Annotated in this window: 69 protein-coding genes and 2 pseudogenes; 41 read left to right on the top strand and 30 right to left on the bottom strand. The window is 60.5% G+C overall.

Translation table 11 applies throughout. From position 1 onward, the window contains the following. The first annotated feature begins 166 nt into the window (after positions 1 to 166). The 3 genes from ASG79_RS22595 to ASG79_RS23940 all read left to right on the top strand — a co-directional run bounded on the left by ASG79_RS22595 (position 167) and on the right by ASG79_RS23940 (position 2,494). Positions 167 to 595 carry a hypothetical protein gene (locus tag ASG79_RS22595; protein WP_056394398.1) on the top strand — a complete coding sequence of 143 codons (429 nt, stop codon included), beginning with the start codon at positions 167 to 169 and terminating at the stop codon, positions 593 to 595. Positions 596 to 1,167: 572 nt separating this feature from the next. Beyond that, positions 1,168 to 2,151 (top strand): DUF4192 family protein, encoded by a 984-nt coding sequence (locus ASG79_RS22590; protein ID WP_056394394.1) that lies wholly within the window; start codon positions 1,168 to 1,170, stop codon positions 2,149 to 2,151. A 193-nt stretch (positions 2,152 to 2,344) separates the two neighbouring features. Next, positions 2,345 to 2,494 carry a hypothetical protein gene (locus tag ASG79_RS23940; protein ID WP_200953226.1) on the top strand — a complete coding sequence of 50 codons (150 nt, stop codon included), beginning with the start codon at positions 2,345 to 2,347 and terminating at the stop codon, positions 2,492 to 2,494. 90 nt (positions 2,495 to 2,584) lie between these two features. Here ASG79_RS23940 and ASG79_RS22585 read toward each other — a convergent pair whose 3' ends face one another. Beyond that, positions 2,585 to 2,797 (bottom strand): hypothetical protein, encoded by a 213-nt coding sequence (locus ASG79_RS22585; RefSeq protein ID WP_056394393.1) that lies wholly within the window; start codon positions 2,795 to 2,797, stop codon positions 2,585 to 2,587. A gap of 509 nt (positions 2,798 to 3,306) precedes the next feature. Between ASG79_RS22585 and dprA the strand changes: the two genes are divergently transcribed. The 3 genes and pseudogenes from dprA (at position 3,307) to ASG79_RS22570 (ending at position 6,543) form a co-directional block, all read left to right on the top strand. Beyond that, positions 3,307 to 4,230 (top strand): DNA-processing protein DprA, encoded by a 924-nt coding sequence (dprA, locus tag ASG79_RS22580; RefSeq protein WP_056394392.1) that lies wholly within the window; start codon positions 3,307 to 3,309, stop codon positions 4,228 to 4,230. A gap of 60 nt (positions 4,231 to 4,290) precedes the next feature. Further along, a complete protein-coding gene (locus ASG79_RS22575; RefSeq protein WP_056394391.1) occupies positions 4,291 to 4,602 on the top strand; it encodes a hypothetical protein in 312 nt (103 codons plus the stop codon). Positions 4,603 to 5,192: 590 nt separating this feature from the next. Further along, positions 5,193 to 6,543, top strand: a pseudogene (locus tag ASG79_RS22570) (ParB/RepB/Spo0J family partition protein). Between the two features lie 698 nt (positions 6,544 to 7,241). Here ASG79_RS22570 and ASG79_RS22565 read toward each other — a convergent pair. Then, complete coding sequence (locus ASG79_RS22565) at positions 7,242 to 7,550, bottom strand: hypothetical protein (RefSeq protein WP_056394390.1); 309 nt, start codon at positions 7,548 to 7,550, stop codon at positions 7,242 to 7,244. Positions 7,551 to 7,798: 248 nt separating this feature from the next. Between ASG79_RS22565 and mobC the strand changes: the two genes are divergently transcribed. The 7 genes from mobC to ASG79_RS23675 all read left to right on the top strand — a co-directional run bounded on the left by mobC (position 7,799) and on the right by ASG79_RS23675 (position 13,626). Further along, positions 7,799 to 8,194: a plasmid mobilization relaxosome protein MobC gene (gene mobC, locus ASG79_RS22560; protein ID WP_056394388.1), complete on the top strand. Its 396-nt coding sequence runs from the start codon at positions 7,799 to 7,801 to the stop codon at positions 8,192 to 8,194. Positions 8,195 to 8,201: 7 nt separating this feature from the next. Continuing rightward, a complete protein-coding gene (locus ASG79_RS22555; protein WP_056394385.1) occupies positions 8,202 to 9,806 on the top strand; it encodes a relaxase/mobilization nuclease domain-containing protein in 1,605 nt (534 codons plus the stop codon). Between the two features lie 9 nt (positions 9,807 to 9,815). After that, positions 9,816 to 10,574: a hypothetical protein gene (locus ASG79_RS22550; RefSeq protein WP_082581907.1), complete on the top strand. Its 759-nt coding sequence runs from the start codon at positions 9,816 to 9,818 to the stop codon at positions 10,572 to 10,574. A gap of 223 nt (positions 10,575 to 10,797) precedes the next feature. Further along, the gene (locus ASG79_RS22545) at positions 10,798 to 11,352 is read left to right on the top strand and encodes a hypothetical protein (RefSeq protein WP_012311544.1); all 555 of its coding nucleotides are present in this window, start codon (positions 10,798 to 10,800) and stop codon (positions 11,350 to 11,352) included. Further along, the gene (locus tag ASG79_RS23680) at positions 11,349 to 11,951 is read left to right on the top strand and encodes a hypothetical protein (protein WP_012311543.1); all 603 of its coding nucleotides are present in this window, start codon (positions 11,349 to 11,351) and stop codon (positions 11,949 to 11,951) included. The genes ASG79_RS22545 and ASG79_RS23680 overlap by 4 nt, the downstream gene beginning before the upstream one ends. Continuing rightward, positions 11,951 to 12,397: a hypothetical protein gene (locus tag ASG79_RS22535; RefSeq protein WP_012311542.1), complete on the top strand. Its 447-nt coding sequence runs from the start codon at positions 11,951 to 11,953 to the stop codon at positions 12,395 to 12,397. The genes ASG79_RS23680 and ASG79_RS22535 overlap by 1 nt, the downstream gene beginning before the upstream one ends. Continuing rightward, a complete protein-coding gene (locus ASG79_RS23675) occupies positions 12,397 to 13,626 on the top strand; it encodes a hypothetical protein (RefSeq protein WP_012311541.1) in 1,230 nt (409 codons plus the stop codon). The genes ASG79_RS22535 and ASG79_RS23675 overlap by 1 nt, the downstream gene beginning before the upstream one ends. Before the next feature lie 193 nt (positions 13,627 to 13,819). On the opposite strand, the gene ASG79_RS22525 is transcribed toward ASG79_RS23675, so the two are convergent. The 4 genes from ASG79_RS22525 to ASG79_RS22510 form a co-directional block, all read right to left on the bottom strand. Continuing rightward, the gene (locus tag ASG79_RS22525) at positions 13,820 to 14,014 is read right to left on the bottom strand and encodes a hypothetical protein (protein WP_056394373.1); all 195 of its coding nucleotides are present in this window, start codon (positions 14,012 to 14,014) and stop codon (positions 13,820 to 13,822) included. After that, positions 14,011 to 14,820: a hypothetical protein gene (locus ASG79_RS22520; RefSeq protein ID WP_056394369.1), complete on the bottom strand. Its 810-nt coding sequence runs from the start codon at positions 14,818 to 14,820 to the stop codon at positions 14,011 to 14,013. Before ASG79_RS22520 ends, ASG79_RS22525 begins: the two co-directional genes overlap by 4 nt. Then, positions 14,817 to 15,197 carry a hypothetical protein gene (locus tag ASG79_RS22515; protein WP_012311538.1) on the bottom strand — a complete coding sequence of 127 codons (381 nt, stop codon included), beginning with the start codon at positions 15,195 to 15,197 and terminating at the stop codon, positions 14,817 to 14,819. The genes ASG79_RS22520 and ASG79_RS22515 overlap by 4 nt, the downstream gene beginning before the upstream one ends. Before the next feature lie 426 nt (positions 15,198 to 15,623). Then, entirely contained in the window at positions 15,624 to 16,643 is a 1,020-nt protein-coding gene (locus tag ASG79_RS22510) for a LacI family DNA-binding transcriptional regulator (RefSeq protein ID WP_056394368.1), read from the bottom strand. A gap of 328 nt (positions 16,644 to 16,971) precedes the next feature. On the opposite strand from ASG79_RS22510, the gene ASG79_RS22505 reads away from it, so the two are divergent. The 9 genes from ASG79_RS22505 (at position 16,972) to ASG79_RS23670 (ending at position 25,244) form a co-directional block, all read left to right on the top strand. Next, complete coding sequence (locus ASG79_RS22505; RefSeq protein WP_056394367.1) at positions 16,972 to 17,940, top strand: alpha/beta hydrolase; 969 nt, start codon at positions 16,972 to 16,974, stop codon at positions 17,938 to 17,940. A 140-nt stretch (positions 17,941 to 18,080) separates the two neighbouring features. Next, positions 18,081 to 19,058 (top strand): alpha/beta hydrolase, encoded by a 978-nt coding sequence (locus ASG79_RS22500; protein ID WP_056394363.1) that lies wholly within the window; start codon positions 18,081 to 18,083, stop codon positions 19,056 to 19,058. 14 nt (positions 19,059 to 19,072) lie between these two features. Next, positions 19,073 to 20,071: an alpha/beta fold hydrolase gene (locus ASG79_RS22495; protein WP_056394356.1), complete on the top strand. Its 999-nt coding sequence runs from the start codon at positions 19,073 to 19,075 to the stop codon at positions 20,069 to 20,071. A gap of 2 nt (positions 20,072 to 20,073) precedes the next feature. Beyond that, on the top strand, positions 20,074 to 21,045 hold the full coding sequence (locus ASG79_RS22490) for a sugar ABC transporter substrate-binding protein (protein WP_056394352.1): 972 nt from the start codon (positions 20,074 to 20,076) through the stop codon (positions 21,043 to 21,045). After that, a complete protein-coding gene (locus ASG79_RS22485) occupies positions 21,042 to 21,803 on the top strand; it encodes an ATP-binding cassette domain-containing protein (protein ID WP_056394349.1) in 762 nt (253 codons plus the stop codon). Before ASG79_RS22490 ends, ASG79_RS22485 begins: the two co-directional genes overlap by 4 nt. Then, positions 21,800 to 22,804: an ABC transporter permease gene (locus tag ASG79_RS22480; RefSeq protein ID WP_056394345.1), complete on the top strand. Its 1,005-nt coding sequence runs from the start codon at positions 21,800 to 21,802 to the stop codon at positions 22,802 to 22,804. Before ASG79_RS22485 ends, ASG79_RS22480 begins: the two co-directional genes overlap by 4 nt. A 233-nt stretch (positions 22,805 to 23,037) precedes the next feature. After that, positions 23,038 to 23,247, top strand: coding sequence for a hypothetical protein (locus ASG79_RS22475; protein WP_056394342.1), 210 nt, complete (start codon positions 23,038 to 23,040; stop codon positions 23,245 to 23,247). 253 nt (positions 23,248 to 23,500) lie between these two features. Further along, complete coding sequence (locus tag ASG79_RS22470; protein ID WP_056394339.1) at positions 23,501 to 24,727, top strand: alpha/beta hydrolase; 1,227 nt, start codon at positions 23,501 to 23,503, stop codon at positions 24,725 to 24,727. Between the two features lie 223 nt (positions 24,728 to 24,950). Continuing rightward, positions 24,951 to 25,244, top strand: coding sequence for a hypothetical protein (locus tag ASG79_RS23670; protein ID WP_056394336.1), 294 nt, complete (start codon positions 24,951 to 24,953; stop codon positions 25,242 to 25,244). A 126-nt stretch (positions 25,245 to 25,370) separates the two neighbouring features. Here ASG79_RS23670 and ASG79_RS24340 read toward each other — a convergent pair whose 3' ends face one another. The 3 genes from ASG79_RS24340 to ASG79_RS22450 all read right to left on the bottom strand — a co-directional run bounded on the left by ASG79_RS24340 (position 25,371) and on the right by ASG79_RS22450 (position 27,154). After that, positions 25,371 to 25,499 carry a hypothetical protein gene (locus ASG79_RS24340; protein ID WP_268760865.1) on the bottom strand — a complete coding sequence of 43 codons (129 nt, stop codon included), beginning with the start codon at positions 25,497 to 25,499 and terminating at the stop codon, positions 25,371 to 25,373. A gap of 630 nt (positions 25,500 to 26,129) precedes the next feature. Continuing rightward, positions 26,130 to 26,348, bottom strand: coding sequence for a helix-turn-helix transcriptional regulator (locus ASG79_RS23320; RefSeq protein WP_307090547.1), 219 nt, complete (start codon positions 26,346 to 26,348; stop codon positions 26,130 to 26,132). Positions 26,349 to 26,512: 164 nt separating this feature from the next. Next, positions 26,513 to 27,154, bottom strand: coding sequence for a plasmid pRiA4b ORF-3 family protein (locus tag ASG79_RS22450; protein ID WP_235509916.1), 642 nt, complete (start codon positions 27,152 to 27,154; stop codon positions 26,513 to 26,515). Between the two features lie 470 nt (positions 27,155 to 27,624). Between ASG79_RS22450 and ASG79_RS22445 the strand changes: the two genes are divergently transcribed. The 3 genes from ASG79_RS22445 to ASG79_RS22435 all read left to right on the top strand — a co-directional run bounded on the left by ASG79_RS22445 (position 27,625) and on the right by ASG79_RS22435 (position 33,468). Beyond that, a complete protein-coding gene (locus ASG79_RS22445; protein ID WP_082581905.1) occupies positions 27,625 to 29,151 on the top strand; it encodes a glycoside hydrolase family 43 protein in 1,527 nt (508 codons plus the stop codon). 322 nt (positions 29,152 to 29,473) lie between these two features. Continuing rightward, positions 29,474 to 30,814, top strand: coding sequence for an MFS transporter (locus ASG79_RS22440; protein WP_056394325.1), 1,341 nt, complete (start codon positions 29,474 to 29,476; stop codon positions 30,812 to 30,814). A 119-nt stretch (positions 30,815 to 30,933) separates the two neighbouring features. Then, entirely contained in the window at positions 30,934 to 33,468 is a 2,535-nt protein-coding gene (locus ASG79_RS22435) for a glycoside hydrolase family 78 protein (RefSeq protein WP_082581904.1), read from the top strand. Positions 33,469 to 34,376: 908 nt separating this feature from the next. Here the strand turns inward: ASG79_RS22435 and ASG79_RS22430 are convergent. From ASG79_RS22430 to ASG79_RS22410, 5 genes are all read right to left on the bottom strand, one after another. Continuing rightward, positions 34,377 to 34,655, bottom strand: coding sequence for a hypothetical protein (locus ASG79_RS22430; protein ID WP_156400271.1), 279 nt, complete (start codon positions 34,653 to 34,655; stop codon positions 34,377 to 34,379). Continuing rightward, positions 34,652 to 35,485 (bottom strand): SDR family NAD(P)-dependent oxidoreductase, encoded by an 834-nt coding sequence (locus ASG79_RS22425; RefSeq protein ID WP_235509915.1) that lies wholly within the window; start codon positions 35,483 to 35,485, stop codon positions 34,652 to 34,654. The genes ASG79_RS22430 and ASG79_RS22425 overlap by 4 nt, the downstream gene beginning before the upstream one ends. A 148-nt stretch (positions 35,486 to 35,633) precedes the next feature. After that, the gene (locus ASG79_RS22420; protein ID WP_235509914.1) at positions 35,634 to 37,256 is read right to left on the bottom strand and encodes a DUF5597 domain-containing protein; all 1,623 of its coding nucleotides are present in this window, start codon (positions 37,254 to 37,256) and stop codon (positions 35,634 to 35,636) included. Positions 37,257 to 37,410: 154 nt separating this feature from the next. Beyond that, positions 37,411 to 39,672, bottom strand: a complete 2,262-nt coding sequence (locus ASG79_RS22415; RefSeq protein ID WP_235509913.1) for a glycoside hydrolase family 3 C-terminal domain-containing protein — start codon at positions 39,670 to 39,672, stop codon at positions 37,411 to 37,413. 31 nt (positions 39,673 to 39,703) lie between these two features. Then, positions 39,704 to 42,064, bottom strand: coding sequence for a glycoside hydrolase family 2 TIM barrel-domain containing protein (locus tag ASG79_RS22410; RefSeq protein ID WP_235509912.1), 2,361 nt, complete (start codon positions 42,062 to 42,064; stop codon positions 39,704 to 39,706). A gap of 494 nt (positions 42,065 to 42,558) precedes the next feature. Here ASG79_RS22410 and ASG79_RS22405 point away from each other — a divergent pair, with 494 nt between their 5' ends. Both ASG79_RS22405 and ASG79_RS22400 read left to right on the top strand, forming a co-directional pair. Further along, positions 42,559 to 43,734 carry a glycoside hydrolase family 1 protein gene (locus tag ASG79_RS22405; RefSeq protein WP_056394314.1) on the top strand — a complete coding sequence of 392 codons (1,176 nt, stop codon included), beginning with the start codon at positions 42,559 to 42,561 and terminating at the stop codon, positions 43,732 to 43,734. A 44-nt stretch (positions 43,735 to 43,778) separates the two neighbouring features. Next, entirely contained in the window at positions 43,779 to 46,418 is a 2,640-nt protein-coding gene (locus ASG79_RS22400) for a glycoside hydrolase family 3 N-terminal domain-containing protein (RefSeq protein ID WP_056394311.1), read from the top strand. A 115-nt stretch (positions 46,419 to 46,533) separates the two neighbouring features. On the opposite strand, the gene ASG79_RS22395 is transcribed toward ASG79_RS22400, so the two are convergent. The 4 genes from ASG79_RS22395 to ASG79_RS22380 all read right to left on the bottom strand — a co-directional run bounded on the left by ASG79_RS22395 (position 46,534) and on the right by ASG79_RS22380 (position 51,666). Beyond that, positions 46,534 to 47,202: a response regulator gene (locus ASG79_RS22395; protein WP_056394308.1), complete on the bottom strand. Its 669-nt coding sequence runs from the start codon at positions 47,200 to 47,202 to the stop codon at positions 46,534 to 46,536. Next, on the bottom strand, positions 47,199 to 48,332 hold the full coding sequence (locus ASG79_RS22390) for a sensor histidine kinase (RefSeq protein ID WP_162256848.1): 1,134 nt from the start codon (positions 48,330 to 48,332) through the stop codon (positions 47,199 to 47,201). The genes ASG79_RS22395 and ASG79_RS22390 overlap by 4 nt, the downstream gene beginning before the upstream one ends. 1 nt (position 48,333) lies before the next feature. Beyond that, positions 48,334 to 50,574 carry an MMPL family transporter gene (locus ASG79_RS22385; RefSeq protein WP_082581902.1) on the bottom strand — a complete coding sequence of 747 codons (2,241 nt, stop codon included), beginning with the start codon at positions 50,572 to 50,574 and terminating at the stop codon, positions 48,334 to 48,336. Between the two features lie 129 nt (positions 50,575 to 50,703). Next, positions 50,704 to 51,666, bottom strand: a complete 963-nt coding sequence (locus ASG79_RS22380; protein ID WP_162256847.1) for a LacI family DNA-binding transcriptional regulator — start codon at positions 51,664 to 51,666, stop codon at positions 50,704 to 50,706. 768 nt (positions 51,667 to 52,434) lie between these two features. Between ASG79_RS22380 and ASG79_RS22370 the strand changes: the two genes are divergently transcribed. From ASG79_RS22370 to ASG79_RS22360, 3 genes are read left to right on the top strand one after another with little or no spacing between them, the layout of a single operon-like run. Beyond that, positions 52,435 to 53,712 carry a cytochrome P450 gene (locus ASG79_RS22370; RefSeq protein WP_235509911.1) on the top strand — a complete coding sequence of 426 codons (1,278 nt, stop codon included), beginning with the start codon at positions 52,435 to 52,437 and terminating at the stop codon, positions 53,710 to 53,712. Further along, a complete protein-coding gene (locus tag ASG79_RS22365; RefSeq protein ID WP_056394294.1) occupies positions 53,709 to 53,906 on the top strand; it encodes a ferredoxin in 198 nt (65 codons plus the stop codon). The genes ASG79_RS22370 and ASG79_RS22365 overlap by 4 nt, the downstream gene beginning before the upstream one ends. After that, a complete protein-coding gene (locus ASG79_RS22360; RefSeq protein WP_082581900.1) occupies positions 53,903 to 55,129 on the top strand; it encodes an NAD(P)/FAD-dependent oxidoreductase in 1,227 nt (408 codons plus the stop codon). Before ASG79_RS22365 ends, ASG79_RS22360 begins: the two co-directional genes overlap by 4 nt. A gap of 148 nt (positions 55,130 to 55,277) precedes the next feature. On the opposite strand, the gene ASG79_RS22355 is transcribed toward ASG79_RS22360, so the two are convergent. From ASG79_RS22355 to ASG79_RS22320, 8 genes are all read right to left on the bottom strand, one after another. After that, positions 55,278 to 56,273 carry a sugar phosphate isomerase/epimerase family protein gene (locus tag ASG79_RS22355; protein ID WP_056394291.1) on the bottom strand — a complete coding sequence of 332 codons (996 nt, stop codon included), beginning with the start codon at positions 56,271 to 56,273 and terminating at the stop codon, positions 55,278 to 55,280. Positions 56,274 to 56,275: 2 nt separating this feature from the next. Next, a complete protein-coding gene (locus ASG79_RS22350; RefSeq protein ID WP_082581899.1) occupies positions 56,276 to 57,466 on the bottom strand; it encodes a Gfo/Idh/MocA family protein in 1,191 nt (396 codons plus the stop codon). Positions 57,467 to 57,497: 31 nt separating this feature from the next. Beyond that, complete coding sequence (locus tag ASG79_RS22345; protein WP_056394288.1) at positions 57,498 to 58,619, bottom strand: Gfo/Idh/MocA family protein; 1,122 nt, start codon at positions 58,617 to 58,619, stop codon at positions 57,498 to 57,500. Next, a complete protein-coding gene (locus ASG79_RS22340) occupies positions 58,616 to 59,368 on the bottom strand; it encodes a sugar phosphate isomerase/epimerase family protein (protein WP_056394285.1) in 753 nt (250 codons plus the stop codon). The genes ASG79_RS22345 and ASG79_RS22340 overlap by 4 nt, the downstream gene beginning before the upstream one ends. Before the next feature lie 132 nt (positions 59,369 to 59,500). Continuing rightward, entirely contained in the window at positions 59,501 to 61,861 is a 2,361-nt protein-coding gene (locus ASG79_RS22335) for a glycoside hydrolase family 3 N-terminal domain-containing protein (protein WP_235509910.1), read from the bottom strand. A gap of 244 nt (positions 61,862 to 62,105) precedes the next feature. Then, complete coding sequence (locus ASG79_RS22330; RefSeq protein ID WP_082581898.1) at positions 62,106 to 63,020, bottom strand: carbohydrate ABC transporter permease; 915 nt, start codon at positions 63,018 to 63,020, stop codon at positions 62,106 to 62,108. Further along, positions 63,017 to 64,093 (bottom strand): carbohydrate ABC transporter permease, encoded by a 1,077-nt coding sequence (locus tag ASG79_RS22325; RefSeq protein WP_200953225.1) that lies wholly within the window; start codon positions 64,091 to 64,093, stop codon positions 63,017 to 63,019. The genes ASG79_RS22330 and ASG79_RS22325 overlap by 4 nt, the downstream gene beginning before the upstream one ends. Positions 64,094 to 64,156: 63 nt before the next feature. After that, positions 64,157 to 65,284 (bottom strand): ABC transporter substrate-binding protein, encoded by a 1,128-nt coding sequence (locus ASG79_RS22320; RefSeq protein ID WP_235509909.1) that lies wholly within the window; start codon positions 65,282 to 65,284, stop codon positions 64,157 to 64,159. A gap of 396 nt (positions 65,285 to 65,680) precedes the next feature. Here ASG79_RS22320 and ASG79_RS22315 point away from each other — a divergent pair, with 396 nt between their 5' ends. Then, positions 65,681 to 66,325, top strand: a complete 645-nt coding sequence (locus ASG79_RS22315; protein ID WP_082581897.1) for a TetR/AcrR family transcriptional regulator — start codon at positions 65,681 to 65,683, stop codon at positions 66,323 to 66,325. A 211-nt stretch (positions 66,326 to 66,536) separates the two neighbouring features. Continuing rightward, a pseudogene (locus tag ASG79_RS24270) lies at positions 66,537 to 66,783 on the top strand (helix-turn-helix domain-containing protein); the annotation flags it as partial. Here the strand turns inward: ASG79_RS24270 and ASG79_RS22310 are convergent. After that, positions 66,776 to 67,531, bottom strand: coding sequence for an IclR family transcriptional regulator (locus ASG79_RS22310; protein WP_056394279.1), 756 nt, complete (start codon positions 67,529 to 67,531; stop codon positions 66,776 to 66,778). The pseudogene ASG79_RS24270 and the gene ASG79_RS22310 overlap by 8 nt on opposite strands. Before the next feature lie 138 nt (positions 67,532 to 67,669). Next, positions 67,670 to 68,227, bottom strand: a complete 558-nt coding sequence (locus ASG79_RS22305; protein ID WP_056394576.1) for a gamma carbonic anhydrase family protein — start codon at positions 68,225 to 68,227, stop codon at positions 67,670 to 67,672. Positions 68,228 to 69,115: 888 nt separating this feature from the next. On the opposite strand from ASG79_RS22305, the gene ASG79_RS22300 reads away from it, so the two are divergent. The 6 genes from ASG79_RS22300 to ASG79_RS24530 all read left to right on the top strand — a co-directional run bounded on the left by ASG79_RS22300 (position 69,116) and on the right by ASG79_RS24530 (position 76,400). Further along, the gene (locus ASG79_RS22300; protein ID WP_235509923.1) at positions 69,116 to 70,453 is read left to right on the top strand and encodes an FAD-binding oxidoreductase; all 1,338 of its coding nucleotides are present in this window, start codon (positions 69,116 to 69,118) and stop codon (positions 70,451 to 70,453) included. Further along, the gene (locus ASG79_RS22295) at positions 70,450 to 72,654 is read left to right on the top strand and encodes a malate synthase G (protein ID WP_235509908.1); all 2,205 of its coding nucleotides are present in this window, start codon (positions 70,450 to 70,452) and stop codon (positions 72,652 to 72,654) included. The genes ASG79_RS22300 and ASG79_RS22295 overlap by 4 nt, the downstream gene beginning before the upstream one ends. A 15-nt stretch (positions 72,655 to 72,669) precedes the next feature. Further along, complete coding sequence (locus tag ASG79_RS22290) at positions 72,670 to 73,095, top strand: GlcG/HbpS family heme-binding protein (RefSeq protein WP_056394276.1); 426 nt, start codon at positions 72,670 to 72,672, stop codon at positions 73,093 to 73,095. A gap of 587 nt (positions 73,096 to 73,682) precedes the next feature. Continuing rightward, positions 73,683 to 74,108 (top strand): aspartate 1-decarboxylase, encoded by a 426-nt coding sequence (gene panD / locus ASG79_RS22285; protein ID WP_200953224.1) that lies wholly within the window; start codon positions 73,683 to 73,685, stop codon positions 74,106 to 74,108. Between the two features lie 146 nt (positions 74,109 to 74,254). Then, positions 74,255 to 76,210: an MFS transporter gene (locus ASG79_RS22280; RefSeq protein ID WP_056394271.1), complete on the top strand. Its 1,956-nt coding sequence runs from the start codon at positions 74,255 to 74,257 to the stop codon at positions 76,208 to 76,210. Next, positions 76,161 to 76,400 (top strand): TetR family transcriptional regulator, encoded by a 240-nt coding sequence (locus ASG79_RS24530; RefSeq protein ID WP_162256846.1) that lies wholly within the window; start codon positions 76,161 to 76,163, stop codon positions 76,398 to 76,400. The genes ASG79_RS22280 and ASG79_RS24530 overlap by 50 nt, the downstream gene beginning before the upstream one ends. Positions 76,401 to 77,324: 924 nt before the next feature. Here the strand turns inward: ASG79_RS24530 and ASG79_RS22275 are convergent. Beyond that, positions 77,325 to 78,311, bottom strand: a complete 987-nt coding sequence (locus tag ASG79_RS22275) for an alpha-ketoacid dehydrogenase subunit beta (protein ID WP_056394269.1) — start codon at positions 78,309 to 78,311, stop codon at positions 77,325 to 77,327. Beyond that, positions 78,308 to 79,390: a thiamine pyrophosphate-dependent dehydrogenase E1 component subunit alpha gene (locus ASG79_RS22270; protein WP_056394266.1), complete on the bottom strand. Its 1,083-nt coding sequence runs from the start codon at positions 79,388 to 79,390 to the stop codon at positions 78,308 to 78,310. Before ASG79_RS22270 ends, ASG79_RS22275 begins: the two co-directional genes overlap by 4 nt. A 1,982-nt stretch (positions 79,391 to 81,372) precedes the next feature. Between ASG79_RS22270 and ASG79_RS22265 the strand changes: the two genes are divergently transcribed. The 3 genes from ASG79_RS22265 (at position 81,373) to ASG79_RS22255 (ending at position 85,190) form a co-directional block, all read left to right on the top strand. Further along, positions 81,373 to 82,563 (top strand): CaiB/BaiF CoA transferase family protein, encoded by a 1,191-nt coding sequence (locus tag ASG79_RS22265; RefSeq protein ID WP_056394263.1) that lies wholly within the window; start codon positions 81,373 to 81,375, stop codon positions 82,561 to 82,563. Between the two features lie 48 nt (positions 82,564 to 82,611). Further along, a complete protein-coding gene (locus ASG79_RS22260; protein WP_056394258.1) occupies positions 82,612 to 83,379 on the top strand; it encodes an enoyl-CoA hydratase/isomerase family protein in 768 nt (255 codons plus the stop codon). Positions 83,380 to 83,762: 383 nt separating this feature from the next. Then, on the top strand, positions 83,763 to 85,190 hold the full coding sequence (locus ASG79_RS22255) for an MFS transporter (protein WP_156400268.1): 1,428 nt from the start codon (positions 83,763 to 83,765) through the stop codon (positions 85,188 to 85,190). Positions 85,191 to 85,283: the final 93 nt, after the last annotated feature.

Raw genomic sequence — 85,283 nt, 5'->3', positions numbered from 1 at the left:
TCCTGCGGGAATTTCCCACACCTTGCCCAAGGGTAGACAGGCTTCCGTCGGCCGCCGAGCAAGCAAGCTTGCCAGCAACCAAAAAACAACGGGGGGAGAAGGGGAGCTGGCCGGTCACCTAAGCCGCCCCACCCACCCCACTTCTCGGACAAGAAGGAACACCACCATGACCGCAATCACCACCACGACCGTGACCACCGCCGACACCGGAGAGACCATCGACGGCGTGACCGTCCTCGGGGATTACCACATGAACGATGGCTACGACTGGATGGAACTCATCGGCGAACACGGCTGGGCCGTGATTCCCAGCTGGGGGAGCGACGGCTGGGACCTGGGCCAATGGCCCTACGTCATGGTCGCCGGGATCCGCACCGCCGATGCCATCGGCAACCTGTTCGGCATTGCCACGTATTGCGAGGGCGACGTGACCTGCACGTATTTCCGGACCAAATCCAGGTTCTGGGATGCGATCAGCGAACAGGCGTTCTTCCACTGGAAGAACGAACAGGCCCAAGGCCCCGCGGACCTGCCCGAAGCCGCCGCCGAACTGCCCAGCCGGTACCGCATACCGTACGCCGTCCCCGCCGCCTGACAGCCGGAACCCTTGCCGGGCGGGGAAACCCGTCCGGCAAGCGGTCCTGTTTTCTCCGCGACCCGCGATGAACTAGCCCCGGCCCGGGTATGCACTACTCAAATACTCAAATGAGTAAGTGAGTATCTTTTTGAGGATTGCGTGCCTGACGTGCGCGGGCGGTCCGCCGCCGGTGGCCGGCCCGGGTGGGTGGTTACCGGCGGCGGACCGCCGTTCCCGCCCTAGGATCCGGGCAGGTCACCTGGTGCCGGCGGCAAGACCTGGGTGGGGCCGGCCCTTGTGCGGGATTCGGGGCGAGGGGAAGGGCATGCTCGCAGGGCTCGCCCTGGTTTCCGCTGCGCTGCAACCAGTTGATGGGCGTCCGCTGGCGCGGCCGGCTGTTGGGCGCTGCCGGTCCGTCGCAGAGCCTGCGGGAATTTCCCACACCTTGCCCAAGGGTAGACAGGCTTCCGTCGGCCGCCGAGCAAGCAAGCTTGCCAGCAACCAAAAAACAACGGGGGGAGACGGGGAGCTGGACGGTCACCACGAGCCGCCCCACCCACCCCACTTCTCGGACAAGAAGGAACACCACCATGACTGAAAAACTCACCATCACCGGTTCCGCTGACCTGATCGCCACGATCCCGCACCTGCTGGGCAACCGGCCGAAGGAATCCTTTGTGGTGCTTACCGCGCGCGGGAACACCCTGGGCGCAACGTTGCGGATGGACGCCCCGGCCGAGTCCGCGCCGCTGGACTACGCGCAGATGATGACCACCTACGCCGCAAATGATGAGAAGGCCACGGGCAGCTTCGTCATCGTCTACACTGACGAAACCGGCGGAGACGGCCAGTTCCCCTACGCGGAGCACATCGAGGCGCTGAGCATCGAGTTGTCCATGGCGCGGATGCCCGTGCGTCAGGTCCTGCTGGTTACCAGCGCCTACTGGGGAATCTACGGCACCGCCGAGAAGAACCCGCTGGACGCTATCAAGGACAGCCAGGCCAACGCGACGTTGACCTACTTCGGTTCAGCTACGGACATCGATGTGTACAACCCGGCGTTGCTGGGCAGGTGGGCGCCTCCGGTGGAAGCGCCGGAGGGAACCGATGAGGACCTCGAAATGGCCTGCGGGACGTGGGAGGCTGTCCTGGACACAGATGGAGTGCCCGACACCGAGGCCGCCCGCGCACTGGCGGCAGCATTCCAGCACCGGCACCTCCGTGACTATCTGTTCCGGGACACCATCACCACCCACAACGGCAGCTTCGGAGACGTGCTGACCGGCAAATTCACCGGGCGCCCCGACTGGGCACGCGTTGACCGCGCCGAGGCTATCGCCTTCGAGCTGATGAAAGTGGTCCCGGCAGGACAGCGGGCACCCATGCTGACCCTGATGGGCTGGCTGCAATGGCTCAAAGGCCACGGAAGCCAGGCCGACCGCTACCTGAAACTCGCAGCTGAGGACGTATCCGATTTCCGCCTTGCGGTGCTGCTGCGGGAACTGATCAACCGCGGCCACGTTGCGGACGTCGCCCGGAACGAAAACATGTCCTACAACCGCCGCCTGATCTAAGAACCAGCAGAGGCCGGGACGGATCACCCTCGAGGTATCCGGCCCGGCCTTTTTCGGTGGCGGGGCGGCCTCCCCCGCATTCGCTCCTCCGGCCGCCGATCACGCTGACGCGGGCGGAGCGTCGCCCTCAGTAAACACGCAGGATCCCGGGCTACAGTGGGCACAAGCCATTACAACGGGAGGGCGCTCAACTGTGGGAACCGAATACATCCTGACTGAGGACGACCAGCCGGCCGCTGACGCCAGCCTGGCCGAAGACATCATCGAGCTGCAGCTGCTCACCGCCGGCGACAAGACCGGGCCCGTCGACGTTGGCCACGCCCAGGAACACCACAACTTCTAGCACCCAGGCAGCAAGGACGCTGCCCCACAAGGTTTCCTTTGTCCGAGGAAAACAGCGAAAGGCCGGCACTTCAGATGTGGCGGCCTTTCGTCATGTCCGCTCGTTTTCAGATCTCCATCGCCACAACATCACGGCCGCCACACTGTTGAGGAACGCGATGAAAACATCGCCCGAAGCAGGCCGGCCAATGGCCAGGTCCACGGCTACCAGCACCAGCGATCCGACGGCGGCAACGGAGAACACCACAGCCAGGATCAACAGCACCCCGTGAGGGCGGCCAGGACGCGGCGCCGGATCAATCATGCCCCCACCCTATACAGGGGCAGGGAGGCATAAGCGAGAGATCGGTGGCTGGCACGTCTCCGTAGTCACACGTTGAACCACCGGCTGAGGTGATGCATGCTCGCAGGGCTCGCCCTGGTTTCCGCTGCGCTGCAACCAGTTGATGGGCGTCCGCTGCGCGGCCGGCTGTTGGGCGCTGCCGGTCCGTCGCAGAGCTCCTGCCCGTCATCACCTGTTGGTTTACAAGCGTTTTCTGGTTGCTGTCCGATGGATTTTAGGCGTCCGCTCCAGCCTGTCTAGCCCCTCCTTCGTCGGGGCCTGCGGTGCAGGATATTCCCTTCGGCGCTCCTGCGTCGCTGATTTCCTTAGGGAATTTCCCGCCCCTTGCCCAAGGGGTAGACAGGCTTCCGTCGGCCGCCGAGCAAGCAAGCTTGCCAGCAACCAAAAAACAACGGGGGGAGACGGGGAGCTGGCCGGTCACCTAAGCCGCCCCACCCACCCCACTTCTCGGACAAGAAGGAACAACAACCATGAATGATGAAAACCGCATCGCACGCGCCGCGCTGACCCGGATGTTCGCACCGACTGACCCTGTAGCCCGCGCGCTTGTCGCCTGCCATGGCGCACACGCCGCCTACCGGATGGCCCTTGGAGCACGCCCGGTGTTCCCATTCTGGGACGTTACGGCCGAGGAGCTGGCCGAAGGCCTGAGTCGCTGGGCGCCGCATCCCCGCGAGCACGACACTCACGCGGCGGAGGCTGATCTGGCCGCCATCGAACGGCTGGGCGGCGGTTTCCTGGTCCCCGGGGATGAGCACTGGCCGACAGGTCTGGACGACCTTCCCGATGCCCCGTGGGGTCTCTGGTACCGGGGCGACATCGGAAACGGGATCCCCGCCCCGTCCCAGTGCGCGGCGCTGACAGGTTCACGAGACAGCACCAGCTACGGCGCGGCCGTCACCGGAGACATCGCCTACGGGCTGGCCCAGCGCGGCATCTGCGTCATCTCAGGCCTCGCCTACGGCATCGACGCCCACGCCCACCGCGCAGCGCTGGCCGGGGCCCAGGGCAACGGACCGGCCACCATCGCGGCGCTGGCCGGAGGACTTGACCGGGACTACCCGTCCGGAAACGCGGACCTCGCGGCCGCTATCCGCGCCAACGGCCTGACGCTCTCGGAGCTGCCCCCAGGAACCGCACCCACAAGGGCCAGATTCGTGCAGAGAAATCGCATCATTGCAGCTCTCGCCGGAGTGACTTGTGTTGTGGAAGCCCGGTGGCGCTCCGGTGCGCTGAACACGGCCCACCATGCCGAGACCATCGCCCGGCACGTCGCGGCAGTGCCCGGCAGCGTCCACAGCGCCAATTCCGCAGGATGCCACCGGCTCCTGAAAGAAGGGACGGCGGCACTGGTCAGTGACGCCGAGGAAGTGGCCGCGCTGCTCGCCAGCTAAACCCCACGGTGGCCGGGACCCGGTCCCGGCCACCCCAAGCTTTGAAGAGGAGACAGGACCATGACGAACTTTTGGGACGCTGACGGCGATTTCGATTACGAGGCCCACTACGAGGCAGGCCAACGCGAGAAAGCCGCCGCCACGGCCGACAGGATCGGATACCCCGGACTGATCGACGCCATCCACTACTTCGGCCTGCAGGGCAGCACGGAATCGACGTTCACGCCCGAACTGCTCGCATCACTGGATACATGGTGGCTTCGGGTCGAAGAGATCGAATCCGCTCCGGACACCCAGGATGTCAAGGAGCTGCAGCGGCACGCAGAAGCCACCGAGCGCGCCATCCGGGCAATCATCGACACTCCCGCATAGGACCGGGGGGACGCTCGCCCTGTGTGGGGCGGGCGGTCCGCCGCTGGTGGCCGGCCCGGGTGGGTGGTTGCCGGCGGCGGACCGCCGTTCCCGCAGGGACGCGCGCAGATCACCCGGGCTTGGCGGCAAGCCCTGGGGGAGCGGGGGCCCGGGCGGGATCCGGGGCGAGGGGAAGGGCATGCTCGCAGGGCTCGCCCTGGTTTCCGCTGCGCTCCAACCAGTTGATGGGCGTCCGCTGGCGCGGCCGGCTGTTGGGCGCTGCCGGTCCGTCGCAGAGCTCCTGCCCGTCATCACCTTTTTTACAAGCGTTTTCTGGTTGCTGTCCTGCGGATTCTAGGCGTCCGCTCCAGCCTGTCTAGCCCCTCCTTCGTCGGGGCCTGCGGGGCAGGAATTTCCCTGCGGCGCTCCTGCGTCGCTGATTTCCTTAGGGAATTTCCAGCCCCTTGCCCACGGGTAGACAGGCTTCCGTCGGCTGCCGAGCAAGCAAGCTTGCCAGCAACCAAAAAACAACGGGGGGAGAAGGGGAACTGGCCGGTCACCACGAGCCGCCCCAACCCACCCCCACTTCTCGGACAAGAAGGAACACCACCATGAACGCAACACCCACGCTTGAAATGCTCGACCCGGCAACCCTGACCGTGGACATCAACGTCCGTAAGGACGCGGCCCTGACGGCCGAGTTCATCGCCAGCATCAAAGAACACGGCGTGATGGAACCGGTGATCGCGCATCGCAAGGACGACGGCGTTGTGCATGTGCTGATGGGTCAGCGCCGTACCCGTGCCGCCGTCGAAGCCGGACGCGCGGCCATCCCGGTGATGATCATCGAGTCTCCGGAAGAAGCTGAACGGATTGTGACGCAGGTGGTGGAGAACATCCAGCGCGCCGAACTGACCGAAGCGGACGAGGCGGATGCTTACCACCAGCTGTCCCTGATCGGTGTCTCGGCGGCCGCGATCGCGAAGAAGACAGGGAGGACGAAGACCACCGTGGAAAGTGCGCTGAAGGCCAAGTCCTCGGATGCCGGAGCCGCCGCTCTGGGTAAAGGATGGAGCATCGAGGAAGCGTTGATCATGGCCGAGTTTGAAGGGAACCAGTCCGCCACGGAGGAACTTGAGTCGGTCATCATGGATGAACCGGAACAGCTCCTTCACGTCGCCCAGCTGCTGCGTGACCGCCGCGAAAGCGCCGCCGCCCTCGGCGCCCTGATCGAGGAACTGGAAGCCCAAGGCAAGACAATTGTCGAGGACGCCGGGCACTATGCCGACGAGGAGAACCTGTACGTCTCGGCGGCCAACCGCCCCGATGGGGAACCGGCCACCGACGAGGACGCCAACGCCTACGTGATCAGCACCGACTACCGGGGCCAGCACAACGCCAAGCCTGCCATCACAGGTTGGAAGGAACTGGGCTTCAAGTCGAGGTACGAACGTTACGACGGCGGCCGACAAGCGCAGAAAGGCCCGATGACCGAGGAACAGAAGGCCGAACGCAAAACGTTGATTGAGCGAAATAAAGCGATGGTTTCGGCGACGTCGGTAAGGCGCCAATTCGTGAAGAGTTTGCTGGCGCGAAAGCAGGCTCCGAAGGGCTGGCAGTACTTCACCGTGCATGCCATCACGCACCACCCGGGAGACGGCCAGCGGCTATGACGGCAAGGTTGCCGCTGAGATGGTGGGGGCGAAGGTCGAAGAGTCCAACGCGTGGGCGTGGAACCCGCTCCGCGAGCACGTGGCTAAGACGACGGCACGTCCGGAGTTTTCCCTGATCGCGTTGGTGTGTGCCGGGTATGAAAAGACGATCGCCAAGGACTCGTGGCGGTCACCCAGTCAGACGCACCGGGACTACTTGAAGCAACTGGTTCTTTGGGGCTATACCGCGAGTGAGACTGAGCAGATCATCCTCGACAGCGGCAATCAGAACGAGGCCGACGCCGCCTAAACTGGTACCGCCTTGCCGGGCATCATCTGTCGCAACCGCCCGGCAAGGCCACCAGCCATCACCGCACAGGGGTACGGAACCTTCGAGACGTCGGGCGGTCCGCCGCCCAGGGCGAACCACAGCAGCTACTCACCGGCGGCGGACCGCCGATCGACGCGACTATCCCACGCCTGCACTTGGTGCCGCGCTGTCATAAACAGCGGGCTTTCCCACGAAACTGGGTTCAGGGAAACATGCTCAGCTACGCTGAGTCCGCAAGATCTCCTTTGTCCGAGGAGCGAAGACAGGCCGACCCTCCAGCCGGCCTGTCTTTGTTTAACCACACACTCGGGGCACAACCAGGGAGAACGCACATGCCGCGTCCTGGCAAAGACTTAGAACATCACCAGCGAGACAGTTAAGGCTCCGCACCCAACGGGTGCGGAGCCTTATCCATGTGTGCTCACAGCCAGACCCCGCCACGTCCCGGAGGCGGGACGGCGGCGGCGAGGCCTGGTCCAGGGGAGACTTTCCCGTCCCCGACCCGGCACTCAACAGAGGCTGTGCACAGCCACCGCTCGCCTAAGGGTGACGTGGGCAGATGTGGTGACGTGGTGGTTGTGTGCAGGTGGTCCGGTGGGTCCCGTCGTCCAGATGTGTGCGGGAAAAGCAGCGGAGCGGTTGGGCTTTTGCCGTGCACATGTGGGCGAGGGGCAGGTTTACTCGGCCCCGGTAACCCCGTCATCAGTGGACGGGGAACTATCGTCCGAGGTTCGGTTGGTGGCCGGCTTCCGGCGCCGCGCGGCAGCTCCGGATTCGAGCCCGAGCTTCTTCAGTTCCTCGGGACTCCATCCGTCTTTAGTGGCGCGCACGTAGGCGCGCTTGTCTTCACGCTCGGCGTCGGCGAGCTGCTCGCGCAGGTCGGTGATCCGCTGCCTGGTCTTGACCAGGTTCGTGACGGACTCGATACGCGAGTCCAGAAGGGCGCGGGCCTGATTGCGTGTCTGTTCAATATCAATGGTTGGCATGCACCCACCGTAACCACACGGGCAGCCGCTTTTCGGGCAGCGACGCGCAGCGGCGTGCCACTTCCCGACCAGCAAAGCACCAAAAGGCAGGAAAAGAGAAGGAGCCGACTTCGGCGGAGCAAGCTGGGAACTTAGCCGGGCTAAATTCGTGTCGCTCCCGTGAACTGCGTTCCGGTCGCGGCAGACTGGTGTCTGGTCCCGGGTGTTCCGGGTCGCTGCGCTGGCAAGGTAGGGGAGGGGCGGAACAGGTGAGTGAAGGCAATGGCTTCGCCGGTTGGAAGTCCCGCCGCCGGCGCGCGAACGTTGACGGTGGCAGGATGCACCGTCACGAGGTCAAGGTCAGCCCCGAAGAAGAGGCCCAGTTGCTGGCCTTGGCTGAGAAGCACCGCGTCACGATCCCACGGCTCCTGATCGAAGCAGCGTTGAACGAGGACAGCGAAAGCCCGTCGGAGCGGCGTGATCAGTTCATGCAGCTTTCGAACCTTCAGCGCCTGATCGGGTCCGTGGCGAACAACATCAACCAGATCGCCCGGCACGCCAACTCAACGGGTGAAGTACCTTCTGATGCGGCGCCCGCGATTGCGCACGCCAAGAGCGTCATCATCCGCATCGACCGCATGCTCGCTGACATGGCTGGCCGGTGATCATGACGTGATTCCCAACATCACCCAGGGCGACCGCATGGCGGGCCTGATGATCTACCTAGCGGGCCCGGGACGTGCCAACGAACACGAAGAACCGCACCTCGTTGCCGGTGACGCTGCGCTCATGGCATGGCACGACGACAACGAGCTGAACCGCGACGCGGCCCTGGACATCGCCAACGCCCTGGACCGCGCCAAGCAGTTCTACAAAACCGAGGTCGACGGCGGCCACGTCTTCCACTGCTCCCTGAGCCTGGCGGCCGAAGAAGGCCAGCTCACCGATGAGCAGTGGGGCGCCATCGCCAATGACTTCATGAAGGACATGGACTTCACCGAGGACGGCGGAAAGGCCCCCGCCCGATGGGTGGCTGTCCGCCACGGACTGAGCAAGAACGGCAACGACCACATCCACATCGTTGCCAGCATGATCCGCGACGACGGCACCAAATGGAACAGCTGGAAGAGCAAGTACAAGTCCCAACAGGTCGCCCGGGCACTGGAGAAAAAGTACGGACTCACCGAGCTCGAAGCGGTCCGGGCCGAACGCGGATACACCCCCGCGGAACAGGCCAAAGCCATCCGCCACGGACTGCCCGAGGTCGAACGCCACAGCCTCGCCCGCAAGATCCGCACCTGCGCAGCGGCGTCAACGGACGAAGCCGAGTTCGTCCGCCGCGCCCGCCAAGAAGGCCTTCTTGTGCGGCCCCGCTACGCTGCCGGCCGAACCGATGTCGTGACCGGATACTCCGTTGCCGAACGGCCACGGAAGGGGGAGCGGGCCGTCTGGTTCGGCGGTAACTCCCTGGGCCGCGATCTGGCCCTGCCAAAACTCCGCAGTGAATGGGAAAGCACCCCCGAAACTGCAACCGCTGCCGTCGCGGAATGGAACGCCGCAGCCCGCAACCGCCGACCCGTTGCACCGGGCAGGGAGACACTGCAGCCCTCCGCAGAGCTGTGGAGCAAGTACGCCAACGACGTCAGCGCTCTCCGCGAGAAACTGGCCACCACCCCGCACAACGACCACGCCGCCTGGGCGCAGGCCGCCCGCGAAACCGCAGCGGCATTTGGTGCATGGTCAAAGCGCATCGAACCCACCCCCGGGCCGTTGGCCGACGCCGCACGCGAGTTGTCCAAATCAGCCCAGCTCCGCCGCTACCCGAAGCGGCCCGCGTTCGCGCTGCCGTCGGCACGCGGCGCGACAATGATCCTGCTGGCTGCCACCTCCAAGAGCGAACGGGCAGCCTACGCCCTGATGTTCCGGCAGCTCGCCCAGACAGCCAGGGCCATCCACGACATGCACAAGGCCACCGACGACCTCCGCCGCGTACGCGGCCTGGCCGCAGCCGTGACCGCTGCCAGCAAAGCGGTCGAAACCAGCGCCACAGCACAGACCATCAAGGCACAGCCCATCACCATGGAAGCACTGCGGGAACAGCACCCGGGAGCCAGCGAAGAAGCCCTCCGGGCGCGCCTCATCGCCGAACGGTCACGCGGCGGCTCACCTGTCCCGACGACACTCACCAGGACAGAAAAAACATTGCAGCAGGCGGGGCCTGCCGGACCGCAGGAACCACACAGGGACCACCATCCGAATCCAGGCATCGAGCGATAGGGGAAGAGCATGAGTGAAACAGACGGAATGGACGAAGCAGTAGACGGTGCAATGCGTACCGGGCTGATGGTCGCCGCACGCATCGGCGAGCAACTGGCACGAATGCGGGAAGAAGAACAGCGCAACATCGCCGCCGCCGAAGAACACCGCGCACGCCAACTGCAGGAACGCTTCGACGCCCAACGCGCAGCCGCCCGCGCCCAGCTCGCACCAACCGCCAGGGACGACTGGTGGGACAAAGCCACCCCCGAAATGATCCAACAAGCTCACCAGACAGCCACAGCATGGAAGGCATACGACCCCGAGGCCTCTCAGGCGTCAGAACACATTAGGGACCAGGTACAGGCCCGGTACGGCATCGACGTCAACAACACAGGAGCGGACGAAGCGTCCGTTTTCGCGGCCCTAAGCCGGGCACAGCAAGCACAAACCGAAGCCGAAAACGGCCGGACCAAAGCCTCCGACGCCCGCACCGACGAGGTCGTGGCCGTGGCTGCGGTAGCTGGCGCCAACAGGCAGGACAAGGCAGCTCAAAAGGCCCAGGACGGACCGGGTTACGACTCCCCGGAGCGGCGCCAGCAGCTGGCGGAAAGCCTCGAAGGCAAAGGCGACCGCGAAGCGGTCAACTCCCGACTCCTGGCCGACAAGCACCAGGGCACTCCGGCCACCGCCGCAGTCGCCCTAAAGCCGTCGCTGTCCAAAACATCAAAGATGACGAAACAGAGCGGCAAGGAAACGATCCTGGAACGTGGGGGGCTCGAGCGCTAGAGGTTGTGGGTCCGCGCGGTCACTGCCGTCGAGTCAACACTGCCGGCAACGCCCACAACAATGCACACGCCAAAGCCCCCTAGGTCCACAAGCCCGCAGATCGTCTGGAATCGGTGGAAGGCGCTAATCCGCCGTGAGGCCGCTCGCCCTGGCCCTGTGCGTGAACCGATTCGCGGCGACTGTATGATCCAACTACGAGGAATCAGAGAGGTGTGACGGCAACGTGGAGTCACCAGAATTCGATGTGGATGATGCCATCGTTCTTCTTTTGGGAAGCGAGCCTGGTCAGCAGGAACGACGGGGTGAAATTCGCGGTATAACCCGACTGGAAAAGTTGGTGTTCCTCATGGACAAAGAAACGTCCGCTGAGGAGTACTTTACGGAGGACCCGGAGTTTGAGGCCTACAATTTCGGTCCTTTTTCATCAAAGGTATACAAGGCCGTGGACACGCTGGTGGAAGCGGGCCTGGTCGAGGACTCAGCCCAGCTGAGCCGAACAGACGATGACATGTGGGAGTCCGAAAAACTCATAGGAGGCGACGACGAGTCCAACGCGTTCCGGACCCGCAACTTCCGGCTTACCCCCTTGGGTCAGGAGTACTTCGATGCACTTCAACAGGAGTTGCCCGCCAAGCTACTGCAACAGACGCAGAAGCTTAGGAAGCAGTTCTCCGGGTGGCCGTTGAGAGACCTTGTCCGGTATGTCTACCAAAAGTATGAGAGCTATACCTCTAAGTCGTTGATCCGAGACGACATTCTGGGTCCGCGCCGGATATGAATCAGGCCACAATTCTTGTCTACGCAATACCCTTTGCTATTGCCAGCTACATCGCCCTCTGGCCTGCTGGATCGCTGGCTTCAAGCCTTGGCGAGAAGCTGAAAACTAAAGAACGCAATGCACGGTCAAACCTAGTTAACGGAGCCATACGACATTTAAAGGGTCTTAGGGTACGACTGGACGAACTGTTCCGCGACTACGACGACGGCAACGACCTATTCCTGGTTGCGGTTGAACCAAAGGAAGTCCTCGAGCCCGCCCGCGAATATGTCCGACTCATGGTCTTACAGACCAAGATGGCCCGCCAGCTCCGCGTAGCTCAAAGACTGGCTAGGGTATCGTTTTGGATCCTCGTGGGATTCTCCGTCGCCATTACAGCGACCCTACTAACCTCCGCTGCAGAAACCCTTATCGGAATAGATCCGGCGCGGTGGGCCCTAGGCATTTCTGCGCTCATATTTGTGTGCGGAGGCGGTGTTTACATCGCGCTACTGCTGGTAGTGCGGCGGCTGGATTTTGCTCATGTGCAAGCATCGGAGCTTACAGGTGCAGACGACGACACTGTAAACCTGAACAGCCTGACAGGGGTTGAGGACTAATGGTTGTTTTGCCTTGGGACGAGGCTCCGATCCTCCGTAACAGGGAGGAAGAAAAGCTGTTGACTCCTCTCTTACATATGATGCGAAATCGCGGCTGGATCAACGAAAACAGCTTGATGCTCTCGGAGATGCCACTAAATGGAAGAAGAGCGGACCTAGCCACCCTGACGAAGAGCGGCATCGCGTCTGCTTACGAGATGAAGATTGGGTCGTTTCAGCGCGTGCTGGAACAGGCGATGTATAACCGGCTCAGCTTCGACAGGAGCTGGATTGTGGTGAATCATCGCCCTACTGCAAAAAATCTGGCTCAGGCACGCGAAAATGGCATTGGCGTTATCGTGCTGGATGACAAGATGTTCGTATTGTTATGGGCCGCTCGTCAGCAGGTAAGCCCAATCATCCGAGCAAAGATTCGTGCCATATTTCATAGGGGGACTAGAGGCTAGTGTTTTCCAACTTTTCGCACTATCTCGCTTTCGGTTCTACCGATCAGCAGACCCTTAATGCCTTGGCAGGTGAGTACAACGGGCTGGTTGTACCTGGAACCGTGGCAGCTTTTCGTGGCGAGGGAACCAAAGGCTTCGTGCTCGCACTTTCCGCCTCCTTATCAGTTCCGTACGCGGTCGACCCACGCTTTCCACTGTTCCAGAATGACCTGCGAGAACCGAAGAAGTCGCACCTCGCACTAGCGCGCGTCCTTGGAATCGAGGACTTGGTACAGCGAAATGGCGGCCTGCCGGTCGCCCTGCTCGATGACGAGCTAGCCGCCGCGATTGCTACACGATGGGTGCAATTTAACACTGGCTTCCAGAACTTAGCTCCGAAGGCATTTGATAAATACGCCAGACGACTCAAGAAGCCACTTCCTCAGATACAAGCAAACGGGCCAGCTCAAATAATGGCTCCCTATTTGATGTACGACGGGGCGCCAGAGACCAGGTTCTGGTCTGATTCCTTATGGGAAGCAACAAAATCCGCTGCGGTAGCAGCTGGAACCTCTCAGCCGGTCGTTCGGGTCTTGGCGGTAAAGGAACCCAAGCTCCTCTCCGACTTATTTGAAGACCAACATGACCCAGATGTCGTCATCTGGGTGAATAACTTGGAGGAGCCAAAGTCGACCCCGTACCGACTGGCTGAATACGCGGTGGAGGTCTCGCAACTCGCCGCCCAGGGCGCCAGTCCATTTGCACTGTACGGCGGCTACTTTGCAGTCATGCTCCGCGCAGTCGGGCTCAAAGGAATCTCCCATGGTGTGGGCTTCAGCGAACACCGCAACTACATTGAGCTGAAAAGTTCCGGCGGGGCTCCGGCCCGCTATTACGTCCGAAAACTACACCGTTACCTCCCCGTGGATCTTGCCAGTGAGATCTGGCGGCGCAGGCCCGAACTGGTTGACGACCCTGAAACACCTATGGGGTTGATGGATCCCGCAGAGTTGGATTATCAGGCTCTCATGAAGCACTCCGTGCTGGCTCGGGCAGCAGAAATCCGGGAGTCAACCGGTTTTGGCCTCGTGGACCATATCCACGAACTCGAAGTGCTCTACAAGCGATTTTCCGACGGGGTTGCCACCATACGACTCACAACCGGACTAGAAAAACGAGCAAAGGAAAACGCAGGCCATTTATTACAGTGGAAGCAGGCACTGGAAGAAGCACTAGAACGCGTTCGATAGGTGGCTACTGCCCCTGAAAAATCCGCGGGGTCGCTGGTATCCGAATTCAAGCGGCTGGGGTAGTGAGTCGTAGGGTGTTAATCATCCGCCGCCTCGCCACGGGGAAGGTTCCGCATTAGGTTCGCGATGCTCCGGATGGAGGTGGCACTCTCGGACCAATGCTGACCGCCGCGACCGCAAGCATGAAAGTTCGTTACCCCGGCTTCCCTGGCAGCTTGGGCGAGTTCTTCCCAGGCCTTCCCTGGATGTCCATGTCCAGGAGTTCCTCGGCGGACAGCGGCGCCCCAGGCTCGACTGCCGGGAGCGCCACCTCACCGGCCGTGGGACCGAGCACGGGTCCAACCGCGGTCGCCTGCCGGCGGGACTGGAAAAAATCCTTGAGTTTCATGGGCGGGCTCCGAGGACCGGTAGGCCGTACAGGTCTGCCGCGCGGTGGAATTCGGGGTCCGGTCCGACGTTCTCAGAGGTCAGTTGCAGCAGGCCGTTGCGGCTGGGGGAGAGGCCTTCGTCAGCCCGGCGGTCCCAGTAGGCCCAGCATCTGCCGGTCAGTGTTTTTGATGGGTAGCTGATACCAAGTGGTTCTGAGCCGTCGTCCAGCACTGTGCCGCGGATGACGTGGGCGAGGAGGGTTGTCAGGTCACGGTCGTCTCCGGCGAGGGAGCCGGCCGTGAGGAGCTGGAGGCGTTCGGTCAATCCTGCCGTTGTCGGTGTAAGGGCTTCGAGGGCCCGGAGGGTGGCGGCGTCGTCGATTTGGACCCACCATCCCTGACGCGGGAGCCGGATTTCGTAGATGGAACGGTCCATTTGCCAGTCCACGGAGATGGCCCAGGGGACGTCGATCCCGTTTTCCCGGGCCTGCGCCTGGACGCTCGTGATGTAGTCCTCGACCGTCCACCCGATGGATTCCGCGGCCTTGGCCACGGACGCGCGCTGCTGCCGGAAGCCGAGCAACACCTCGGCGTAGGCGCACTGGCGGGAGTCGGCGAGGTAGATCGTCGAGCCTATGCTGTCGTACCGTCCCCGGGAATCGCTGGTTGCGGCCGTTCCGATGGGCATCGGGCCAACGATGGAATTCTTCCTGACCGACAACGCACCGTAGCGGTCCTTCGCCACCCTGAACGAAATCTGGCCGGCGGCCTGGACAAGGGTGAGCCCCGTCGAGGCGCACCGGCGCCCCTTGGCGGTCGTGATCATGCGGCGTAGGTGTCATTCACGAATGCTTCGGCTGCGCCCAAAACCTCACGGGAACGCAGCTGCTGGATGTAAAGGACAGGAAGTTCCTCGTCCAGGCGCGGGTTGGCGCCCATCAGCCAGGCCAACGCAACGTGCTTGCCTTCAGCGAGCTCAAGGGTCTTCCAGACGCGATGACCCAGGCGCAGCCGGGACTCGACTTCCGGGCGGGGTTCGGGGCCGTCAGGTTTGGCCCAGCGGAACGGCGACGTGCGGTCCTTCACGCCAGCCATGGTCTGGACGACCGTCGTGCCCAGATTCTCGTTGAGTTCGCGCACGAGGTCGTGGATATTCATTCGGGTGGTTCCCAGATGAATGTCATGCCGGGTCGTTGCTTCCATGTCTCAATCGTCGCAGGCTTGCAAGGTTAAAGCAACGTGAATGCAACAGTAAACACGCGAAACTGGCGACTCGTCGCATTCGAGGGTGACTGGTCAGGGCCCGTCCGCGCAGGCCTTAGGCCCGTTCTGATTGGGCAGCAAGAGCGGGTAGATGTAATCTGGGAATGAGCGTTACTTGAAGCTTAAAGCAAACGACTTTACATAACCTATGTTATCGGCGTTTAAATAGCGGGAGTAGAAGTAGCTGCGAGAACTCCCGCCTGTCGACGTATTCCGCGTTTCCGCAGGTCAGAAGCGGCTTTTCCTTCGGCTCGGACTGTGTTGAAGCTACCGTAACGTTCCGCGACTGTCATCGACGCGCCCGCCGCCCCAGAATTGCGGCACCGCATCAATTGGATCGCGCCCTTCAATGCTGAATCTGTTTGCTCATGCGGATGAACGCAATGCAGACGAAAGCCGGGGGACGACTTCCACCACCGGGACAGGCTCCGCGGTCCTACCCTTCTCGTCGCGTCCAATTACTTCTGCGATGCGGCTGGCTATTTGCTTTGCTTCTGACGGCAAATTAAACTTGACGCTGCTGATCGGTGGGCGTGCGAGTGCCGCGATGGGTGTATTATCACCGCCTACCACGCCTAGATTCTGAGGAACCGGGATCTGCTGGGACGCCGCTGAACTAATGATGCCCAAAGCAGTCAAATCGTTCCAGGCAGCTACCCCCAGGGGTTTAACTGACTGCGCGAGCCACGCCTGGAGGATGTCGGAAATGCTTTCCAGGTTGCTGGGGACGATCGCGGACACCGCACTTTTGACGCCGCGCATTGTGGAGATCTCATGGAACGCTTCAATTCGTGACGTGATGAAGGCTTGTCCACGGCGCTCCTCCGTCGCCAGGTAGGCGAGGCGGGTATATCCCTGATCCAGCAGGTGGTCGACTTGGGCGGCCACTATCGTGTCCTGTCCGATCGCCGTGTTGTGCGGCATGCCAGGGTGGTCGAGCAGCCGTGAGGATACTTCTGGTACGCCAGCCGATTCCAGCGCTTGGACATCGTCAGCGGTCAGCGGGTCGAAGGTAACGACGCATGCACAGGAGATGCGGGAGAGTAGTTTGTACAGCGATCCTTGCCAGTGTTCACCTTCGTAGCGAAGGCAGACCAGCCCATACTCAGCAACGAGGCGGCCGACTTCCTCCAGCAGGAGCTCGAGTTGACCGGAAACTTCCCAGCCGGGAATGAGAAGGAGGACCACGTCGCCCCGTCCGCTGCGCAAAGCGCGGGCGGCCGGCGAGCCCACGTAGCCGAGCCTGCGCGCGGTGTCTAGCACGCGTTGACGTGTTGCCTCGCTGACCCGGACATCGCGGCGGCCGTTGAGGACGTAACTGACGGTCGCCCTGGACACGCTGGCCTCCCGGGCCACGTCACTCACGGTCAACGGCGTCGAACTCATAATTACCTCCAAAGTGCTTGACACGATTAATCGTAGGGCATAGCGTATTGAAATACGGTGCTTGACACGATTAATCAAGGAGGATTAGATGTTGAACCCCCATGCTCCCCGAACGAAAAGTGCGTTGGGCAGTTGGACTGCCGAGGCTGGGGCAGACAAGGATCCCCTGTCAGGTGGTGGTCTTTACTGGTCTAGCTTCGTACTTCGAGGTGCGGCCTTGAACACGGCCAGAAAACCGATTCCGAGTTTGCGGGTTTCCGATGAGCTGTACAGCTGCCGGAACCGCACTGAGCCCAGCCTGTCCCGTCTCTAAGAAAGCGACACTGACATGCCCGTCATCCCCGCGCTCCGGGCGCTCCTTAACAGCCTGCCTCCGCGCGCGCCCTTCGACCCTGCCGACTTCCCCTCCGTCCGGCAGGCTGACCTTGAGGGCTCCAACGCACTCGCCGCCCAAGTGGCCGCTGGACCGCTTGAAGTCGGCTCGGTACAGACCGCGATGGTGCCAGTCGACGGCGGCGAGATCGGCGTCCGTATTTACCAGCCTGCGACTGCCGGTCCGCACCCGATCCACCTCTACTACCACGGCGGTGGGTGGATCACCGGGACCATCGAGGAGGCTTTCGTGGACATCGCGTGTCGGGAACGGACGGCACTTGCCGGATATGTCACTGTCGCTGTCGAGTACCGCCTGGCACCTGAGTTCAAATACCCAATTCCGCTGGAGGACTCTTACGCTGCGATGCTATGGATCGTTGAGCGCGCTGCTGACTATGACGCCGACCCGGAACGCGTGACTGTCGGAGGTAGTTCAGCAGGTGGGAATCTTGCTGCCGCAGTCGCGCTGAAAGCCCGGGACGAGAACGGACCTCGGATTACCTTCCAGGTCTTGGAGGTTCCCGCACTTGACCTGACGCTGGCCAGCCCCAGCATCGAGCAGTACGGAGGCGGGGAATATCCGCTGTCTCGACCGGAGATCGACATGTGTTTGGCCGCATATTTGCCTTCCACTGAGGCCGCTACCGACCCGTACGCCTCGCCATTGCTGGCTCAGGACTTATCCGGGCTCCCTCCCGCGTACATCATCAGCTCAGAGCTGGATCCTTTGCAGATGGACGGCTCACGCTACGCTCAGCGGCTCCAGGACGCGGGGGTACAGGCAATTTTCTCTCTGGGCAAAGGGCACGTGCACGCGTCTTCCCAATTCACCAAGCTGCTCCCGGAAGCGGCGGCATGGCGGGACCACGTCATTGCCGAGTTGAAGGCCCATGCATCGAACCACAGCGGCGTGATCGGGTAACACCTAGCTGTACTCAGTCCACCCACACAGTGGGCGTCGAACACGTCCCAATCAAATACCGTCCCGCTAGCCATCCTGTCCGGGACGGGTAACCAACTCGGCCCCGGTCATCTTCCCGCAAGGTCACAAGAGGAGCAACAGTGCCCATCGATCCACTCTTGGAAAACATTCTTTCTGCCATCACGCTACCGTCACCGAAAATCACAGATGCAGCCGCTTTCCGGGACATGGAGCGCCAAACCCTTAGTACCCTTGCGGCTCAGCTCGCAGAACCCTACCCCGAGGTTCATAGCCGGGAACTCGTGGAGATCGCAGTTGAAGGCGGCACCATTGAGCTGCTCATTTACAAGCCCTTCTCCCCCGGGCCACATCCTGCCTATCTCTACTTCTTCGGGGGCGGGTTCCGGGGCGGTTCCATCCACTATGACTACATCGACGGCATGTGCAGGGAACGCTGTGTCGGGGCAGACGCAGTCGTTATCTCCGTCGGGTACCGGCTGGCACCCGAACACAAATTTCCCACAGCGGTCAACGATGCCTACGCCGCACTCCAGTGGGTCGCAGAGCACTCAAGTGAGCTCGGCACGCGTCCCGGGCAGCTTATCATCGGTGGCGCATCGGCCGGGGGAAACCTTGCCGCTGGAGTCGCTCTGCGGTCCCGTGACCAGAACGGACCGGCTATCGCTTTGCAAATCCTCGAAGTCCCTGCGCTGGATCTCACTTGGAAAACAAACCTCTCAGCTTACCGCAAAGGATACGTCCTCGAGGAGGCCGAAATCGTGGAAATCGGCAAGGACTATTTAGCCGATCCGGATGACGCACTGAACCCTTACGCCTCTCCGTTGCTGGCCTCGGATCTGTCGGGGTTGCCGCCTGTGGTGATACTTGCATCGGAGTACGACCTGGTCCGTGGCAGCGCGGACGCCTACGCCCGACGCCTCAGCCAGTCTGGCGTACATGTCACCTACCTTGTGGCAGAAGGCCAGATTCACGCCTCAGCACTGATGACAGCAGTCCTCGAAGCGGCACGAACGTGGCGCGACGACGTAATTAGAGCCATCAAAAGTGTCAGCGAACCGGTCGCGCAGAGCAGCACTGGCCATAGAACCTCCCACTAAAAGGAACCGCTGCAATGCCCTACATAAATGCCGCCAACGGCACGACCTTGTTTTATGACTCGTTCGGCCCCGAGAACGCGAAGCCTCTTGTCCTCATAGAGGGACTGACCGCGCAAATGATCAAGTGGCGGGAGGAGTTTTGCGAGTTGCTGGTCGACGCTGGCTTTCGGGTCATCCGGTTCGACAACCGGGACGTCGGCCTATCTCAAAAATTTGACGGCCACAGCTATACTCTGGCGGACATGGCAGAGGACACAGCCGGCCTGATCCAGGCGCTCGGCCTCGGTCCGTCCACTGTCGTCGGCCAGTCCATGGGCGGCATGATCGCCCAGGAGCTTGCAGTCCGGAACCCCGATCTGGTGTCCTCGCTGACCCTGATCTACACCGCAGCGTCCCAGAAGTGGTTCCTTCCCCAGGCGTTGAACCGGGAAATCCTTCAACATCACGCCACTCAGTCCCGAGACGAAGCCATTCGGGAATTTGTCGCAGGCGAATACCTGTGCCGCTCCGAGCGCTACCCACAGGATTTGCCCTGGCTTACCGAACTGGCCGCACGTTCATATGACCGCGACCCCGTCAGGGAAGGGAACGCACGACAGGCCGAGGCCGTCCTATCTGCACCGGACAGAAGCGAAGACATAACCGCTATCCGATCCCCCACCCTCATCCTTACCGGCAACGCTGACAAGCTCATTGATTACAAAGCCTCGATCGAACTCGCCAAACTCATCCCCGGGGCACGCCTTGAGTTGTTCTCCGGAATGGGCCACGAGGTTCCCCAAGCCCTCTGGCCCGAATTCGTCAGAGAAATATCGCTCAATGCCCGTCGATTCCCCACACCTGTCGCCAATCTGGCCACCGGCAACGCCCGCCGGCCTCGCGAGGCGACAGCCCTCTCACCCGCCTCACGCAAGGACCGCGCTGCCGATCAGGGAAAACCAGTTGGCAAGGGCATTGCTCTGCATACATCCCCGCCCCAGTATCACCCGGTAACCAATAACACGATGGAGTAGACATGAACCACAAACCTCTCAGCACTGCTGCCGTTTTCGCAGTCGGGATCTTGACTCTTTCAGGATGTGCTGGCTCCCCCGCCGCCGGTCCGAGTTCGACCGGTGAAACTGGAGAGATTAAAAGCATCTTTTTTGCCAACCCTCTGCCGTCCTACCCCGACTGGGCAACAGCCGACACATGCTTCCGGGATGCGACCGCAAAATACGGCATCGATGGTAAGACCTCCGGACCGACCGGACTCAGCGTGGACAACCAGTTCGTCCTGGACCGCATCACACAATCAATCGCCCAGCAGCCGGACGCCATCATTATGGTGCCTATTGTCCCCGCCCAATACGAGCCCCTAATGAAACAGGCCAAGTCCAAGGGCATCCGTGTCGTCACCCTGAATACCGGGGACTCGACGACAACCCAGGACTTCACGATCGGCACCGAGTACTCCAAGATGGGCGCGGCAGTAGCCCAGGCAATCGGCAAACGTGGAGGACAGCAGAACGTCGGCATCATCACCAACGCCCCTGGCGGCGTCGGAGACGTGATCATCAACGCCCTTAAGGAAAACCTGCCTGAAAACGTGAAGGCCGTAACGACGGCCTACGATAACGGTGACCCGAACAAAACCGCCGACACGGTCACAGCCATGCTCAAAGCGAACCCCGAAATCAACCTCGTGTACTCCTGGCAAGGTACAGCTGTCGGCGGCATCACCGCCTCCATCAAGGAACAGGGGCTTGTCGGTAAAACCGTCGGCGTAGTGAACGACCTCACCCCTCAGGTCCAGGACGGCATCAACGACGGCACCCTTTATGGCACCAGCAAGCAAGACTTCTGCGCCATGACAACCAAGACTGTCGAAAATCTGGTCAAACTCAGCAAGGGAGAGGAAGTCCCCGCCAACACCGATACCGGGACAACTTTCGTCACGAAGGAAAACCTGGCAGAGGCACTGGCAAGCGGGACGGCCACGAAATGACACAAACGCCCGCTCTTGAACTCCGAGGAATCACTAAACGCTTCGGACATGTCACAGCTCTGAACAGCGTAAACCTCACCGCATACGCCGGACAGGTCCTCGCCGTCGTAGGAGACAACGGCGCAGGGAAGTCAAGCCTGATCAAAACCATCAGCGGGGTTTACCGTCCCGACGAAGGAACAATCAGCGTTGACGGAAAGGAAAGGGCATTCCACGCGCCCTCTGATGCCAAAGACGCAGGGATCGCCACCGTATTCCAGGACCTTGCTCTGGTGGAGGTCCTCGATGTCGCCACCAACCTCTTCCTGGGTCAGGTACCCCGCCGGGGGCCCTTCGTGGACCGACGCAAGATGGAACGCGAATCCCGCGCATTCCTTGACGAGCTGAACGTAACCGTCGCGAACGTCCGCACACCCATCGGGATGCTCTCGGGCGGGCAACGGCAAATAGTCGCCATCGCCCGCGCCATGCGGACCGGCGGCCGGGTTGTTCTGCTCGACGAACCGACCGCCGCACTGGGTGTCCGGGAAACAGCACAAGCCGCCGACATGATCCGCCGGCTCCGCGACCGCGGAAACGCCGTGATCTGTGTCAGCCATGACATGTCTCTCGTCCTCGACCTCGCCGACCAGATCCAGGTCATGCGACTGGGACGGGTCGCAACGGTACGAGAACGTGCCCAAACCACCATGGACGAGGTCATCGGATTCATCACCGGTGCCATCACCGAAGAATCAGCGAAAGGAGTTGCCAGGTGAGCGCAGCAACGATTTCAACAAAGACCGTAAAACACCCAGAACGAAGCATCGACTGGGGCCGCTACACCCAACAAGTCGGCATCATTGCCGTACTTGTCGTGCTTGGGGCCGTTTTCCAGTTCACAAACCCCGACTTTCTGAGCAGCAGCAACCTCATCGAACTCCTCAGGTCTGCCACCCTCTACTTCATGGTCGCCTGCCCCATGACTCTCATTCTCGTAGCAGGAGCACTTGATTTCTCAGCAGGAGCTGTCTACGCAATTGGCGCCGTCATCAGCGGAACCATGATGGTCGCCGGCGTACCATGGGCAATAGCTCTCCTCGCCGGGGTCGGTGTTGGCATCGGTATCGGCCTAGTTACAGGAGCCTTAAGCGTCTATCTTAAGCTGCCGTCCCTGATTGCGTCACTGGCTGTCTTCTTCATCGTGAGCGGCGTATCAGTTGTAATGACAAACGGGCAGGACGTCTACGGCTTTCCAGAAGCGTTCACCAACATCGGCGGCGGCAACCTCTTCGGAGTCCCCAACCTGATCTACATCGCCATCATCGTCGGCTTCATTTTCCACGTACTGCTGGAAAAAACACCCTTCGGCTACAACGTGAGGGCTATGGGCGGAAACAGGACGGCAGCGGCTGCAAACGGCATCCACATTCAAAAACTCGATCTCATCCTTTTCGCCACACTTGGCGGAGTAACAGCTCTGGCCGGACTGCTCGCTGCCTCCCGGCTATTCACCGCATCACCCTCGGCCGGTGGAACGGCCCTGACATTCCAAGTCGTTACGGCCGTGATCATCGGAGGAACCAGCCTCTTCGGCGGTATCGGAACCATCACCGGCAGTGCCCTCGGCGCACTGCTCTTCGCAGCCATCAACAATGGTTTGGCACTCGCAAATGTGAACCCTCTATACCAGAACATTTTCATCGGTATCATCCTTGCCGCCGCAGTCACGATTGACCAGTACCGCCGCGCACGCCGTTTCAAAGCCGGACGTTCCTGACAGCAGCCTGAGATCCGTTCTCCGCCGCCGCAAAAGACAACTTGAGCCGGCGGGAAGGTCCTTACCTGCCCGCCGGCTCACAACACGACAAGAACAACGCCGATGACCACCACCGAGACACAACCGCCCAACCTCAGCCCGATCCAGAAACGCAACTCATTCCACGCCGGACGTACAGCTTTCACTCCCCCACCCAACCAAGCCGAGGAAAACCAGGGAAAAGACCCAAGGGGATGGTCGAAGTCACCGTCAAAGAAGGAGCACAAACTGGAAAGGTACTCGACGCAGCCATCCAACGCGTAGCCGATGCGGCCCAGCGGAACAACATAGGAATCCTGGTCACCGACCTCGGTCCGGAGCACTTCATCATCAGGGCACACCCCGTGGTCCCGGCTGGTTTCGTCAGGTCGCCGGCAACCATAAAGGCAACGTCCAACGAATAGCTCGCTCAAGCTTCTAGACCGGTACATCGGCCTATATATGTCCGCTCCAAATAGCGTCCCTGTTATCGCTAACTGATTGATGAGGATCCCGATGTATAGAATTCCCCGTACCCCGGCTTGGCCAGGCCGGTGCAGCCAGGTTGTTGCAGTCGCGGCCCTTTCTGCAACAGCCTTTCTCGCCCCGGCCATACCTGCTTCCGCGGATGCTCCGCCGCCGCTTTCGGGAACAGTGTCCGCTTCAGGCCCCCACATCATGGGAGAACGTTGGCTTACAGAACGAACCCTCCAGCTCACGGTAGCCACAGATGCCTTTGCAGCCCCGGCGCTGGTGGAAGTCATCTTTCCTGTCGGCTACAACGCTGATAGTACGAAAAAGTGGCCGGTAACGTACTACACTGCCGGGACCACACATGACGAAATGTCCTTCAGGACCATATACAACGGTGAGGCGTTGACTGCGTCGTATCCTTCAATCGTCGTTGCCCCCAGGGGTGACAGCGGCTATTGGAGCGATTGGTTCAACACGGGCACCGCAGGCCCGCCGGAGTATGAGACGTTCGTCATGAATCAGCTCATCCCTCTCATTGACGCTAACTTCCGCACGATCCCTGACCGTGCCCACCGGGCAATCATGGGCGAATCCATGGGTGGCTACGGGGCCCTCATGTTCACCGCACGCCACCCAGACAAATTTGCTGCCGCGGCAAGCCTCTCGGGTGCCGTTGACAGTAACTGGGCCCCCGGCGCGGGCGCGATTACGGCAAGCCCGACTCTGCAGGGTGCTGCACCGGACTCAATCTACGGACCCCGCGCGACCGAAGAAGTCAGGTGGCGAGGGCATAACCCAACCGACCTAGCCCGCAACCTGCGCGGTGTAGACCTGCAGCTGTTCACCGGCAACGGTGTGCCCGACCTCGTGCGGGAATCCGGACTAGCGGACTCCTCGGGTTGCGCTACCGAAGCGGGCGTCATACGTCCGGAAAGCGTCCGACTGCATCAGACCCTCCTCGCCCTCGACATCAGCCACGGATGGCAGGACGAATCCTGGGGGTGCCACAGTCCTGCCCAGTTCCAGTACCAGATAGCCCAAGCCATTGAACGCTTCCAAAACGTCTTCGCAAGGCGCACCACAGCACCAACGGTATTCGATCACACCTCCATCGAGCCGAGCTTCGATATCTACGGATGGAAGATCACCGCTGACCCGCAACGGCCGCTGGAATTCCTGACCCTGGAGGATGTCAGCGCCAATGGACTGACCATCACCGGCAGCGGCACCACAACAATCACCACGCCGCCCCTCTTTAGCGGAGCAAAGCCTGTCTTTGTGACAATCGATGGAAAGCCCACCCGCGTCCAGCCAGACAAAAACGGCGCTATCACCTTCAGCGTCCCCCAGGGGCCACCAAATCAACAGCAGCAATACACCCTAGGGGCCACAACGAAGCACAGCACTACAACCGTCACCTTCAACCGCTGACACGCGCCCATTCGCTACGCCCGAACAGCATCCTGCACGGCCCACTACAGCCTAATTCGACGGCCATCGACCAGACACCTTGAATTCGTCGTAGGACAAGCCCAAGGACTCAAGGTCGAGTCCAATGCGTGGAGGATTGCGTTTTGACGAGCTGACTGCAGGCAGCTCATCCTGTCCTGCAGGAAGCCCCGTGCACCCCTGTCGATCCCGTAAAAGAGAAGTTATGTCCCAAAATTCGCATTTGTCGGTAGTCAGCGATGCCTCCCCGATTATGGGCGGCAACCTTTTCCCGAACTGGCCGCTCCCTCTTTCCGTTGAAGTGATCACTGTGGAGGAGCCTGGGAGCAGGGACGAAAAGCTCAACAATGCGGTCGCCATGCTCATACCCGCCGCTTTGGAGCTCAAGCAGGGAATTATCGTCGTGCAACGCGATTACGGCAAATACACCGTCCGCGTCGATCAAGACGTTCCATGCGGCGTCACTCAAGAGTCCTCTTATGAAGTCCCGGGAAGGTGAACTGGTCAGCAAGATATCTCGATTGCCGCCCTACTCAGCCTTTCGCAGTCAGTCCGGTTCTGCTGCAGAGACGTTTTTTGAGGCATCGCGAGCGATAGCGAGAGACTCCGGGACGTCAGCAAGCACCTACTCGGTGGGCCGTCCCATGTTCTTGTGGGAAAACTTCTTGCTGGCCGAGACAATCACTGCAGTCCTGGCGTCCAAAGTGCCGACCGCGAGTGCATGCTCGAGGCCGCGCTTGTTTTTGGTAAGCACAGGAGTAATTGGTGCCCGGCTTCCGGGAAAGCCCCGGTAAGTACCAGCTCCACCAGCGGCGGCAACCGATCATGCTTACCAAGGGGTCGGCAAAGCCAATGGACACTAACGAGGGGACCGTTATGGAAGATCCGCGGACCCCAGCACTGGAGATGATCCAGAAACACGAAACCACCGCCGACGAACTTTGGATGAAGTATTGGCCAACGGCGGCACGACAACCTCGGCTGACTTTGATGTGTACCTGCACGGAATGAAGGAACGAGACGACTACCAGCTCACCATCCTTGGCTGGGCCCTCCAGGAAATAGCCGCTCTCTCAGAGTTCACCCGTTGCTGTAGCCGTCGGCCATGAGCACCCAGCCTGACCAACCAGTCAGCCTTGCCCAAGTCAGCTAACACCACCAGCTTTACGGAATATCCATTATCGGCGTTTTGGCCGGATGCTCGGTAGTTGAGAGAAACGTGCATCTGACCGCAGCGGCTGAACATCGAAGATCAGCGGCCTTCGGCCGCACCGGTTGCTAGGTCGGGGAACTTTGTGGACTGAGGTCCGCCTGCATCCATTACTGACGACGGTCCCCCGCAGGGATCGAATATTTCCTCCACCGGTCGCCGGAAATAGCGACCTTAGGCGAGAGCCAAAGGAAGGGAAGGAAGGTAGCGGCCAACCTCTATGGATTGGATCGTTTGCCGCGAAACCTCCAGGGCCGTGGCCAGCTCACCTTGCGACATTCCGGCTGCGATGCGGAAATCACGGACTTTGTTTTGCACATCCACCCCCGGTAAGGGCTGTTTGTGTTTGACACGAATATTGTGAATTGCAGAACTGGGCGCGTCAATGATCACCCTGCCCTGCCTGCTGTGCAGCAGTGTCGAGGCCCGCTCCCCCAACTCCTTGACTCTGGCCTGACGAAATCTTTATTATCGGCCCTCTCGACCAGGGGGGGGAGTGCCGTTAGAGGGGGCTGTTTCCTGCCACAGTTCGTGGAGTTAATCCCGGCTTCCGTAAGTCAGAAGTGACCGGTCAGCGCCCGGTTGACGGCGGGGATGTCCAGAAAGGCTGGGTCAAATGGTTCGGCAGATCCAGTCATGTCGGCCACCCATGCGGCCTGTTCGGCATGGTCAGGATGCGACGGGTCGGCCAAGGCATCCATGATCTCCTCGTAACCGGGGAGACCTCCGGAGTCTTCCAGCGGGCCGCGCCGGGCGCCGTCGATCAGCCGGGCCGGCGGATTATTTTCGCCCACGGACCGGCGGGAAACCAGCTCGATCCGGTGAAGCCAGCTGTCACCAAAGTCGTACTCGTAAAACGCTTCGCCTGACCCCAGCTCGAGCAGCTGATCCAGGGAACATTCCTCCTCAGGCCTGTCGCCCGGTTCTTCGCACTGCTGCCCTGCAAGCCACTGCGGGACCTCCGGAAATTCGCCGTCGACTGGCCGCAGCGGCGCGAACGGGTCGCTTGCTACGAACCTGTGCAGGTGCGCGTCCTCCCAGCCAAATGCTGCTTGCAGGACCCGGTGTACCTGGCCTAAAGTCAGCGAGCCCCGGAGTTCGAATCGACGCCAGATCTCAGGCTCGCTGTCGACCAGCGCCACGCGAACCTCCAGGACAGAGTCCTGTCCCATACCCGACGTGGCCTCAAATTTGTCCATGGCACCCATTTTTACAGGCCTCACAGCCCTAGTAAGAAGAGGCATGACCTCTCCCCCAGCCTCGGCCGATAGCTTGACGAAAGATCCGTATCGGCGTTTGAGGCACTGGAATAGGGGTGGATGGTTGGAACTCCCGCCTCCCCGTGACGAATTGGAATGATTCAGATCGGTCCTGTCTCTGATAGTTGCCAGCGGTTGGCGGCCGCAGTCAATAAGCAGGAGATTGGAGACTGTGGGCGGGATACGGGGTCGATGGGGCGTAAAGCCGCGGTGGCGTGATGAAACCTTTGGTGCTATGGCGCGGTCCAAGGGCAGTGGCTGGAGACACTGTCCGATGAGGAAAAGCTCCTTAAAGCCCAGAGACATATGCCCCAAGGAGGTTAAGCGCGAAATGATTCGTTTCAATGAGCCTATTGACACGCGACAATTGACCTGATTCTATGTAACTCCCATCACTTCTAGGAGTCTTAATGAGCAGCACGCCGATAATTGCCGGGTTCTACCCGGACCCGTCGATTTGCCGGCGTGACAGCACGTACTACATCGCCAACTCCAGCTTTGAGTTTGCGCCAGGAGCTCCGATTCACAGCAGTGCCGATCTGACAACGTGGACGCCGTTGACCAACGCGCTCGATAGACAGAGTCAGCTTGATGTCCGGATGGCTCCGCCCAGTACTGGTGTCTACGCCACGACTCTTCGCTATCACGGCAAGTTCTGGTTGGTAACCACGAACGTTCTAGAGTACGGGCGGGGACAACTGCTTGTGTCGGCCGAGGACCCTGCGGGCCCGTGGTCGGAGCCGGTCTATGTTGAAGGAGCTGTCGGCATAGACCCGGATTTGTGCTGGGACGAGAACGGCGTCTGTCACTTGACGTGGGTGTCGTCCGTGCCAGGTCTTTTTGGCATAGCGAGCGTACCTCTTGACCCCCAAACCGGTGTCATGCTGTCCGAACCAAAACTTCTGTGGCAGGGTACTGGTTTGTCCCATCCGGAAGGTCCGCACCTTTACCGTCTGAATGGATGGTGGTATCTGCTCCTGGCTGAAGGGGGCACGGAGCGGGGACACGCCGTCACCGTCGCGCGCTCTCGAACCCTGAAAGATGCTTTTGAGCCGGCGCCAAGCAATCCGATCCTGACGCACCGCAGCACAAGCGCCACTGTACAAAATACGGGCCACGCAGACCTGGTGGAGTTGGAGGATGGCTCCTGGGCGATGGTCTATCTGGGCGTCCGGCCGCGGGGGCGTAGCCCCATGTTCCATGTCAACGGCCGCGAAACGTTCCTAGCGGGCGTGGAGTGGATCGACGGGTGGCCCGTTATTGATGAGGAGAGATTCACCCCAACGCCTCCTACGCACTCCTTCGTTGACAATTTTGACTCCCAGAAATTGGATCAGCGATGGATTTCGCCGAACGTGCATCTGCAGAAGGTTGTCTCAAGTCAGACGCCGGCCGGAATTAGGATCGATGCGCCTAAAGAAGATGAACCTCAAGGCATGCTTCTGGCCAGGGCGCGCGATAGGGAATGGATTGCAGAAGCGACAATCGACGTCAGTGCCGGTTCCTGCCGGTTCCTTCTCAGAATCGATAGTGCCCATTGGTACGGACTCATGGTTAGTGAAACGGGCGCCGAAGCCGTTGCAGCTATCGGTCCCTCCATCGCCTCTCTGGGCCACCTGGCCATAGAGGACAGCCGCAATGTCACTCTGCGGATCGCGGTTCGTGAACCGGACGAAAACCCGCTTTATCCAGCCCACGAACCGGACCTTGTTGAGCTTTCCATCCTGACGGCGGGCGGAGACGAACAAGTCCTTGCCACCCTGGACGGACGTTACCTGTCGACGGAAGTAGCAGGTGGTTTCACTGGACGAACATTCGGTATCGAACCGACAGCCGGCGCGATTGTCGCCAAACGCATTTCCTATCTAACTTTGGAGAACGCGGGCACCCCCGGGCGTGAACGGGAACTTCAAGCATCCGGAGCCAACAAAGCTTAGCCCCCAAAAAACAACACCAGCGCCGCGACCCCAAACCCGACTGCGCGATGTGATATCAATACCCGGCAATTCCTTGCGGTCCAAAGTGCAAGCCACAAGGGGAAGCCAAGTAAAGGGCGTCGCCGGAAGTTAAGCCTTTCCCGCGTGTGCCTTTGTCCTGAGGTGCGCACCCCGACGGGTGCCGCCGTTACCCACGTGTCATGCGGTCGTGTCCCCTATTCAGGGGACCTTCCGCGAACCATTGACACGAGTCAATTACAATATTCCTGTAGTCCGGTGGTGGCACTTGCCGCCCCCGAATTTGGATGTCAACGGAGCCGTCATGAAAGATCAATCAGAATCCACCAGCCACGTCGTTCCGGGCGCGTTACCCCAGAGTGTCACTGCCGAGGCCTTGGCAGAGCACCCGGAAACCCGGAATTCAGTCGGAGAAGCGCCTGCTATCCCCAAGGTCGGGGCGTGGTTCACCACCGTTTTCGCGCTGACCTACTTCGGGTTTTTCCTTGTCCTGTTCATGCCTACATTGTTCAGCCTCGCGTATAAAGTGCAGCTGATAGACCCCGGGACCAAAGAGGCGACTCTTGGCCTCATTATTGGCATCGGCGGCTTCATCAGCCTCGTGACAGGTCCAATTTTTGGTGTCCTCAGCGACGCCACCCGCACACGGTGGGGACGTCGCCGGCCCTACATCATTGTGGGTTTTGCACTCTCACTCGTAAGTGCCGTCATCATCGCGCTAGCACCAAACGTCTGGGTCATTATCGTCGGATGGATCATCGCCCAACTCGGCGGCGGCGCAATCAGCGCAGCCCTAAATCCCACCCTCGCCGAACGCGTGCCGGACTACCAGCGCGGCCGGTTGGGTTCCCTTAGCGGCGTGGCAGCATCAGTTGCCGGAGTCGTGGCAACTCTGGCGGGCAGCTTCCTGACGAGCAACCTGTTGCTCCTTTTCCTGGCGCCCGTGGCAGTGTTTGCCGTCGCGGCGGCACTGTGGCTGGTGACCGTGCCCGATGCCCCTGCCCCCAAGGAAGCCCGCATCGGTTCGCTGATGGACATTTTCCGCCACCTCGCCTTCAACCCTAAAAAGCACCGGGACTTTGCATGGGTTTGGGTGGGAAAGTTCGCACTCAATATCGGATTCTCCTTCTTCTCGACCTACCAGTTCTACTTCCTGTTGGACCGTATGGGCTTCACCCCTGAGACCGCAGGCCAGCAGATGGCAACGGTCGGCGGCCTCAGCCTTCTCGGGACGCTCCTGTTCACCCTCGGCGGCGGCTACTTGTCTGATCGGTTGCGGCGCCGCAAGCCGTTTATCTACTTGTCCTCGGCAATGATCGCCGCTGGTTCCATCACGATTGCCATCTCCCCGGACTTTCTCACCTACATTATTGGCGGTGTTGTGCTGTCAGCAGGTGTCGGAGCCTTCAACTCGGTAGACCTGGCACTCGCGGCAGACGTTGTTCCGAAGGGGAATGAGAACGGCAAATGGATGGGCATCTACTTCCTCTCGGGAAGCCTCGCCAGCACTGTGGGCCCCGTCATGGCACCCCTGGTCCTCGCCATCGGCGGTACGGGGGCTAACTACACCGCGCTGTTCATCGTTGGCGGCCTTCTCAGCCTCGGTGCTGCTATCACTGCTGCCCGGGTGCGTGGGGCGAGATAACAATCCATCGAGGCGCGGACGTCGGTCCGCGCCTCCTTCAATGACCATTCCCGGCACCCAGAACAAACGTTTCTCACTGGGCCACCTAAACACACAGCCAAGCAGGAGAAAGGCTCTCGATGACTAGCATCGTTACGGAACCTCCCGGTACCGACCGCGACGAACAAGGCGACGGAAAAATACGCCAATGGCACGGGACCTTTGTCGGCCCGGCGAAAGCCTCGGACGCTGATGATCCGGCAGCATACTTCCGGAGGGAATTCGAGCTTGCAGAACGTCCTATTCGCGCTACTTTACGTGTAACGGCACTCGGTATCGTGGTCCCGTACATCAACGGCACAAGGGTGGGGGACGAAGTTCTCGCACCAGGGTGGACCTCGTACCGGCACCGCCTGGCAGTAAGCACCTACGACGTAACTTCGCTTGTTGCCCCGGGTGCCAACGCGTTCGGCGCCGTTGTCGGTGAGGGCTGGGCTGTAGGGGCTCTGACATGGGACAACCTGCGCCACAACTACTCGGACCGGCCCGCGCTCTTTGCTCAGGTGGAACTTGAGTATCCTGACCGGACGGAGGTCATCGCAACTGACGACGAATTCCGGGTGGGATCCGGAGGGGTTCGTGCAAATGGGATCTATGCGGGCGAGACTTACGACGCCCGAATGGAACCCGAGGGCTGGACACAAGCCGGTTTCGAGGATGTCGAATGGGCGGCGATCGAGCCAGTCGACTGGCCCCTGTCATCCCTGGTGGTTGCTGATTTCCCACCCATCAGGCGCATTGAAGAACTCGCACCCGTCGAACTCCGCGTCACCGACTCCGGGACAACAATCGTTGATTTTGGTCAGAACATCTCAGGATGGGTGCGAATCAAAGTTTCTGGCGAGGCCGGCAAAGTGATCACGCTCCGCCATGCTGAGGTCCTGACCCCGTCCGGGGAACTGGAGCGGGAGACGAACCGTACTGCTGAGGCGACCGATCGATACACTCTTAGCGGTGAAGGCGAGGAAGTGTGGGAGCCGCAGTTCACGTTCCACGGCTTTCGATATGCAGAGGTCGAAGGATGGCCCGGTGAGCTGGAGGCGGACGCACTTCAGGCCGTCGTTGTTCACAGCGACATGCCACGCGCCGGCTGGTTCGAGACTTCCGACGAACTCGTTACCAAACTCCACCAGAATACGGTCTGGTCGATGCGCGACAATTTTGTTGGCGTCCCGACGGATTGCCCGCAAAGAGACGAACGAATGGGCTGGACCGGTGATCTGAACGCCTTTTCAAGGACCGCAACCTACCTGTATGACGTGCGGGGGGTGCTTGGGTCCTGGCTCGCAGATCTGGCCGTCGAGCAGAAGGCAACCGGTGACGTTCCTTGGACCGTACCTGACGTTATGACCAGCCCTTCGGCACCCACAGCCCTCTGGAGCGACGTAGCCGTGAGTCTGCCGTGGGAGCTGTACCAGGAGTACGGCGACGCGGAAATCCTACGCAGCAGCTACGAATCGATGACCAGCCTCATCCGCCAGATCGGTTCGCTGCTTGACGAGCAGGGGCTATGGACTGCGGGTTTTCAGTTTGGCGACTGGCTGGATCCAGACGCACCTGCCACCAATGCGGCGGGGGGGAAGACAGATCGGTATCTGGTTGCTTCGGCCTACCTGGTGAAGACCACCAGGGAAATGACAGAAACTGCGGCAGTACTTGGCTGTCGGCAGGACGAAGCCGAATTCCGTGCTTTGCACGAACGCGTCCTCAGCGCATTCCGTCGCGAATACGTCACACCGGCCGGCCGTGTTGTCAATGAATCTGCAACCGCCTACGCCTTGGTCATCATGTTTGGCATCCTCGACGAAGACCAAAAGCAAGTGGCCGGCAACCGCCTGGCAGAAATCGTAAAGAAGGCCAAGTACCGCATATCCACAGGTTTTGCGGGAACACCCCTCGTCACAGACGCCCTGAGCAGCACAGGACACCTGTCAGCCGCCTACCGGCTGCTGCTGGAAAAGGAATGCCCCTCATTCCTTTACCCGGTCACCATGGGTGCGACCACCATCTGGGAACGCTGGGACGCGATCCGTCCCGACGGTACTCTGAACTCGACCGGGATGACCTCCCTGAACCATTACGCGCTTGGTGCCGTGGCTAGTTGGCTGCACCGCGTCGTGGGTGGCCTGGAACGCCTGTCGCCCGGGTGGGAACACATCCGTGTTGCTCCGCAGCCCGGAGGAGGACTGACATGGGCAAGAACAGCGCATGAAACCACGCGGGGCCGCGCCGAAGTCATGTGGCAGGTCGAATCCGATGTAGTAACTGTGGAAGCGCAGATACCGGCAGGTGCGACAGCAACAGTCATCCTTCCCCTGCATCCGGAAAATGCCGTCGAAGACGTAAGTTCGGGCAACCACAAGTGGCAGTACCAAGCTGCTGAGCCGTACGGCCAGCGCCCGTCGTTCACTCTGGATTCACCGCTGATGAAAGTGGCCGAGCATCCGGAGGTCTGGGATGCCGTGCTTCGGGCCATCACCAAGCACCTTCCTCACTTCCCCGTTGAAACGACGGAGTTGGACTGCAGGCCAGAGTCTGTGAACACCATTCTCGAGAGTATGCCGGGAGCCCCAGTAGGTCTCAGGGGTGATCTTCAAGCGGCACTGGCAGGCTGAGTCATCAAAGCGGCCACCGCCGAACCATCACTGGTTCGACGGTGGCCGCTTCGGCCTCACAAAGATCATGAGGCCAAGCCTGGCTGTCACTGAATACCACCGATATCCGGTGCTTTGCGATGTCCCTGGCGCAGTCAACGAGGTAAGGGACCACTCTTTTCGCGCGATCCCTGCTGCCGAAACTCTCGGGTCCAATCTTTGCGAACCAAGGAGGGGATTTGTGCCAGGTCCCGGTAAGCCGAGATATGAAAATTACCATTGAGAACGCAGTACTCCTCGAGCTGCTATCCCAACATAGGAACCAAGAAGCCAGCGGCCCAACGCATTGCCTGAAAATCCTGGCGGCCGTCACAGGGACAGATTGCTTTGGTCGATGAGCCTGTTGCTACCTCGTTGGATTGCCTACGCGTGTGCGGGAAGGTGCGACGAACGACCCGGACGCTTTCACACTTCGCCGATGTTCATCCCCAGTTGCCAAGCGGGAGGGACGCTGGCTTGTCGAGATAGCGGAAGCAGCTGCACTGCGCGCGGAGGGCAACTTCGATTTCTCATGCACTACCAATGCCTGTTCGCAGGCAGTAGCGGCTAACGCAGATCGCGTTCGATGTTTTATTGCCATGGCGACGTTCGGGACGAAGAAGGGTTCGGGATGCGTCGTCGCAGGCGAGCAGTGGGGAGGAAGACGCTCCTCAAACAAAGCCGAAGCTGAAGGCTATAGCCGCCGAGTGAGGAGTGAGGGGCCAGCCTGAAAGCGCCCGCCTGCAGCCCTCGGGTTGCCATCACTGCCGAGGGGCCCGGTGTCGAGGCGAGCGTCTCATGGTCTTAGTCCCCGGACCGGCGACAGGAGACGACCGACCCCTTCGCGGGGAGAACAGTCCTCTCATGCGCTTATTAGCCGGTGACCGCCATTAGTTGCCAGTAGCGGCGGTCACCGGATGGTCGTCCCGCAGCGTTCCTTCCATGATCTGCGGGACCGGGATTACCTTCACGTAGCGGTGGTCAACCTTCTCAATGGCCCTGCGCTGCAGAATGCCGTAGTGCTTAAGCCAGAAAATTGCGCCATCCGCGGTGACTGTATCTACGGTTCCCTGGTCCACAAGGCGGTCTTTGTCCCAAACCTCCACCTCCAGGCCTGCGAGAACGGTCCAGTCGTCAACTGGCTGCCAGCCCGCGTCCGACACCATCACAAGACCGACTTCATTTGGCGCCCGATGAAAGCGGTCGCAATACGGGATGACATCCGCGCGGCTGCGTCGAGTATTTTTGCATCCGTGCCGACCAACACTCGGAAGCTGCCCCTCTCCAGGCCTTGGATGATCTTGGCCGCAGTTGCTTCGGGCGTGGTGGAAGGTGCTTTTCTGCCTTTGGGGTCGATCGCTTTGACCCCTGAGTTTCCGCTGATGTCAGTGCTGATGTTTCCCGGGAAAACAGTCGTAACTGCAACAGCCGTGCCGCTCAATTCCTGGTAAAGACCCTCACTGAACTGCTTAACAGCAGCCTTTGTCGCTCCATAGAATGTTTGGCCGGCGAATGGGAGCAAGGCTGAGAGGCTGGATACGTTAAGGATGGCCGCTGCGGGACGACACCTTAAGGCCGGCAGGAACGTCTTGCACATGTTCACGGTGCCCCAGAGATTTACGTTCATTACGCGCTCAAAGTCTTCAAATGACAAGTCAGCCACAGGCACAAAGCGATGAATGATGCCCGCTACATTGATGAGGCCATCGACGTGGCCGTGGAGGCTGGTGACGTCTTCGAGTAGCGCTGCGACGGCCTGACGGTCAGTCACGTTTACCACGTGGGTGCTCAGTGTGCCTGTTCCGGTTGCCAAGGCCTGTGTTCCTTCGAGCGCATCGGCGTTCAGATCGACGGCGGAAACCGTTGCTCCCTTTCGGAGGAGCCCCAGCACTACTTGGCGGCCGATGCCGTTGCCGCCACCCGTCACTACGAACGTTTTGCCGTAAACCTGCATGTCGCTGGCCTTTCTGTCGAATGAATTAAGTGCTTTGGGGTGCATTATCAGGACATTGATCTCTGATATGTGTCCCAGGTCCGCCTGCAACCGGGGGCGGACGTGTCGCCGGCGACTTCAGGGCGTGCCTGTCCGACGTTCCCCTTGCAGGGCGTACCCTTGCCCGGCCCCCGGTCTTGTGCAGAGCGGGAGGTCAGTAGGTGTAGAGGCTGAACCTAACGATTCCCGCTTCAGGGAGTTTGGTGGGGATAGCCCTGTCCGACATCGGAGGTGTGCCCACGAACGGGAAAGGAACCAGGGTCCCCGACGCAGTTTCATCACCATTGATACGGCGGGTGACTATCAGTTCACCTGCCTCCAGCCGATACTCGGCTGCCGAAAGGAAGGAGACTGGGGCTCCTTCGCCGGCAAAGGGCGTGACCCAAAAACCGCGACCGATGACGAAAGCCCCGTCACCGTCCTCAATGACCAACCCGTAGGCAGGGTAGGTGGGCAGTGCCGGGCTCCAGTCGGACTGGGTGTTAATCTGAAGCGCCGTTTCGCCAAACTGGAAAGAGGCTGACGGAGTCTCGTCGTTAAGCACGAAGCCTTGCATCCGGGCTTCAGGGTTCGTACGAATAATGGCAGCCGCCGCCGAGAGCAGGTAATAGGCGTCTTTGAGGCCCGTGCTGCTGTCCGCGTCCGGGTCCATGTCATCGACGCCAAACGGGGATACCCCTAGTGCACGGTGGCCGCCGACTGCGGAAAACATTTGTGCGATGCCGACTGTATCGGCCCGCAATTCGGGTATGAACAGCCGGCCTTTCCTGGCGGAGAAGGCACTGAAGACAGGCTCGGCGTCATCTACGTACATATCAGGGGCGAGGAAATCCAGAGCTGGGGCCAGCGAATCCCAGATCGGTGCGACCGGGGCGACCGGTCCTCCGCTCGGGTACTCACCGGGGCGCTTGCCGCCCGCGAGTGGGACTGGGCCGTCCAGGACGCTGTCTGCATCCAGCCAGGCATTTACGAACAATGGAACTCTGTGGTTTTGAGCTCCCGCGGAGGCGACAGCATCCACGTAGGAAGCATATGCAGCTGCCATAAAGGCCTCGTCCACACGGTCTCCTTCACCGAACACCTCCTTCCAGGTGCCTTCGGTTCGGGATCCGTTTTCTTGCCAGTTTTGATGGACCGGAATGCCGAAATCAGCCGAGACGGCTTTGATCACTGCAGCGGGTACGCGCCCTTCAAAAGCCGCTTGCGCTGCTTGCGAGTGGTCCCGGGATGCTCCGAGGAGTCCGACTTCGTTCTCGACCTGGACCATCAGGACGGTGCCTTCATGGTCGGTGTCAGAGAGCCGCTGCATAAGCGCGGCAAAGGCCCGGGAGTCAGCGGCCTTCGCCTCGGACGAGAACGGGGAAACGTGCTCGATGCGGCGTCCGTCAGCCAGTTCAGCCCGGGGGAAGCGCATTACGTCCTTCTTGACCCAGTGCGGTGCATAGGTGGAGGCGGCGTTCTTCCACGAACCAAACCACAACGGAATCAGCCGCAGCTCGAACTCGTGCGCTGTGGCGATCATCGCGTCGATGAGGGTGTAGTTGAATTTGCCCTCTTCCGGTTCGAAAAGATCCCAGGCGACCGGGGCAAGTACCGTGTTGGCGCCAAGCAGTTTAATGGTTGCGAAAGAACTCGCGATCGCTTCAAGGGTGCTTGAACTGGAGTTGTGCACTTCGGCGCCAACGATCAGGAACGGCTGGCCGTCGACTGCCAGGTAGGGGCCTGTCCACTGGTCTACGACGGTGCTTGGAGTTTGATGCATGTTGGTTTCTTCCACTAATAGGCTCCATTGGCGAAGCCGAGCCTGCTACGGATTTGGGCGTTGGGTCCTACCTGAAGCGAGAACGGTCTTGGCCAGTGCGATTGGACGCCTGTTCGGGATTGCGCCCGATAACCGTTGACTGGGCTTTCCATTCCTGGTTCTGGGGATTTCAGGCCGGGCGGCTGTCGCGCATCAGGTGCGCCAGGGTTTCCTCTGGAACCGGCACGCCGGAAATGTTGATGAACTGGGTCATGGTCATGGACGACAGCATGGCCAGGTGTTCGGCAGAGACTTCGACCGAATTGAATCCGAGTGCTTCCATGACGCGGTTGCCCACTTGGGGGTGTTCAAACCATTCACCCATGGGGGTCTCCATGGTGAGCTCGGTGACGATAAGGTCGCCGGTCAGCGTGAGGCTCTCGTCATGCAGGATGGTGTGGGCATCAGTGCCAATTTGAATCCGGTATTCACCTGGGGCGACAACCCAGCGACGATACTGGATGTCCCAGTAGGCGAAGGCCCGTCGTGGAAGGTCGATCGTGACAGTCTTCGTTTCGCCGGGTTCGAGGTGCACCTTATCGAACCCCCGCAGTTCCCGTGCCGGACGTCGCACGGGGCCGGCTTGGGTTGCGACATAGACCTGAACCACGTGCTTGCCGGGCCTGTCTCCGGTATTTCGTACATCGACGTTGACTGTGACGTCTTCACTTGATGTCACTGTCACCCGGGGGGCTGAAGTGGAAAAAGAGGTGTACGAAAGGCCGTGACCGAACGGGTATCGGATAGCTGTGTCGAAGGTGGTGAAGTAGCGGTAGCCGACCATCACGCCTTCGCCGTACCTGACGTGCCCGCGTTCGCCCGGGAAGTTCAGGCTACTGGGGTGGTCCTGCAGCCGCAGCGGGATGCTTTCCGCCAGGTGCCCGGAAGGGTTCGTGCGGCCAAATAGGATATCGGCAATTGCGTGCCCACCTCCCTGCCCCAGCAGGAAACCTTCGAGGATGGCATGGACGTCGTCATGCCACCCCTCCAGAGAGACGACGCCGCCATTGGAAAGGACGACTATCGTACGGGGTGCGACGGCAGCTACCGCAGCGATCAGCTCCGATTGGGCCGCAGGCAAATCGAGGTTTTCGCGGTCCATCCCCTCGGACTCAGCCACTTCGTCCAGGCCAGCAAAGATCACCGCAATATCGCAGTGCCGGGCCGTATCAAGGGCCTCCTGCCGCAGCGTGGCGTCTTCATCACCGCCGATCGCGAAACCCTGTGCATAGGTCACCGTCACCTCATGCTCTCCTGCGAGGGCATGTATAGCCTCAAGGGGCTGGTCCAGGTGGGTGGCATTGACATGCGCGCTGCCTCCGCCTTGGTAACGGAGCTTGGCAGCGAACTCGCCGATGACTGCGAGGCGGGTGCCTGCTTTCAATGGCAGGGTTTGAGCCTCATTCTTCAGTAAGACCGCGCAGTCGGCTGCAAGCTCTCGAGCAATGCGATGTTGGGCGGTGTAGTCGATATCTGTCGTTGATTCGGGAACGTACTGGGCCAGTGCGGCAATCCTGGCGATACTCTCGTCGAGCTCATGTTCGTCCAGCTCACCTGAGCGCACCGCTGCACGAACATCGTGGTCATGCGCGGCGCTACCTCCTGGCATTTCGAGGTCCAATCCTGCCCGAAGGCTTGCCACGCGGTCCGTTACAGCGTTCCAGTCGGATACAACGACTCCGGAAAAACCCCACTCATCACGAAGCACCTCGGTCAGCAGCCAGGGGTTTGCCGACGCAAACTGTCCGTTGATCTTGTTATAGGCCGCCATGACGGTCGCTGGTTGTGCTTCTGTGACAACCCGTTCAAAAGCCGGTAAATAAATCTCCCGAAGCGTCCGCTCATCAACGTCCGCGCTGATCGTCTGCCGGTTCGTCTCTTGGTTGTTCGCTGCAAAGTGCTTGACCGAGACTCCCGGGCCTTCGGACTGGAGGGCCTTAACGAAGGCGGATCCCAGTACCCCGGTGAGGTGAGGATCTTCCGAATAGTATTCGAAGTTTCGTCCGCACAACGGGGAGCGTTTTATGTTGATTCCCGGACCAAGGACAATGTGTACGCCTTGGGCGAGGGCCTCTTTGCCGATGGCGGAGCCCAAACGCGACGCTATACCCGGGTCCCAGCTGGAGCCAATCGCGACGCCGGGAGGGAAACACGTGGCTGGGTCGCTTTCGAACATTGCGAGGTGGTCGTGGCGTCCTGACTGGTGGCGCAATCCGTAGGTTCCATCGGCCAAGGTCACTGCAGGAAGGCCCAATTCGTCGATGGGTTCGGTCTCCCAGAAATTCTGCCCGGACAGCAGGGAGGCCTTTCGGTCGGCAGGCATGCCAGCTATTTCAGTCATGGCACTGGTATCAACAGTGGCGCCGGTCTGGGCTTGTGTTTGATTGGTCATTGACAGAACTTTCCGAGGTCGAGGTTATGGGTTAGCTGGTGAGCGCGCCTGCGGCGAGGTCGGTAGATTCTTCCAAGGAACCGGTCACGAGCGCTTCAACTACCAGATCGGCGGCACCCAAGGTTTGTGATCGGGCACTGACTGTGATGAGTCCTGGCTTTCCGGTGGGGCGGATGACGGCCAAGGCCCGTCCGCGGAATGTCGTGCGGGTGTTGCCCGTGAAGGCCTCTTCGGAGGCGGGCGCTGCAGTTCCGAAACCGATGAGTTCTCCGGGCCCCGTAACGTCCAGAACCACCTGTTCATCCGCGAGCATCTCCACCACTCCACTGCGATCGGTGATAGCAAGGTCGGCGAAGAGAAGATCCGCACCGTCCGCGATAACCGTGCCGGCACTGCTCGTGACGCGTAGTCCAAGTTCTCCACTGGCGCTTCTGAGCTCTGTGCGCGACACTTCAGAACCGTTGCGGTACCCAATCGCGGTCAGATTCCCCGGTTCGTAGGGAACGGTGAATTTGGCAAGATACCCCTGCTTTCGCCCTGCCCGTCTGCGGGCTATGCGGCGGCCGTTGAGGAACAAGGCGACGTGGTCATCTGCGGAGTACACTTCAACATCTGCCTTGCGTCCTTCGCATCCTCGCCAGGACCAACTTTCTACGGCGTCGGTAGCGCGCCACGCTGACCTCACCATGGCAACGCCACTGCGGTCCACGGGTCGTACGCCGATGGCTGGAGCGTCCAGGCAACCCCATGCTGCCTGGGCGAGCCGCAACGTGATGTCCGGTTGCCCGATAAGGTCGAACATTCCAGGACCTGCAATTAGGTATGGGAAGGGTTTAGCTAAGCCGGCGCGTTTCCCGGGCACCCACACGGCTACTCCGGCCTCCCCCAGATACTCCCAACCCGCCCAGACAAAGTCGCCGATGACCGCGGGGTTTTCCTGTACGAGGTGCCAGGCACGTGCAACATCGCCGGGCAGGGTTTCGGAACCAAGGATGACACGCTCCGGGTACCGGCGCACGTCCCCTTTGTAACGGCCCAGGCCATAGTTGTAACCAGCCACATCCACGGCCGCGAACGCGTCCCGGGTAGCCCTGTCCGCACGGGGAAGCCGTGAGACCAGATCCATCATGCGGCCAATCTGGTTGATCATCACATTCGCCTCGGTAGACCCCGCCATGGAGGATTCGCCCTCAACCGGAGACGAATCCTTATAGGGGGACTTATCCATGTACACCAGGGTGCTCAGGAAAAGGTTGGTAGCCAGTGTCACCGGCCGGTCAGGATCAATGGAGTGGAGGTATTCCGTAATCTCGCGGGTAAGGGCCACACCTTCAGCCGTGGCAGTCTCCGGGATCTCATTGCCGGCGGCGTACATGATCACGGAGGGGCGATTGCGGTCCTTCTCGACCATACGGTCCGCGTCCTCCCGCCACGTGTCCCGGAAACGCCATGAGGCATCGTGCTTGGTTTTCGGAACTACCCAATAGTCGGCCAGTTCATCGAGCACATACATGCCCAGTTCGTCGCATGCATCCAGCAGGTGCCTGGACATGGGATTGTGTGCGCTGCGGATTGCATTGAAGCCTGCCGCCTTGAGCAGCCGGACGCGGCGGTACTCTGCTGCCCTGTGGGTTGCGGCTCCCAGGACCCCATTGTCGTGATGGATGCACGCACCACGCAGCAGGACAGTTGTGCCGTTGATCCGCAGCCCGTAATGGGTGTCAACGGAAATTGTCCGCAGACCCACCATTTCGCGTCGTTCATCAACGACCAAGCCATCCAGTTCGAGGCGCGCGGCAAGTTCGTAGAGGTGCGGCGTTTCCGCCGACCAAGCATGCGGGTGGTCGATGCGCAGGGCCACAGCACCGGTGCTCCCGCCACCGGCGCCGGCGGCAACGACTCGTCCTTCGTGCGAAAGCTCGATAACGACCTGGGTATCGCGCGCGTCGGCGTTCACCAGTCCGTATTCGACCTCGACAATTGCCGCCTCATTTGAGGTCGCTTTCGTCCGCAACTGCAGACCATCCGCAGCGAAATGGACCGCTGGCCGAAAGACGAGTGACACGGCACGGTACAGGCCTGACCCCGGGTACCATCTGCTTGCAGGTTGGGCAGAGTTGTCGACGTCGACAAGGACCTCATTATCCTGGCCCCACAGAACATGATCGGTTATCGACAGTTCGAATTCCGTATAACCGCTTCTAAGCGTCCCGACAGGTGTGCCGTTCACTGAGACAGTGGAATCGCCCTGAACGCCCTCAAACCGCAACGCGACGTTAGGCGCCGGGTCCACACCGGCGCGCCAGGTTGTCCTGTAGGCGTACCGGCCGCCCGGATAGTAGGCAACTTCAGCGCCTCCTTCTGCATCAGCCCGCCGCTGTTCGTGAATCATGGCATCGTGAGGAAGCCGAACTAAGGACCAACTGTCGGAGGCTCCGACGGAAAACTCCCAAACGTCCAGGTCCAACATCTCTGTAACACGCGACGCCAGGGTCATCTTTGTCCTTCCGGTTGCGGGTACTGAAATCCGCAGTCTTGCTATTGATTCAGACCAGCGAAACACAGCAATTGACGCGTGTCAATAGCGGCACTAGCGCATTGACGCGCGTCAAAAGGGGCAGTACCCTCGCTATGAATGACACAGAGGTCCGCGTTTTCCAGAACGCGTCAGTCACCGGATGCCAATGGAGCCATTATGACCAACGAGCTTCTTCCCCGGGCCCGAAGACCGGGCACCCCAGGGAGCTTCGGCGGATCCCCGCTGATTCTCCGGACCCGCCCCCAGTAGCGGTGCCCTTCCCTGCCTCGGAGTGCAGCAAGATGCGTTGCCTGCATACCTCGCGCTGCAGGCGGATACAGAACAGACCTACCGGCAAGGAGCCAACCATGTCACGCAGTTTCCCCGACGGTTTCCTCTGGGGGGCAGCGACAGCTGCCCACCAGGTGGAAGGCAACAACATCAATAATGACTTCTGGAAGCTCGAGCTCGACGCAGCCGAGCACGGTGTGGAATTCAGCGGTGACGCACTCGACAGCTATCACCGGTATGAAGAGGACATGCGACTTCTGGCTGAGGCGGGGTTCAACACCTACCGCTTCAGCCTTGAATGGTCCCGCATCGAACCCAGCCCAGGCAGGTTTTCACAAGCCGAACTGGCCCACTACCGGCGGATGATCGAGGCGTGCCAGCGTCTCGGACTTCAACCCGTGGTGACCCTGCACCATTTCACACATCCCCTGTGGTTCGACGAGCAACGATGGTTGGCCGATGACGCCGTGGACCTCTTTACCCGCTATGTTGAGCAGGCCTGCACCATCCTTGAGGGCGTCGAGTGGGTATGCACCATCAATGAGCCAAACGTTGTTGCCATCAACCATGGCATGCAGCGCCGTCTGGCCGTCGCTGGAGAGGTGTATGACCCGGAAGAGAGCTACCTCCCGGACCCGGAAATCGGCCGCGTACTGATCCGCGCACACCAGGCCGCGGCCAAGATCGTTCGCAGCAGAACCACCGCCAAAGTCGGTTGGACGGTCGCGAACCAGGCCTTTACGGTGACACCCGGTGCTGAGGATAAGCACACGGAGATCCAGTACCTCTTCGAGGACATGTACTTGGAAGCGGCAAGGGGTGATGACTTCATCGGCGTTCAGTCATACACAAGTCAGCCTATCGACGCCGACGGAATCGTTCGCCACCCGCCACACCCGGACAACACCATTATGGGTTGGGCATATCGGCCGGATGCGCTTGGCATCGCGGTACGGCACACCCGTGAGGTCCTGCCGGATACACCTATTGTGATCACCGAAAACGGCATTGCCACAGCAGACGATGAACGCCGGATCGCCTACATCAATGAAGCTCTGAACCACCTTCGGGACTGCATGGCGGAGGGTGCGAACGTACTCGGATACATCCACTGGAGCCTGCTCGATAACTTCGAGTGGGGCCGTTGGGCACCGACTTTTGGTCTCGTTGCAGTGAATCGGGAGACTTTCGAACGCATTCCCAAGCCGAGCCTTCATATCCTGGGCGCCCTCGCGACGGCGAACGCACTGTGACCACCACAGCCAACAGAACCCTCACCAATGAAAGCGAGCGTCTTATGACCTCCGAAGTGCACCCCTATCAAAATCCGGCACTGCCCATCGAGGAACGGGTGCAGGATCTGCTGGGACGGATGACGCTGGAGGAAAAGGCCGCCCAGACTGCGTCCCCCTTTGGATCAGCCGTTGATGTCCACAACCCGCCCTCGACCGGATGGGGCAGTGCGACAGCGGCCCTGTCGACGCTGGGCCTTCCACCCCGCGAAGCCGCAGAAAAAGGCAACGAACTTCAGCGAAAGCACATAGAGGATACCCGTCTGGGCATCCCGGTCCTGCTGGCCGAGGAAGCGCTCATCGGACTGAAAGTGCGGGACGCAACCACCTATCCCGACGCCATCGCCCAGGCTGCCACCTGGGAGCCCGAACTGGTCGAAGAAATGGCCCGGGCCATTGGCGCGCAAATGGCGCGCATCGGAGTGCGGCAGGCTCTTTCCCCGTTGGCTGACGTGGCACGCGACCCGCGGTGGGGACGTGTGGAGGAGACATACGGCGAAGAGCCCTACCTCGTAGGATCCATGGCAACCTCTTTTGTCCGCGGGCTGCAGGATACCGACCACCATGCGCCCGTCATCGCGACACTGAAACACTTTATCGGTTACGGTGCCAGCGACGGCGGGCGGAATACCGACCCGGCGCAGATCGGCCAAAACGAGCTCAGAGAAGTCCACGGGGTGCCCTTCGAAATGGCGATCGGCGCCGGCGGGGCCAAGGGCGTTATGCCCGCCTACAATACACTCGACGGTGTTCCGGTAACTGGTTCAAAAAAGTATCTGCAGGACCTGCTGCGCCGTGACTACGGATTCGAGGGCCTTGTGACCTCTGACCTCAATGCGGTGTCCCAGCTCTACACCAAGCACGGGACCGTCGCGGACAGCAGCGAGGCCTTTGCCCAGGCCCTGCGGGCGGGCGTTGACCTGGACCTGGACAACGCCGTCAACTCCGGGCGGATCGTTGAAGCTGTCAGGAACGGGGTGCTGGCTGAAGCCGATCTGGACCGGGCAGTTTCCAACGTCCTTCGGGCGAAATTCGGGCTCGGTCTATTCGAGCAGCCCTACACGAACCTGGATGAGGTTCCGGAAACCCTGGATTCACCGCACGAACGGGCATTAGCCCGTACCCTGGCCGAAAAAGCCGTCGTCCTGCTGCAGAATGAGCCCGTTAACGGAGCTGATCCCTTGCTGCCTCTCGACGGGAAGGTACGCACAATTGCGGTGATCGGTCCCAACGCTGACCGCCCGATGGGCCAGCTCGGAAACTACAGCTACCAGGTGCTCGACAGCATGACGAAGCGCTTCGCCCTGGCCGCTGACCCCCAGGCGCGCCTCGAGAACGCAGAGGCAGCGACGGCCGGCGCGGACGAGGCAAAATTGCTGGTCGAGTCGGTTCCCGTAGTTACCTTCCTTGAAGGCATTAAGCGTCGTGCGGGCAACGACACCACGGTTCTCTACGAACGGGGCTGCCCCGTCGCCACAGAAGACAGAACCGGGTTCGACGCAGCAGCCACCGCAGCACAGGCAGCAGATGTGGCCGTAGTCGTGGTCGGGGACCAGGCAGGTATTGGTTCCTATGGCACCGTCGGTGAGGGAATCGACAGCACGGATTGCACCCTGCCCGGAGTGCAGCGTGAACTGGTGGAAGCGATTGCGGCAACCGGTACCCCGACCGTTGTGGTACTCAGCCACGGACGCCCCTACGCATTGAAGTGGATGACGGAAGCCGTGCCGGCAATAATTTCCTCCTTCTTTGGCGGTGAAGAAGCTGGCAACGCGCTGGCCTCGGTGATCTTCGGTGACGTGAACCCCGGCGGGCGGCTGCCGATGTCCATGCTGCAGTCCGCTGCCTCAGCCCCGCTCCCCTACTGGCGAACACTGCAGCCAAGCTCCTACTTCAATGGGGAGACAACCGCAGTGTTCCCCTTCGGACATGGGCTCAGCTACACCCAGTTCGCCTACCGGGATCTGGTGGCGGAGGCGCACGAAGCAGCAACCGATTCATCAATCCGTCTGACGTTTACCGTCACCAACACTGGAGAGCGCCCCGGCGAGGAAGTCGTCCAGGTGTATGGCCGGGATGTGATCGGCAGCACCGCCCGGCGCGGGCGGGTCCTGGTCGCTTTCCGGAGGATCTCCCTGAACCCGGGAACGGCCGCAAAAATTACCGTGAGCGTCCCGGCAAGTATGTTCGCGCTGTGGGATGCTGAACAGGGCTGGGTTGTGGAGCCGGGCCTCATCCGCTTCTACATAGGAGGCTCGTCAGCGGACACGCCCCTGCAGACCAAGGTAGCGCTGACAGGCAGGGATCACCTTCCGGGACCGAACCGCCAGCTTTTCAGCACCGTGTTGGTGGAGACCGGGTCGTACGAGGACTTTGCCGCCCAAATCGCGGCAGCGAAGAATGTGGACACCTTGGACGTCGCCCCGGTGACGGCCGAAAGCACGATTCGTGACTGGCTCGACCACCCTGTGGGCGGCGAGCTGCTGCGGGCAATGATGGGCGGGGCAAGCGAAGAGATGCTCGCCCCTGCAATGGGAATGACCCTCGCACAGATGGCCTATTACAGCCAAGGGCAGCTACCAGAATCAGTAGTCGATGATTTGGTGGCGAAAGTTCAGAACGCTGGGACGCGGGTCGCCATCTAGCAAGGCACTATACAAGTGGGAGCCGGTCCTTTCGGACCGGCTCCCACTTGTTTCCCTGTGATTCCGGAGACAGGACAGCGGCGGCAGGTCTCCTGCCTGCCCGCACTCCGTGAGGCTATACCTGGGCTATTCCGGATTTAAACGCCAGAGCGACAAGCTGTCCACGGTCCCTTGCACCCAACTTTGTCATCGCCCGGTTGAGATGCGTTTTAACCGTTAACGGTGAAATGTGAAGTTCGCGGGCAATGGCAGGGTTGTCCATGCCGGTGGCAGCAGCAGCCACCATGTCCCGCTCCCTGGGCGTTAGTTGGCTGACGAGCCGAAGTAACTGCGGGTCGGGCGCAGCCGGTGGCCGTTGCGCTGTGGCAGAAATGTGGCGGATGGCTGCGGACGCCGCAGTTGACGACAGGGTCGTTTGCCCCGCGGCGGCGTCCAGGACAGCCGCGACCAGTTCGTCAGGGCTTGCGCCCTTACTCAGGAACCCCGATGCACCGGCTCCAAGGGCTCCGATGACGTCCTTGTCGCCGTCGAACGTTGTGAGGACGAGAACCTTAACTTCCGCGAGGGTCTCATCGCTGCGTATGGCACGGGTTGCGGCCATGCCATCGAGAACAGGCATTCGCAGGTCCATGAGGACCAGGTCGGGCTTCAGCTGCCGGGTCATGCGGACAGCTTCACGTCCATCAGAAGCTTCGCCCACAATCGTGATTCCCGAGTTCTCCAGGATGCCGCGCAGGCCGGCCCTGATCATGGATTGATCATCAACGATGAGTACCGCCGTCATTTTCTCTCCTTCGTCTTGATGGCCGGCAGAGTGACCCTCAGCAGAAAGGTACCGTTTTCATCCTGGGTATACAGGTCGCCGCCTGCGGATTCGGCTCGTTCCCGCATGCCTATCAAGCCATAGCCGCCCTGACGGTCACGGCCGGGCCTGTAGGTGTTCGAGATGGTCAGGACAATGGATCCGCCTTGCGAGTCGAGTACAAGCTGCGCCCGCCCGTTTCCGTGCCGATGGGCGTTGGTAAGTGCTTCCTGAACCGCACGATACAGCGCGGCCTCCCCCGCTGGAGAAACACCGGGCAGCGGTTCGATGGTGGCATCGATTGCAAGGCCTAGCTCCCGTGAGCTCTCCAGCAGGGCTGGGATGCCTTCTACGCTGGGGATAGGTCCGGCATCATCCCCATGGCCGGCGGAACGAAGAATGAGGAGTATGTCCTGGAGTTCCCTAAGCACGTTCCTGCTTGCTGACCGCACCTGTTCGAGCGATTCTTTCGCCCGCTCCCGGTCCTGATCCAGTGCCTTCTCAGCGGCCCCTGAATGGACGTTAATAATGGCAATATTATGTGCCACCGCGTCGTGCAGATCCCTGGCGATTCTGATTCGTTCCTCGCCGAGTCTGCGTTGGATTTCGCTGTCCTTCGCCGCGGCCGACGCAGCGACCTTATCCCGGAGAGCAGAGATTGTTTCGTTGTGGGACCGCAGAGCGTACCCGGCTGAAGCGGCAGCTGCCGTCCATACAGGCAAGCTCAACGACACCACGTCAAATGGTTCGAGCCGCAAGAAGACCAAACCGCCGACATAGAGGGTGCAGGCGTGTAATACCGGAAGAGCAACCGAGGCCACACCGGAACGGCGCAGCGTGAGCGAGAAAATACAGACTTGCGCTATGACCCAGACAGGTATGGCTGCTCCGGGAACGCCAGCCACCAAGCCGCTGGCAATGATTGCCGCGGCGGCGGCAGAGGCCGGGAACTTCCGACGCCCGGCAGCAGCGATGAGCATCGCTGCCACCAGGATGACGCCTTCATAGGTTCCGGCCGCTGCCCCCCTCATGAGTTCCGACAGGAAGGCGAGGACGGCAGCAGCATCGAGCGCCACCTCCCACCGAGAACCCGGCCGGGGAGTGAGCGTCATGTCAGCGGCGTCCAATGGGGACTGGCTCGGCGTCGACTGCGTCCTGTTCGGCATCATCAGTACCCCTGGCTTCCTGCTGTTCCACAGCATTGAGGTGATGGCCCTCGACATCAAGTGCGGGCAGGCGCGCGGACCACGACTTGGGCATCCACCACGCAGAGCGGCCCAAGAGAGCAAGCGCGGCGGGAACAATAACCATCCGTACGATGAAGGCGTCGGCAACGACACCCACGGCCAAGGCAAGGGCTATCGAACCGACTAGGGAAGAATGACTCAAGGCAAACCCTCCAAAGACCGCCGCCATGATGCCTGCGGCGGCGACCACCACGCCGGCGGAGGCTTTGAAACCGCGAAGAATTGCCTGTTTGGGATGGATTCCCTGCCCGTATGCCTCCTGGATCCGGGTAACAAGGAACACCTGATAATCCATGGCAAGACCAAACAGGATACCGGTCAGGATAATCGGCAGCAGGCTGAGCAGAGGATTTCCTTGCGGAGCCTGGATGACGTCCCCCAGCCACCCCCACTGGAACACTGCGGTGGTCGCTCCCAGTCCCGCACCCAAAGACAGAAGGAATCCAGCCGTGGCAACAACGGGAACGAGCACGGAACGGAACAGGATGACCAGCAGAATCAGGGAAAGACCGACAATCAGGGCAACGTAAAGTCCTAGAGCCTGCCTGAGCTGCGCGTCCGCATCCAAACCCAATGCGGTGGCTCCGGTGACGTACAGGTTGGCTCCGGGAAGGTTATGTGCTTCGGCGCGGATGTCCCGCACCAACTGCATGGTCCGGTCATCGAGGGGACCGGATTCGGACATCACGGACATTATCGCCGCGTCTCCGCTGCTGGCCACGCCTGCGGGCACCGCTAGGGCCACGTTGTCTATCCCTGCCAGGAACTCCTGAATTTCAGGGATTCTTTCCTGCAGACCGCCTTCAGGGGTTTCCACGAGGACCACGAGGGGATCTTGTGAGCCCTGCCCAAATTTGTCGCCGACGATCTGGTAGGCAGCCCGTTGCGTGGATTCCGGGTCTTCGCCGCCAGATACAGAAAGGGTTGTTTTCATGAACAGCAATGGCAAGGCCATCACGATGAGCAGCAGGGTGCCACCAACCACTGAGACAAGAGGCCGGGTCACAACGAACTGCGCCCAACGGGAGAGGAATTCCACCCGTGTAGAAACAGGTGCCGGCTCGGCAGCGGAAAGTTCCCTGCGGTCCCGCTTGGACAGAGCCCGAAGACCCATAAATGACATCAAAGCAGGCAGCAACGTCAGTGACATCAGCACTGCCACGCCGACTGCAAAGGCCGCGGCTAGACCCATTTCTCCGATGAACGGAATGCCAACAACCATGAGTCCGGCCAGGGCGATGATGACCGTCGCCCCCGCGAACACAACTGAAGAGCCTGCCGTGCCAGTCGCCCTGCCGATGGCCGCGTCAACAGTACGTCCCCCGCGCAGCTCCGCACGGAAGCGGGCAAGAATGAAGAGGCTGTAATCGATGCCGACGGCGAGGCCAAGCATCACAGCCAAGATCGGCGTGACATTGCCAATGGGGCTGATAGACGAATAGGCAAGGATTCCGAGAATCCCAGTTGCGACGCCAATTAATGCGCTCAGCATGTTCGCGCCCGCCGCGACAAGGGAGCCAAAGGTCAAGACTAGGACAAGAAAAGCAATGCCTGCCCCGACGGCTTCAGACGGCCCGAGGATCTCAGGAATACCCGAGGCGAGGGACCCGCCCACCTCGGCCGTCAGCCCTTGCCCGCGGACCCCTTCCGCGATTTCGGTGACGTTTTCCTGCACAGTCTCACGCTGTGAGTCCTCTAACCCTTCAAGGGATACCTGGATGACCGCTGTCGTGCCGTCGGCGGATAGGAACGGACGGGCCGGGTCCCTTGGGTCCAGGACGTGGCTGACGTTGGGCAGGAAACGCAGCTGCTCGATTGCCTTGGTCAGAGAATCCCCCGGCCCGGGGGCCGTTATGCCGGTCCCGGCAGGCGCCTGCACCACAAGCTGCAGTTCGCCGGAGCCGGTGGGTGCGGACGGAAAATGTTCTTCCAGCAGGCCCATGGCCTTGCTGGATTCGGTACCCGGCACGTCGAAGGCACCGTCGCTAAATTTCATCCCGCCCAATGCAACGACCGAAACTACAGCCAGAAGACCCAGCCAAACAGTAATGGCAGCGATACGATGACGGCCCGCCAGCCTCCCAATCCGGGCAAGAAATGCAGCCATGCGAAAGTCCTAACAATATTGATCGAAAGGGTGTGTTTTAAACCCTTCACCAATGATCTGAGGACAGCACCTTGTGGACATCCGTCGAACGCAGGCGCGTTGGTACTGCATTGGTAGTAGGAATTAGTCCTACTGCCGGGTGGTGCCTCCCTGGATGACTGTGAAACCACGCGCGTATTCATCCGTTGCTTCAGGCGGGATCCGCAGTTCCTGGCCGGAGACGACATGGCTGACCAGTTCGCGTACGTTTAGCTCCAGGTCCATGCTGATGGACGTTATTGTCGGAGTCGAAGCGCGGGCGATCACAGAGTTGTCGACCCCGATAATTCCCATCTCCGCGGGAATGCTGACCCCTTCTCGAAGAGCGGCACCCAGAATCGCCAGGGCCACCTCATCGTTGTAACACGCCAAACCAACCCGTCCCGCCGGAAGGCTGCGCACTGCTTTCAAAGCTTCGTCGCTGGTCAGGCCGATCTCCAAGGTAGGCAGAACTTCCATAGCGTGAAGGCCGCCATATTCGAGCACTCCCTTCTCACGTTCCGGAGCGCTGTATTGCTCCCGTTTCGATCGCGGGCGGACAACAGCAATCCGCTTGTAGTCCTGGCCTAGAAGGTGCTCAGCCTGCAGGCGGCCGATTGCCATGTCGGCCGCAGCCTGGAAAGCCTGGGATTGTCCAATCACGTAAATACCCTGCTTTTCGAGCCGCTCAATGTCTTCAGGGCGGAGCGGTGCCATCGTCACAATCGAGTGCGGACGCAGCCCAAGGACCGCGTCCTGGAGGCTATCCTCCGATGACGAAAGACGAAGCAAGTTCGTCAGGCCTTCCTTCGCCAGCCCTTCTGTCAGGAGATCCACGAATTCGCGAACGGTCGGCCCAAAAGTGATGTCCGGTATGAGTGTGATGACGATGTCGCTCTTACCACGGACCAGTGTTCGTCCGGCCAGCGACGGGCGGTAGCCCATAGCGGCCGCAGTTTCTCTGACCCTTGCGACCGTTTCCTCAGAAAACAAGTGGGCGCGGCCGTTGAGGATTTGACTCACTGTAGACCTGGAAACGCCTGCACGAAGAGCAACGTCAGCACTGCCTGTCATTACGGCTCCCCTTCTCTCCCTGCGCCAGGACCCTTCGGGTGGCCACATTGACACGCTTCAACGACATACCCAGCCTACCGCAGTTCGCCCAAGAGACAACTATTGACGCGTGCCAATGCGAGTGTTTAGCTGGTTATCGGCCTGCTCGGCCATCCCCCCAATATGCACATAACCGAATCCGTCGGCTGCTTTGCCGCGGCAATCTGGAGGGCCCGATGCCTCACCCTTATCCCCAGGTCCTGGACGTACAGGTCAAGGACGCAAAGACGAAAGACACAGCTATCAGCACCGCCGTTCAGGAACTCATCCCAGAAGCGGTTAGGAGCCGCACAGGTATCTCCGTTACCCGGCGCAGCATCACCGATTTTCAGGTTGCAGTCGACGTGTCCGTACCATGCGGTGAAATCCACGAAAGAGTCAGAATCTGAGTGCCGACGAAAACCGGGCTTCCGAAAACGGACCGGAGCTGAAACCACGACTGAGAGCGATCGGACGGCTGCTGACGGTTACGTCCTCTTTTGGCAGACAGGACCGTACAGGACTGAGGTCCGCCTGCCAGCGAACTCATGAATCCACCAATCAGATCCCTTAAAGGGCCGCTCGGTCCCACGTGCTGGGACCAGGCCCGCCCGCGGGAGCCTAAAAGTCACCGGCTGGAATACCGGCAGGCACAGAACGAAGGTACTGCGGATGCAGTATCTGAAATACAACAGCGGCGGGCTTACTTCCTGCGGCTTGGACGAGAGGCTGTAACTATCCCAGCCGCACGTGAAGCCGAACAGCAATAACGTCGTCGCCCCGCAGATACAGGAGCCGATTCCTTTGACATCAACAATTCAGCAGCCGCCACCGGCATCCGTGCCGCTTCCGACCAACCGGTGCCCATTTGATCCCGACCCGAGGTATGAAGGTATTCGCACCTCAGACCCCGTACTGCGGGTCGGCACTCCTGCAGGCTTCGATGTGTGGCTCGTCAGCGGCTATGAGGACGCGCGTACAGTCCTGGGCGACGCCGAGACCTTCAGCAATGTAGACGCCAGTTCATCCCACCTGATGGGCGACAAAGACAACCTTGGCGCACCCCCGCCACCGGGCGTCATGCTCAGGCATGACGGTGATTCCCACTCCCGGCTCCGACTCCGCCTGGCCCGGGAGTTCATGGTCAAACGGATAGCGCGTCTCGAGCCATTCATCAGGGACCTCGTCGCTACACACATCGACCGCATCGGCCAGCAGAAAGGGCCGCTCGACCTCTACCGCGAGTTCGCGCTGCCCGTCACCGCTTTGGTGATCAGCGAGATCCTGGGAGTGCCCGAGGGGCAACGATCCGAATTTGAGTACGCTACGGCCTCTCAAGTCGATTTGAGCCTGCCTCTCGAGGAACGCCAAGCGGCAGCCATCCAGAGCGCGGGCTTCTTCGCGAACCTCATCCAGTCGAAACTGGAGAATCCCGGTGACGACCTGCTCAGTCGACTCATCCTGGAACCCACCGAGCGCCCCATGGATGCCGCAGAGCTCCAAGGAGTAGCGCTCCTGCTTTTGGCCGCAGGTCATGACACCACGGCAAACATGATCACTCTTGGCACCTACGCCCTCCTGCAGCACCCGGATCAAGCTGCAAAGTTACAAAATCCGGCTGTCATGGAAACAGGCGTCGATGAGCTAATCCGCTATCTCACCATTGTGCACAACGGTGTCCTGCGCAAAGCGGTCAAGGACACCACCATTGCCGGGCAGACAATCCGCGCGGGCGAACATGTGGCTGTGGTCCTTGAATCGGCCAACAGGGATAACCGGTTTATCTCTGATGGTGACCAACTGGACCTTGAAAGGCGCTCTGCCCATCTCGGCTTCGGGTACGGACCGCATCAGTGCCTGGGACAGCATCTTGCACGCCTTGAACTGCGCATTGCACTCCCCGAGCTGTTCCGCCGGCTATCGGGCCTGAGGGTAGAGACCCCGGAAACGGATATCCCCTTCAAGAACGACATGCTCGTATACGGAATCAAAAAGCTGATGATCAACTGGGATGAGGTAATTAAATGAACTTCGACATCAACGTAAGCAAGTGTGTTGGAGCTGGCGTGTGCGCCATCGCGGCACCCGAAATTTTCGACCAGAATGAAGACGACGGCATTGTCGTCGTCCTCAACGCGCAACCTCCCGCCGAACAGGAATCGAAGCTGCGGGACGCAGCGGTGCGTTGCCCGGCAGCTGTCATCACACTGTCCAAGCAATGAGCCGTACCAATCACCCAACCCCCAGGACCGTGATTGTCGGCGCCTCGGCAGCTGGTTTGAGCGCGGCCGAAGCCCTGCGCACGCGGGGACACGAGGGCGACATTGTGCTCGTGGGCGCGGAAAACCACGAACCCTATGACCGGCCACCCCTGTCCAAGCAGGCGCTGCATGATGAAGTCTCAGTGGAAGCACTGGCACTGCGGCCGCCCAACCACCTCCAAGACCTCGGCATTGACTTGCGCCGCGGAGTTGCTGCGGTCCACCTCGACAGCCATCACCGGAAGGTGCTGCTTGAAGACGGCACAGACCTTGAATTCGAACGTCTCATCATTGCAACGGGAGTAAACGCCAAGCACCTTCCGGCATCCAACAACATCTCCGGTGTCCACACTCTGAGGACAGTCGATGACTCACTCCACCTGCAGGCAGCGCTCTCAGCAGCGTCACGCCTCGTTGTCATCGGAGGAGGTTTCCTCGGAACCGAAATCGCCGCCGCGGCAATACAACGAGGAGTTGACGTTGTTCTGGCATCCAAGACCCCAACACTTCTGGAGAACGCGCTCGGCAGTGAAGTGGGACAACAACTGACCTCCTTTCATCAAAAGCAAGGGATCCGCCTTCGCACGGGCAAAGCCGCGCTCGTGCAGTCCCTACGAACTAACGGACATCGAGTCACTGGCGTACATTTCGCATCCGGCGGGACGGAAAACGCTGACCTGGTTGTTGTGGCGATTGGGTCGGAGCCAGCAGTGGACTGGCTCCGAGCCAGCACTCTCATCCTGTCCGACGGTGTTGTTTGCGCAGCTGACTGCTCAGCCGGCGACGGAATATATGCGGTAGGGGATGTCGCCAGATGGCACAATCCACTCTTCGATCTTTCAATGCGCATAGAGCACCGAACCAACGCTGTTGAGCAGGCCCTCCACGTCGCTGATCGAATCCTTGGAGGAGACCGACTTCCCTACACAGCCGTCCCGTATTTTTGGTCGGATCAGTACAAGGTCAAACTTCAGGCCCACGGCTACCTCCGCGACCACGACGAAGTGCAGATTCTTCATGGGAACATCGAGGAGGGGAAAGTAGTCGCGATTTACCGCAAAGGGGAAAGGCTAGTCGGCGTGATGGGGGCCGGCGCCGCCAAAGCCGTCCGGCAGTGGCGCGCGCACATCGAATCCCGCACCAGCTGGGCTCAGGCGCTCGAACTAGCGCAATCAAATTCGTAAGATTACCGACCATAAGCTTTGGTAGCCAGATCCAGGAACGGCTGGACTTGGCCTAAGCTCCTTCACGAACGGACCGCTAACCAAGAGTCCGTGCATAGTCAGGCTTGTTCTGGCAACTTTACCGCCGAGATCGGTAGCCCCACCAGTCTTAGCTGCTGAAGGCGGCATCGAAGCTGGTTTGGGAGGCGGGGAAGTCGTACTTCTTGAGTGCTGCGAGGGCTTCGGGGGCGCCGTGGAGGCGGTCCATGCCGGCGTCTTCCCACTCGACGGAGATGGGTCCGTTGTAGCCGATCGCGGTGAGTGCGCGGAAGGAGGCTTCCCAGGGGACGTCGCCGCGGCCGGCGGAGACGAAGTCCCAGCCGCGGCGCGGGTCGCCCCAGGCGAGGTGGGAGCCCAGGACGGTGTTCCGGCCGGTCTGGCGGAGCTTGGTGTCCTTGCAGTCCACGTGGTAGATCCGGTCTTTGAAGTCCCAGATGAAGGAGACGGGGTCGATGCCCTGCCACATCATGTGGGACGGGTCCCAGTTCAGCCCGAACGCGGGGCGGTGGCCGATCGCTTCGAGGGTGCGGACGGTGGTCCAGTAGTCGTAGGCGATCTCGGAGGGATGGACTTCGTGGGCAAAGCGGACGCCGCATTCGTCAAAGACGTCCAGGATGGGGTTCCAGCGGTCGGCGAAGTCCTGGTAGCCGGCGTCGATGACCTTTTCGGGGACGGGCGGGAACATGGCGACGTACTGCCAGATGGAGGAGCCGGTGAACCCGACGACGGTGTCCACGCCGAGTGCCTTGGCGAGCCTGGCGGTGTGTTTCATTTCCTCGGCGGCGCGCTGGCGGACGCCTTCGGGGTCGCCGTCGCCCCAGACTTTGGCGCCGACGATGGCTTCGTGGCGGAAGTCGATGGGGTTATCGCAGACGGCCTGGCCCTTGAGGTGGTTGGAGATGGCCCAGACTTTGAGGTTGTACTTGTCCAAAAGTTCGAGCTTGGAGTCGACGTAGCCGGGTTCGTCCCAGCGCCAGGCGTCCAGGTGGTCCCCGGAGACGGCGATTTCGAGGCCGTCGTAGCCCCAGCCGGAGGCCAGTTGGGCGACTTCTTCGAGGGGAAGGTCGGCCCACTGGCCGGTGAACAGGGTAAACGGGCGGGGCATGGTCAGGCTCCCTGTGCAGCGAAGATTGGTTGTAGTACCGGCGTGATGACGCTGCGGTTGGCTGCCGATTCTTCGACGGCGGCCAAGACGCGTTGGATTTGCAGCCCGTCTTCGAAGGAAGGCGAGGGCGGGGTTTGGTCCCGGATGGCGGTGAGGAAGTCCCGGACTTGGTGGGTGAAGGTGTGTTCCCAGCCGATGATATGGCCCTGCGGCCACCACGCTTCGAGGTAGGGGTGCTCGGGTTCGTTGACCAGGATCCGGCGGAAGCCCTGCTCCCGGGCTGGAACGGTGGCGTCCAGGAAGCGGAGCTCGTTGAGGTTCTCCAGGTCAAACAGGAGTGAACCTGCAGTGCCGTAAACCTCTATGCGAAGGCTGTTCTTCTGGCCGCTGGCGACTCGAGACGCCTCAACCGACGCACCGACTTCCCCTGTCATTCCAAGTGTGGCCCATACTGCATCATCTACCGTGACGTCTTCCGGGCCTTGGTTGCCGGGGCGCTTCGTGACAAAAGTACGCAGTGTCCCGGTTGCCTCGTTAACCGTCTCATTAGTAAGGTGCTGGATTTGGTCGATGGCGTGGGATGCGATGTCGCCCAGGGCACCGGAGCCGGCGGTTTCCTTGCGGAGCCGCCAGGTCATGGGCGATTGGTCGTCGGCGAGCCAGTCCTGGAGGTAGGCGGCGCGGACATGCCGGACCGTGCCGAGCCGGCCTTCGGCGATGAGTTCGCGGGCCAGGGCGAGGGCCGGGACGCGGCGGTAGTTGAACCCGATCATGGACTGGACGCCCCGGGCGCGTGCCTTGGCGGCGGCGGCGGTCATGAGTTCGGCTTCGGCGAGGGTGTTGGCGAGTGGTTTTTCGACCAGCACGTGCTTGCCGGCTTCGAGCGCTGCGATGGCGATCTCGGCGTGCGTCCAGCCGGGTGCGCAGATGTCGATGATATGGACGTCGTCGCGTTGGATGACTTCACGCCAGTCGGTGGCGGACTCGGCCCAGCCGTACTTGGTGGCGGCCTCGGCCACGGCGGTGGCGTCCCGGCCCACGAGCACCTTCTGCTCGAAGGCCGGGACGTCGAAGAAGCTCGCCACGTTCCGCCACGCATTCGAGTGGGCTTTCCCCATGAAGGCGTAGCCGATGGCGGCCACACCGAGGGAAGGGGGAGTCGGGGTTGCGGTTGGGTGTGCGGGAGTGGTCACGGCGTGTTCCTGCTGCTTCCTGCTGGCTGAGCTAGAGAGTTGCGGTTTCCGGGGCCCAGTCCTCGGGAAGGGCTGTGGAAACCGGAGCTGAGCTTTCGACGTCCACGAAGGTTCCGGAGTCGATGGATTCGGAGATCGAGACCATGCTGTCCAGCACGTGGTAGGCGAGGTCGCCGGTGGCCCGGTGCGGCACACCGGCGCGGATGGCGCGGGCCATGTCCAGGGCACCCATGCCGCGGCCGTTGACAGGGCCGGTGGCGGGGATGGTGGTCCAGTCCTCGTCACCGGCGCGCCAGAGCCTGATGTCGCCGGTGAAGTAGTTAGGGTCCGGCAGGGAGATGGTGGCTTCCGTGCCGGTGATCTCCACAAAACCCATGTGCTCCCGTGGCGATTCAAACGAGAAAACGCTGTGCGAGGAGGCACCGGATTCGAACTGGGCCATCGCCGAGACGTGGGTGGGGACCTCCACGGTGAATTCCTCGCCCGCCTTGGGCCCGGAACCGATGACACGGACCTCCTTGGCCTTGGACCCGACGGCGGCCACCTTGCGGATGGAGCCGAAGGCCTGGACCAGGGTGGTGAGATAGTACGGTCCCATGTCGAACAAGGGGCCGGCGCCATGCTGGAAAAGGAACGCGGGGTTAGGGTGCCAGGATTCCGGGCCGGGGGTCTGGAAGGTGGTCATGGCGGTCAGCGGGGTGCCAATGTCGCCGCGCTGGATGAGCCGCAGCGCGGTCTGGATCCCGGCGCCCAGGAACGTGTCCGGCGCAGTGCCGAGCCGGATACCCGCGGCGTCGGCAGCCTTGAGCAAGCCAAGCCCGGATTCGCGGTCCAGGGAGAAGGGCTTCTCGGTCCAGACGTGCTTGCCGGCGTTCACCGCTGCGGTGGCCACCTCCACGTGGGCGGCGGGGATGGTGAGGTTGACGATGATTTCGACGTCGGGATGGTTCAGTGCCAGCTCCGGACAACCGAACTCCGGAATCGCGTATTCCTCGGCTCGTGCCTTGGCGGCCTCTTCGAAGAGGTCAGCGATCACCAGGACCTTCAGGTCCGGGAAGACCGTCAGGTTGTCCAAGTACGCCTTGCTGATGTTGCCCGCGCCGATCACCGCAACGCCAACCGGTCCCTTGCGGGTGGATGGTGCGAAACTCATGCTTTGGCTCCTTCGGTGGCGGTGTTGTTGTTGAGGAAGGCCAGGCTCTGGGTGATCCCGTCGAAGATGTCGCCGGAGTAGTCATCGAATTCCACCACGCCAACGTCGAGGGACTTCGCGGCGGCGATCACGTCCAGGACGGGGACCTTGCCCTGTCCGGCGGGCTGCTGGGCCTTGGTGTCCGTGGTCAGGGGACCGTCCTTGATGTGGATGAACTTCACCCGGTCACCCAGCTTCGCGAGGATGTCCACCGGGTCCTGGCCGCCCACGGCCACCCAGTAGGTATCCACCTCAAGGATTACAGCCGGGTCGAGGTGCTCGACGAAGTATTCCAGCGCCGTTCGCCCCTCCACCGTGGCTTCCAGTTCCCATTCATGGTTGTGGTAGCCGACGCGGATGCCATATTCGGCGCCCTTCTTAGCTGCATCATTGAGCTTGGCTGCGGTGGCTTGGATGTCTTCGGCGTTCTGCCATTTGTCCGCTGGGCTGTAGGGATCGACGACGGTGGTAATGCCCAGTTCCTTCGCCGCTGCGAAGATCTCGTCCTGGTCATGGCTCATGAGGGGCGCGTGGCCGGACGGTGCCGTCAGGCCATTCTCCTTCAGGGCTGCGCCGAGTTCCTTGGCCGTAGCCACGAAGTTGTAGGGCTCAACCTGCGTGAAGCCGATCTCTGCGACTTTTTTGATGGTGCCGGGCAAATCCTGTGCGATGGCATCCCGGAGGGTGTAGAGCTGGAGTGAGTAAGACATGGTTGTTCCTTTGCGGGTCGTGCTGAAATTCGGGGCGAGCCGTGGTTCTGAGGAAAGGCCGGGTAGATCCTGGCTTGGTCGTTTCGGGTGCTTTTACAGGTGGGGTGTTCAACTGTGCGGAGGGATTTGCCGCTAACGGGTGGTGCGGTCGATGAAGACTTCGGGGACCTCGATCGTCGATGTTGCTTTTATTGCGGCGCTTGAGGATCCGAGCAGGAGGGTGACGGTACCTGCCTCAAGACCGCGGCGCCCGTCCGGCCAGGTGTATGCGAGGCGGCTGAGAGGCGCGGAAAGGTGGACCACTTGATCGCACCCCGGACCCAGCTCGACACGGGCAAAGTCGAGCAACTGCCGGACAGGGCGGACGACCGAGGCGCCTTCATCGCGGGCGTACAGCTGGGGTACTGCTGTCCCTGCGTACGTACCGGTGTTCCTGACGGTTGCGTCGACTTCCAGCCGCTCTTCGTTAATCCGTATGTCGGTGATGGACATATCGAAAGTGGTGTAAGCGAGGCCATGGCCAAAGGGATAAAGCGGTGTGCTGTCGGGAAGGTCCGTGTAGCCGTATCTCTTTAGGTGAGGATGGTCGTAACCGCTGCCGATTGGGTGACCGTGATAGAGCGGAATCTGCCCGGCCGAACGTGGGAAGGTTGACGGTGTGCGTCCGCTTGGGCTAATCCGGCCGAAAATCATATTGGCGATGGTTTCGCCCGCTGAGGGACCGAGGAGTGGGGCGAGGACCACTGCGGATGAGGCCGTGTGGATCTGCTCCAGCAGCAGTGGGCGTCCTGAAATGACCACGGTGATAACGCGTTTCCCGGCCGCACCAAGGGCATCGACCAGTTCGGTCTGGTCGCCGGGAAGTTGTGGGTGGGCGACCGTCCTGCCTTCTCCCGCTGTGTGGTTTCCGAACCAACCGGTTCTCTCCCCCACCACGGCGATGACGACATCAGCGTCCTCTACATCGGAGAGCAAATCGTCGAGAATAAAGGAATCTTGCTCAGTTAGGCTTCCGTAGTTGTGGTACTTGACGTCTGTATCGATGGCCGCCAGCGCTCCCAGCACTGTGGCTGCAAGGGGGTGAAGGCGCCTGGCCCCTTCCTCGAAGATCGGTTCGACTCCAGGAAGCCGCGTCTGGAACATATCCGGCAGCACATCGGGTGACGCCTCAATTCCAGGTACGTTTCCGGTGAGTATCTCCCTGACAGCGAAGGGCATTTCCCCGTCAGCTACGGAAGAGTAAGCACCGAAGTGGATACGCAGTTCGTCCGCGGCCGGCCCAACCACGGCGATCTTCTGCCGCCCTGGGTGTAAGGGCAAGATTCCATCGTTTGCCAGCAGCGTGACCGACTGGGCAGCGACCTCGATCGCCTTCAATTCAGGCTCACCGTCGGAGATCGGACGCTGTTGATCTGACGAAACTGATGGGGCAAGGCCAGGGATGAGGCCGAGCCGCTGCTTGACCGTGAGGACGTTCAGCACGGCGCGATCAAGTGTTTCTTCAGAGAAGGTGCCATTCTCGATGAGAGGTCGAAGACCTGAAGTCATTGCGGCGCTCGGCAATTCAACGTCCATGCCGGCTGTAATTGCTTGCGCAGCAGCATCTCCAGGTGTCGCGGCGGTGAGGTAGCTCGTGAGCAGCATGGATATCGCCCCGTAATCACTGACGACGAGGCCTTCGAAACCCAATTGACCGCGGAGCAAGTCCTGAAGCAGCCACGCGTTGCTGACCGCGGGTATGCCGTCAAGATCGTTGTACGAGTTCATGACGATGGAGAGGCCTGCTTCGGTGATGGCCCGCCGGAAAGGCTCGGCGTAGACATCGGTCAACTCGCGCTTACCGAGCTGTGTGGTCGCTTGGTTTAGCCCTGCCAGCGAAACTCCGTAACCCAGAAAGTGCTTTCCGGCCGCCAGCACACCGCTTCGGCCTTCAACACCTTGGACGCCGCGAATGAAACCGACACCCATTCGGGTGACAAGCTCAGGGTCTTCTCCATACGTCTCGTGGACTCTTCCCCACCTGATGTCTCTCGCCAGGTCGAGAACAGGTGAGAAAAGGAGGTGAATGCCGATCTCGCGGCTCTGGCGGGCAGCAATATCGCCAACAGTCCACGGAACCTGTGGGTTCCAACTCGCGGCTTGTCCCCAGGACGTTGCGAACTGGTGACCCTGTGGGTGGACCAGTCCGCTGATGCCTTCAGCGTGAACCAATACACCAATCCCCATTGGTGACACCTGACGGGCAGCTTCCTGGAATCGCACGAGCTCCCGACGTAGGATGCCGATGTCTGCAGTAAGTTGGCCGCCGAGAGATAGATGGCCGACTCCGTGTGGGCGAACTTTGGCGACCGCCTCAACGTCGTACATGACGTCGCCCAGTACATTGGACCCGGTTGACTGGGCGGTCATGTCCATGGGGACGATGCCTTGGATTTGCCCGATCTTCTGGTCAAGATCCATGCGGGAGAGGACTTTGTTAAGGTCGGTCATCATCTCGTTTTCGTGAGTGCGGTGTAGCGCCCGCTGTTTTTACGTGGAGGGGCTGAAGAACGATGGAGGTGGGGTACTTCCGCCGCTTCTAATGGTTGCGCGATTAGGCGCGGGTATTGATGGTGTGGACAACGGTGTACCTCGTGGCACCTGCCAAACCAAGGTCAACGGTCTGGCCCAATCATGCAAGGCATCCCGACATGACCAAGCACTACTGCTGGCGAGGAAAGCACGGCTTCCGGCTGGGTCATCCTTTGACGGCTCCTTGCATAACACCAGCGACGAGCTGCTTGCCGAGAATGAAGAACAATGCCAGGAGTGGCACGACAGAGATGAGCACGCCGGACATGATGAGGGCGATGTCTTTGAAAAATCCGGCCTGGAGGAGTTGCAATGCGACTGGAAGCGTCGGGTTGCTGCTGCCCAGTACGATCGAGGGCCAGAAGTAGCTGGTCCATGCTCCGATGAACGTAAACAGGGAGAGCATCGCGGCTGCTGGCCTGGCGGCGGGCAGCACGATGGCACGGAAGATCCTGAAAGTTGAAGCGCCGTCGATGCGGGCAGCTTCGATGAGCTCGTAAGGCAGTGCCGATTGAAGGTACTGAGTCATCCAAAAGACACCGAACGCGGAGGCGATGCCGGGGATGATGACAGCCCACAAGCTGCCGGTCAGTCCCATCGACCGCATAACGATAAACAGTGGCACTACCCCAAGTTGAGTCGGAATCGCCATAGTGGCTACGACGAAAGTGAGGAGCCCGGCGCGCCCCCTGAATCGAAGCTTGGAGAACGCAAAGCCTGCCAGGGTGGAGAGAAATACAACGGCGAGAGCTGTCGCTGCCGAGACGACTACCGAGTTCCAGAAAGCGCGGACTAGGTCGATGTCGGATTCGAAAATGCGGGTGAGATTATCGGCTAGATTTCCACCGGGGATGGGCGACGTGATGGGGTTCTGTGCAATTTCCGCAGGCGTCGATGATGCGAGGAGGAATGTGTAGTACAGGGGATAGACGGAAATCAGCACCACGGCCCCGAGCAGGACATAGGTAAACCAAGTTGGCCGGCGCCCTGCCTCCGTCTCGCTTCTTTGGCGGCGTCGCGCTGCCTTGGCCGCGGCTCGGCCGGCCGTTTGTTCGATGGAGGGTACAGACGGCGTAGTCACGAGTTGCTCCCAGGTGAGTCATCGGAGTGTAAAGAGGTGACAGCGGAGGGATCGGCTGCAGGCTGGGGCTGGCGGGAGGCAGCACGGGTAGACTTGCGGGCTGCGGCAGTTGAATCATCCCCCGAGGCGATTCGTCTTGATATCCAGTTGCTTACCAGCGCGAACACTATGATCAAGAGGAAGAGCAACCAAGCGACAGCCGCAGCGCGTCCCAGCTTCTGCTGGTTCCAGCCAAGTTCGTAGAGGTACAGGGTGATCGTCTTCCACTGCCCAGAATTCCCGCCAAGCCCTTGGATGTCATACAGTCGAGGCTCGTCGAATATCTGCAGGCCACCAATGGTGGACGTGATCACAACAAAGATGATCGTTGGGCGGATGCCCGGCACCGTGACGGAGAAGAATTGCCTGACGCGCCCCGCCCCGTCGATGATTGCCGCTTCATACAGGTCACGGGGAATTGCCTGCATCGCCGCCAGCAGCACGAGCGTGTTGAAGCCGGTCCAGCGGAAATTGACCATAGTCGCGATGGCGATATGCGAGGCCAAACTATCCCGATGCCAGCCGATGGGCTCTATTCCGACCAGCCCGATAAGTGAGTTGATGAGTCCTGACTGATCAGCGAACATACGGGAGAAGATGAGTGTTACAGCAACCGGCGCGACAACGTACGGAAGAAGTACACCCATACGCCAGAAGGTCTTAGCACGGATGTTTGCGTCCAGAAGGTTGGCGAGAACGAGCGCTATGACAACTTGGGGCACAGTGGAGAGCAGGAAGATGCTGAGGGTGTTGCCAAGGGACTTCCAGAAGACCGGCTGTCCGAGGACGAATGCGAAATTGTCGAAGCCCACGAACCGGCCCTGGCCGCCTATAAGCGACCATTCGTGCAGCGAGACGTAGGCGGTGTAGAGGAGTGGAAAGAGGCCTACTATTCCGAAGAGGACGAAGAACGGTGAGATGTAGACGTATGGCGATGCCTTGATGTCCCACCGCCCCAGACGCTCGCGCCATGGCGACGGCATCTGTGCCGGGCTCCTAGTGGTGTTCGGGGATCCCTTGGTTAAGAGAGTCATAATGTTCCTTTGGTCGCGGCACGGAGGCGCGCTCGGCGCCTCCGTGCCAGCGGTCGGATTGATTTATCCGAGTGTCTTCAGCTCAGTTTCGAACATGTCCCACGACTCTTGTGCGCTGTGGGTTCGGTCCACGGAAACACGCTTGATTGCGTTATTGAAGGCCGTCGTGATCGCGAAGTAGTTCTCGCCCTTATAAGGGATCTCGTTCACGGCCGCTGCGCGGTCTGTCAGGATCTTCCCCACCGGTGCGTTGTTGAAGAACGGGTCCGTCACCTGCTGAAGCTCATCGCTCTTCTGCGCCTGTACCTGGCTGGGGAAATTGCCCGTGGCCTTGAAAGCCTTCAGCTGCTGTTCGGGGGCGGTAAGCCAGTCAGCGAGTGCCTTAGCCTCCTCCGGGTGCTGCGACTGCTTCGGCACCGTCAGGTACGACCCGCCACTGTTGACGCCGCCGCCAGGAAAGACGTTGGCGACGTCCCAGCCGGTAACACCGGCGGCGTTGCCCTTGATAACTCCGAGCATCCATGAAGGTGCGGGCATGACAGCGAACTTGTCCTTCTGGAACGCGTCGACCCAGTCCTGGCTCCAGCGAGCGATGTGAGCTGACAGGTCGTCCTGCGACGTCACGGTATCGTAAATGTTCCGCAGGTCTTTGTTGTTGCCGGCGATAATGTCACCGTTATCGGGGTCCTCCCAAAGGACCCTGTACTGGTCTCCCCAGCTGGTCGCCACCGAAGACGAGTCGTCGTAGAACGCCGGGCCCGTTCCCGCTGCCTTGAACTTTTCGCCGACTTTGAAGAAGTCATCCCATGTGGCGTCCTTACCCCCGAAGAGCTCGGCTACCTCTTCGCGGTCCGTTGGAAGGCCTGCGGCTTTGAACAGGTCCGCGCGGTATGCGATGGACTGCGGCCCAATATCGGTGGCATAGCCCAAGAGCTTGCCATCGTAAGTAGTGGCGATTTTCTCGTTCCAGTCGTTCCAGCGGCCTTCAACATTGGAAGAGGAGAGATCAAAGAAGTTCTCGGAGTTTTGCATGACCTGCGGCATCCAGCTATTGTCTACGCCCACGACATCGGCCAAACCAGAGCCGGCACCGAGCGAGGTCTGGAACTGTTCCTTCGCTTCGTCGCTCGTAGCGAAGCGATTGTGCTTGACAGTGATCTCAGGATGGAGCTTCTGGTATTCGTCGATCAAGTCCCCATATCCCCATTCGCTGAATGTCGAGATGGTGAGTGTCGGCTTGCTATCGCCCCCGCTAGCGTCTCCGCTAGGTGAACAACCTGCGGCCAAGACGGTGAGCGATACCGCCCCAGCCAGGGCAAGAGCCTTTCGGGTAAATCGCATTCGCTACTCCTTTGTTTATGCGATAGGGATTCAGCGAGTGCCGTAGCGAATGACGGTCTGCTCGCCTCTGGTGCTCGGGATTACAACTTCGCGTCAGAAGCCCTGTGATCGGTCACTGGCGCCTGCATGCTGGGAGCTGCATCCCGGTTTTTCTATCTTTTCTGGATCCTGCTGCGTCGACATTAGCCCAAAACCATTCACGTGACAAGGTTTCGCTGGACGGCCTGTCTCGGGTACCGTGAGGGCATGGCACAAAGCAGTGGACCTCGGGGAGGCTATCGCAAGGGAACTGAGCGCCGGCGGGAAATTATCGCCGCCGCTGCAGAGCTTTTCGCCGAGTCCGGTTACAGAAACTCATCCATGCGCGAACTTGCCAAGCGGGTGAACCTTACCCAGCCTGGGCTTCTCCACTACTTCGCGAACAAGGAGGAACTCCTTGTTGAAGTGCTTGGTCTCCGTGACTCCTCCGTCGCGAACTACCTGTCAACGTTCCGGGCCACAGACGTTGCGACCCGATCACGCGAGGTTGCGCGCCATTCTGCGGAACATGAGGGGCTGACGTCCCTGTTCATCATTCTCTCGGCCGAGGCGATCGACCGCGACCACCCTGCGCACCAGTATTTTGCGGAGCACTATCGCTCGGCTCAGATACAGACCCGAGAGCCGGATTCGGAGACCAACCTGAGCACTTCGAGTCTTACCCCGGAGATGATCGCCACTCTCGGGATCGCCGTGCAGGATGGGCTTCAGCTTCAGAGGCGATATAGGGGGGACCTCGACGTGGTCGAGGCGGTGGATGCCTTCTGGCGTCTTGTAGCGGCCGCCAGGAAATCATTGTCACCGGCGATCGCCGACGGAGTTGGCTGCGCTCTCAACGAGCCTGCTCGCTAAGTGCCACACCTCTGTGTTCGCTAAGCCGGCGCCTAACAGACGGACGGACCTTCCAACTTCGTTCGTCCGTCGCAGTGCACACTCTTGAGGACCTCCAAGGCCGTTTGTGGACCTCAAGGCGCCTCCAAACGGCCATAGTGTCGAAGGGCTTCCACAGGATCAATGCTCAGCAGATTCAGCTTCTGCTGCTAACAGTTGGAGGCGACACTGCTCCCTGATCAGGGAGCGGCAACGGGAAGGCATTGCGCTGGCGAAGCAGCGCGGTGCGTACAAGGGACGAAAGAAGGCCACCCCTTTACCGGAACATGCCGCCGAACTGGTCCGGCGCGCCGGCAGTGGCGTTCCTAAAGTCGCTCTTGCCCGCGTACAGGACCAGCCGAAAGACCGTCTACCAGTACCTGCCTCGCCAGGTGACGTCAGCGCATAGGTCGGGCCGTTGCGCCGGCAGGATCAGTTGAGGTTGAGATCGTCCGAGATGGCCTGGGCGGCCTTGCGCAGCATCGGGACGGCACGCCCGGCGAACGACTGGTCCACGCGGGATACCGGCCCGGAGACTGAGATGGCGGCAGGAGTAGGTGCATCGGGAACTGCCATGGCAAAGCAACGGACTCCCAGCTCCTGCTCTTCCTCGTCAATAGAGTAGCCGCGTTCCCGGATCCTGCCCAGGTCTGCCAGGAGGGATTCGATATCGCCGATGCTCTTGGAAGTCGGAGTGGGCATGCCGGTGCGTTGCACGATGCCGCGGATCACCTCGTCGTCAAGCTGGGCCAGGATAGCCTTTCCGACGCCCGTGTCGTGGGCGTGGGCACGGCGTCCGACCTCAGTGAACATCCTCATCGAATGCCGGGAGGGAACCTGGGCTACGTAGATAACCATGTCTGAATCGAGCACCGCCATGTTGGAGGTCTCCCCGAGCTGATCCACGAGGGATGTGAGCTGCGGTCGGGCCATGGCGCCCAGCTGCTTGTTTGCTTCTTCGCCGAGCCTGATCAGCCGGGGCCCCAGGGCGTAGCGGCGGTGGGGAAGCCGTCGGATGTAGCCGAGAGTGACTAGCGTACGCAGGAGACGGTGGATGGTGGGTAGCGGAAGATCGGTCGATAAGGAGAGCTGGCTGAGCGTGACGTCGCCGCCTGCATCAGTAATCAGTTCCAACAACTCAAAAACGCGCTCAACAGACTGCACGCCTCCGGGGGATTTCTCAGCCATGAGACTGTCTCCTGCGACTCTTCAGCGACCAGGGCATCGCTTCAGGCGCCGTCCGCACGCCGAGATAGTGAGCGTGAGGCGCGAGAGCGCCGTAGCTGTTCAGACAAGGGCCCGCCTCCGACATGTTGGATTGGTGCATCAGAGTCCATGGGAATCATGGGCGGAAGCATGAATTTTGCCGGTTGCTTCGAGATGTTGACTAGTGAGCGCCTTGTAGTTTTCGGCGTTCGCTCGGCAATGCTCGATTTCCCCAGGCGTAAGGGGTCTGCGCACTTTGGCGGGGACACCCGCCACGAGGGAACCCGCAGGAACAACAGTGCCTTCCAGCACCAATGCGTTAGCGGCTACGAGTGACCCCTTCCCAATAACTGCGCCATTGAGGACGGTCGCGTTCATGCCGATGAGCGAGCCCGCTTCCACGGTGCAGCCGTGCAGGACCGCTCCGTGACCCACGCTGACCTGGTCGCCCAAGTGAGCGGGGTATCCGGGATCTGCGTGGACGACGGCCGTGTCCTGGATGTTGCTGCCGGATCCGATCGTGATGTTTTCCATGTCCGCGCGCAACACGGCACCGTAGAAGACTCCCGACCCCTGCCCTAGGCTGACATCGCCGACCACGGTGGCGGTCGGGGCGATCCAAGTGCCGGCAGCGAGACGCGGCGTTCGGCCATTTATGGTGATGACGTTAGTGCTCATGATGGGTTCTCCAAAGGGCTGCAGGTGTGGGATAAGGCACCACCCTAGTACCTTCTGGCAGCCAGTCTTGCCGCACAGGTAGTGGAGGGGATCAATGCTAATCATTTCGTTCAGATCAACACATGATCTATGCCACTATGACTGTCAGGTTGATCAGTTGCGATAAAACGAATTGACCAAATCACACGTATTGCTCAAAGTTAGTGCAGCAATTCATTCATTAGACAGCCGATGATCCAACCTAGGAGGTGCCCGTCTTGGAGCTTCGAACCGCAGGCCTCGAGGCGGCACTAGACCACAAGATATTTCTACCAGCAACCGAATTTCGCCCCCTACGTAGGCGCACAGACTACGGAACACAGGACGCGAAAATATCGTCGTTTCATGATCGCCGAACCAACAGCCCTGAAGCTGGATGTTGGAAGCGTCGGCTGGTGGGGCCTCTGTTGAGACATGGTGACGTTGCGGCGGGAACCAGCGTAGTGAATGCTCGGAGCAGCTCCGCTCCGGCTCTGGGGACTTGCCAATCACCCGGCCTGAAACCGGCTTTACAAAACCCGCGTTGAGCGGCCTTGGAACTGGCACGGGTGAACTAACACCCTCGAATCTTGTCCGCATACGGACGTAACTCCTGATGTGCGGGCAGCGGTCCGAGTGAATGGAGCGCTGCCGTCGACGAGAGCAGCGCGGTGAGTGACCTCAGGGACTCTCTCGACCTAACTATGATTGAAAAGGAGCGACGACATGTCATACCCAGCCATTGAGCGGGAGGCGGAGTTGCAAAGTTCTCCACTTGGAGTTACCGATGAACAAGGTACCGCCGGTGCTCCCATCCATGAACTCGGCGCGGTACTGCCGCCCGAAGCCCTAATCACGGATCCCACAGCCATGGGGCCGTACCAACAGGATCGCGCCTTCGATCCCAATGCTGGTATGCCGATTGCTGTTGTGCTTCCCCTGACCACCGAGCACGTCCAGGTCACAATGCAGTGGGCGGCCAAACATCGGATTCCCGTCGTGCCCAGGGGTGCCGGGACTGGTCTATCCGGAGGAGCAACCGCTGTAAGTGACGGAATAGTGTTGAGTACCGAGCGGATGCGCAGCATCAATGTGGACGCAGTCACCCGCACTGCGGTGGTTCAGCCGGGACTTCTCAACGCTGAGGTTAAGACGGCAGCCGCTCAGGCAGGACTGTGGTACCCGCCAGACCCCGCGTCCTACGAGATCTGCACCATCGGCGGCAACGCCGCGACCAACGCCGGCGGCCTGTGCTGCGTCAAATACGGTGTCACCTCTGACTACATCTTGGGCATGGAAGTGGTCACGGCTGACGGCAGGGTCGTACGCATTGGCGGACCGCGGCTTAAGGACGTCGCGGGACTGTCCATGCTCAAGCTCTTTGTCGGCAGCGAGGGAACGCTGGGAATTATCACGGAACTCACCTTGCGGCTCCTGCCGGCAGCGCCTCCCGCGCGGACAGTAGTTGGATGGTTCTCCAGCAGCGGGGATGCTGCAGCCGCAATCCTTGAGGTCGCCTCGAGCATCCGCCCATCAATGCTGGAGTACATGGATGCGACGTCCATCAACGCCGTTGAAGACGTGCTGGATATGGGCTTGCACCGCCACGCGTCCGCCCTTGTCGTAGCGCGCTCTGATGATCAAAGCCCTAGCGGGGCCGAGGTCACGACCATGCTGGCAGCCTTCCAACAGCACGGCGCGTTCGAGGCATTTGAAGTCACAGACCAACAGGAAGGTGAGCGGTTTGCCCACGCCCGGCGAATCGCGATCCCTTCCGTCGAACGTTTGGGCACGTTGCTCCTTGAGGACGTGGGCGTAGCCATCCCCCGACTGGGAGAACTAATTCTCGGAGTAGAGAAGATCGCTGAAGCCCGGGATGTGGTCATCGCATTCATTGCCCACGCGGGTGACGGAAACACGCATCCGCTGATTGTTTTCAACCCGGACGACGCCGCCATGAAGGAGCGCGCATACCTCGCCTACGGTGAGGTAATGGACCTGGCCATAGAACTGGAAGGCACCATCACCGGCGAGCACGGCGTAGGCCGACTCAAACGGCCCTGGCTCGTTGATCAGATCGGAGAAGACCTCCTTGAAATCTCACACAATGTAAAGCGGGCTTTGGATCCAGCAGGAATCCTCAACCCTGGAACCATTTTTGCTGCTTCAGGTACTGCCGGCCTGGCTGCGAAGAAAGGACATTCATGATGGACCAGGAAGGACGCATCCAAAGCGGAGGGCTCTCCGTCGACGCAGCTTTGCACTGTTTTGTCGAGGAGGAGGCACTTCCGGGCTCGGGCATCGAAGCGGCAGACTTTTGGAGTGGTCTTGAACAAATTGTTCAGGACTTGGCGCCCCGAAACCGTGAGCTACTCGCCCGGCGCGATGAACTCCAAGCCGAGATTGACGGCTGGCACGCACTGCACCCAGTTCCATTCGATCAACATGAGTACCGATCCTTCCTCCAGAACATCGGTTACATCCTTCCCGAACCCGAAGACGTACAAGTACACACTCGCGGAGTGGATGAGGAGATTGCCCGCGTGGCAGGACCCCAGCTGATTGTGCCCATTTCGAACGCCCGCTATGCACTAAACGCCGCAAACGCGCGGTGGGGCTCACTTTATGACGCGCTGTACGGCACCGATGCCTTGGGCCCGGCAACGGGAGTGAAGGAATTCGATCCGGCACGCGGCAAGCTGGTGGTTTCATATGTGCGCGAGCTATTGGACGAGTTCTTTCCGCTGAACGAAGGGCGACACGCCTATTCAGTGGGATACACCGTACGCGACGGCATGTTGACGGTGAAATTGGCCGACGGCACCTTTAGCAGTCTGATTCAGTCTGAATTGCTCGCCGGATACCGAGGTGAGGCCAGCTCACCATCGGCAATTCTCCTGCGCCACCATGGACTCCACGTCGAGATCACTATCGACCCTGCCACACAGGTAGGACAGACGGACCCGGCAGGCATCTCCGACGTGCTCCTCGAATCCGCCATTACGACGATTATGGACTTCGAGGATTCCGTTTCCGCCGTGGACGCCGAGGATAAAATCGTCTGTTACCGCAATTGGCTCGGAATCAATCGCGGCGACCTCGCAGACACCTTCACAAAGGGAGGTGAAGTGATGATTCGGAGGCTGGCAAACGATCGGCATTACACATCTCCAAATGGCGCGGAAGATGTAACGGTGCCGGGACGGTCACTCATCTTCGTCCGGAACGTCGGCCACCTCATGAGCACCGATGCCGTACTCGATACCCAGGGAAATGAGATCGGCGAGGGCATCCTGGACGCCGTCCTAACCACGCTAACCGCGCTGCCCGGTCGGGACCCCTCCAACCCCCTGCGAAACGGGTCCGAGGGCTCCATTTACATCGTCAAACCGAAAATGCACGGCCCGGCCGAAGTGGCTTTCACAGTGGAACTCTTCCGTCGCGTGGAGGAACTTCTCCAACTGCCTTCGAACACGCTTAAGCTCGGCCTCATGGACGAGGAGAGGCGGACCACAGTCAACCTGAAGGCCTGCATAGCGGAAGCCAAGGAAAGACTCGTATTCATCAACACCGGTTTCCTGGACAGGTCCGGTGACGAAATACACACGTCCATGGAGGCCGGGCCTTTCGTCCGTAAGGCTGACATGCGCAGTCAAGCATGGATCTCCGCCTATGAGGATCAAAACGTCGATGTCGGCGTCGAAGTGGGGCTGCCCGGCCAAGGCCAGATCGGCAAAGGCATGTGGGCGATGCCGGACCTCATGGCTGCAATGCTTGAGCAAAAGATTGCTCACCCCTTGGCCGGCGCCGCCACTGCTTGGGTCCCCTCACCCACGGCAGCGACTCTTCACGCCATCCATTACCACCGCGTAGATGTTCCTGCCCGGCAGCAGGACATCGCTACTCAGGGCCGCCGCGGCACTCTTGAGGGACTCCTTACTCTCCCCATCGCGGCGAATCCGTCATGGTCGGCAGCCGAGCGCCAGGAAGAACTAGATAACAACATGCAGTCGCTGCTCGGATATGTCGTCCGCTGGGTCGACCAAGGAGTGGGATGCTCAAAGGTGCCGGACATTCATGACGTTGCACTCATGGAGGACCGGGCCACCCTGCGCATATCAAGTCAACACATCGCCAATTGGCTCCGTCATGGAGTGGTGAGCGAGCAGGACGTGCATGAAAGCATGATGCGGATGGCCGGGGTTGTAGACGCTCAGAACTCGAAGGACCCCTCGTACCGCCCTATGTCTTCCAACTTCGAGAACAGCATCGCGTTCCAGTGCGCTGCTGACCTGGTGTTCCAAGGGGCTCAACAGCCAAACGGCTACACCGAACCCCTCCTGCACAAACGACGACGTGAGCAAAAGCGCGTCACCCGCTCAGTAGCCCTCCACGCGGCTAAGTCATAGACCTCAAGGAACCTCATGCAGAACTATGTTGAATCACTGTCGGTAAGCTACGCGGCGGCCGCCAGGGCTGTTGCATTGGCCCTTGCAGAGGGGGAAAAGCGAGGTGTCCTGGTAGCAGCCACTGTTGTCGACCCGATGATGGGCCTTGTTGCTTTCGGCCGGGCGGACGGTTCTATGCCTCACAGCGTGGAGACCAGCCGAAGGAAAGCCAATACGGCGGCTTCCTCTCGGAGGCCCAGCGGCTGGATGCAGGGAGACTTCGCCCTTGCCCTTCCGATGGGCACCGATAACCTCCTGACCAACATTCGTGGGGGATTCCCCTTGGTGTTCACGGGAAAGCACGTAGGTGGCCTTGGTGTCGCGGGCGGGACGCCTGACCAGGACGCCGAGATCGGCTCTGCAGTGCTGGAAGCTTTGGGCAGCACCCTAGCGGCGACCTGATCCTTGCTGATCGTACCTGCCGGTTGGCACAAGAATCGCCCTGGCTAATACGGGTGGCGCCGCCACTAGCGGCTCTTTAGCCAACTCTCAGCGCGTACCACGGGGCCGGCACGGTTTCGTTTACCTGCAATCCCTGCAGCCACAATTTCTGCGGTGGGGTGTCGATGGTCACCGGGATCATCAACTATCGCAACGCATGACACCTCATCGCAGGCTCGCCAAACAACCCAGTACACCTGCCCCAATCTGAGCCGCGTATATTCAGGAGTAAACGATGGACCTTCACCTGCAATCAAATTGGCAACGTACAGTCGGGCAGCGTGTAGAAATCTGGAATAACGGGAAGCTGGTACGCAAAGGAACCGTGGAGGTCGTCATGCCAGATGAGACGCTTCTTTGGATTTCAGCGGACGGAGCCTCGTCGCGGCAGATGATTTTCCGTTTCGACGGAAATCAGGTTTTCACACATTTCATGCCCCCGGGGGGGCCCGAGAGCGATCAGTAGGAGGTCGGTAGGTCCGCAACGGGATGCGTCCTGCCGAATACCGCCGCCGAGCGGCTCTACGACCCAAATGCTGGAGCTTCCTATGAATAGAACAATGTTCAAGTCCAAAATTCACCGGGCAACAGTCACGCACGCTGACCTGCACTATGTAGGCTCAGTTACCGTTGACCTTGACCTCCTCGATGCTGCTGACATCCTTCCTGGTGAGCTTGTGGCCATCGTGGACGTAACCAATGGCGCCCGACTGGAGACTTACACTATTGCCGGCGAACGAGGCTCGGGCGTGATCGGCATCAATGGCCCGGCCGCCCATCTCGTACAGGAAAACGACATCGTCATCCTGATCACCTACGCCGAAATGACCACCGGGGAAGCCAAAGCCTATGAGCCCCGGGTAGTCCACGTCGACGAGAACAACAAGATGATCCAGATTGGCAACGACCCCGCAGAGGGTCTTACGCCCGGGCTCCTGCGCCCGCCACACGCCCTTATCATCTCCGCAATCTAATCGCACCGTGCGCGGTAGGACTATCCCAGCTGCGCGCACAGGCGAAACCCTTGCTAAGAGTGCGAGTGGGGGTGGCTGGTGCTTACGCGTTGCAAACAAGCGCTTATACGCTGGCCGTCCCCTCCCCCGGATTTCAGGAGGACCTTATGCCCCATTCTCCCGCGCCAAGGCCACAGCGACGCCAGTCCCCTGCCGCAGTCACCGCCGTCCTGGCACTCAGCGGCACGGTTGTCGCCCTCATGCAGACGCTGGTAGTTCCGCTCCTTCCCGATTTCCCTGGCATCCTGCGGGTGACATCCGACGACGCCTCCTGGCTGGTGACCGCCACGTTGCTCACCAGTGCCGTGGCAACACCGATTGTTTCCCGCAGCGCGGATATGTACGGCAAGCGCAAGATGATGGTGGTGTGCCTAGCCACTATGGTCGCGGGGTCGGTGCTGGCAGCGGTGGGCGGCTCCTTCGTGTGGCTGGTCATTGGGCGGGCACTTCAGGGCTTCGCCACGGCCCTGATCCCGGTGGGAATCAGCATCATGCGGGATGAACTGCCCAAGGAGAAGATGGGCTCATCCGTGGCCCTGATGAGCGCCACCTTGGGCATTGGCAGCGCCATGGGCCTTCCCTTAGCGGGGATACTGTACGAGAGCTTGGGCTGGGCCTGGATTTTCTGGGTCTCGGCTGCAGCAGGTTTCCTGCTGCTCCTTGCCGTGGTGCTGGTAATCCCTGAATCAAAGGTCCGCACGTCCGGGACCTTCGACTACACAGGAGCGTTGGTGCTGTCTGCTGCGCTGACCGCGATGTTGTTAGCTATCTCAAAGGGCGGTTCCTGGGGGTGGGGGTCTGAGCAAGTCCTATTGCTGTTCCTTGCAGCGGCCATACTGCTGGCAGTCTGGGTGCCGTACGAACTAAAAGTCAGCCAGCCGATGGTTGACCTTCGAACATCCGCCTTCCGGCCTGTTCTGTTCACCAACCTCGCCTCGCTGCTCATCGGCTTCGCGATGTTTGCCAACATGCTACTCACTACCCAGCAACTCCAACTACCCCCTGCCACAGGCTATGGTTTCGAACTCAGCGTAATTGCGGCTGGCCTGTGCATGATCCCCTCCGGGTTGGCCATGGTGGTATTCGCACCACTGTCCGGTCGTATTATCCGGATCTTCGGCGGCAAGATTGCCCTCATGGCTGGCGCCTCTGTGATGGTCGTGGGCTATGTGGGCCGCGTGTTCTTCTACGACTCCGTACCCTGGGTGATCGTCGGTTCCACTGTCGTGGGCATCGGCACAGCTATCGCTTACGCGGCCATGCCCACCCTCATCATGGGTGCCGTACCCATCACCGAGACCGCGTCCGCGAATGGTCTAAACAGCCTGGTCCGTGCCATAGGTACTTCGACATCAAGCGCGGCAATTGCCGCCGTCTTCACCTCGGTCACCATGACGGTCGACGGCACTCGACTGCCGTCCTTCGAAGCATTCAAGGACATCTTCTGGATAGCAGCGCTGGCGGCGGCAGCATCGGCGCTGTTCGCGGTCCTCATCCCCCGTGCGCCCTTATCCGACGTCGGCGCTGTTGAACTCGTGCTGCAAGGACGCGTCCTGGCACCGGACCACCAGCCCCTCACACCCGCCGTCGTCACCGTCTTGAAAACCAGCGGAGAACAAGTCGACTGGAGCCGCGTGGACGCTGAAGGCAACTACTCGGTTGCCCTCCCCCACGCCGGCGAGTACCTGATGGTAGCCAACGCCGCTGGCTGGTCGCCCATGGCCGCGGTCTTTGAGGTCGACGGACGCAACCTCCAGCAAGACTTCCTGCTCCAGGACCGGCTAGAGATTACCGGGACGGTCAACGACAACAGTGGGACAGTAGCCGACGCGGTGATAACACTCCTCGAAGCCGGCGGTGGGCATCTGGGCACCACCCGAACGGACGACGACGGCGGGTATGCCTTCCCGCTCCCACTCGCCGGCCGCTACGTAGTAACCATGCATAGTTCCGGGACTCGCGTAGCCATGGCGCAGAAGATCAGCGTGGATACCCGCTCCATGCGCGTAGATTTTGCCGTTCCGGCTGTGCAGAGGTGTTCCGGCAAAGGGGTGGAAGGGTGAACAGCCCCAGCCACGATTTAACGGTCAGCTCCGCCGTGCGGTTTTAAGGGCACACGGCTACCGCCTTATCACGGTAGGGGACATCTCGGCGGGAGCTGGCGTTTCCCCGGCACTGGTCATGAAACTGTTCCATTCCACGGAAAAGCTTTTCAGTGCCGCCGGCCCCATGGGCCGCAGCTTACCGAGCTGAGCGTCCCACCGGCAACACTCGGCCGAACCCTTGTGCAGTGATGACCGGGAACGAGGAATGCAGGAACCAGGGGCCGGCATGCCGAGGGCCGTACTTGGTTCCCCCAACCCTGCGGCTGCCCGGTTAGATATCGGCGGACGCTATCTCTCTTCCATCGCTCAGTTGATTGGGGACACATCAGGCCGCCGTTTTGCGTCCACCGGGGCAGCCTTGATGACCGGATCGGCGAAACAGTCCGCACGCCGAATTTCTTTGACGGCTGGAATTTTGACGAGTTGGTGGCACACTTCGGCGCTATCGTCCAAACGTAAATCGACGCCTGCACGGCAGCAGCCCACTAAAAAGCACACCTAGCACGTCAATAGTCCTTCTATGCAATGGCTGTTTGCGACACAACCTGTAAGCCCATGAAATCCCTGCGGAGGCGCGCTCCAGTTGAGCATCACTGTTTGGCCCAGCGGCCTACATACTGTTGGCCTTTGGCTCAGCATGAGGGAGTGGGATTGGAGTCTTCCTCCGTAACTTTCATTGTGCGGGGCGTCGTCCAGTCGTGTTAGGTGAGTGTGCCTACCTCGCAACCCTGTCTGCGGGCAGTCCGTCGCTTATCATGAGTCCCGGGCTGCGGGATGGCAGCCGAGCGCGTCGTTGCCGACGAAGCCCGCCATGAACTCCACCGGAGCCGGCGCTTCTGCTGGCACATCAGAATCCACCTCTTCACCTGAACTCATCCGCTTGAAGGGCGAGTCCGTGGACGCCAGCCACCGAGCGATTGCCCAATGCCTGCTGCAGCTGCGTCTCAGGGACACCAAGCCACCACGCTCCCTCTCTCTTACTGTTACGGGTTGGGGGGGAGGCGAACAGTCACCTCCTGGTGACACATCGGGCGATGAAGACCTTTTTGACCCCGTGGCTGGGTTCAGGTCCTTAGTAGGCGAAACTTCGGTCGACTCCATCGAGGATGCGGTCCAGGCCCGGAAGCCAGTCCTCCTCAAGACGGCTGGGGGGATAAGGGGTGTCGTACCCGGTGACGCGGACGACTGGGGCCAACAGCGAGTGGAAGACCGTTTCCTGAATTCGGGAGGCAATTTCGGCTCCGAGTCCTGCGGTCCGCGATGCCTCGTGGGCAACAAGGAGCCGCCCGGTACGCTCTACTGACCTGATTATTGTGGCGTCATCGATCGGAGACAGGGACCGGAGGTCGATAACCTCAATGCTACGACCCTCTTGATCGCATATTTCTGCGACTTTAAGGGCGACGGGCACCAGCGCTCCATAGGTAACGATCGTTAAGTCGTTCCCCGCCCGGACAATTTCGGCTTTCTCAAGTGCCTGCGGCATCCTGTTCGGATCCACGTCGCCTTTAAGCCAGTAGTGGCGTTTTGGTTCAAGGAAAATGACAGGATCTTGGCTACGGACAGCGAGGCCGATCATATCGTAGGCCTGTTGCGGTGAGGACGGGCAGACCACCTTGAGCCCGGCTGTGTGGGCGAAGTATGCCTCAGGCGATTCCGAATGATGTTCAATGGCGCCGATGCCCCCGCCAACCGGGATCCTGATCACCACGGGGACAGTGATTGTCCCCTCTGACCGGTGCCGGTATTTTGCCAGCTGGGTAATGATCTGGTTCATGGCGGGAAAGACGAACCCGTCGAACTGGATCTCGCAAACCGGCCGGTATCCTGCCATCGCGAGTCCGATGGCGCCGCCGACGATCCCGGCTTCCCCCAGCGGTGAATCGACCACGCGCTGCGGTCCAAAGGTTTTCTGGAGGCCGTCGGTCACCCGGAAGACTCCGCCAAGTTGCCCTATGTCTTCACCGAGGAGCATCACTTTGTCGTCGGATTCCATTGCATGGCGCAAACCGAGGTTAAGTGCATGCGCGATTGGCATCTTGCTTATCGTCTGGTTCATTCTCCTGCCTCCACGAATTCGATGTGTTCTGCCATCTGCTGTTCGAGTTCTACGGGCAGATCAACGTAGGTATTCCGGAAGGGCGACTCAGGACCTGGGCTTGGCAGGTTACGGCAACCGGTTCGCAGCCGCTCTGCCAGACGACTTTCCTCGTCGGCAATCTGGTCCAGAAGGGCATCGTCGATCTGTCCAGTGGAGTCCAGATAGCGGCGGAACCGATCAATCGGATCCAGGGCTGCCCACTCGTCGTTTTCGGCGCCGGAGCGGTATCGACCGTCATCGTCCGACGTGGTGTGCGGGTTGCGGCGGTAGGTGAGGGCCTCGATCAGTGTGGGACCATTTCCGCTGCGCGCGTTGTCGAGAGCCTGCCTGGCTGCAGCCAGACAGGCAAAGACGTCGTTGCCGTCCACGCGGACACCCCGGAAGCCGAAACCTTCTGCGCGCTGCGCGACGGAAACCCGGCTTTGGACCGAGTACGGGGCGGAAATTGCCCATTGATTGTTCTGGCAGAAGAATACAACCGGCAAGTTCTGCGCTGCCGCCCAGACGAAAGCTTCGTTCGTCTCGCCCTCGCTTAGCGCCCCGTCACCGAGGAACACCATCACCGCCCGGTCGCGGTTCGGATCTCCGGTGCCAACGTCGCCGTCCCGGACAATACCCATGGCGTAACCAACCGCATGCAGCGTCTGTGCACCGATAACCAGCGTGTAGAGATTGAAATTATTGGCTCTTGGGTCCCATCCCCCCAGGGTCGTGCCACGGAAGAGTCCCAGGAGATTCACAGGATCCACCCCACGGCACCACGCCACGGCATGCTCGCGGTAAGTGGGGAAAACAATGTCACCTGGCTGTAGTGCACGGGCAGCCCCAACCTGCGCGGCCTCCTGACCCAACAGGGACGGCCAAAGGCCCAGCTCCCCCTGCCGCTGCAGAGCAATCGCTTCGGTGTCCACCCTCCGCGCCAGCACCATGTCCCGATACAGGCCAGGGCCATCGACCGTGCCGACGTCGAGCTTCAACGCCGCATTCGTTTGGATAGATCCGTCCTGGCTTATCAGACTAATCGGCTCGTCCGTCATGAACTGCTTCCCTTTCCTTTGGGCTGGACTGCCTGGAGCATTTGGGCTGGTGCGGCACAACCCGCAGCGGCAAAAGGCCGCGTGACTGGGCGAAGCCGTACCGTTGCCGCTGTGCAGCAAGACACGACCCGAGCCACGGTCAGATCTAAGACGCCGCCCTGTTCTGTGCTGGGGCCGGTAGTCGAAGCCACAAGCATGGCGCCCTCCTAAGAATGTTTTCCGCCGGATTGTCGGTAAATGAATCGCTGACCTAACTCTGAAGAGGTGGCGTGTTGTGGTCAACTTGTTCCCTTGCAACTGAGCGATCTGTTCATAACGAACCCGAAGACGCATGCGGAGCTGGACTAAACGACTAGCACCGACGGCCTCGACTAGGAGCTGCTGAAACGACTCAACGCGAACGCCCGCACAAGTGCCGCCGAACTTGCATCAGAATTAGGTAACTCGCACTCCGACATTGCCAAACTTCGGAACCTGGAAGAGACGGTCGGGCCTCTTCGAGCGGAAGCGTCTAAGTTTGGGTGCTGGCGTGTATTTTTACGAGTCGAAGCGTGCGACATTGGTCATCGAGGCTACGGTTCCTTCCCCGAAAATGAGCAGATACTCTGATCGCGGTGCGTGCGGTAGCGGCCCGGGCAGGGCATTGCTCCGCAGCATTCCTGCGATGAGCCATCTCTGCAGGGGGCGGGCCACCTTCTGATCACCCATCGGCGTGGTCTGGCCAGGCACCCGCTGCCTTTCCCCTCGCTGGACAATTCGGACCAAAGGCCCTCAAGCAGGGCCGAGGGTGGTTGGACCCGCAGGCCAAAGAGAGCCCGCCGCCAGTAATTACCCTGCCAGCTGGTCCCGGCCCACCGTTTACGGGTTACAGGGGGTGTTTTCGCCGGGGCATGATAGGCGCCCGAGGATCGCGGGTGAGGACGGTACCGGCCGAAGCTTTTACCCGGCCGGTTCGGTCGTAACGTGAATGCCGAACTTGCCGCGTAAGGACAGGCCAAGCACTGTCATCGCATCGGAGTGTCTGGAGGCGGCCTGATCAAAGACCACGCCGTTGCGTTGGATCGCAACGGCAAGACACTGCTGGATAGGGTTTTTCCGCGGAGCTGATCAGCATCACCGCCTCCCTCGCTGTCGGAACGGGCCCTGCTGCTGTGGACCAGCTGGCGAAGATTTGCGCTCCGGGTCGCCGCAGCCCAGACCAAATGCATCAATGTCGCTTATTTGCCCGGGCCGGCGGGCCGCCGCCTTAGCCCAACTGCGGGTAGGGCTAGGTGCGCCCACGATGACGCCAGGAATCGTAGCTTCAGCGCGGGTGACACGGCGGTGCTTCCGGGGGTCCCAGCCCTGAAGTAGCTGCTCAGCAGTAACGCGGGTCGTAGCCTGTCGTCGCCACCCGGGCCACTGTTGGAGCACCCAGCCCCTCCCCTGTGAGCTCTGCGGCTACGCGCCATCTCTGAATTGTCCGGCTCCCTGAGCATCCCAGCACAAGCTCGGGGGTTCGCTCCACAGTTCGTTAAGTCCGGACAAGCCCCGTGCCCAGCGGGGCGATAACGCACTCGCACAGCTACCGGTAAGACCAGTGTGCCATCACCCACAGCCGACGGGCCTGGAATTTTTCTCCAAAAAGACGCGATATAGGCGTCATTTCGCGGTCTTCTTGACAGCTAGTGTCTTCTAGGTCACAGTTTATCCATGCTGTCGGGCCGTCTGGATCCAGAGAGCAGGTAACAACGTAAGCGAAGCTCTGATGCAGTTCGCCCTTCGGAACTGACGACCGGAGAGGTTCTCTCGTCCCAAGCCCACACGACACCGTGACAAAAGGTGCTTGGTCCTCGAAACAGTCGGTTTTAGATATCACGAGGTCGATCTGGAACCAACAGACTCGCTAATGGCCTGAAATTACGCGCTTGAACGGATCTGCAAGTCGCCGCCGACACCACAGATTCTAGTCGCGTAACCAACCCTTATTAGGAGCTATTTGTATGAGTGGTCCACTTAGCGGCATGCGTGTCCTGGACATTGCCACCGTATTCGCCGGCCCTTTCGCCGCCGCATTGCTCGGCGACATGGGAGCAACTGTGCTGAAGGTCGAGATGCCAGGGGTAGGCGATCCGTTGCGCGCCCTCGGTCCGTTCCAGGGCGACACGTCGCTTACTTGGGCTGCAGCGGCTCGAAACAAGCAAAGCATGACCCTCGACCTGAAATCGTCGGAGGGTCAAGAAGTTCTCATCCGCCTTCTCGCCGAGCAGGACATTCTCATCGAGAACTTCCGGCCCGGCACTTTGGACAAGTGGGGCCTTAGCATTGACCGGCTGCGGGCGGCGAATCCCAACCTGATCGTGGTCCGCATTTCGGGCTACGGCCAGACTGGTCCCTTCGGGAGTAAGGCAGGCTTCGGGACCCCTGCGACCGCATTCAGTGGTTACGCTCATATCAACGGGTACCCCGACCGTCCTCCGGTATTGCCGTCAGTGTCTCTGGTGGACTACCTAACCGGCATGTTCGGCGCGCTAGGTGCCCTGGCGGCCGTATATCAACTGAAGGTGTCGGGCGGGCCGGCCGAGGAAGTCGACGCCGCGCTGTACGAATCAATCTTCCGGATGCTTGAGGTAGTTGTTGCCGAGTACGACGTGCTCGGCACAGTCCGAGAACGCACCGGCAACGAGCTAGCAGCCTCTTGCCCGGCAGGAATTTATCAGGCAAAGGACGGACACTGGGTCGTCATCACCACCAGCACAGAGCGCACCTTCGCCCGACTCGCCGAAGCGATGGACCGGCCTGACATGCTCACCGACCCGCGCTACTCGACCAACCGGGAACGACTAGCGCGGAGGACCGAGATGAACGAGCTGGTCAGCGCCTGGACCCGCACTTACACCCGCGAAGAACTGCAAAAGCGGCTGGACGACTTCTCGGTCCCGCACTCCCTTGTCTACGACGTCGCCGACATCTTCAAGGATGAGCACTATGCAGCCCGCGACATGCTCGTAGAAGTCAGTCATCCCACACTCGGCTCAGTCACATTGCCTGGAGTAGTGCCCAAGTTCAGCGAGAACCCTGGCTCCATCCGGAGCGCGGGCCCTCTCATGGGCGAACACACCACAACGGTCCTCACTGAGCTGGGCTACACCGCCGAGCAGATCGCCGACCTCGAACTTAAGGGAATCGTCTGATGTCAATTGAAAGCGATCAACCCGCTCGGTTCGGGAAGGGAGCATGACATGCCCGACGGACTGATGATCAGCAGGCAGGCAGACGGTCGGATTCTAGAGGTAGTTTTGGATCGGGTCGAACGCGGGAATGCTCTCTCTGCTTCGATGTATCGTGAGCTGGCCGAAGTAATAAGAGGTGCGGAGAACGATGCCTCCATCGGCGCGCTCCTCATTCGCAGTAGTCGCGAAACTTTTTGTATGGGCGGCGACATAGCTGATGATCGCGGTAGGCGTGACCCTGATTACAGCGCTGCGATTCACGACTTCACCGAGCAGTGGTTGTCACGGAGCATTCCAGCAGTAGCGCTGGTCGACGGCGCGGCTCAAGCGTTCGGATGTGCTCTCGCTCTTAGTTCAGATCTTGTGTTTTCAACGGAACGGGCCTGGTTCGCACTGCCTGAACTGCTGCACGGACTTGTTCCCGTGTATGCGATAGCGGTTCTGGACGCGTCGGGGCATGCCGCGACCGGAGCTCGAATGATGTGGCAAGGCAAGCGTTTCTCCGGCAGGGAAATCAGTAGCTTTGCCAATAATGTCGTCCTGTGCGCCTCGATCCAGGAAGCGGAAGAAGGCATCGCAGATATTTTCACCGGATGGATGGGTGGAAATGTGGACTCTCTAAGGCGCGCAAAGCAATTCACCAACAACGCCAATGATACAAACAGACACACGATCTTGTCCGGCGCCCAGAAAGCGCTTCAGCAGGCCCTAGCGATCGCTGACGAGGACCCAGGAAAAGCCCAGTCCTACCTGTCGACAGCCACCTCAAATAGATAGCCCACGGGAGTCACCCGCGAAGCTGTTAGAGCTGATCCATAGGAAGCGCTGCTTGCCTAACAAACTAACAACTGCGCGCTAACGGTCGCCATGCCGAAGCGGCTTCCACTCTGCAATTCTAGAGACGCAATTCCGATGAACGTACGCCACCTTTGCCTAAAAGTACTGATAGTGCCTAGGGTGCCGTAATCCGACCAGTTCACTGGACGGATAAATCTGGTATTACTGCCAACCGCCATCATTGAGCGAGACAGAACATATGCCAACTGATCAAATAGTTGCGGCAGCGCGACCGTCACGGGACCCCCTGAGACTTCAAAACCAATTCAAACTTTCAGCCACCTTGCTCAAGATCGCTGGTGCACATGGAAAGGCAGCTTGTAATGAAGCAAACTGTGCTCGACAGAGCTCAAAAGAAGGCATTTCGCCGGTTGATGCCATTCGTGGCATTGCTCTTCGTGGTAAACCAACTCGACCGCATTAATATTTCGGTAGCCGGACCCAATGGTATGAACGACGAGCTTGGGTTGACTGCCGCGCAGTTCGGCCTTGCGTCCGGCCTCTTTTTTATCGGCTACATGACACTTGAAGTCCCCAGCAATCTCGCCCTGCACCGGTTCGGGGCGCGGCGATGGCTTGCGCGTATCGTCGTCACATGGGGAATCGTGGCGACGGCCCTGACTTTTGTTCCAAATGCAGAATGGCTATACGGTCTTCGCATACTGCTGGGGGTAGCCGAAGCTGGATTTGCACCCGGAATCGTGGTTTACCTGACATACTGGTTCACGCGCGAGATGCGCTCACGGGCGACAGCCTTCTTCTTGCTGGGTATTCCTGTCGCGGCCGCCTTCGGCGTTCCGTCTATGACCCTGATTGGTGTCCATATGGACGGGTTCTTCGGGCTTGACGGTTGGCGTGTGATCCTTCTGATCACGGGTTTGTTGGCAGTGGTGCTCGGCGTCATGTGCTGGTTCTACCTGACAGATCGGCCTGCGGATGCGCATTGGCTGACAGCCGAGGAAAGCCAGGCGCTCACCGAGGCGTTGGCCACTGAGACCCCGGAAAAAGCGGGTAATCACAGCATTCGCAAGGCCCTGCTTAACGGGCAAGTGTGGCTACTCGCAGTCGCGCCATTCCTGGTTCTCTACTCCATGTTCGTCGTGACGTTCTTTCTGCCAACCCTGCTCAAAGATATTAATGCCCGGGAGTCTCTCGGTCTTAGCAGCGTGCAGGTGGGTCTCCTCTCTGCAATTCCGTGGGCTATCGGCGGCGCGGGTATGCTCTTTTTCGCCTCCAGGTCGGACAAGAAAAGGGAAGTAACCAAACACTTCGTTGCGGCCGCGACTATCGGTTCAATAGGGTTCTTTTTCCTTGCCATGTTTGGCTTGGACAACCCGTATATCGCTCTTGCAGCGCTAACGGTGGCCATGGTCGGGGTTCTTGGATCCCTTACTACGTTTTGGGTTCTTCCGTCGCGTCTCTATACAGGCGCCGCCGCGGCCGGCGTAATAGCCCTGATCAATACCATTGCCAATTTTGGCAGCTTTCTTGGGCCATACTCGTTTGGTGCGCTCAGTGACGCCACGGGAGGATACAAGGGCGGTCTGATTATCGTCGCCGTCGCCATGCTGCTTGCGGGACTTCTCATCGCACTACGCTTTCGCGACCTTGGGAGAGCCCCGGATGCCGAACGCGTCGGCAGCGTCTCCAGGACGACCAACGATGATCCGGAACCCCTTGCCCACCAAGCAAAATACCCTATAACGGCGGAGGCCGCGCCTCGACAGGTGTTTCCGCGGGAGGATGACTAATGACACTGCCTAAGTCTGTCGTGGTGCGTGAAGTAGGCGCGCGTGAGGGTATGCAGATCGAGAAGGGACCAATCTCGACGGCGGAGAAGATAC

It is taken from the genome of Arthrobacter sp. Soil761, from assembly GCF_001428325.1.
In the GTDB taxonomy this organism is placed as follows: Bacteria; Actinomycetota; Actinomycetes; order Actinomycetales; family Micrococcaceae; genus Arthrobacter.
Note: the sequence above shows the minus strand (reverse complement) of the source record. Positions and strands in the feature narration are given on the sequence as shown.

Bases quoted from the DNA above. Each gene is read 5' to 3' on its own strand.
- ASG79_RS22595 (WP_056394398.1), top strand. From the start codon at position 167: ATGACCGCAATCACCACCACGACCGTGACCACCGCCGACACCGGAGAG.
- ASG79_RS22590 (WP_056394394.1), top strand. From the start codon at position 1,168: ATGACTGAAAAACTCACCATCACCGGTTCCGCTGACCTGATCGCCACG.
- ASG79_RS22585 (WP_056394393.1), bottom strand. From the start codon at position 2,797: ATGATTGATCCGGCGCCGCGTCCTGGCCGCCCTCACGGGGTGCTGTTG.
- dprA (WP_056394392.1), top strand. From the start codon at position 3,307: ATGAATGATGAAAACCGCATCGCACGCGCCGCGCTGACCCGGATGTTC.
- ASG79_RS22575 (WP_056394391.1), top strand. From the start codon at position 4,291: ATGACGAACTTTTGGGACGCTGACGGCGATTTCGATTACGAGGCCCAC.
- ASG79_RS22565 (WP_056394390.1), bottom strand. From the start codon at position 7,550: ATGCCAACCATTGATATTGAACAGACACGCAATCAGGCCCGCGCCCTT.
- ASG79_RS22550 (WP_082581907.1), top strand. From the start codon at position 9,816: ATGAGTGAAACAGACGGAATGGACGAAGCAGTAGACGGTGCAATGCGT.
- ASG79_RS23680 (WP_012311543.1), top strand. From the start codon at position 11,349: ATGAATCAGGCCACAATTCTTGTCTACGCAATACCCTTTGCTATTGCC.
- ASG79_RS22535 (WP_012311542.1), top strand. From the start codon at position 11,951: ATGGTTGTTTTGCCTTGGGACGAGGCTCCGATCCTCCGTAACAGGGAG.
- ASG79_RS22525 (WP_056394373.1), bottom strand. From the start codon at position 14,014: ATGAAACTCAAGGATTTTTTCCAGTCCCGCCGGCAGGCGACCGCGGTT.
- ASG79_RS22520 (WP_056394369.1), bottom strand. From the start codon at position 14,820: ATGATCACGACCGCCAAGGGGCGCCGGTGCGCCTCGACGGGGCTCACC.
- ASG79_RS22515 (WP_012311538.1), bottom strand. From the start codon at position 15,197: ATGGAAGCAACGACCCGGCATGACATTCATCTGGGAACCACCCGAATG.
- ASG79_RS22510 (WP_056394368.1), bottom strand. From the start codon at position 16,643: ATGAGTTCGACGCCGTTGACCGTGAGTGACGTGGCCCGGGAGGCCAGC.
- ASG79_RS22505 (WP_056394367.1), top strand. From the start codon at position 16,972: ATGCCCGTCATCCCCGCGCTCCGGGCGCTCCTTAACAGCCTGCCTCCG.
- ASG79_RS22495 (WP_056394356.1), top strand. From the start codon at position 19,073: ATGCCCTACATAAATGCCGCCAACGGCACGACCTTGTTTTATGACTCG.
- ASG79_RS22490 (WP_056394352.1), top strand. From the start codon at position 20,074: ATGAACCACAAACCTCTCAGCACTGCTGCCGTTTTCGCAGTCGGGATC.
- ASG79_RS22485 (WP_056394349.1), top strand. From the start codon at position 21,042: ATGACACAAACGCCCGCTCTTGAACTCCGAGGAATCACTAAACGCTTC.
- ASG79_RS22475 (WP_056394342.1), top strand. From the start codon at position 23,038: ATGGTCGAAGTCACCGTCAAAGAAGGAGCACAAACTGGAAAGGTACTC.
- ASG79_RS22470 (WP_056394339.1), top strand. From the start codon at position 23,501: ATGGGAGAACGTTGGCTTACAGAACGAACCCTCCAGCTCACGGTAGCC.
- ASG79_RS23670 (WP_056394336.1), top strand. From the start codon at position 24,951: ATGTCCCAAAATTCGCATTTGTCGGTAGTCAGCGATGCCTCCCCGATT.
- ASG79_RS22450 (WP_235509916.1), bottom strand. From the start codon at position 27,154: ATGGACAAATTTGAGGCCACGTCGGGTATGGGACAGGACTCTGTCCTG.
- ASG79_RS22445 (WP_082581905.1), top strand. From the start codon at position 27,625: ATGAGCAGCACGCCGATAATTGCCGGGTTCTACCCGGACCCGTCGATT.
- ASG79_RS22440 (WP_056394325.1), top strand. From the start codon at position 29,474: ATGAAAGATCAATCAGAATCCACCAGCCACGTCGTTCCGGGCGCGTTA.
- ASG79_RS22435 (WP_082581904.1), top strand. From the start codon at position 30,934: ATGACTAGCATCGTTACGGAACCTCCCGGTACCGACCGCGACGAACAA.
- ASG79_RS22425 (WP_235509915.1), bottom strand. From the start codon at position 35,485: ATGCACCCCAAAGCACTTAATTCATTCGACAGAAAGGCCAGCGACATG.
- ASG79_RS22415 (WP_235509913.1), bottom strand. From the start codon at position 39,672: ATGACCAATCAAACACAAGCCCAGACCGGCGCCACTGTTGATACCAGT.
- ASG79_RS22410 (WP_235509912.1), bottom strand. From the start codon at position 42,064: ATGATTCACGAACAGCGGCGGGCTGATGCAGAAGGAGGCGCTGAAGTT.
- ASG79_RS22405 (WP_056394314.1), top strand. From the start codon at position 42,559: ATGTCACGCAGTTTCCCCGACGGTTTCCTCTGGGGGGCAGCGACAGCT.
- ASG79_RS22400 (WP_056394311.1), top strand. From the start codon at position 43,779: ATGACCTCCGAAGTGCACCCCTATCAAAATCCGGCACTGCCCATCGAG.
- ASG79_RS22395 (WP_056394308.1), bottom strand. From the start codon at position 47,202: ATGACGGCGGTACTCATCGTTGATGATCAATCCATGATCAGGGCCGGC.
- ASG79_RS22390 (WP_162256848.1), bottom strand. From the start codon at position 48,332: ATGACGCTCACTCCCCGGCCGGGTTCTCGGTGGGAGGTGGCGCTCGAT.
- ASG79_RS22385 (WP_082581902.1), bottom strand. From the start codon at position 50,574: ATGGCTGCATTTCTTGCCCGGATTGGGAGGCTGGCGGGCCGTCATCGT.
- ASG79_RS22380 (WP_162256847.1), bottom strand. From the start codon at position 51,666: ATGACAGGCAGTGCTGACGTTGCTCTTCGTGCAGGCGTTTCCAGGTCT.
- ASG79_RS22365 (WP_056394294.1), top strand. From the start codon at position 53,709: ATGAACTTCGACATCAACGTAAGCAAGTGTGTTGGAGCTGGCGTGTGC.
- ASG79_RS22360 (WP_082581900.1), top strand. From the start codon at position 53,903: ATGAGCCGTACCAATCACCCAACCCCCAGGACCGTGATTGTCGGCGCC.
- ASG79_RS22355 (WP_056394291.1), bottom strand. From the start codon at position 56,273: ATGCCCCGCCCGTTTACCCTGTTCACCGGCCAGTGGGCCGACCTTCCC.
- ASG79_RS22345 (WP_056394288.1), bottom strand. From the start codon at position 58,619: ATGAGTTTCGCACCATCCACCCGCAAGGGACCGGTTGGCGTTGCGGTG.
- ASG79_RS22340 (WP_056394285.1), bottom strand. From the start codon at position 59,368: ATGTCTTACTCACTCCAGCTCTACACCCTCCGGGATGCCATCGCACAG.
- ASG79_RS22335 (WP_235509910.1), bottom strand. From the start codon at position 61,861: ATGATGACCGACCTTAACAAAGTCCTCTCCCGCATGGATCTTGACCAG.
- ASG79_RS22325 (WP_200953225.1), bottom strand. From the start codon at position 64,093: ATGACTCTCTTAACCAAGGGATCCCCGAACACCACTAGGAGCCCGGCA.
- ASG79_RS22315 (WP_082581897.1), top strand. From the start codon at position 65,681: ATGGCACAAAGCAGTGGACCTCGGGGAGGCTATCGCAAGGGAACTGAG.
- ASG79_RS22310 (WP_056394279.1), bottom strand. From the start codon at position 67,531: ATGGCTGAGAAATCCCCCGGAGGCGTGCAGTCTGTTGAGCGCGTTTTT.
- ASG79_RS22305 (WP_056394576.1), bottom strand. From the start codon at position 68,227: ATGAGCACTAACGTCATCACCATAAATGGCCGAACGCCGCGTCTCGCT.
- ASG79_RS22300 (WP_235509923.1), top strand. From the start codon at position 69,116: ATGGGGCCGTACCAACAGGATCGCGCCTTCGATCCCAATGCTGGTATG.
- ASG79_RS22295 (WP_235509908.1), top strand. From the start codon at position 70,450: ATGATGGACCAGGAAGGACGCATCCAAAGCGGAGGGCTCTCCGTCGAC.
- ASG79_RS22290 (WP_056394276.1), top strand. From the start codon at position 72,670: ATGCAGAACTATGTTGAATCACTGTCGGTAAGCTACGCGGCGGCCGCC.
- panD (WP_200953224.1), top strand. From the start codon at position 73,683: ATGAATAGAACAATGTTCAAGTCCAAAATTCACCGGGCAACAGTCACG.
- ASG79_RS22280 (WP_056394271.1), top strand. From the start codon at position 74,255: ATGCCCCATTCTCCCGCGCCAAGGCCACAGCGACGCCAGTCCCCTGCC.
- ASG79_RS22275 (WP_056394269.1), bottom strand. From the start codon at position 78,311: ATGAACCAGACGATAAGCAAGATGCCAATCGCGCATGCACTTAACCTC.
- ASG79_RS22270 (WP_056394266.1), bottom strand. From the start codon at position 79,390: ATGACGGACGAGCCGATTAGTCTGATAAGCCAGGACGGATCTATCCAA.
- ASG79_RS22265 (WP_056394263.1), top strand. From the start codon at position 81,373: ATGAGTGGTCCACTTAGCGGCATGCGTGTCCTGGACATTGCCACCGTA.
- ASG79_RS22260 (WP_056394258.1), top strand. From the start codon at position 82,612: ATGCCCGACGGACTGATGATCAGCAGGCAGGCAGACGGTCGGATTCTA.
- ASG79_RS22255 (WP_156400268.1), top strand. From the start codon at position 83,763: ATGAAGCAAACTGTGCTCGACAGAGCTCAAAAGAAGGCATTTCGCCGG.